Source organism: Arcticibacter tournemirensis, assembly GCF_006716645.1.
Lineage (GTDB): Bacteria > Bacteroidota > Bacteroidia > Sphingobacteriales > Sphingobacteriaceae > Arcticibacter > Arcticibacter tournemirensis.
On the sequence record NZ_VFPL01000001.1, the window covers coordinates 1,440,807 to 1,556,149 of the forward strand.

Consider the following 115,343-nt stretch of genomic DNA (forward strand, 5'->3'; position numbering starts at 1 on the left):
ACAAACAACTCCGGGGATTTCTGTCTGAAAAAAAACAGTATGTCAAACAAATGCTTAAGTTACGCCGCGCCATGCTAAAGGATGACCAATTGGCCAAATCCATGATCCGATTAAAAATCAATATGTCGGTAGCGCAGTTCGGTTTATTTATCCGTGTACAGATCGAAAAGGGGTTACTGCTAAAAGAAAATATCGGAGAGCTTTTTAACTTTTTTGCCGCTCACTTCTACACCCATCAAACCATGTTCATTTCAGCGGAAAGTTTGCGGAAGAAATCCACCGATGTAGAGTTTAGCACAGCCCAGAAACTTAAAGCCCATCTGATTGCGATGCTGAACTGGCTGAACGAAAATTACAATCTTTCCAATTATAAAGGATCATAGTTGCCGCTGCTGAAATTCACCGAGTAATCCGTGTTCTTTCAATAGGTCCAGCAGGTCTGCATACCAAGTATAGGTAAAATCCTTTTGTTTACTCAACGTTTCCAGCCTGGAATCAAGCACATCGCCTATAGTAGCCAGGCCTAAACGACGGGGCTGTTCGACGAAAAGTGCGTCCAAGTTCAGCTCGGCCAGCCGTATATTTATTGAAGTCATTAACTAATCAGAATTTCCAATTGAATGTAAAAGTAAATACTGATTACATAGTAAATTTAGACAATCAATATCAGATGAGGGTGTCCAAAAAGGCACCCTCTTCTTTTTACAGCAATGTTGAGTTTTCCAGATTCTTAGCAATAGCTTTTCAATTTATGCTTAAGGAGTTGATTGCTGGATTAGATTCCGTTGATATTGATTTGTAATGAAAACACGGGTTGATTTAACAGGCCTTTTTATGTTGCTTTTGCAGCCATTTTTCTTAAGTTATGTGCTATAGCAGCCAATCCGAACTCGACATTTACTTTAGGGAGTGTACGCAGCCTGAACCGATTGAACCGATTATTGCTTTTTAGTTGACCAAATACCGCTTCTGGCTCTATTGCCCTGTTCTTTCTGAGCCTGATGCCTTCTTCACTCAACAGCTTTTGCTTTACTTTTTCCTTGAAAGCCCTCAAGGTATGATTGACCTCAATTTTACGGTCCTCATCGCCCTTATAACACATTTCTCTAAGCGGGCAGCCTTCGCAACTGTCGGTTTTATAATAGCTCACCTTAGATTGATAGCCCAGCTCTGAGAGGCGCTCAGATTCACCTATTTTGAGCATATGCTTCCCTGCCGGACAAATAAAGTAATCCCCTTGCACATCGTAAGGCAGGTTTGATGCATGATATACATTCTTTTTAAAGCCGCGTTTTTGTTCTTTATGGAAGTAATTATACTTGACAAAAGCCTCAATCTCATTATCCTCCATCCACTTATAATTCTGCTCGCTTCCATAGCCCGAGTCTGCCACTACTTTCTTTGATTGTTTATGGTAATGGGCTTTGAACTGCTCCAGATGAAGGGATAAGGTGGCCGTATCCCCGGCACGCTGGTGAATGGAAAAGTTGGTAATAAACTGGTTTTCGGTACTGATCTGGGTATTATAAGCCGGTTTAAGCTGGCCATTTTTCATGTGGTCTTCCTTCATCCGCATGAAAGTGGCATCCGCATCAGTCTTGCTGTAGCTATTGCGTGTACCTAAAGTCTCCAGTTGTTCCTCGTATTTCTTCAGCCGGGGAAGTGCATCTTTTTCAAGCTCCCTAACCGCTTTTTTCCGTGGTTTGTTCAGCTCGGCCAAACGATCGTTCAGTTCGTCTATCCGGCTCTTGAGCTCCGCTGAACTTACAGGGGTGTTCTGTTTTACAGGCGAGGAAAGTTCAGCTTTATCCTGCTTTGTAGAACTGTCTATATCACCAAGTATCTGGGTTATCTTATCTTCCAACTTTGCTTTATTCTTCTCTGTGGAGCCCTTCCACACAAAGGTATAGCGGTTTGAGGCCGATTCCAGTTTGGTGCCATCCACATACTGGATATCAAGGCTGACATAGCCAAGATCAGCCATCAAACGGACCAGCTCTGCAAAAAGGTGATGGATCTTGTCCTTTAGCCGTTTACCACGAAAATCATTAATGGTGCGAAAATCAGGGGTACTGTTGCCGGATAGCCACATGAAATGAATATTCTCCTGTAGCGCCTGGGCCATCTTACGACATGAGTAGATATTGCAGAAGTAACTGTAGAAAAGTACTTTAATCAGCATCCTGGGATGGAAACTGCTAGTGCCACCGCCTTTATATCCCGAAAGAATATCATCGATATTGAGTGAATCAACAACCTGGTTAACAGTACGAACAGGATGATCTGATGGAATCCCATCCCCTATATTTGAAGGAAAAAGCACAACCTGCTGGGAGGTTAATGACTTAAAATGTAAATTTGATCTTGTTTTCATTAGCACCATTAATTTACGAATTAATGGGAAAACAAAAAAGGGTGTCCTACCTTTTTGGACATCCCGGCAATTTCTATTGCACTTTCGCTGGGTGAAGAAAGTCCGCAATGAACAAATTATAAAAGCGCTTGGGCAGCGGGTACGAGACTTGCGCAGCGACAAAAAGCTATCAATGGAAAAACTGGCCGAATTATCGGGTATCGATTACCGCCAATTGTCTTATATCGAACTCGGTCAGACTGATGCCAGCCTGAGTACCTTATATGCGTTGTGCAACGGTCTGAATATATCATTGACTGAACTTATGGACATCAACACGCTGAAATAACTAATTATTTCTGTAAGGCAAAAACCGCTTTCAATCCCACAATAATCCCATTTCTTAACAGGGGGTGACCGTCAAACGTCATCCCCTGTCCCTGTTTTGGTCTGCCCCTAAATTCTTGCTTTGTCCCGGAAATGATAGTTAAACCAATATTTTAAGGAAAGCAAAATGAAGCTGAAAGACCTGGTACACCTGTTAAAAAATGCTGCTGAACAAGGCGCCTCGAATGCCCTTGCAGAAAGCGGACAATTACAGGACCAGCTCACCAAAGCCGAAGCCTACCGGCTGTATGGCCGGGGCAATGTGGACCGCTGGATCAGCGAGGGCCTAATCAGCCCGGCCACACCCAAAGGCGACCATTCCCGAAAATGCCTGGACCGGAACAAACTGGAAGCTGTTGCAGCATCCAGCAACCGGATCACCTACCTGCCTGCGGCAGAAAGGTGAATATATCGTTTCCGTCAGGTCTTTGACGTACGGGGATGAGGCATTATCCTGCGAACAGCGGGAAATTTTGCGAAGGTGAGGTTAAGTACCGCACCCGTTTCAGGCTGCTTATGCGGTTCTGTGCCGGGTAAGGTCAAGCACCAACAACTGAAAGCGCATTGGCAGGCGAAGGCCCGTATCGTAGGATACGACGCAGGTAGTCCCGAACTTATAAACCGGCAAAAGCGGATTGCACCGGGTTCGTTGCCCGTTGCCGGTTCCAATCAGGCAATTTCTTTTTGCCATCCCAATATCCCCTAAAGCATGAACATATTACTGACCAGTCACCAGCTCGGCCTGCTCTTACGGGACGCCGCGGAAATGGGGGCCAAACTTGCCCTTTCCAAAACAGGCAGGCTCAAACCCTACCTGAACAAATCGGAGGCTTTCCGGCTTTATGGCCGCAAGAACATTGAACACTGGATTGACAGGGGCCTCATCACATCGCGCAAGGACGGTGACCACTCGGCCGCCTGGCGCATTGACCGCATGGAGGCCGAAGCCATCCGCAAATCACTGAACGCTATGCTCCATTTTTCAAACCACTACTAAATAAATACGACTATGATAACATCATTCTTAAATGCCGGTTCCATCCGGGAACGGGTACCACTAAGCATGCTTTTGTCCCGGCTGGGTTACCAGCCTGCCAAAAGCTCCGGCGATGAACAGTTATACCTGAATGTATTAAGGAATGCTGAAACCAGCCCGACCTTTGCCATCAATACACAGCTCGGTGTGTGGTTCGACCGTCTGACAAAGAAAAGCGGTGATCTCGTTGATTTTGGGTTGGCCTACTGGCCGGGCCTCAGTTCGGATCAGGTGCTGGAAAAGATCAGCCAGCTTTGTGCCTGTTCCCAGGGCGCACCTGCCGGGGATACCAGTCACCGGGCAGGGAGAAAAAGAAGGGCAATTAAAATTCCCTATTATCATATCGCCGAAACACGGCCCCTGGGCTGTAACCCGGAGATCACCGCTTACCTGCAATCCCAGGGTATCTGGGAAATTTCAATCGGACAACTGAAAGAGGTCTATTACTACGTCGTTGATGAAAAACAACGGCGCAAGGATTTTTTTGCCGCTGGCTGGCAAAATGAGAACGGCGGCTGGGAGGTCAGGAGCCGGAACTTTGCAGGCTGCCTGGGCCGCAAAGGCATGACCTTTATACCGGGTGATGAAAACCGTCTGGCCCTTTTCAGGGACTATATCAGTTACCTCAGCTGGAAATATGCAAACCGGGCTTCAACCGACAGCATCCTGGTCATGAACGCCCCCGAATTTTTGCCTGCCGCCAAAAGCAGGGCCGCAAAGTTCGCGGAAGTCGCCGACTTCTTTGGCCAGCAGCACCCCGAAGAACACCCTTTCTCTGCCATCTAAAAACCAATTCTCAACCAAATTGATTTGCCATGCCTAAATATGTAGATGTTTCCACGCTGGCAGATATTTCTATCGTGGATTTCCTGGCCCGCCTGGGCCATCATCCGGTGAGAAAGACCGGGAAAGAACACTTTTATCACAGTATGCTGCGTGATACAAAAAAAGATACACCCTCTTTTACGGTATGGGATGCAGGGCATTGCTGGAAAGATTGGGGCGGGGCCAATGCAACAGGAATTTTTAAAGGCGGTATTGTACAGCTGGGCATCGCTTACTGGCCGGGTTTATCCTTTGTTGAGGTGCTGAATAAGATACAGAAAGTTTGCGATATGGATACCGCACTGATCCCGGAATACGTCCCACCTAAAAAGTATGCGCCAGATCCTGAAAAAGGAACCTTTGAATGGAACCTGGTTAACGTTCGGGAACTTGGCAGTAATTTCGTGCTTAGCCAGTACCTGCATTCAAGAGGGCTTTTTGATATAGCCAAAAACCAGCAGGTAAAGGAAGTTTATTACAACCGTGCAAATAGTCCTGAAAATGCGCCGGTATATTATGCGGTTGGCTGGCAGAATGAACACGGTGCCTGGGAGTTTTCCAATGCAAAGGGTTTTAAAAGCTGCATAGGCCCCAAAGGTATCTCACTGATCCCAGGCGATACGCATCACGTTGCCGTATTCGAGGGTTACATGGATTACCTGAGCTGGCAGAAATTACACTCGGAGACAAGGCCAACGGTTATCGTTCTGAACGCCATCACCATGCTGGGGTATGCCCTGGAAAGGATCAGGAGCTTCCAGACAGTAGATGTTTATTTTGACAATGACGACCCAGGAAGAAAATGTACGGGGTTATTACTAAAAGAAATACCACATGCTGTTGACCGCTCTTATGAGTACCAGGGTTATAACGACTATAACGATAAATTGAAGGCTGATTTGCAAAATCCAGACCACCCGGCCCAGGGACCACTGGCAGAAATGTTAAATCATTCAACCGGCCGGAAACGGTAGTCTGTACCCCGTTCAGCTATTTATCTGTACAGCTATAAACTATCCGGCTTAACAGATGGCTGTTTAGTTAATTAAGTATTCATCCTTATATATAATGCTATGAATATTCATCTATACCTACAGGCAATTATTTATACGCCTGTTTATCCGTCTATATGGATAGCTGTATGTATAGTCAAACTGCTATGCCTTTATCTGTCTGTATGGATATACAGCTATCCGATTATCTATATGCCTGTTTATCCGTTTATCTGAACAAGCGGTTAGTTGCATAAGCAGCTATACGGCTATTTGAATAGCCGTTTATTCAGGCATACAACTATCCCAATAATTACCTGTCGGGATATTGGTATAGTTGGCTAAACCTGTATATGACAGCACAGGTTGCTATCTATATGGCTATCTGTCTGCACGACTCCTACAATACGCCTAAATTCAGGGTATTTATCCCGTTTTTCTCCTGAACGGTATAAGCACCCTTTTTTGTTTTGTATTCTGCAAGTTGTGTTTTTGTCCGTACAGCCCGCCTCCGGCTGGGCTGACCGACAAAAACGAACTTGCCTCAGCCTTGCCTAACCCCGCTGGGGAAAGGCAAGACTAAGGAAGAAAAAAGGTCGCAACTCCCTTTTTTTCCGGCAAAGCGGTCATACCACCGCCCATAAAGCACCCGCCCATTTCAATTTTTAACCCTTAAAAATTTAATGTATGCTATTCAGCTATCCAGTGATGACCAAAGTCATCAGGGCCTTTCTGTGCCCTCATTTTCCCGCCAGTTACCCCGGCTTAAACAGTTTATCCCCCGGCACAGCCTATGCTTAGACACGGCAGCCTATTTAGCGGCATCGGCGGTTTTGACATCGCCGCTGCCTGGATGGGATGGCAAAATATTTTCTCCTGCGAAAGAAATCCTTTCTGCCAGACCATACTACAACATTACTGGCCAAACACTCATCATTATGACGACATCTTTCAATTCAGCGCAGCTCAGTTTAGGGGACACGTTGACATCATCAGCGGGGGATTTCCCTGCCAGCCATTCAGCCAGGCCGGAAAGCGAAAGGGCAAAGCGGATGACCGCTACCTCTTCCCGGAGGCTTGCCGAATTATTACAGAAGCAAGGCCAGAGTGGATCGTTCTTGAAAACGTTGCTGGCCTGTTCAGCATTCTCGAACCAGACAGTTTATCTGAAATGGAAATTAAAGCGGTTGAGCTTTTTTGTCAGGACGGTGACCACGGGGCGGACAGTACCATTATCCGGCTCCAGCGCAGAGTTATCGGAAGCATCATTTCAGAGATCGGTGCCGCAGGATATGTATTACCGCAGCTTAAAGACGGCACACCAGTCGTTCTGTGTATTCCGGCTGCTGCCCTTAACGCCCCGCACCAAAGGGACCGGGTCTGGTTTGTTGCCCACGCCGACGGCGACCGAGATCAGCAACATCGGGACTACGACCGCCCAGGTCAAACAGGGCCGCGAACTGGCCGACCGCAAGAACGACAAGGGAACCGGCGGGCAGGTATCCCTGACGGATTTTCTGATCTACTACACGCTACAGGCACAATCGACACCATATCCACCGGCACCGGAAAATATGCCAGTCTCCATATTGGATCGCCTGATCCGCATCCTGCCCACAGCGGAACAGACTGGCAGCACACGGTTCCCGGCTGGGAAGCATGGCCAGCTGAACCCCCGTTTTGTGGCGGAAATGATGGGCTTCCCGCCGAACTGGACGGAATTACCTTTTCTGCCTGGCGTGGGGAAAGTGTGAAGGCTTACGGCAATGCCATTGTCCCGCAGGTCGCCCTGGAAATCTTCCGCGCCATCCAGGCCGTTAACCGGCAGCTTTAAATTCATTTCTTATGGGGAACAGCAAAGTATCCAAAGACAGGCTTTCCGCACCGAAAATACGCCGTTTTGAATTAAGGCTTAGCGAACAGGAATTACTGCAATTCCTGGAACTGGAAAAATCCCTGTGTATCAGCCGCGCCGATATTGTGCGTATCCGGGTATTGAAAAACTCGGCTAACCTGCTGGTGAACGCCAAAGCGCTGATGAAACAGCTGGACACCATCGGGGCCGAACTTGGCAGGTCGGGCAATAACATCAACCAGCTGGCAAGGCATGCCAACATACTTCACAAACAGGGCCTGCTGAATCAAAGTGTAACGACTGAATTTAACGACCTGCTGGGCAAATACATCGCTGTGCAGCAGGAACTGGAAAAAGTGATCCGGCAGATCATCCGCCAAATGAAAGGTTAACCATGATTGTAAAGATCCTGCTCCCGTCCGCAACTTTTAAAGGCGTAAGTTATAATACAAACAAAATAGAAAAGGATAAGGGCGAACTGATGAAGGTGGAAAATTTCGGCGCCTTGCAAGCCCTGGAACATTTGAAGCCCAAAGATTATATCAATTACCTGGAAGCCCGTTCAAAGACAAGCGCCCGGATCAAATACCCGCAGTTCCATGCCGTGATTTCCTGTAAGGGAAAATCGCACAGCAAAGAGCAGCTGACCGAAATAGCGACCGGATGGCTTAAAGGCATGGGCTACGGGGAACAGCCCTACCTGCTGGTATTCCATAAGGATACGGACAATAACCACATTCATATCGTGTCCACCCATGTTGATGAAAACGGCAAAAAGATCAATGACAGTTACGAAAAGATACGCGCCTACCAGGTATTGAACCAGGTCATGGGACTGGACCAAAAAGAGCAGGTCACTAAAGATCTGGATAAAGCGCTCAGCTATCATTTTTCAACCCGACCACAGTTTATGATGCTCCTGGAATCCCAGGGCTATACCCTGAAACTTAACGGCGGGCGGTACGCGCTTTTCAAATATGGCAAACAGCAAGGCGATATTGATGCCGCCAAAGTGGATGCCCGGATTAGCCTTTACCAGCAAAACATTAACAGGCTGGCACAGCTACGGGCCATCACAGAAAAATACAAGGCAAGCCATAATCCTGCCGTCATCCCGGTAACAGTACCCCTGCCCGGAGGAAAGGCGGCAAAACCTACCGGCTATACTTCGGAACTGGCCGAACTGCTGGCCTCAAAATTTGGTATGCAGGTACTCTTTCACGGTAAGGCAGGGATGCCGCCATACGGTTACACCCTGATAGACCATGCGCAAAAGACTGTTTATAAAGGCGGTGAGCTGATGCCGATTACTGAATTTATCAGGCCATCGGACAGCCGCCAGACAGAACGTGAACAGCCCGTTGCCGAAAGTCCGGAACCAATTGCAGCGCCAAGCCCGGCTGTTTATGTTGAAGCTGACGAACAGGAGGAAACCGTTTTTCCGGCCGGGCAAGATCAGCCTGCTGAGGTTTCCGGTTATGCCGAAGAACCCGTATCCGCTTCCTGGCTGCCAGAGATCAATCTGGATATTGCCGATGACATCGACGATGAGGCTATACTCGGCCGTAACCGGCAGCGCAAGCGCAAAGCAAGGACCAATACACGATAAACTAAGCGCAGCGATCTCTTGAGAGCCTTTGAAAATAACAACTCCGAAAAAACTTAAAAATCTACTATTATGGTTATACTCATTGGAAACCAAAAAGGCGGTGCCGGAAAAAGCACCCTCACCCTGCTTTTTGCCAACTACCTGACCCTGGTCAAAAAGCGGAAGGTCACCGTCCTGGATATGGACTACCAGCAGTCGCTGGCCTCAAAAGCTGAAAAGGCGAAGATCCTGGAAAACGAACCGCTTTATGATGTGGTGCCTGCCGATCTGAAACTTTTTCCGTCCCTGCACAGCGCACTAAGCAGCCGGTCAGGAGAAATCATCCTGATCGATCTGCCGGGCAAGATGGATGATGACGGTCTGCTGCCGCTGTTCGCCGCCGCCGACATTGTGCTTTGCCCTTTTGCCTACGATGAATTTTCCGTGGATTCTACTTTGCTGTTTGCAATGGTGCTGCGGAAGATCAACGATAAGGCGCCGTTTATCTTCATCCCCAACCGTATCAAGAACACGGTAAAATATGAAACCAGGGCAGAAATTGAAAAGGTGATGCAGCGCTTCGGGGTGATCGCCCCCGGCCTGGCCGACCGGGTGGACTTCCAGCGGATCAGCACTTTTCAAACGCCACTGATCCTGTACCCGGTCGTACTGCCGCTGCTCGACCTGATCTACAGCCAGTACCTGGAATGGGGGGAACAAACATGAACCAGATCAAATCACTGGCCGATGAACTAAGGGAAACGATCAAAAAAGACGGTCATGCGGAACAGGGCAAGCCGGATGAAATACCGCCCGTGAAAAAAAGCGCGGTATCAAGACCGGCGAAGAAACCTGCGGACGCCTCACTTGAAACCCTGTTTGAAAGTATCCTGGCCTTTGAACTGGCCGGCAGGGAAAAACTGCTGATCCGCCTGGATGACCGCACCGTATTCCTGTTGAAGCAGCTGAAAATCGCCAAAGCCATTGATATGAACAAGCTGATCGCCTACAGCCTGCAACATTTTCTCCGCCAGCACCCTGAACTTATCCAATACATCAAAGAAAACATTAAAACCATTGAATTATGAACTGGACACAATTTCTGCTCAGCCTTGCCGCTGTTTATTCCGGGTATTACCTGCTCAACGTGCTGTTTGACCTGCTGAGGTCAAGGGGGCAGCCGTCCGCCGAAGAGGGACAGGATGAACTGGTCTTTTCCGAAGAACACCAACCCCGGCAGGTCAGTTCCGAACAGCCGCCGGCCGGTGACGCACAGGACCCGGATGCCGAACCTAAAAGCAGGCAGGCGATTTCTTCCGGCCCGCTGCAAAGCACGGGCGGGGTAAGCCTGAAACAGCTTTTTTCCCTGGCACAATCCGATCTGATCGAGTACACCAAAGCCATCCCTTACTAAGGTACAGATGAATTTTAGCCATCTTCTTTTAAAGACAACCCCGGTTGTCTTTTTTTTTGCCCTGCCTTTTTTGAGCATGGCGCAGTCGCCGCCTGGTATCGGTGAATTTTACGAGGCCAGCGGGGAAATGCACCGCTGGTATTTCAGCCTTTCGGACATGGTGCTTGTGCTGGGCGCCATCAGCGGCATCCTGGGCGGCCTGCGCGTATATGCCAACTGGCAGTCCGGCAAACATCATATCGACGCCCAGGTCATGGGCTGGTTCTTTTCCTGCCTGTTCATATCGGTCATCGGGGCGGCGCTCAAAGCCCTGTTCGGGGTGCATTAAACAGCCATTTCAATTTTTATTCACCTTTTAATTTCTTAATCCATGACAGTAAAAACAAAAAAACTGTTTGCAATCGCTGCGCTTTCCATGCTGGCAGCTCAATTTTCATTCGCCCAGGGTGGCGGTTCCACCGGCATCAATGCCGCCACTTCTTCACTGACCAGCTATGTAGACCCGGTATCTACGCTGATCCTGGCCATCGGGGCCGTGGTCGGCCTGATCGGCGGGGTGCGCGTGTACATCAAATGGAACGCGGGAGATCAGGATATCAACAAAGAATTGATGTCCTGGGGCGGTTCCTGCCTGTTCCTGGTGCTGGTATCTGTGGTCATTAAAGCGTTTTTCGGCGTATAATGACCGCTAAGTATGCAATCTATAAGGGGCTTCAAAAGCCCCTTATTTACCGTGGCTTCAAAGGGAAATTCATCTATTGGGGCATCGGCTCACTGGCCGGCGGCCTGATCCTGGGCGGCCTGATCGGGGCGCTTACCAGTATGTACCTGGGCGGTTTCCTGACCATTGCCCTGATCGCTGCCGGCCTCGGCTACACCTTTTTTCGCCAAAAGGACGGCCTGCACTCCAAAACCCGGAACACCGGGGTCATTATCCATCCAGTCCATTTAAAAATCAACCATGCAGCGAGAAAGAAAAACAGCATTTAAAATGCCCTATGCCGGGATCGATACCTATAACGGCCTGCACATACTATACGGGGAGAAAGGCGATTTCTCTATGATCCTGCACATCACTAACCCCGTGCTGCAATACGGCGCCGACCCGGACGCCTATTCTGCTTATCAAAGCCTGCTGCTGAATATTATTAAGATACTCGGCGAAGGACATATCATCCAAAAACAGGATGTATTTATCCGCAGGAAATATAAGGCCGTACCTGCCGGAGAATTTTTACAGCAAAAGTACCATGCCCATTTTGAAGGAAGGGAATACACCGATATTAAAACCTATCTGGTCATTACCCGCCAGGTCAAACACGGCGCATTTTACACCTTTGATAAAAAGGTGCTGGCCGATTTTTTCCAGAACATGGCCAAACTTTCCGACCTGCTGGCCAGTGCCGGGCTCAATCCCCGCTACCTGAACGAGGCAGAGATCAACCGCTACGTGAGCAAGGTGCTCAGCATGGAATTTGCTTCGCCCCATACCGCGCTCAACAATATGCGCTGCGGGGACGAGCAACTGAATTTGGGAAACCTGGCCATCCGCTGCATTAGCATGGTCAATACAGACAGCGTAGACCTGCCGGAAAAGGTGGGCGCTTACATTGAAAAACAGGACAATAAGGGTATGCGGGATTTTCCCGTAGATAACCTTTCCTTTCTGCACCAGGTGCCCGGATACCGGGTCATCATCTATAACCAGCTGCTGGAAATACCGGCCCAGCAGATGACGCTCAATAAACTGGAACTGAAACGAAAACGCCATTCAGGGGTACCTGATCCGGCTAACCTGATCTGCGTGGAAGATATAGACCTGCTACTGGTGGATGTGGCCAGAGAAAACCAGCTGCTGGTTAATGCCCATTATTCCATGATCGTCTGCGCGGAGGAAGAACAGATCAGAAAAGCAGTTAATTATATAGAGGCCGCACTTTTCCAGCAGGGCATTATTCCATCGCGTAACGCTTATAATCAGTTGGAACTGTTCCGCTGTGCCCTGCCCGGCAACGGCGTAGAGCTGAAAAAATACGACTGGTTCCTGACCACCGCCGATGCAGCGCTCTGTTTCTTTTTTAAGGAATCCCTGCTAAAGGATGAACCGTCTGATTTTTTGGTTCGCTTTACCGACCGTCAGGGGGTGCCGGTAGCGATTGACCTATCCGATTTGCCGGTTCGCACAGGCCGTATGAACGCGCGGAATCGTTTCTGTTTAGGGCCGTCAGGAGCTGGAAAATCTTTCCTGATAAATTCTCTGGTCGAGCAGTATATGCTGTACAACATGGACGTCGTGATCGTGGATACCGGGCATTCCTATTCCGGCCTGTGCGCCTACTACCAGGGGAAATACATTACCTGGTCCGACAGCAAGCCGATCACCATGAATCCTTTTGCCATAGATGAAAGTGAATACAATATTGAGAAGAAGGACTTTTTGTGTACCCTAATCAGCTTACTATGGAAAGGCGCGGAAGGAACGGTAAGCACCGTTGAACAGGACGTGATCGCCAACGTGATCTCCGCTTACTACAGCCAGTATTTTGATACGGGTACCAGTCAGCAGGCCGGGAGACCCCAGCTAAATTTCAACTCTTTTTATGAGTTTGCCCTAAAGAAGATCCCGCAGATCAAAAGCGAGGAACATATACCCTTTGACCTGGACGAGTTCCGATATGTACTGAAAAAATTCTATAAGGGCGGTGAGTTTGACACGATCCTGAACGAGCCTGCCGATCAGTCCCTGTTTTCCGAACGTTTTATAGTCTTTGAAATTGATAATGTAAAGGATACCAAAATTTTCCCGGTGGTCACCCTGATAATCATGGACGTTTTTATCCAGAAAATGCGTCACAGGACATCCCAGCGCAAAGCCCTGATTATTGAGGAAGCATGGGTGCGACGAGAAGTTGCATAAGTGATTGTCTAGCGAAGACTAGACCTGCTGTTTCGTCAGCAGTAACCTATTGACACATGCATTACTGGTAACGGTTTTGTGTGAAGCTGTCAAGACAATGTAGCCCTTTCGGATGAAGGAGCAGGAGCCGTGAGGCTCGGCAACAGTTCCAAGTATCATGGGACTGGGGTGCTAGGTTTGAATGGTATGGCTAACAGAAGTGAACTGTCGATTGAACCATCGTAACTTCGAATAAGCCAAAAGATACTGATAGGCTTTAACCCAAATGGGAAGCAGTCGGATAACCCTTTCCAAGCATGCGGTTACACGAACAAAGCACTGCCGGTGGATAGACAGAGCCTAACCCATTCATTGTCACTTATGCAGAACTCGGTAAGCCCGTACCGTTCCTGTGGAAACAGGGAAGCGAACCGCAAGGTAAGCCGATAGCGGTACGGGTAGAAGAAAGCAGAAAAAGCGAATGCCATCCTGTAATGGGATGGATAGAGGTTTAAACGTCACCTCACGCGAAAGCGGGCAGACTTCTGTATGGTAACTTATTACAATTAACTATTAGAACTTTCAAAAGGAGGAAAGCAAATGAACGTAATTGAAAAATCGTGTGCGCCTTCTGACCAAGTTTACAACTGGAACAGCATTGACTGGGACAGATGTGAATCAGAGGTTAGGAAGCTACAAGTTAGACTTGTAAAGGCTCAGAAAGAGAACAGACCGGGCAAGGTGAAAGCTTTGCAGTGGTTGTTGACTCATTCGTTTTGCGCCAAAGCTTTGGCAGTAAAACGGGTAACCTCTAACAAAGGTAAAAACACGGCTGGGGTAGACAATAAGTTATGGTCTACTCCAAATGCTAAATTTCAGGCAATAGCTGATCTGAAAAGACGGGGATACAAACCCCAACCATTAAAAAGGGTAAATATTGAAAAGAGTAATGGAAAACTGCGTCCACTGGGAATACCGACTATGAAAGACAGAACAATGCAAGCACTGTACCTGATGGCTCTAGAGCCAGTTGCCGAAACAATTGCGGACAACCATTCCTATGGTTTCCGCAAGGAAAGAAGCACATCGGATGCACGTGAGCGTTGCTTCAGCCTACTTTCAAAGAAGTTAGGACCACAATGGATATTGGAAGCGGACATCAAGGGATGTTTTGACCATATAAACCACGACTGGCTGTTGAACCATGTCCCTATGGACAGGGACATACTCCAGAAATGGTTGAAATGTGGCTTCATCTTTAAGGGTGAACGTTTTCAGACAGAGGAAGGTACACCGCAAGGTGGTATCATCTCGCCAACTCTTGCCAATATAGCTTTGGACGGACTGCAAAGAATACTTGCGGAAAAGTTCAGGAAGAGACAGGTAAACCTAGAAATGATTGTGCCGAGGGTACATTTAGTTCGGTATGCCGACGATTTCATTATCACGGGAACATCAAAGGAACAATTGGAAAATGAAGTGATGCCACTGGTCAAGGAATTTCTTGCCGTAAGGGGTTTAGAACTCTCGCAGGATAAAACCAAGATAACGCATATTACCGAAGGTTTCGATTTTCTGGGTTTCAATGTCCGAAAATATGATAATGGAAAACTCCTGATTAAACCATCCAAAAATAGTCTGCATAAGCTTTCTGAAAAGGTTGCTGGTATCATAAATGCCAATAAAACCGCAAGACAGGAAGTTCTCATCAGACAGCTAAACCCAGTAATAACTGGTTGGGCAAATTATTACAAAGGTTGCGTAGCCTCCGAAACTTTTAGAAAAGTTGATTTCCTGATGTTCCAAAAGCTATGGAAATGGGCTTTGAGAAGGCATCCCAAAAAAGGTAAGTACTGGATTGCAGACCGATACTTCCGCAAGATTAAAAACAGGAACTGGTGTTTTGCTACGGATACGCCCGATTATCGAGGAACAAGCGAAGTCTTTTCTTTGAAACGTGCGTACGACATTAAGATACTTAGACATGTTCAGATTAAGCAGGAAGCTAATCCGTTTGACCAGGAATGGGAGCCTTACTTCCAAAAGCGTAAAGTGTTCAAAATGCTGGATGCAATGGAAGGAAAGAAGAACCTGTTAGCTTTATGGTTAAAGCAAGACCGTGCGTGTGCTCTGTGTGGCAGGGATATCAATGCTGATGACGAGTGGGCTACCTCCAAACGTAGGTTTGGGGAGGACATTCAGTTCACTTTGGTACATAAACCCTGCCGCAGGAGCCACGACCAATTAAAATTGAGGTTATCATGAGCCGGCTCATACATATGGGCTTTAAGTTGCTTGAGCCGTATGAGGGGAAACTCTCACGTACGGTTCTTAGGGGGGAAAGCGGGAGTAATCTCGCTGACCTACCCGATAAGGCCATCGCATCCCCGCTTATGGCCGGGTACATTTTGTACCTCTATAAAACCGTCCGTAAATTTTGGGGCGAGGCTATTGTCGTGACCCAGGAACTGGCCGACATTATCGGCAATGCGGTGGTAAAAGACAGCATCCTGAGCAACTCGGATACCATTTTTCTGCTTGACCAGAGCAAGTTTAAGGAGAACTATAAAGAGATCGCACAACTATTGTCGATCACTGAAACCGAACAGAAGAAGATATTTACCATCAACAAGCTGGATAATAAGGAAGGACGCGGGCGCTTTAAGGAAGTCTACATCCGGCGCGGTGCTGTTGGGGAGGTGTACGGCGTGGAAAATTCCATTTACCAGTACCTCACTTATACCACGGAAAAGCCGGAAAAAGCCGCCGTAGAAGTCTACACAAAGGCATACGGAACCTATCAAAGCGGATTGGAAGCCTTTGTTTCCGATCTGGAAAAAAGCGGCCTGCCCCTGGAAAGCTTTGTACGCCAGATTGGTCGTGAGGGGTTGCCCGCTGCCGGTTCCACCGAATATTTTAAACCTAATTTTGTATGAAACGATTACTCTTAATAGCAGGGCTTTTCCTGACGGGCTACCCTGTTTTTGCCCAGCTCTATGTAGACCCGACTACCGCCGCCGCAATGGCCGTCCACTCCGGTATTATTAACGGTCAACTGAATACGACCAATGATAACCTGACATTGATCCAGCGGGGCCAGCTGGCCGTTACCGGGCAGTTGCTGATCGTAAACGATTTGCAGCAGCAAATCTACCGGGGCCTGAGTGAGGTATCCGGCGCCGTCCGTTCCCTGCTGGCCATCCAGGATATTGCCGAGATCAGCGTAGATATTGTCACTGATGTAAACAAGGCCGTCACCCTGGCACAAAGTAACCCGGTTCTGCTGCTGTTTGCCGAAGGCGGCGCCCGTGAGTTTAAGCGCAGGGGAACGGCGCTTGCCGCAGAAGTCAGCTCCTTTGTATTACAGGGAGGTGTAAATAACCTGATGGATTCCGGGGAACGGGCCAAACTGCTGAACCGGATCAGAACCGAGCTCATGATCCTGCGGGGCGTTGCCTACGGAATGCAGCGTACCATGTTCTGGGCAAAACAGCGCGGTATCCTCAATTCCCTGAACCCTTATGCCGGATATATCAATATGGATGTGCAGATCGCCGATGATATTATCAGAAACGCCAAATACCTGAAACAATGAAAGGAACGATTAAGCTGATCTTCCTGCTTTTCGGGCTGCTGCAACATGCCTTTTGCCAGCTGAACGTGGAGCTGCTTCACCAACTGGTATCTGAAAGCCAGAGCGAATACAGCCGGCAGGACGAAGCAAAGAACAAGCAGGCGGTCACCTCTGCCAATGAGGAAGTCAACAGAACACAAATGGGCAAGCTAAAGACGAAATACAGGGAACTCCAAAACCGCTTTCATACCGTAGGGCTGGCCATTGATGCCGCGCAGATCGGACTGGAAGCCAGCCCCGTTGTTTCGGAGATCATCCGGCAGCAAAGCATCATTTATCAGCTGGCCAGCGATAACCCAATCCTGATCGCGCTTGCTTTTCAGACCGAGGAAGACCTGGCCGGCCGCGCAAGGATGCTGGCGAATTATATCGCAGGTCTGGCCCTGAGTATCGGCGACATTAACCAGATGAAGGCCAGTGACCGGAAGATCCTGTTTTCACATGCCCTGACAGAACTGCGTCTGATCGAGGGGGCCAGCAGAGGACTCGCCGCCTCTATGTTGCAGGCCAGCTATAAACGTTCATTAAACCCGTTCGCAGATTTTGTGAACCAGGACAAACAGCTTGTCGATGACATCTTGCGCAATGCCACCATCCTGAAAAACCCATAAGCCATGAGGTACTACTTATTTATAACCGGCTTTTTGCTGCTTATCCACGCAGAAAGCACGAAGGCCCAAACCATTGTTTTCGATCCGGCCCATTTTGCCATTGTTAATGAGAACGGCGCGGTACGCTTGGCAGCCGAAAATACCCATAACAATTACCTGAACACCATCTGCAACCGGCTGGACGATATTAACCTGAACATCAGTTCTGTGATCCTGGTGCAGACCCTGATCCATAATTCGCTTACCCAGGTCAACCAGGCACTGAAAAGCGGGATCGCCGCCGCCCAGGTCGCCCAGATCAGTGCCGAGATCGTCCGTGAAAGCAATACCATGATAGAAATCGCAGGTTCTGAACCGTACCTGCTGCTGTTTGCCGAAGACGTGGCCAGGCAGATGAAGTCCCGCGGGATCAACCTGGTCAGCGAAGTATCCGCCTTTGTACTCAAAGAGGGCAGTAATATACTGATGGACTACGAGAAAAGGGATGCGCTATTGCGTAAGGTCATTTTAGAGCTGAAAGTCATGCGGGCACTGTGCTACAGCATGGGCAGGTCCATGTATTGGGCCAAAATGAACGGCGTGCTGAAAACGGCCAACCCCTACCGGGATTTTATCAATCAGGATACCCGAAAGGCAGAAGAAATCATATTTAACTATCACCTTTTTAAAGAATGAACGATGAAGAATTACCTGTTAACCGCTTTATTTTCCCTGCTGATCTTTTCCGCATTTGCCCAGCGGGTGATCCGGGACAAACACATTACCAACCAGCAGGAACGCATGGTGTTTAAGCAATGGGACAAAAAGAAATTTACACCGACCAGCGGTTTCCTGGGACTGAACCCAGACTACTGGCTCACCTGGGCCTGGCACCCGGACTATCCTAAAAAAGACCTGCGTCCATTGGGGCCAGCCGGGCCGCAGACCCAGCGCCTGGCCTTTGCCGCAGCCATGCAGAATACAGAAAATGCCTATAAACTCCATGCCGATACCCTAAAGAATACCGCGGTAACCGAAGCGGTCAACTATTCTGCTGTTTTTTCTACCACCGATCCCTTATGGCTGCTCTATTACCGGCACGAATTTGAACCGCTTTTGAACCAGCAGGATGCCGCCCTGTTAACGGGTATTCCTGTTAAGGAAAGGGATTACCTGGTGCGTACCGGTGTCTATGACTGGTACCGCGAAGAATCCGCCGGCATCCGTGAACGCCTTGATGGCGCGATGAATGCTACACTGGACCGCGGATCACGCATACTGGCCTATCACCGGCTGTTTTTGGAATACCGCAAGCTGAACACTTCCTGGGAAGCCAAGAAGCAGTATGCCCGGAAATTCCTTTTGCTGACCGAATCCGCAAACAAAATGAAGTCCAGGGAGCAGCCCATTGTACAAAGGGAGGGCTACCGTACCGATCAGCAGATCGCCGACGACATCCTGAGTAAATCCAAACTCTAAATCAACATGATGAACATAACCAATTTACTGACCGGCACTGCCGGTTTTTTTATGCAATCAGGTTCCGGTGACGTGCCGGACTCCTTTAAAAAGACCTTTAACTTTTTACAAGGCAACGGTGTGTACGAGGAAGGTATGATGCACTTCCTAAAGGCCATGAAAAATACCATCTGGACGCATTACGATGCCTTTATCGCCGATGCGCAGGCGTTGTCTGCCATATTCATGCTCATTTTTTTTGCCATTAAATCCTATGAGATGATGTCGGGGGACAAGAAAATGGAGATTATGCCCCTGCTTAGACCCTTCGGCCTGGTCATGGTGATTTTGTGGTGGTCCACCTTTACCAGGGTGGTCGCTTATCCGACCGATCTGATCGCCAATAAGACCGAGCTCATGTTTAACGACAGCCAGACCGAGGTTAATAACCTGCGCCTGGAACGGGCCCAGCTTATGGTACAGGTCGCCGACCAACTGCTCACCGTACAGGCACAGACCGAAACGGCCAAACAGGAAGCGGATACCTGGTATGAAAATGCCTGGGAGTCGGTCAAGTCCACGGTCAAGGAAGGTTTTGCCGAGGTATGGAACCCGATTGTTGAGCTGCGCAACCGTATGCAGGTCGGCCTGCAGCTGCTCGCCAGTTCCATCCTGGAAACACTGGCGTTATGGATACTGCGTATCTGCGTGTACATCATCTTTATTATCCAGATCATTTTTTCCACGATATTAATAATCCTGGGGCCGTTTTCGGTAGCCATTAGCATTCTGCCCGCATTCAGGGACAGCTTCAGCACCTGGATCGCCCGGTTTATTTCGGTCAACCTCTACACGGGTATCGGTTTTTTGGTGCTGTATGTCGCCTCACTATTCCAGCACTACGCAATGGAAGCAGAGATCAGCCGCTATAAAGAGCTGGTCGGCACATCCGGTGAAAGCCTTGAAAAACTCGGCTGGTTCGCCGGAAACGGCCTGCTTTCTTTCGGTATCGTGATCGTCACCTTTCTGATCGGCGGGCTCACCATGCTGACCGTTCCGAGTATCAGCACCTGGATCGTGTCCACTTCCGGCATCAGCTCTGCCGCTTCCACAATGGGCCGCGGTGCTTCCAATATGTCCAGGATGCTCACCAAAATGATGAAATAATGATTATCAAAAATATAGAGGCCAAAGTGCGCCTTGCTACCTTTTTATCCGCCGGCAGTTTTATTACGGCGGTCGTTATCGTGCTGATCGTTTCCTTTTTCGCTTACCGGCAGGTTGCGGATGCACGCAAAAGCGTATATGTCCTGGATGCGAACAGCGTACCGCTGCTGGCCAGGCAAACCGATCTGCAAATGAACCGCGCCGCCGAGTACCGTTCACAAGTCAACCTGTTTCACAGCCTGTTTTTTTCGCTGACACCCGACGACAAATACATCGAATACCAGATGAAAAAAGCAATGTACCTCGTGGACGAGAGCGGGGCGCTCCAATATAATAACCTCAAAGAAAAGGGGTTTTTCAATTCGATCCTTTCTTCCAGTGCTGTACTGACCCTACAGACCGATTCCATTTTTATTGACGAGGGCCGCAAGTATTTCCGCTATTACGGCAGGCAGAAGATAGACCGCAGGAGCTCCACCATCATCCGCTCCCTGGTGACCGAAGGCTACCTGAAAGATTTGGAAATCCGCTCCGATAACAATCCCCATGCGGTACTCATTACCCGTTGGAAGACACTCGAAAATAAAGACATTGAAAATGTACAGAAAAACTCATTTTAAAGCCCGCCCTGATCTTTACCAGGAACTAAGTAAAGAGTTCGGGGCCTATTTTTCCCGCATGAGCACGTACTGGAAACGCATCAGCGCCAGGTATCCCAGGCAGATATTTATCCTGATGCTGGCAAGTATCCTGCTTTCCGGCGTACTGGCCTTTACGGTCATGCGGGTAAAAGATACCGGACCGCTGCCGACTCTTTCGGGCCCTGGTGCCGATGTAACCCAGGGTTTCGGGCAGATCATCGGTGCCGGGCAGGCCCTAAAAAAAGTGCTTGACCTGCAAAACCAGATCAATATCGTACTGCACAAGGACAGCCTGACGGCAGCCGACAGCCTGCTGGTCAAAAATGCGATCCGGCAGCTGGAAATTATTCATCACGAGCTTAATGTTAAACCAACCCACTAATTATGAAGATCAATTTCAAGCAACCACGGTACATGCTGCCGCTGATCCTGCTGCCTTTTTTATGCCTGTTCTTTTACGCATGGAAAAGCAGTTTCGGCAAGGAGGCGCCCGTACAGCAAAAAGGAAACACGCTACAGGAGAATGTGGCCGATGTTTCCGATGGCGTTAAAAATAAGGGCCTGGAAGATAAACTGGACGCCTACCGGAAGCAATATAAAGATGCAGACGGTTATACAGCGGTCGGTGAAATCGGAGAAGAAAAAACCAGTAAACAAAACGTACCCGACCTGTACAACCAGGTGGAAAAACGTATGCTGGATTCCATAGACCGGGAAATGAAACGGAAATACGGCAGCACAGCCGCTGAACCACGCAGGGCACATTCCGCATTCCCGGATGCAGGCCCTAAGCCACAGCCCGCAAGGAATTACGATACCGACCGTGACCTTGCTACCGCGCTTTCCAAACTGAAACAGCAACCGCCCGCAGGTAACGCTTCCGCCGGTACCACGCAAACCGATCCTATGAAGATCTTCCGGGAACAAATGTCCTTGATCGACAGTATGGGCAAGGCCAACGACCCGGACTATAAAGAAGAACAGGCCAGGGAGAAAGCAATGGCCCTGGCTGAACAGGAACTAAAGAACCATAAAAAACTAAGCGTTTCCAAAACCCCGGCCGCCGCAACACTTTTTAACACCATTTCCGCAGGCGGCGAAGACAGTTTTATCCGCGCCATTGTAGACCAGGACATCACCGGGTATGCCGGTTCAAGGCTTCGTATCCGTCTATTGGATGACATGAGCGCAGGCAGGTTCCTGGTTAAAAAAGGTACCTACCTCTATGCCCAGATCACCGGCTTTACCGGCCAGCGGGTAAACCTTTCGGTCAGCTCCATTTTTCAGGACAGCCATATCCTGCCGGTCCGCCTGGATATTTACGATAATGACGGTCTGCCGGGGCTTTATGTACCCGCATCCACGTTCAGGGAATTTTCCAAAGGGCTGGGCAGCGATGCCAGCCAGGGTATGACGATCCAGCAGCAGGCCGAAAATAATAATCAACTGGTGATGAGCATGCTTCAAAAGATGTTCCAGTCAACTACTACGGCGGTCAGCAAACTGATCCGTAGCAACAAGGCGAAACTCAAATATAACACCCAGGTCTATCTCATTGACCCCGAAGAACTCAAAAACACCCAAAACAAATATTAACCCGTATTCATTATGAAGAAATCATTCGTTTTTTTAATGACCATCCTATGTTTTGCCCAGGGCCTTTATGCCCAGCAACAGGCAGGAATATACCGCAAAGACCTGCCCGATATTCTGATCGGCCCGGACATTTCCCTGCACTTTATTTCCCCTGAACCCATACAGTACGTGGATATATCCACCCATGCCATTGCCGGAGACCTGCCTTTAAAAAATGTACTGCGGTTAAAGGTCATACCGGATTCCGCTGCTTATGTTGGGCGATCAGGTGGCGGGGCGGGTATTGTAACCATTGTCGGGGAAAGTTTTATCGCACAGTATAACCTGCGTTATATCGATAATCAGTCCTTCGCTTTTCCCTCACAGGTCAATATCCTGCCGGAGCATACCCGGCCGCTGGATGTTCCGGGCATTTCCCTTACATCTAAAGAAATGCAGGGTTTCGCCATGCGGATTTTACAGGAACCTGCCGGTAAGACCCTGCGCAAGGCTAAGGCATTCGGTTTGCAGGCCAGGCTGAATCATGTATATACCGCAGGGGATCATATTTTCCTGGACATTACTTATTATAACCACAGCAACCTGCCTTACCAGGTCGATGAACAGCGCTTTAAGATCGAAGACAAAAAGATCACCAAAGCGACCAATGTACAATCCGTGGAAATTAAGCCTGTATGGCAACTGTACCCGAACACGTCTTTTAAAAAGCAGTACCGGAATATCTATGTACTGAAAAAGGTCACCTTTCCCGGCAATAAGGTACTGAACATTGAACTGACCGAAAAGCAGATTTCCGGCAGGGTGCTCACCCTGCAACTGAAATACGGCGATATACTGGAAGCGGATGCGATGTAAAGACGTAAAGTTGCACGATTTTTGATAGATTATCCTCGATATTCATTAAATTTGTTAGTGTAACAATAAGGATCATGGCAATAGCACAAAATATACATACCGAACTTAACCCTATACAAGTGAGCTTGCTCAGGTTGTTTAACAGACCTATGTCCGAAAAGGAAACGCAGGAATTGAAAAGGCTTTTAGTTGACCATTATTCAGATTTACTGAAAGACGAAGTAGAAAAAGACGTTGCAAAAAAAGGATATACACAAAAAGATTTTGATGATATGCTTAATGGACACAGTTAATAATGATTGCCGTTATTGATACAAATTGCCTGTTAGCATCTATTCCACCACAAAGCAGCCATTACTGGCTATACGAAGCCTTTAGAGCAGGACGTTTCGACTGGTTGGTAAGCAATGAAATCCTTACTGAATACGAAGAAAAACTTACCGACCGCTATTCTGCCCGAACTGCGAACCTGGTATTATCTATTCTTAGTGTTGCCCCAAACGTCATTTATTCGGAACCGTTTTTTAAGTGGCAGCTTGTCGAAAAAGACAAAGATGATAACAAATTTGCGGATCTGACCATCGCAGGCAATGCCGATTATCTTGTAACCAATGACAAGCATTTTAATGACCTGAAAAATATTGACTTTCCTAAGCTGAATATTCTATCCCTTGATGAATTTAAAAAGGTCGTTCAGGGAAAATAGTAGATTAAACTTACTTTAGCTTGAGGCCATCCTATATGAAAAAAAAACCAGCATTTCAGATGAAACAGCAAATCAGGCGTTAAAAGAACGTATCTTAAACTTTAAGGCTGAAAGCCCTCTGACATTTGGCGATGCCGCTGAATGGGAAAGAGAACAGCGCGAGGACAGAGAACTCCCTTTTTTCCAAACAGAGCAAACGAAAGCCGAAAAAGAATAGACGCAAACGGATCTTAACGTTTTCGTTTTTATCAGGCACGCAATATTTATTTATTGATAGTCATACTCAACCGCTAATCCTTAGCGGTTTTTTTGTGCCCGTACATTTCTGCCGGGCCCCTTACTAAAATCATTTTTATGGAAGAAACCAAAGAACAGCAGAGCCTGCACAGGTTCCTGCAATTTGGTATCTATTTGTCCGTCCTGATCGAGATTTTTCTGTTTTTCTATGCCGGTAAACTGATGACCCAGGACTACACGGACAAATACAGCCTGCGCTTTTTTGCGATCCGGCTTGCCAGGATACCGTTTTATCACCAGCTCCTTTACAGCAAACTTTTCACCCTGCTACTGATCTGCCTGGTTTCGGTGGGTACGCTCAGCCGGAAAAAGAAGGACCTCAACCCCAAAAACCAGATCGTTTATCCCCTGGCTGCCGGCCTTGTCATTTTCTTTTCCGGTATCTGGTTCCAGGGCAGACAACCGCCTGCGGTTTGGATGGGTGCCGGCTGGTATGACCTGGCCTATATCGCCAGCGCCATTGCCGGAACCCTTTTGATCCATGTCGCAATGGATAACATATCTAAAATGATTAGTTCCAGGCTGGGCAAGGACAAATGGAACGTAGAGGGAGAATCCTTTATGCAGCCTGTTAAGCCAATCGATACCCCTTATTCGGTCAATATCCCGATGCTGTTCTATTATAAGAACAAAGTGCGCAAAGGGTTCATTCCCTTGTCTAATTTATTCAGAAGCCTGCTTTTAATTTCAGTACCTGGGGGAGGTAAGACATTTTCGGTCATTATACCGGTCATAAAGCAATTTATAGCCAAATCTTTCACGTTATGCGTATATGATATAAAGTACCCGGATCTTGCAAAGGTTGCCTACTATCATTACTTACTGGCCAAACAAAAGGGAAAATGCCTTAATTATAAGTTCCACGTACTTAACCTGAATGACCCGGAGAAAAGCGAACGGGTAAATCCCTGGAAAAGGAAATACCTCAATACACTTGCCGATGCCTCTGAGACTGCCGAAGCGCTGGTAGAAGCAATGAAAAAGGGAGATAAATCCGGTGGCAGCGATCAATTTTTTACACAATCGGCTATCAATTTTCTGGCTGCCTGTATTTATTTTTTCAGCAGCTATGAAGGGGGCCGCTATTCCAGCCTGCCCCATGTGCTTTCCTTTCTGAACCTTTCCTATGAGGAAATTTTCAGTACCCTTTTTTCGGAGCCGGAACTGGTTTCCCTGCTTTCTGCCTTCAGGAGCGCCTACAACGCCAAAGCATTTGACCAGTTGGAAGGCCAGGTAGGAACGCTTAAAATCTTCATCAGCAGACTGGCGACTAAAGAAACCTATTGGGTGTTCAGCGGAGATGATTTTGAGCTGAAAATCAGTGATCCTAAAAACCCCTCAATCCTGGTGCTTGCCAATGATCCTTTGACACAAAGCATCAACTCCGCCTGCTATTCCGTTGTGCTCAACCGGGTGACAAAACTGGTGAACACCAAAGGCAATTTACCCGTGGGATTGGTCATTGACGAAGCGCCCAGCCTCTATATTTTTCGCATTGAACAGGTTTTGAGTCAGGCCAGAAGCAATTTGGTGGCATCTGTTCTGGGCATCCAGAGCCTGCAACAATTTCAGCAGCAATATGGCAAAGAAACCGCCGCTACGATCACTTCCGTAGTGGGTAATGTGCTTTCCGGTTCCGTGCAAAATAAGGATACCCTGGAATGGCTGGAAAGACTGTTCGGAAAAGTAAAACAGCAAAGCGAAAGCCTGAGTATCGACCGGAACAAAACATCCCTGTCGCTGAGTGAAAAACTGGAACCCCTGATACCGGCGGGAAAGATCGCCGCATTAAGGGCCGGGGAAATGGTCGGCATGCTCGCTGCGGATGCCGTGGCCGATTACACCGGGAAGTTTGAACCCTCGGCGGTTCACTGCCGGATCAACCTGGATATGGAGGCCATCAAAAAAGAGGAACAAAGCTACCGCGACCTGCCTGTTTATTATGACTTCAATGGCAAAAAAGAAGAAATCCTGCGGCAGAACTTTTACCGGATCAACCAGGAAGTCCAGCAACTGGTAAAACAGTTCAGACCTGCTCAGCCATCCGCCGCCGCGCCCCAGCCCAAAGGGATGATGAAGCAGAGCTTTAAAAAGTAAACGGAACCCAGCTAACAAGACAATTTATTTTTTCACTTAAAATTTAACGTTATGGAAGAATTAACCGGCAACCTGGTCATGGTACACCCTAAATTATCAGATGATCCTGTACAGCGCCAGGGACAGGTAGGGATCATTACGAGCGCAGACCTGGTAAAGGACGAGATTTATGTAGGCTTTGGGAACAGCCCCTTGGGCCTGTATTCCACCGATGCGCTGCTGGTGCTGAAACCCCATCATGAGCTGTATAAGGATATACTGACCCATATTAAGGAAATGGATACGCCAGACTTTAAGACACTAATGGAAATTACCCTGCTCCAGGAAAAGAACTCGGTAAACTACCTGCGCGATGCAATGGAACTGGCGGCCACCAATGGCAGGACACTGGCCTATAGCACGGTTTCCTTACAGGACAAGCTCGGCCTGGTCAGGGAAGAAAACCAGGCTCAAAAGCAAACAGCCAGCATGAGCCGATAAACTCCGCCCCATGAACCGGCATTTCAAGGGGGCTTATACCTTGTCCCTGCTGTTGTTGCTTACTATCAATGCCCCCGCACAGGATATAATGAATGTTAGCCTGCCGTTGCCGCAGTTAAGGGTTACCTCATCTTTCGGCAAGCGGGTTCATCCCGTTACCGGATACCCTGACCTGCACAAGGGTGTTGATCTTGCCGCCCGCTGCGATCCTGTTCTCAGCATTATGAACGGCATGGTCAGCGCCACCGGATTTAACCCCATCCTGGGCAACTATATCCGTATTGCACATGGCGAATTTCAAAGTATTTACGGACACCTTTCCTATATCCTGGTTATGCCGGGTGAGCAGGTGACTGCCGGAGAGGTCGTTGGCATTACCGGGGCAACGGGCAGAGTAACCGGGGAGCACCTGCATTTCAGCATCCGGTTCAGAGACAAGTACCTCAATCCACTGCATTTTTTAAGGTCGCTGCTATTGTCCGAACAGCCACCGCCATCAATCAACTACTAATTTATGGAACCACATTCAAGATCACTGGAAGATAAACTAAATACGCTTGCAGCCGGCCAGGCCATCGGCCTTACCGCCGCCGAAGCAGCCATTTACGGCGTGGAATACGCCGATATACTGCCCGAAGACGACGACCCCCAGGAGGTGGGAGAAGATGACGAATGATAAGGTAAAGGCCCTGCACGTACAGGTCGCCGAAAAACTCATTGAGCAGCTTAAAGCGGGAACAGCCCCCTGGCAAAAACCCTGGAATATCGATAATGTACCAGCTTTTGAACTGCCTTACAATGCCGTTACCGGAAACCGCTATAAAGGTATCAATACCTTTTCCCTGCTGCTGGCAGGATACGAAGATCCGCGCTGGATGACCTTTAACCAGGCATCAGCTAACGACTGGAATGTTAAGAAAGGCGAAAAGGCTACGCTGATCCAGTTTGTCAAGACTTCCGACCTGGTAGCCAAAAGGGATGAAAGCGGTAAACCAGTACTAAACGAGGAAGGTAAACCCGTCAAGGTTTCGGTAAAACTGGACCGTCCCATCATTACCACCGCCTGGGTATTCAATGCCGCACAGGTGAACGGTATACCTCCCCTGCAAAAACCGGACGTCCAGGCGCTGGGCTGGAACCCGGTAGAACGGGCGGAAAAACTGACCGCAGGCTCCGCTGCCATTATTACCCACAGGGCGGGGGATCGTGCTTATTACAGCCCGCTCCGGGATAAGATTACCATGCCCCTGAAAGAGCAGTTTGATGCCCCGGATAAATATTATGCCACCCTGCTGCATGAGCTGGGCCACTGGACGGGGCATAAGGATCGCCTCGACCGCAGCATCATGAACAAGTTTGGCACCGAAGCCTATGCCCGTGAAGAATTACGGGCAGAGATCGCTTCCATGCTGATCGGGCAGGAATTTCGGATAGGCCACGATCCCGGCCAGCATGCGGCTTACGTGGACAGCTGGATCAAGGTTTTGCAGGACACGCCGTTTGAAATCCATGCCGCTGCCGCCGATGCGGAGAAAATATTTAATTACCTCACCGGACTGGAACAGAAACAGGAAATCAAGGCAGCGGTGCAGTCTGTACCCGAAGACCAGCCCCCGAAATACGGCACAGGTTCTAAATACCTGTCATCGGGTGATGAGATTGCCTATAACAATACCGTGTACAAAGTTCAGGGCCACTTAAAGCAAGGGCGCCTGCGTATGGAAGACCTGGGCAGCGGAAAAAACTTTGTTCTTTCCAAAAATGATATGCTGTACGGCTCCCTGCTTGACGCAAAACAGCACCCGGAAAAACAGGCCCGCATTGCACCCGAAACAGAAATAGCCATTTCCCAGGAAACAGAAACGGTGGCCGCTTACGGCATCAGACGCTAAATCATTACGAATTACAAGCTGTTAATTATGGAAACATTGATTAAGGAAAACGAGTTGCCCGTTAAAGAACTCGAAAAGCTCGGCCTGTACCAGGACGGTCAGTTGAACCTGAGCAGTGAAGACGTCGATGCCTTACTGGCGGGACGAAGAACAGACATGCGCAGCATGTTTCATTTAAATATGGACGGGGTTGCGATCCGGCAACTGGATGCCAAACTATCCCTGAACCGCAACGAGGACGGCACTGTTTCACTGAACCTGCACCCGATCTATAAGGAGGTCAAACCGTATCCTTTGCTCAGCGCGGAAGAAGCCAGGGTACTCCTGGACGGCAAGCTGCAATCGATACAGAAAGTTTACGAGCAGGCCGATAAAAAACTGGCGCAGCTTATTATCGAATATGACAAGCAAACTAGGGAATTTGTGGCCTACTATCCCGATCAGGTCGAAGTGCCTATAAAAGTCAACGGGGAAACATTATCAGAGGAACAGAAAAAAGCATTTCAACGCGGAGAAGTGATAGAGCTGGCGGACGGCACCCGCATCCAGCACAGCGCAACCGCCAGCAAGGGGATCAGGTCGGATACCAAACGGCTGATCGTTTCAGTACTGCTGGACGGCGGTATTTCTTATTTAGTGCTCCGCGGTATTCGCAACCTTGCCGGGAACAAGGACGCGCAAAAGGATGGATACACCAAAGGCTATAATCAGGCTCTGGCCGATAGTATGGTAGGCAAACCTAAAAGAGAAACGGAAATGACCGTAGGTGAGCATATCGATTATTCAAGAGTTTCACAGCATAGCCGGGGGTACGGGCGCACCGCATCGCGCTGATGTTTCCGTTAACCGATACGGGCCCGCCAGCTCTTGATCCGGGTGTACTGGCTTTTTTCATGAACCGGATTGCTGTTCAGGGTCAAGTTTTCCTGTTTTCTTATCAGGATCAACAGGGAGGTACGGCAACAGAATACTGGTCATCCGGCCTGCACCTGGTTCCCGCATTTGCCGGCACCTGGCTGGTACACGAAGGATTTCCCGCACAGGTCAGGCATTTATTTTTAAGCCATTCCGCCGCGGATATTCTTTGCTTCTGCCAGCTAAGGCCGGACTGGCTAACAGTTCCGGGCAATGTTGCCTTTGCAGCTTTGGGGCTGCTGGCCACTGCCAGCCAGGCACGCTTCCTGAAAGAACGCTTTGCCAATGCCAAAGTGCATACGCTTTTTGACGCAGGACTTACCGGAAGGGTGACAGATTGCAAGATCGCCTTATGGCGGGCGGGGAAAGATGCTGCTTTCAGGGTCATGGACGATACGGTACAGATCACTTACCGCAGGCGCAAATTCAATATCCCTGTATCCGCCTTTTCTCTGCACCGTTTTGAAAAAGCGGTTGCCCTGCGCAGCAATATACGTACACACAAACCCAAAGGCTGCTTCGGCTCCTATCACGAGTTTTTTGTGGACACCTGATTAACACGGTACCCCCCTGGTTCCTACGGACCAGGGGGCTTTGCTGTGCTTAAAATTCAGGCCGGCCAGGTCAATATCAAGAACAAAAAAGTAAACCAATAACAACAATTACCATGAACATTGAATTAAAAAATATCAAGTATTACGAATCCTTTAGTGAAGAAACACTGGCTTTCAATGCCAATTTATACATTGAAGGCAAACGCGCGGGATTTGCAAAAAACGATGGTCGCGGAGGTGCTACCTATTATATGGGCGACAATAAAGAAGGACAGGAACTTATACGTCAGGCCGAGAATTATACCAAAACCCTGCCCGACAAACACTATCCCAAAGATGAATATATGGAAGCGTTTTCTATACCCATGAACCTTGAACATTATATAGACGACCTACTCACTGACTACCTGCGTAAAAAAGACATGGAGAAAATCCAGAAAAACGTCATTAAGGACATGGAGAAAGGTATTGTATTTGGCAACCCAATGATAATGCCTGGATCGTCCAGACGTTCAGCGTGCCGCTTAAAGATGTCTTGTCCCACCCTAAAGGCGCTGAGATCATAAGCAACTCCATAGCTAAGAATATATTCAAAGAACTAAAGGACGGCGTTAAGGTCTTAAATACAAACATCCCCGAAAGCATCTTAAAGCGGGCCGGGCTTTTCCAGGAACAATATGTAAAACCGTTGGTTCAGGACATTGGGCAGCAGGGAATGAAATCCGGCGAGGATGGTAACGAGCAAAATAATTCACGAGGCCGGGCAAGGTAGTTGAATGTATAAACTTTATTGCAGTTATAGTAAGGTAATCCTTACTATAACTTTTAATGATAGACGCAGAAAGGTCGTACATTTGACTATGACAAATTATAATGAAAACAGGTCGGAATTTGACGAAATATTTTCAGAATTAAGATACCATCCTAATGAGCATCTTACTCATAACCGTTTGCTGGCCTATAAAAATATACCGGAATATAAAGGCTTTGTATTTGAATATAACCGAAGTGGTTCAAGCGCTCCATTTTTAAGGGTCAATGGAAAAGAAATTGATCGGTATGAATTATCCTGTGACCTGGGTTTCTATGATGAAACAGGTAAGCATCTGGATTATAAACTACCAAACTTCACTATTGAACTATTTATAGTTAGAAAAGAACCGGAATATTCCGATAATCTGATAATTATGGGGATTGATGAACTCGCATTTTATCTGAATGTGCAAAGAAACGATGAAGCAAAAGCCACTTTTAATTTTCCCTCTCTTAGCCCATGTGAACTTTCATCTGATGGCTTTAATTATATAAGTGAAGGTCGCAGGATTCTTAATTCCTATTTTCCCACTTTACAAGGCCCCGCCCTGGATTTATATTTTGAAGATGAACTAAACGAAATATTTGCAGTTACAACTAACGCTTTGGCATTTTTATACAGGATTAAAGAACGAGTTTTTGAAGAAACAACCTTAATAAAAAGCCATAGGTACAGTTCCCAATTTAATATGTATCCCAGGTTTAACAACGGGATTTCAGAAGTAGCGGGAGGGCTATATAGTTTTTGGGAACGGATTGCGTTTGTTTTTAATGAGTTTTTTCCTCTAAGTCAGTCATCAAATCGGGTGCCCTCTTATCATCAATATTTCACTAAACAGGCAGAGAAAGCAGATATATCTTTAAAAACGGCAAGTTTCAATTGGTTTTTTGATAGATTAGACAATCAACATAAACGATTAGGAGAACTAAGACATCCTATGATACATTACAATAAGCATAGTAGCCCATCAGGAATGCGAAGTGCTGAATTGATTAAACAACTGCATAATAATTTAGACCCCGCTATTTTGCAGCAAACATGGGCTGAGGAACTCGAATTTTTAAAATCAGAGTTAGCAATATTATCAACGGGATTAGAGAAAATGCTTACGGTTATTGAAGAATGGGCAATTGTTTCTCCACGCCCCTTAAACAACCCTGTTTAATTTTTTGCCTTAGAAATATGTTGGGTTATAAATTTTTCCCACAACCCAATACATGACCACGCTAATGCTTTTAATTCGTATTTATACCCACCTGAAAGGATAATTATTTTGTTACGGTCATTCCCCCAAACTTTATGAAATGGCTCGTATTCACGAATTATAGTAAAGTCTCCATCAATGCTCGGGTTATTTAAATTGAAATGTTTTGTTCCGTTGCAAATATCCCTGCATAGTTGTAATTCCACATGCTGATTAATATACTCATTTAATAACTTGCTGGATATTGATGCATCGCAAGCAAGCCAATCTTTTAAGAAAAAGATATTCTGAAAACAAGCATATAAAATATCATGCTGCCCATCAATATTTGGATTTTCAAAATCACCTGGCTGTGTATCTTTAAATTTTTCATACCACCTAATCATTCGCCTGTATTGACTTTGCCACCCGCCATTTTTATGAACACTTGGTAAAAACGACCCAATTCCCATACTTTACAATTTAAAAAGATTACCAACTGATTGAATTTGTAGCATGATTAACAGTCTTAGCTTTTAAGTTACCTGTTTGATGAAAAGACTTTTTCCCGTCACCATTGATATAAACAGTAAGCTCATCCCTTAAAACACTCAATAGCTCTATATTCTCTTTTGTTATAAATTTATTATTGAATGCGAAATTTACGCCTTGTCCACCAAACGGTACACTTGGATAGTAAATAGCATCAATACTGCCGTCAGATCTGGAAAAAGCAATATTGCAATAAGCTGAGGTTACTAAGTAAGTATGGGGGTCTTTTTTAGCCGATTTTCTAAATTTTTCAAAAAGGTAATTATATTATGAGAATATTTGCTTCTCTAAATTCGCCGTCATATTCATTTAATATGCGATCTAAACCCTCACCATGATATTTGTCAAAAGGAGATTGGCGTTGTTCTGGATAAGGAGAAGTAATGATAACAGCAGAAAACGGACACTTAATTAACCATCTCCCAATAGTCGCGTATAGTTTTTCTCCGATTTCTCTATTATCAGCCCAATATTCTGCTAATTCAATATAGGAGGTCGGACGATTTTCGGCACAATAAAATTTTGACTGGTAGGGTCTGTTGCAGCGGGCAAATGACTTTATAACTTCATGTGGAGGGAGGGCTATGTCACTAATTTTCTCATATAGATTAGATTCAAAACTTGTCCTGGCCCTAAAGACCTCAATTCCTTTTTCAATTTTAAATACGAAGACGGGTAGTTTTTTAATCGTCATATATGCTAAAAATGCCCGTTCATAGGCATATTCACCAGAAGGATTGATAGCTTCAAGCAATGCAATAGCGTTTTTTACATTTTCAACAGTCATGTCTTTATTTTTCGAGAGTGTAATATACAGCATTCCATCTAACGGAGGGTAAGAGCAGCGACTTTATCCTATGAAAGTACATGCTGGATATATTCTTGATGGCAGGGCGAAAGGAAACCGCTAATTCCTGCGCAGCTTAAAAAAAACCGTAACAAATACGTAACGGAGCAAAATTTCGCGGTTCCAAAAAAAGTGATTATATTGCCCCTGTAAGTCAGAAACGCATAATTTCCCTCAAAAAAGGGCGGTTAGAGTAGAAGACTCATAATCTTTTGGTCCCTGGTTCGAGCCCAGGTGGGCGCACGGAAAGAGCCTTAAAAAGCTTCAAAAGCCTGTAAATTGATTGATTTACAGGCTTTTTCATTTTTTTTGATATCAAGATAAATCAAACTTTCGCAAGGTTTCCAATACCTATTCCGTAACCTGTTCTCATTTTTTACCTTCGAGGTATTGAAAAGTGGTGTAATTGACTGTAAAGCAGAATATTACGAATCTCAGAAGATGCTATTTTCTGACGTTTTTTGACCCATTTTCAGTGCTAAAATCCGAAGGTTTCAATACCTAATTGAGTTAAAATTGATCAAAATGAAGAAAGGTCGGCGAAAATGAAGACGGTAAACACATTCGGAATCCAGTTTATTATCCGTCAGGATAAGCTGAAAGACGGCAAGGCTCCAATCTATGCAAGGATCACGGTTAACGGTGAAATTATCCATTTCGCCCTGAAGCAATGGATAAATGCAGCTTGTTGGGATCAGCGCAGAGGTATAGGAAAAGGAAAGGCAGAATCAATTAAGATGACTAATAACGGATTGGAGCAGGTACGTATGGCACTTGGTCGCTGCTACCAGGAATTGCAGCTGAAGGGCGGTCTTGTTACAGCATCTGCTGTTAAAGATGCCTTCCTTGGAACCGATAGTGAGGAACCCAATACACTCAGTCGGTTAGTTGAATATCACAATGAACAGGCGAAATACGAACTGGAATGGAGTACGCTGAAACATTATTATGTCACGCAGCGCTATCTGACCCGATTCCTGGAAGCCAAATTCCGTAAGAGGAATATCTTGCTGCGTGAGATCAACTATAAGTTTATTGCCGATTTTGAAACGTTCCTCCGGGCGCACAAGCCGAACGATCATCAGAAGCCGATGAATAACAATGGCGTAATGAAGCACCTTATCCGCTTACGAAAAATGACCAATCTGGCGCTTCGGCTTGAATGGATCACTTCCGATCCGTTTAAGAATTACAAGATCCGGCATCAAAAGGTGGATAAGGATTATCTTACGCAGTTTGAGCTGGAGGCGATGGAGAAAAAAGAATTCGATATCGAACGGCTTGCTATCGTAAGAGATCTGTTCGTTTTCTGTTGTTATACCGGGCTTGCTTATGTAGATGTGATGAAATTGACAGCTAGTCATATCGTCCGGGGGATTGACGGCGAGGACTGGATCAAGATCCTCAGGCAGAAAACGAATATTCCGGTCAATACGCCAATTCTGCCCCAGGCTAAACAGATCATGGAAAAATATCAGGATCATTACCGGTCTGCAAAACTTGATACTATATTTCCGGTGTTCTCGAATCAAAAAGTGAATAGCTATCTGAAAGAGATCGCTGACCTCTGTGGGATCAAAAAGACGTTGACGTTTCATATCGCCCGTCATACGTTTGCTACGACGGTAACACTATCTAACGGGGTGCCGATAGAAACTGTGAGTAAGATGCTGGGGCATACCAAGGTTGCTACCACTCAGATTTATGCAAGGGTTTTAGAACAGAAAATCAGTGATGATATGAGGCGTTTAAGGAAGAAACTGGTTGGTGATCATTAGGCTAGCGCAGTAGAACACTGATATCAAACATACTAGTGCTTGATGTGTGTATTATCAGGCTCAACCAGTTAGACAGTTCTCCAACTAATTGGTTGAGAAATAATGGGCTGGAAAACTTAATAAATAACGAATTTTCTATATTTATTATTACTATAGCGATTACAATATGCTGGATTTTCAATGAGCTTTTATGACTCTTACTAAACGCATTTCCAATAAGTATACAGGCCGAACGACTCGGTTGACGTTGTAGGTCCGACCCACAAACGAGCATTTAAGAAGTATCGCTGATTGTCGCTATGGATTCTTTATACCGTTTTTAACTGCTTCGTAAATTTCCCAGGTGTCAATCTCTTTTGCAGTTGTCGGATAAACTGATCCTGTATGTGTACCAACCGCATTGATCTTTTCCAGGATATAGGGCACCAAGCTTTTGTGAATGTTGATGCATTTGCAAAACCGGAAATCCGAAGGTTCGTCTTGTTTCCTTGCCTTTTCATATTCGGCTGCGGCTACCATTTCCAATGGCATGGTTGCACTAGCGTTCCAAGTAAACGCGCCGTGCTGACTAATGATATTTTGACTGTTTATCAGCGAAAAGATCAATCCCGAATCCGGGTTATCATCGCTAAAATATGCCTGCGGTATGTGCATCATTTTTTCCATGGGCACCATATTCAATATGAAACCGGTACCAGGAATTTTACTATGATCGAAAAAGCTGCGGTCAGAAAATTTATTTCTTGCCGTTTCTCGTATTTCTGCGTCAGGGATCGCGTTAATCAAGTTATCTAAGATATCCTTACTCACATTATCTAAACTATCACTTAACAAACCCCTCATGCTACCGCCTTCAAAATAGGACTTCTCCAGATAATATAAGCTGATGTGCTCATCAATCTCCCGTCCTTTGCATGAATAATCTATCCCATCCACTGCGAAAAACAGGCCGGTTGGAAAATGAAAGGTCCAATCCATCAATGGTGTCGGACAACCATGATGTTGTAGAAAGCCCAGTATCCCGATATCATTAGCGGTATCCTCATGGGTTTTACTGTAATCGGAAATTAACAATGTCAAATTTCAGAAAATAAGGATGTACAGAAAACGGAAAATAAGAATGTACAAAATTCAGTAAATCGGAAAATAAGGATGCATGATGAATTCTGATTGGGGGCATGCCCCCAATCAGAAAAACGCCACTTTCGCGGCAGATTTAACTTTTAATTAACTGCCCAAAGATGGACAAAAAAACCATTAGTAATTGGATCATGTATCATCAAATCAGAAAAATGCACGCAGAAGGGTCCACCTTCTCACAAATTGCTTCATTGCTGGGCCTGGACCGCAGAACGGTAAAGAAGTACTACCGGATGGATGAGCAATTGTATGAAAGTTTTCTTAGTGGAAAAGAGGAGCGTAGTAAGTTGCTGTCCCCCTATGAGGGATTCGTAAAGGAGAAGCTGGAGGCCCTTCCTTCAGCAAGCACCGCCCAGGTCCATGACTGGCTGAAGGAACATCATTCCGAATTTCCGCCTACCAGCCCCCGTACTGTTTATAATTTTGTGATGTGGGTGCGCCAGAAGTACCGGATCATGACGGAAGAACGGACCAGGGATTATATGCGGGTGGAAGAACTGCCCTATGGAGCTCAGGGCCAGGCCGATTTCGGTCAGTATACCCTGCGCAGTGCCGAAGGCCGGAAGAAAGTCTGGTTCTTCAGCCTGGTACTCTCTGCCAGCCGTTATAAGTATGTCCACTTCTCGGACCGGCCATTCACAACCGGGACAGCCATAGAAGCCCACGAGGCAGCATTCCGGTTCCTGGGAGGAATCCCCAAAGAGCTGGTTTATGATCAGGACCGGTTATTTCTAGTTGATGAAAACCTGGGGGAACTACTGCTGACCAAAGAGTTTAAAACATATGTGTTTGAGCGCGACTATCAAATCTATTTCTGCCGCAAAGCAGATCCCCAGAGTAAAGGAAAGATTGAGAATGTGATCGGCTATATCAAGAAGAACTTCCTTTACGGTCGTCTTTACCATGATATAGAAGTCCTGCAGTCCCAGGTGCTGGCCTGGCTTGCCCGGACCGGCAACGCCATGGTACACGGAACCACAAAAAAGGTCCCTATGCAGGAGTGGGAACAGGAAAAAGCGCATCTGAGTAGCTGGGCCCCTATTGGCCTGATGCCGGACTATATTGTATCTGCTGTGCTAAAGGACAATATGTTCAATTATAAGGGGAACAGTTACTCGGTCCCCTGCGGTACCTATAAGGGAAAAGGAACGTATCTCAACCTTCGCCTGGAAGAGGGGGACGTACTGGCTGTTTATAATCAGCAGGAGGAACTGCTATGCCACCATGAACTCTATTCAGGACGGGGAAAGACTGTGATCAATACCGATCATAAAAGGGACAAAAGTGGTAAAGTCCGTGACCTGATCCATCAGACTGCCGCTCTTTTTTCAGACAGGCAGCAGGCACTGGTGTTTTTGGAAAAGATCCGGGAGCAAAAACCCCGTTACGCCCGCGATCAGGTGCAGGCTATCCGGGATGCCATAAGCGGCAGTGATGGGCCTATGAAGGACACCGCTTTGGATACCTGCATGGTAAGGAGCTTGTTTGACGCCACTGCTTTTAAAGAAATACTCCGCCAGCTCACCGAGCTGGCCCTTCAGCCTACCAGCAGGGAGGCCATGATCAAACTCCTTGATCCGGCTAATCTGAAGAAAGCAGAGATCAGGCCTAAAGGAAGCGATATCAGGGTTTATGAAAACTTATTTAATACACGATTATAATCACACAATGGAAACACTGGAAACGATCAAAAAACAATGTCAGTTACTGCGCCTGGGCGCAGTAACCGGAAAGGTGGAAGCACTGGCAGACCGTGCCGCTGCCGAAGGCCTCAGCTACCTGGAATTCATCAGGCAACTGCTGGACAGCGAACTGGAGGACCGCCGCAGACGCGATCAGCAGCGCAGGGAGAAAGCCGCCTGCCTGCCTTTAAACCACCATCTGGAGCAGTACGATAGTTCCAGGGAAGAGCGCCTTCCCAAAGCCAGGCTGGAGCAGCTTAAAGAACTGACATGGCTGGACCAGAACTACAACATCATCCTGATGGGCCCCAGCGGTACCGGCAAAACGATGCTCTCGGCAGGCTTATGTTATCACGCAGTGAAGAACGGCTACCGGGCTTATTTCCGTACCATGGAGCAGTTAATGACCATACTGAGGACGAAAGATATTGCTACGGTTGCAAGAGCCGACTACGCCCGGTTAACCAGAGCGCAACTGATCGTTATCGACGATATGATGATGATCTCTCAGAACAAGATGGAGGCCAACGCCTTCTTTCACTTCATTAACACCCTGCACGAGAAGACCTCTTTTATTATTACCACCAATAAGTCTCCCAAACAATGGGTGGAAATACTGGGCGACGAAGTCATTACCACGGCACTTTTAGACCGCTTGCTGTACCGCTGCGAGATCATACAGCTGGCTGGAGAAAGCTACAGAATGCAGAATAGAAAATCAATTTTTGAAACTATAGGTTAAGGTCTTACCTTTGCTTTAAATCGACATCCTTATTTGCCGATTTGCTTAGCCCTGATGTACATCCTTATTTACCGAAACATGTACATTGCTATTTTCCGGTGACAGTTTTACCTAAAGTCGCTTGTATTTGCTCTAAGAAGCGTTCTCTGCCCAATGAAATCATCTGCTCCAAGAGCGAACGATAGGAAAGATCGTAATTGAATATTCCATCGTTAATCCATTGGCGCTGAGCTTTATTGTATAAGCGCCATTTAGCCTCCCTCTGCCCGCGAAACACAAAACCTTCTTTGTTATGGAAATCGGCGAAAAATTGATCGAACTGATCTTTTGTCTCTACATTTTGCTGCTCAAAAAACAACCCTTTTTGAATGAAGGAAATATACTCGGAAAGGTGTTCTTGGTCGAAATATGGCGGCGAAGTATGTATCTCTAATTGCCCCGTCATAAAGGCATTTAGTCGAGGTGTTATCGACTCGGGATCGGCATCGCCATACTTATCAAATCTGGTGTTGATGAAATCCTGCAAAAGTCCCGGATCAGGTATTCTTTTCACCCCGCCATTTTCAAGGAATTCCTTGGTTAGCTTTATCTTTAACGCTAAATTTTTTATTTCCCTTTTAGCCATAATTATTCAAAGCAATATAAAAAAGATCTTTGGAAGTCTACAGAACATTTGGGCGAATCTTTCTATTTTCAAGCAAGTAATGGAGGGGGCTAAAAAAAGCCTGTTGCTAAAGGTGTATTTTTGCAACCTGTAATTGTTTGAAGCTCTTTGGGTAGATTGAAGTTCAGTGTTTTGGATACGATTAAGAAAGTATTTTATTAATCGAAATACTATGGTTCCCTTATTTTCGACTTATTCATGCAGTAGTTTCGGCAAATTGTGAGTGACAATTAAATGTCAGGGCAGGTCCTTTGATAGCTAGGATACATCGATCAGCGTATGTAGGCTGATCTTCAATGTGAAAGGCTCAGTCCCTCGGTTCAGACGATAGGTTTAACAGGAAAATTTAATTCATTCCCATGATTTTTGCATATTTTTGAGGGGCCACAAATAACTCATGAGCGAGGAATTACTACAGAGAAACTTACTTGAAAGCCCTGGAAAAATAGGGATTTGGGATTTTTATAACATCGGCGCGACTTCAGTGAAAACGTTGAAGGAGTATGGGATAATAAGAAATGTAGATTACGGGGAGGTAGAGAAGAAGAAGATTGATGGGCTGATTGTTCAAAGGAAGAAAGTCATCGCAGTAATTGAATATAAGAAGCCATCTGAATTCAGAACTCTTTCGCAACAAGAAAAAGCAATAAAGCAAGAGATCCAGGTCGCTAAGAAGCTTGATAGCAAAATTATTATAGCTACGTAAGCATCCGACCGCCCCATCTATGTTATGAGAGTAAAAGTGGCGATTATTGCATTTGAGAAGGAGTCCAATTATTAGGCAGAAGTTCAAAAAGTTTATTTGCCTTGTGTTCTGGAATTCGCTCCAGGACGTCTTGCAGCCATTGCTGAGGATTAATCCCATGCATTTTGCAACTTCCCATGAAAGAATAGAGCATGGCAACCCGTTTAGCTCCTTCATGCGATCCTGCAAATAAATAGTTACGTCGTCCAATCGCTGAAGGTCTGACTGAGTTTTCTACAGCGTTATTGTCCGGTTGCAATCTTCCGTCCTGAAGATAGACCACCAATTTGTCCCAAAGTGTCAAGTTATAAGCAATAGCTTTTCCGATAGGACTTGAGGGTAATACCTGCTGGTAATTTTCCATCAGCCAGGATTTTAGTTCCTCCAGTACCGGCAGAGCGCTTTGCGTGCGAAGATCTTTGATCTGCTCAAAAGACAGTCCTTCATTTTTAGCTTGACGCTCCAAAGTATATAGCTTCTGGATTTGAGTCAATACATGATCAGCCCTGGAAGGGTCGTTGTTTCTACTCTCAGTGTATTTACGTCTCACATGCGCCCAGCAACAAAGTCTTTTGATGTCTTTGTTTTGTTCGAAGATGTCGTAAGCGGCATACCCGTCTGTGCTAAGATATCCTTTAAAGTCTTTTAGTATTTCAAGCGGACCTTCTCTGCCTCGTCCTGCCCGGTAATCAAACAGGACCAGCCCGGGCTGTGCCGATTGATACAACCAGTGGTAGCCTCTGGTTGTGCCTTCTTTTTTAGTTTTATCCAGTACTTTAATGGGAGTTTCATCCGCTTTGATGTAGTCACAGCTCAATACCGTCTTTACCAATGCCTGGTAAAGTGGTTCCAATAGTTTGCAGCAGGCAGTAATCCAATCGTTCATTGTAGAGGAAGGAATGTTGATACCTTCTCTTGAAAACTGTTGAAGCTGACGGTACACTGGCAAATGATTGACGAATTTGCTGATGATAATATAAGCTAGAAGCGCAGGACCTGCTATTCCTTTAGAAATAGGCCGTTCAGGTAATGGCGCGCATATCACTCCACCAGTTGTGGGATCTGCATATTTAGGACGAACATATTGTTTAACAAAGAGTTTACCCGGAGTGTATTCCAGCTCTTCGGTAATCTCTTCACCTATTTTTTTAAGTGTCTTAACGTCTATGCCTGCAGGCTCCAGAATAATTTGCTGACGAAGTAAACTGGCGGGCAAGGGTAACCTTCCCTGATGGTTCGATTCTTTTGGCTGCGAAAGTGTACGTGTATAGCTTACTTGCTGCTCTGTGTCTTGCTGCTGGACTAATGGCTCAGCAAACATGGACATTTGCTTGGGTGAGGTAGCGGGAACAAACCGTTCACTTTTGGTCCCAAAGATCATTTTCTTTAGCTGGGCCAGCTCGTGTTTGAGTTGTAAGTTCTCCAGGTCCTTAGATTGAAGGGCTTCCTGGTAACGCTTTTCATTGCGTTCAACAGTTTCAGCCAAATCATTGAATTTGGAAAGCAGGGTTTCCATACTAAGATTTGCCGTTGCTGTCATTACTGCTAAAATACGGCTTTTTAGCGTCTTAAACAAGCATTTGAGCGTCTATCAGGCTATCTTTTTCATTGAAAAACGCTTTCTTCTTTGTACACTTTTTAGATTTATTCCTTTAAGAATAAGCATAAGTTCATCACTGCTAATGGTAGTATGCTTAGTACCATCAGTAGCCTGCGGTACCTCAAAATTCCCACTCTCCAGGCGCTTATGATATAAGGCAAAACCATCGCCTTCAAAGTGAAGAAGTTTAATTTGACTGCGCTTTCGGTTTACAAAGATAAAAATATCACCAGTAGTAGGATCCTGACCCAACCGGGAGCGTACAATACCGCTTAGTGCATCAAAGCCACATCTGAAATCTGTAATACCCTGATAAAAGTAATAACGACAGGCAGAAGACAGGGCAAGCATTTAGCTCAACAGACTTTTTAATAGGGATACATCGGGTTGCTCAAAGAAGATCAGACGATTTCCATTACATCCAATTACCTCCAGAGAAGCAGCAGGTTTCTTGGCAGAAACCACTTTTACAGCAACAAATCCCTTTTCAGTATCGACACCCTGCTCTCTAATGCGGTACTTACTTAACCAATAATGGAAAATATGGGAAGCAATATTGTTTTGTTCACAATAGGATTTTTGGCTGAGACCGCTAGACTTCCACGCTTGAATATGCGGAAACATTTCGCTTTCCTGAGATACTGTTTTATTCATGCGATAAAGGTACCTCTAAGCATATTCCCGGCAAAGATGGGACGGCCGGACGCTTACATAGCTACTGACACAAAAGATACAATTTGGGTCAACGCTTTAACTGGAAATAGAATCTTAGATGAGGATGGAAAAGAAATCAAAACCCATTTCAATCCTCTGGACGAGCGTATCGTTCAATTAATTGAAAAGATTAATTATTCTATTAATGAGCTGAATGATAGCCTCAAACCAAAACAATTAGTTAATCCAACCGCCTTAGCTAAACAAATTTGGCAGGATATATGGTCAGTTAGCGGCGCCACGCCTGAGAATTGTCTATATACGTTCGTTGAGCTTTTTATTTTTAAATATTTGAGTGATTTAGATGTGCTCAAAGGACGTCATAATTTTTACAAGCTTATTGAGGATTTTAAAGACAATAACGCCGATGATTTATTAGAGGATTACGCTAAGTCGATAAGGCCTAAAATCAAGGATCTTTTTCCTGCTGGAAAGGATGGTACTACTATTATTAATGGTACAATATTCGTTAGCAAGGATCAAAAGGCAGTAAAAGGTTATAGTACTGTATTTAAAAAGGTGCTTTTAAGATTTTGTGATTACGGTAAACTTGAGCACATAGACTACGATTTTAAAAGTCAGCTTTTTGAAAGCTTTTTGAAAGAGAGCATCAGTAAAAAGAATTGGGGGCAATTTTTCACTCCGCTTAAGGTCGTAAGATCTATAGTTGAAATGGCAAAAGATGAAATAAAAGAGGGCGCCGTAATTTGCGATCCGGCATGTGGGGTGGGTAAGTTTCTGCTTGAACCAATTGTTACAAAATTGGATCAATACTTCACCGTCGAAAAAAATCTTTTGATTCCTAAAATAACAATTCATGGGTTCGACAAAGGCTTTGACAAGGATGAGCAAAAAACAATTATTCTTGCGAAAGCAAATATGCTAATTTACTTCTCGGATATTTTAAAGGAAAATTCGGGTCTTACACAGCAGTTCGCAAAACTTTTCAACGACAGTTTTACGTTAAAGACCAACTCAATACTGGGTACCTTATCAGAACCCGTTGAAAATACCTATGATTTGATCCTAACTAATCCCCCATATGTTACAAGTGGTAGTAGCAATTTAAAGGCAGAAATCAAAAAGGATGGGGAATTAGTTAACTACTATAAAGTTAATGCAATGGGTGTAGAGGGATTGTTCATGGAGTGGATAGTAAAGGCCCTAAAACCAAATGGTAAAGCAATCATTGTCGTGCCAGATGGAATTTTCAATAGACAAAACGATAAGAACCTTCGTAAGTTTATTATCGACGAGTGTTTTATTGACTCAATAATTTCATTGCCTTTAAAGACTTTTTTCACTACTCCGAAAAAAACGTATATTTTATCAATCACTAAAAAATCTAGGAAGAGTGATGTTCAAACGGCGCCTGTATTCACATACCTAGCCAGTGAGATAGGCGAAAGTAGGGACGTTTATAGATTTGATATTGAGCAAGATGATCTTGGGGAAGCGATCGCTCTTTATTCTTTCTTTAAAGGAAACAAAACTGGATTTGAGAAAATCAACAGCGATCCGAGATGTAAAATACAGCCATTTGCTAAATTTAATCCTGAAAATCACTGGTCGGTGGATAGATGGTGGACAAAAGAAGAGCAAATTGGTCTTGGCATTTTGGAGCAAGATGAAATCGTATCACTTAATAACTTAAGTGAGATTTTGTCAGATTTTTCGAATACACTTAATGAATACTCAAATTTATTAAATTCCGTCTCAGAAAAGGAATCTATTGATAGTGATTTTCAGGAGATTCAATTAGATGATAAAGCTTATTTTAACTTAAGCATAGGAAAAAGAGTACTTAAAAGGGATATTATAAAAATAAAAGGAGATATTCCTATTTATAGTGCAAACGTAAACGTTCCTGTCGGTTTTCATAATCAAAGCAATATCGAAGACTTTAATAACAATTTTGTCCTTTGGGGAATCGATGGTGACTTTGATTTTAACGCAATACCAAAGAATTCACCGTTTGTTTCAACTGACCACTGTGGAGTTATCAGAGTTATGACTGACGATATCTTGCCCGAATATTTATTGATACAGTTAGAAATCGGACGACATAAATATGGTTTTGATCGAGGCCTTAGAGCATCGCTTAGAAACATTAAGGAAGTTGCCATAAAGGTCCCATTCAACAAAGACGGGTCTATAAATATACCAAAGCAGAGGGAGATAATTGAAAAATATGAGTATGTAAAGGAATTGAAAGCAAAGATTGCCGATTACAAGAATTTAATTTCAGAACTTACTATAGATGTTGAAAAATAGCAGGTCTTTAAGATTATACGAAATCCGATTATATATAATCTATATGGGGATTGTCTATAAACGAGCACGGAGTCTTGCCGTCATTCAGCCAGCGGTTTAACCATAAGACAATGCACATTATGAAGCATAGGCAACTAAGTTTTATTACTTTCTTCGAGATATACGATACTGGAAAAACTTATTGTGGGGAGTTTTCCACATTCAATCTGCACTGGGCGCCAATGACAGTTCATATTACACTCCCAGATATACTTTGGCTCTTTAGCAACCGTTACTTCAGACATCATTAAATAATTGGATACTCTAAGGTGTCGATTATTCACCATATCCAAACGTTCCGTTTAATAGGGGTAGTTTCGTTTGAATGCAATAGCCTAATTCAGCAAGCTTGCCTTTTAGACACAAAACCATGCCAACGATCCAAGTCCATATCAATAAAATCGTTCAAAAACCTCGAGTCCGTAAATCCTACAATTATGTTTATTTTACTTCAGCAATCCAGCTATCCATGAAATCATTTGCTTTTTGTATATAATCGATCGCGTTCTGTTTGGTCTTAGTTTGTCCAGAGTGCCCCGCATCATTCCTTATCACTCGCAAATCCTGAATTAAGTCAATCCTCAGGTTTGTTGGGACATTGAATATCGTCATTAGTGAATTTGGCAGCAACGGGTTGCAAATGCTCCCTTTAACGAAATTTTCTAGCTGTGTTTGCATAGAACCAAGCATCCAAGGTCTTGGAGATGTGGTAGATAGAAAGATGCGCTTAAGTTCATTTTCAATTGCCCGGCCATATTGTATGATTACTGGAGAATAATCATCTGAGGTATCAATGTTTTCTAATAGGTACTGGCCTGATACTAGGTAAGTAACACTATTGGTCTGCAATTTCGAAGTGTCGAAGTAAACAGTTTATGGATTTTGCCAAAACGTTGAAAGATTATTCAGAAAAATTAGATGACTTGTTGATTAAGAAATTTCATCAATGGGAAAATTCTGACTGGAAAAATTCGTTAGGAAAACCTATCTTAAATTGGCAGACAGTTCTTGAGAAAAATTTGATTATGCTGGAGATTTCGCTACCTAAAGAAAACCAAACTGATTTCAAAATCCCAAATATTAAAAGACCTAAACTGGACTAAAATCTTTTATACTAACCAAGCTAAAATATGGTAGTCCAAATAAAATTTCATTACACTGAAAAAAGTAATAGCAAGATGTGTCTTTGTGGATACAAAATTTACATTTTATACCACTAAAGACTTTCTTGCCTTTTCTGCGAAAAGGGTAAAAAAACTTCGGAACTCGTTTTATAATTTTTAAGTCGCTCTGTTTTAAAGTGAAAATCGAATACATTTTTCGCCTCTTTTTATAACAAATTATTGCTGAAAAAAAATAACTACAGTGAATTAAATAAAAATAAAAAACTTGAAATAACCCGTTGTGCGGTTTGAGTAAAAGTAAATAAATGAAAAAAGAAGAAGGAATAAAGTTGTGCACGTTACTGATAAGCAGTAAATTAAGAAAGTATTCTACATTTTCTTACATGCACAACTTAAAGACCAATTTCGATAAGATTCTTGAGATTAGCAAACTTGCTTTGACAGAATATATGTTAGCGGATGGCAACTTCTTCAAGTACAGGAATTTGCCAAAACTGTCAGATATAGAGATAGTTGCTTTGTCTATTACTTCCGAAGCACTGGGTATTGACTCGGAAAACCTGCTGTTTTCTAAACTTAGAACAGAATATAGCGGGGAGTTTCCTAATTTAATAGACCGGTCTAATTACAACAGAAGACGAAAGAGACTTCAGGATTATATTGCCCTGGTGGCTCAACCTATATCGGAAATAATCAATCCCGATAACCACCAGTTTATTATAGATTCGGTACCTGTTCCTATTTGTCAGAATGTAAGGATTTCCAGGACCAGCATATGCAGAGAAGATTTGCATGTACAACCTTCCAGAGGGTATCATGCATCTCACAGGCTGCATTATTACGGGTTCAAAATGCAACTGATTATTTCGAAAGCCGGTGTTCCGGTATCAATGGGAATAACGGCTGCTAATGTACATGATGTACACTATCTCAGCCAGCTTGAAAATCTGGAACTAAATGAATGTGAATTAATTGCAGATAAAGGATATTTATCCCTGCCCTATCAAACCACTCTTTTTGAACAGGACAGGATTCGGTTAATCACCCCTTTAAGGAATAATATGAAGAAAAGAACAACGCTCTGGAATCCTTCTTACCGATACGTCCGAAAGCGAGTGGAAACGCTGTTTTCTCAGCTTTGCGACCACCTTTACATCAAAAGGAATTATGCAAAATCGCTCAGCGGGCTCTTCACAAGGATGTGTTCAAAGATAAGTGGCGTAGCCGTTCTGCAGTTGATCAATTTCAAAAACAACAAACCCATTAATCACTTAAAACATGCCCTTGCCGCTTAAACCGCACAACGGGTTGAAATAATTTCGATTTTGTTCAAATTCTGAAGCCGTATTTTTGAACACGTCATAATAATTTCCAAATATTAGCAAAATAAAAATGAACGTTCATTCTTTTTTTTTGTATATTTGCACTATCAAACTAGATAAAAGAAGAAAATGAAACAGTTATTTTGGACCGTATTAAAAATTATTTTGGCACTCTTCATGATTTATGGTGGCGTACAGCATTTTATAAAACCCGATTTTTACATTCCATTTGTCCCTTCGTTTTTGCCATATCCAATGGCTATAATCTATATCTCCGGTATCATTGAAATTGCTTTAGGTTCGGCAATGTTATTATACAAAAAATACGCTAAATTTGGTGCTTTGGGCGTTCTGGTTTTAATGATCTTGTTTTTACCAATCCACATCTGGGACGTGTTTTCCGAAACGCCAGCGATTGGCAGTCATAAGGCCGCCTTGATTAGACTACCGGTCCAATTTGTACTAATTGCTTTGTCATGGAAAGTATACAGTATATTATCTATTAAAAAAAATAATGAATATTCAAATTATTAAGAAAGAAAAAATAACGGATAAAAAAAGTGCCCTACTGAGCGCTACTCTAACGTTGGTGAATGATCATGGCTTTCATGATGCTCCAATGTCCAAAATTGCAAAACTTGCGGGAGTGGCACCGGCCACCATCTATCTTTATTTCGAAAATAAACAAAATCTGATCAATACCCTTTACCTTGAAGTAAAGGCTTCTTTTAATAAATTCGCGTTTAATGGCTACCATGAGGACATGCCTGTTAAAAAAGGTTTCGAAATAATATGGTACAATGTTGCTGATTATAAATTAAATCAAATAAAAGAGGCTTCATTTTTATCTCAATGTGATAATACGCCTATGATAGACGAAGAAATCAGGAAAGAAGGATTAAAACATTTGCAACCCCTACTTGATTTATGGGAAAAAGGAAAAGAGGAAGGTATTATAAAGCCTCTTTCAATCTTTGTTCTCTACTCTTATGCAATATATCCTTTGTCTTTTCTCATGGCCATGCAGGATAGAAACCTGTACACTTTGGACAAAAAGGTATTAGATGAAACTTTTCGAGCTGCCTGGGATGCCATAAAATTGTGATATTTTTTTGTTCAAAATAAAGAATGAACGTTCGTTAATAATATATAGATTTAAAAATTAAAAATATAAAATGATGAAAAAATTATATACAGCTAATGCAACTGCAACTGGCGGTCGTGAAGGACGTACCAAATCAGATGATGGGGTATTGGATTTTAAAATAGAGATCCCGAAAGAAATGGGAGGCAAAGGTGGTGCCTATACCAACCCGGAACAACTTTTTGCAGCAGGCTATGCAGCTTGCTTTGATAGTGCACTGAACCTTGTTGCCCGCAATCAGAAAATTAAACTCAAAGATACTTCAGTAACGGCGTCTGTCAGTATCGGTCAAAATAGTGAAGGTGGTTTTTCGCTAGCCGTTGATCTTGCCGTAAGCATCCCTGAAATAGAACGTGAAACCGCACAAAAATTACTTGAAACCGCGCATCAAGTTTGTCCTTATTCCAATGCGACAAGGGGCAACATAGAAGTCAATTTAAATTTATTATAAAACCTAAGAAAATGAACAAAGCAATTTATTTAAACAGTCGTCCAATTGGAAAACCAAAAGAATCGGATTTTAAATTTGTAAATGAAGACAAGCCTGAGATTACCAATGGCGAAATTCTTTTGAAAACAAAATTCGTTTCTGTTGATCCTTATTTAAGGGGAAGAATGAGCGACGCCAAGTCGTATGTGCAACCCTTCAAATTAAATGAACCAATTTCCTCTGGATGTATAGCAGAAGTTATCGAGTCTAAAAACGATTCCTTTAAAAAAGGGGATTTTGTGTCTGGCTCTTTGGACTGGAAAGAATATCAAACTTCAAAAGGAGAGAACCTATTAAAAGTAGATGAGAACCAAGCCCCGTTATCTGCCTATCTGGGCGTTTTGGGTATGACCGGATTAACGGCTTACTTCGGCTTAACTGATATAGGAAAGCCCCAAAAAGGGGAAACAGTAGTGGTATCCGGCGCAGCTGGTGCTGTTGGTAGTATTGTTGGTCAAATCGCAAAAATATTAGGTTGCCGTGTTGTTGGCATAGCAGGTACAGATGAAAAAGTAGCAATGCTAAAATCAAAATTTGGGTTTGATGAGGCCATCAACTATAATACTGTTAAGGATATGAGCAAGGCAATTGCAGATGCTTGTCCAAACGGAGTTGATGTTTATTTCGATAATGTGGGAGGCGATATATCCGATAGTGTACATGTCAACATTAATAGGTTGGGTAGAATTATTGTTTGTGGAGCCATTTCGGCCTACAATGACACTTCTGCTCCAACAGGTCCGAGAGTTGAACATTTTTTGATTAGGAAAAGTGCGCTTATGCAAGGTTTTATTGTTGGAAATTATGCAGAGAAGTTTCCTGAAGGAATGCAACAATTATCAAAATGGTTAAAAGACGACAAACTTACTTATTCAGAAACTATTGTAGAAGGTTTTGATGCCATTCCGCAAGCGTTTATTGATCTTTTTGAAGGTAAAAACAAAGGAAAAATGATCGTAAAGATATAATTGCAATACCAATAATTATTTAAAAAATGAAGTCAAATTATAATAAGATACTCTCTCCTTTTACTTTTCCCGTTTCCGGGATTAATATAACGAATAGAATCGTACTGGCTCCTATGACCACCTTTTCGGGTAATGATGATGGAACTACTACAGATGCCGAAGTGGCATACTACCGTGAACGCAATCAATCAGCCGGGCTATTGATTACCGCTTGCGCCTATGTAATTAAACATGGAAAAGGTTTTCATGGTCAGATAGGTGCCGATTCTAATGAATTAATTCCAAGCTTAAAAAGAATAGCTGATGCCTTAAAAGCGAACGGCAACAAAGCTGTACTTCAGTTATATCACGGGGGAAGGATGTCACCTCCCGAAGAACTCGTTGACGGACAATCATTAAGTGCCAGTGCTGTTGCCGCCGTGAGAGAAGGCGCTCAAGTTCCACGAGAAATGACTGCAACTGAAATAGAAGAAACAATTGTGGCTTTTGGTGAAGCTACACGCAGAGCAATTGAGGCTGGTTTCGATGGAGTTGAAATACATGGAGCAAACACTTATTTATTACAGCAATTCTTCTCCCCTCATTCTAATCGTAGAACAGACAAATGGGGTGGAGATTTGATGAAGAGAATGACTTTCCCCCTTGCTGTAGTTGATGCTGTAATAGAATCGGCTGCACTTTCATCCAATCCATTTCTTGTTGGATACCGTCTTTCACCCGAAGAATTGGAAAATCCAGGTATCACAATGGAAGATACACTTCATTTGGTGGAAACACTTTCCCTAAAACAATTAGACTATTTACACATTTCAGTGATGGATTTTTGGGAAGGTTCAATGCGTGATAAAAATGATACGGCACCTAGGGCCCAACTAATTGCAACCAAAGTGGGTCATAGCCTTCCTGTTATTGGTGTCGGAAGTCTTCACACGCCAGAAGAAGTAGAAAGAGTTCTTACGGGCAACATTCCATTGGTAGCCATGGCCAGAGAACTTTTAATGGAACCGCATTGGTTGACCAAAGTAAAGAACAATGCAGTGGACCAAATTAGAACGGAACTGGATGTAAATACTCAAGATTTATTAAAGATACCCACTCCTCTTTGGAGCGCACTTATTTCAAGAACAGGTTGGTTGCCTGTGAAAAATAACCAACACTAATTATTTAATATTTAAAACAAAAGTCAAATGAAAAATTTTCAATTTAAAAATCCAACAAAAATACTATTTGGCAAAGGTCAAATAGAGAATCTATCAAAAGAGATTCCCGAAAACGCAAAAATATTGTTGCTATACGGAGGCGGAAGCATCAAAAAAAACGGAATCTACGATCAGGTTAAAAAAGCACTTTCGGCTTATGAAGTTGTGGAATTTGGAGGAATTCCTGCGAATCCAGAATATAGTATTTTATTAAAAGCCCTACAAGTTATAAAAGAGGATGGCATTAATTTCTTACTGGCCGTTGGTGGAGGATCCGTTATCGATGGTACAAAATTTTTATCGGCAGCAGCCCTTTACAAAGGCGATAGCCCTTGGGATTTATTAACCGCGAATAAACCTACTACCGAGGGAATGCCCTTTGGAACGGTTTTAACCTTGCCTGCAACAGGTTCTGAAATGAATTCTGGAGCGGTTATTACTAGAAAAGAAACTAAAGAGAAATTGGCCATGGGCGGACCAGGTCTCTTTCCGTTTTTTTCGATTCTTGATCCAGAAGTAGTGAAATCTATTCCCCAACGCCAGTTAGCCAATGGGATCACAGATGCCTACACACACGTTCTTGAGCAATATATGACCTATCCTACGGGTGCTTTGTTACAGGATCGCTTTGCAGAAAGTATTTTACAAACCTTGGTTGAAGTGGCACCAGCCATTTTAAAAGATCCATCAGATTACGCCGCTGCATCAAACTTTATGTGGAGCTGTACGATGGCGCTGAACGGACTAATCCAACAAGGAGTTCCCGGCGACTGGGCTGTACATATGATGGGACACGAATTAACGGCGCTTTACGGCATTGATCATGCAAGAACATTGGCTATTGTGGCTCCAAGCCATTACCGTTATAACTTTGATTCTAAAAAGGAAAAGCTCGCACAATATGCAGAACGTATCTGGAATGTTGTAGATGGAACAGTGGAGGAAAAAGCCAAGGCAGGAATTGAAAAAACTGAAGAATTTTTTCACTCTTTAGGAATCAAAACGAAACTTTCAGAATACACTGATGATTATTCAGAGACTGGAAGTATTGTCTCAAAACGTTTTACAGACCGTGGCTGGACCGGACTTGGAGAACACAAAACCCTTAGCCCTTCCGATGCGGAAAAAATAGTAGAAATGAGTTATTAACATTTTAACCTAGAAAAAATGAAAACAAGAACAATTGGAAAAAGCGACCTAAAAGTATTTCCCATAGGCCTAGGATCCATGGGAATGTCGGAATTTTATGGGAAAACGGATGAAAAACAAAGTATTAAAACCTTGCACAAAGCATTAGACATTGGGGTGAATTTTATTGATACCGCCGATGTTTATGGAATAGGGGATAATGAAGAATTATTACGGAAAGCCTATAGCGATCGCTGGAACGATCTGGTACTAGCGACAAAGTTTGGTTTTGTAAGGGACAAGAACAACCCAGAAGTAAGGCAACTTAATGGTTCTCCCGAGTATGTAAAAAGCGCTTGTGAAGCAAGTTTAAAACGATTGGGCCGCGAGGCAATCGATTTGTATTACCTACATCGTGTGGATCCTAATACGCCTATTGAGGAAACAGTTGGGGCAATGGCAGAACTGGTAAAAGAAGGAAAAGTTAGATATATCGGGCTTTCGGAAGTATCAGGCGATACGCTAAGACGTGCCCACAAAGTTCATCCTATTACTGCGGTACAAACCGAGTATTCCATCTGGTCACGTGATGTTGAGCAAACCACAATGTCCGTTATAGAAGAGTTGGGAATTTCATTAGTGCCCTACAGTCCTTTGGGTAGAGGTTTTCTATCAGGCACCATCAAGGACACTTCAGAATTATCCGAGAATGATTTCCGACATACAGTGCCTCGTTTCCAAAAAGAATTCTTTGAAAGCAACAAAACACTTTTAAGCCGAATTGAGCAGTTAGCTGACAAGAAGAACGTAACACCTGCACAATTGTCTTTAGCTTGGTTATTACACAAAGGAGAAAATATTATTCCTATTCCCGGTACCAAGCATGAGAAATACTTGATCGAAAACGCGAAAGCTGTTGACGTTGAACTTACCCAAGAAGAGATGCAGTATTTGGATGATACCTACAACACAGTGGCTGGAGAACGCTACAATGCTAATGGTATGAAATTTACAAATCTTTAATAAAAACTTTAAAAGTAGATAAAAATGATAAAAATGAAAATATTAATTGTGTTAACCTCTCATGCATTATTGGGAAATACTGGTGAGAAAACCGGATTTTGGATAGAAGAATTTGCAACGCCTTATTATTATTTAGTAGATAATGGTGCCAGCGTTACTTTGGCCTCACCTGATGGAGGTCAGCCTCCTATCGATCCTACCAGTGACAAACCGGAAAATCAGACAGAATCAACCAAACGGTTTAAAAATGATGAAGCATTACAAGAAAAACTAAGCAAAACGCATAAACTTTCAGAAGTGTCTGAAAAGGATTATGATGCCGTATTCTATCCAGGTGGTCACGGGCCTTTATGGGATTTGGCAGAGAGTGAAGTTTCGGCAAGGTTGATAGAGCACTTTTATAATGCCGGTAAACCTGTTGCTTTTGTATGCCATGCTCCTGCAGCCTTGAAAAATGTAAAAAATGTTTCGGGTGAGCCACTCGTGAAAGGAAAAAAAGTAACTGGATTTACAAATTCAGAGGAAAAACTGGTTGGTCTTACCGATGTTGTCCCTTTTCTTGTTGAAGACATGTTGAAGGAAAAAGGAGGTATATATAGCAAATCAAAAGATTTTGAGGCATATGCTTTGGAAGATGGATTGCTTATTACAGGACAAAACCCAGCGTCATCGCAAAAAGTTGCCGAACTCTTATTAAAACAATTAGAGGCTAAAAAATAGGTTATTCTGGTCATTCTCTGATAGTATTATCAGCAGTTTCTTCATTCCTCTTCAGTAAAAAGGAAGGAAGATGACCGAGGATAAACACTGATTAACAATTTAAAAAGAATATTGATTTATGATAAAAGTAGTGGCCAAGAATTTTGCTAAAGAAAATAAAATAGACAAAATTTTAGAACTGGCAAAGGAATTAGTGGAAAAAACAGTGAAAGAAGAAGGGTGTATTAAGTATGAAATGTATCAAAATACCAAAGAGCCAACGGAACTAATAATGTTAGAAGAATGGGAAACAGAAGAAGATTTAAACAATCACATGTCTTCTGAACATTTTAAAAGAATAGTTCCTCAAATGGCTGAGTATTTAAGAAAAAAAGGAGAAATTAATATATACAAAAAAGTCATTTAGACTTTTTATAGAATAAAAGTAAATAAATATTCCTAATGCTGCTGAAGGTAAATCATCGGAAGGATATGAAATTTTGTCGATGAGTATGCAAGATTTTTAAAAACCCCATTACCCTCACGTGTACTTACAAAAGAGCGTACCATATGTGAGAAAATAATGAGCCTGGTAAGATTTTCATACTCAGATCAACCCTATGTGGATCTCGCCAATAAAATCCGGCATATCTATGATATTCACCTGATGTTAGAAAATAAAGAAGTGGCTACATTTTTTGCGTCTTCCGAATTTGATGAAATGCTGGTGAAGGTTGGCAGTGATGATGTCTTGAGTTTCAAGAATAACAATGAATGGCTGAAAATACATCCTAAGGAAGCAATGATCTTTATCGACCCGGAAAGTACCTGGGATGCTATTAAAACGCCATATCGCACTACCTTCCGAGATTTAGTTACCGGAGAGCTGCCATCTGAAGAAAGTTTGATTATCACACTTGAAAAGGTCGCAAGCAGGTTGGGCGCTACGGACTGGGCTTTGAGCAAATAATGATACGTGTCTTACCTTGCTTCCTATTTTTTCATATAGATGACATCCTCAGAATAGCTCTGATTGAGAATAACCATATAAGAAATAGACCTTAGGTAGTTTTATTTTTGAAGCAAGCCTTAGAACCGGCTTTTGTATACTGCACATGGTCAGAAGGGTATTTCTCACCGATCCTGCGTCGAACTGTATGGTTTCTGCTGGCTAACATATGCACCTTTAAAGGCTGGTGGAAGTAATGCAAAACCGGCTTTTAGTACAGTTGAAAGGTGCATGTTCATTGTTTTCGAATGTTTACTCAGAGTAAACATTCAAATTTAGTAAACAATAGTATTTCACAAACTCGCAATCCTTGAATATGTTCGTAGAAGTAACATGTTCATGATTCATGAACATTGCTAATTTATGAACACTAAGAAGAAATTTAATAAGAAGTAGATTCGGCAGAGTCGGCGATTACTTCTCCCTGCCGAATCTTATAATTTTAATTTTGGATTGGTTGAAACTAAATCTGTCACTTCTTGCTTTATCTTTAGATAATTCTCTAAAATATCAACAGAACTTATTTTCCTAATATCAGAAATCCCTTTGCTTTTCAATTCCTCTTCCATTATTGCTTCATGGTCATTTTGAATCTCACTATGAAAGACCTTAAGGCTAATCTTTTGTTCCGGATTATCAGCCACTATCCCGACAAACTCACCTGATGACAATGAGGCAATTTTCGCAGCCGGTATAGCATAATCCAGTTGAGTCGACTTCGTCAGAGAGGTATCGCTGCTGTTTATATTTGTACTGCTTTTATCCTGAACAATTTTTCCAAACATTTCGGAAAGTTTCCGGGCTGTATCGCCCGTTACCTGACCACTGATGATATTGCCTACAATACCCGTTATCACATCTGCCTGTTCAGCGCCGTAGTCTTTTTTTAGCTGACTGAAATCCTGAACCGCCAGCGTGGTAGCAACTTTATTACTGCGCGCCGTCGCAATCAGGCTATCGATGTTATTAAAATATATAGTTGGGAACTCGTCAAATATGAGGCTGCATTTAAGCTGATTTTTCCGGTTTACCAGTTTGATCATCCTGGAGATGTATAAGGATAGTACGGCCCCATAAACCTGAAGCTTCTGCGGGTTATTTCCCACACAGACAATCTTCGGTTCATCCGGATTATTGACATCCAGGGTAAAGTCATTACCTGATAATACATAATACAACTGAGGAGAAGAAAGGCGCGCCAGGCCAATCTTAGCAGAAGCAATTTGTCCTTCCAATTGCTCTTTTGCCTTATTTTGAAAGGCCGAAACAAAAGGATTGATAAGCACTTTAATCTCTTCTTCCTGACTGAGCACCTGGAAAAGTTTCTCATACTCGACCTGCATGAGTTCGATAACATGAGGCAAAGTGCAGTACTTTCCATCCTGATACTTCCTGAGATACCAGATAATAGCCGTCAGAAAATTAATAGGTGATTCGACAAAGAAGTCACCTTGCTTCTTGATCCAGTCCCGGTTCAGGCCCAGCATAATCGTCCTGCTTGCCTCTGTTGCATCCGTTATGTCATCCATTGCCTTTGGATCCAAGGGATTACACCGGTGACTATGGTTAAGATCATCGAAATTGATCACATAAAAGGATGGCTTTACCTTATAGTTGCGGTAATACTTTAACAATTTATTATAAGCAATCTTGCTAAGGTCGTCGTATTTGAAGTCATACAGAAACATGGAAAAGCCCTTCCGTATATGCTGGTCAATGATATGACGGATCACGAAATAAGATTTACCTGCACCCGGAGTCCCGGCTACAAGGATCCCTCTGAAGGGATTGATGATATTGATCCAGCTATCCCTCACCTGCTTCTTTAAGCGATATTTCGCCGGAAGGTTTATAGAAAACTCGTTTTCCAGCAGCCGTTCTTCCTGGGGAAACGTTTCATTTTCGGTATTAAAAATATCCTCTTGCCGGGCCGCCTTAAGAATCCGGGAAAGCCTGACGCCTCCGCTCAGGACGAGCAGATACCCGGCCACTGTGGTCACCATGTAACACAGAGCGATTCCATTTGGCGGCAGAGATACATAAAAACAAAGGATACTGGCAAAGAACAAAAGCAAGCCTGAACCGATGAGCGCTATAGTACTTCCCTTTGATATTTTCTCCTCCTTTCTGCCTTTAGCACCGACAAGGGATATTGAAAGAAAAAGAAGAGTCACCACTTTCGGCTTTAGCACGCCACTAAACAGCCCGGTTTTACTGATACTTAAAATGATGCGGTCAAGAATATCTGCCGTCCATCCCCAATGGTAAAAGGCGGCATAGCAACTGACATAGAAATGAATAGCTAATATGGCAATGCTGATATACCTTGTAAGGTCTATAATCTTACGTAGTCCCTGAATGTCTTCCCCCGTTTGCATCGATAACTTCGTTTTAACTATTTATATTAAAGCCGCAATCCCTGGTCATTCCTCCTTCTTTTTTTCTTCCTTTTGAAAACGGAGGGAGAATAATCCGGATCGGTTTTGTTTAGCAAGGAATCGAGCAGAGATTCTTTGATGGGCTCGTGCTCCGGGGAAGGCGAGCTATACCTATTTTGAAGCGAATCGATAGTGACCTTTTCTTTTACCCCTCGTCCTCTCTGCATCAGTAGCTTTTGTTCGACCGTTCCATTCTTCATAGTATTGGTGTATAAGAACGACTCGGTAAGCCCCCGGTCAAAACCAAACTTTTCATCGAAGACACGCTCCCCCGAAGCAGCAAAAGTCTTCCGGTCGAACTGTCCGACTTTTAAGGAGTGCTCCTGATTTCTTCCCCTGGACTTATTCATCGGGCTTAGTTTAATCCGGTTGGTAATATCCTTGCGGCTTACAACGATCTGGATATGCCACTGATCACCATCCTTTAGTTCCCCACGCTTCCTGATGCCCTGCTTTACTTCCGGATCTTTGTGCGAATAATACCGGTGCTCTTCGATCTTTCCGAACCACAGCAGATCTTTACTACTCTCAATTCCAGGTCGCCTGAAATTCCGGGCATATTCATCCATTACAGAAACGGCATATTCTTTAAGTTTTGCCTTCATGGCGTCTTCCCCGTATAATTCCTTTAACCAGGCAAGTTCCTTACGACTGGGACTGACATTAATCAGAAAGAACTTGGCGTCACTACTACTGAGTTTTGCTATGTTATTATCCAGGAAGGTTCTCACTTCATAAGGCTGGATATCCTGACGATCCTGGTTGAACCACCGTTCAGGTTCCTGCATCAGATCGCTTACCCGATTTTCCTTTTCCAGGTAATGCACAAGTTGGCTGCTGCTTCCTTTATTACTACCGTTTTCGCTGTCTGTAATATTGATGTGCATGGCTAAAGATTTCTTACCTGTTGCTTTACCTTATTAATGAGTTCCTCTTTTTCTCTTGCAGGTGTCATCAACCCGAACTGTTCCCGCGACTTGATATAAGAATCCAGAATGAAGAGGAATTGAGATTTAAGTTGCTCTTTGACCTGAGCGAGTTTAACCAGTTGCCTTACCAGTCCGTCAACCTCATTCAATTTCTGTAGCTGCAGCTGAAGGCCGGCGCTGGTATTTTTATGATGATAAGTCTCTTCATTACTCAGCCATTCCAGGATACGGCGTTGGGAACTTACCATTCGCTCCGCATCCTGCTTAATCGGAATAAGCAGCGATTGCTCCTGGGTTTTTATGAAGCCAGTTAGATGCTGGTTCCCTTTGATTATAGAAGTCTTCAGTGCCTCATCATTCAAGTCATTTGGATCTTTCTTCGTATGGTAGAAATAGTCGACCATCTGATTAAAGAGTGTTCGTTTGTTTCGTCCCAGCCTGCCTGCAACTTTTTCAAATTTGCGGTCAACTTCAAGTGAAAACTTTACAGATCTGTTGTTGTCTTCCATTTTTGCCTCCATTCGCAGAGTGGTGATAACTAGTCATCGTCCTTATATAAGTAGGCTCTCCCTAAATCACCGGAATGCCCTCGGGAATTCCGTTTCCGGCCTTCCTTCTACCGTTAAGTGGCCAGAGAATCCCCGGAGGATTCTTCAATAGCCGTTTGCAGAGCATAGAGGCTGAAAAGTAGGGCATTGCCCAACTTCGTCTTGCTCCATTTTTTTTGAAAAATGGACGCGCCTAAATTCTCGGGTCTAGACCATCTTGATAGGAGTCCAGTAGTCTGATAGCAGTGTTTATTTCTTAGGCTCCATCAGCTTTCTGATATCCTCATATGCATAATATATCAGCCCACCTACCTTTGTAGATGGCAGAGTGCCATTGTCTCGGAGGCTCTTAAGGGTATTAGCCGAGATTCCTAATAGCTTTCTAACCTCGTAGCTTTTTAGCCATTCTTTCTGCTGCTCTTGTTTTGGTGGTCTGAAAGATGGACGCCTTAATTCGGCGAAAAGTTCTTGCTTGAAACTTTCCAAGTCCTCACGGGTGATGAATTCGATCGTTGCCATAGCGTTTTGATTTGGCTCAAAGATGAAGGTGGTGGTGGAATAATTTTGACAAGGTTTTATGTAGTACCTACTTTTAATTTTAAGAATATACTTTTAAAATTTAGTGCGAAAAGCAATAAAGTAGCTTCACATAGAAATGAGTGGAATAGATTTTAAATTCCTTGCAAAGTATTTTTTTAAAATAATTTTGTTCTCACAGGAATATTCTGTAATATTGTGCCATAGTTCTTTGAGAGAGTTTTTAAGCTAATGTAATTAGTTCAAATCGTTAAGTGTAGAAATGCACCGCCTTCACAGGTTTTTGGATGACACGACCCAGCACATCTGTCCACACCGATGCTTCGTGGATCACGTTGCTGCCCCGGTTGTACTGTTAAATTGAACTTACTGTACACTTGCTTATTCTGCTGTATTCCCAATTGGTGGGAGACAGGTGTCAGAGTGTTTCAAGTGATACCATATAATTAAGTACGATCCTTAACAAGGAATGGCATGTCAAATCCCAAACTGTTTTAAATCTTTTGAAGCAGGGTATTGTAGGAGTGAAATAAACGAACAGCGTATGTGAATTTAATTACAGCATAATGAGTGAAGCAGGCGATATGCCCGTAATTAAATTCAAGCAAGATGCAAAAAAATAGCTTTAAAAGCCCCGATGAGCTTATACTAGGTATAAAGCTCATCCTTTCAAAAAACCGTTGTTCGTTTTCAGTTGATGAGCACAATCTATTGAAAGATTGTATCAAAGCACTCGAACAGTCAAAATCTGAGATGGATGAAGTTATCCGTTTTCACAAGATTGTTAGGGTGCTAAATTTGATACTTCGTGTATTTACGATATTTGATCATTTTAATGATGTGTTCTGATAGTGGCGCTCCTACTTTTATCTTAAATATGTTGTCATGGACATAGGTAATACTATAAAGAAAATAAGAATTAAGAAAGGTTATAAACAAAATGAGTTTGCTGAAAAATGTCAGCTTACTCAAGCTTACCTTTCTAAAATTGAGAACAACCAGAAGGAACCGACGATTAACGTATTAAAAGCTATTGCATTTAATTTGGAAACACCGTTGCCTGTGCTTTTTTTTCATTCACTCACGGTTGACGATATTGAGCCGAAGAAACGTGACGCTTTTGAGATAATTTTGCCTTCAATAAAGGGGATGATTGAATCATTCTTTTAGTTATGTTGGATACCCCTAAGCTTCTACGGATATTAGGAATTTCATCTAAGGAATTAGAAGGGCTGCTTAAGGGCATTGATGAATTTTATTATTTAAAGAGTAGTCCTAAATTAAATAAGAAGACCGGTCTGCCGTTAATTGCGAAAAATGGAAAGCCAAGAACCCGTGATCTTTATCCAAGCATAAAACTATTAAAAACTGTACAGCAACGTATTTATCATAGATTTCTTAAATCGATAAAATTGCCAGCTTATGCATTCGGCGGGATTTCAAAAAGAGATAACGTTTTGAATGCAAAAATGCATCAGGGTAATAAATTTTTCTTCAATACTGATCTTCGAAATTTTTATCCCGGAATAACACACCAGCAGGTTTTTGATATGTTTGTAAGAAATAAGATCCCGCTGGAGGCTGCTAGTATTCTTACTAAGCTAACAACCTACAAGGGTATGTTACCTCAAGGAACCCCGACATCCCCTTATTTGGCGAATTTGGTTTTTGTAAGCGTCGGGAAAAAAATTCAGATACTCGCGGATGAACATGGTTTGACCTTTACAACCTTTGTTGATGATATTGCCGTTTCAGGGAAAAACGATTTTAAACCCCTTGTTAATACAATTATAGATTTATTAATAAATAATGGGTTTAAGATTAGTCATGACAAAACGTTTTATCAGACTAAGCGTCCGAAGGTTACTAATGTCATTGTAGCGAACAACGGTATATATCTTGACTCAAGTTATAAAGAGAAGATACTCACTTTCGAAGATCCCCTTTCAGCAGCAGCAAGGGGCACTCTGAATTATTATGACAGAGTAAAAAAAATCAGCAGAACAAAAAAATCGCGTTTTAAAAGCAAATTAGGGTTTTAATGCTGTGTTTTAGTCTTCTGTACAATCCTGTTGGAGATTCCGGAGATGCTGACCCCGTACCGGGCATACTGACCCCCTGATTTGGTTTTGGCCCATAGATTCTGAAGGCCTGACAATTTTACCTTTTTTTTCTTAGACTTTCACCTTTATTATGGAAAGCTTTCCATAATCTGGGTTATGGATAGCTGACGATTATGCAAAGTAAGGGGCAATTTATTGCTTCTATTTATATGGGATGGCAATTTATTGCCTCATCACTTTGCATAATCTTCAGACCGGAAAATCTCCATGTTGCTGTCCGGCGGAACCACTGGATCTCCACCAATAGACCAAAGAGCTGTTTTTCAATACGGTAAAACTCGATAAAGCGTTTTTAAAGCTCTGAATGATTATATTTAGCTTCTAAAAATATTAAATGGCCTTACACGATGATCTAATGGATAGGGGTAATTACCTCGAAGCGATGTCCTCACTGAAAAATTTCCTTAAAAACAATCCAGTTGACAAATTCTCTTGGCTAAAGTTAGCAGAATGTTGTTTTCATATTAATGATTTAAGTTTGGCATTTGAATATGTTAATACTGCTATTAATATTGACAATCAATTTGTTGATGCATATAATTTAAAAGCAGTTATCTTAATACAAACCGGATCCAACAACAATGATATAGAATGCTATCGCGAAGCATTGCTTTGTATTGAAAGAGTATTGTGTCTTGACAATATGAATTACGACGCTTATCGCAATAAAGGAGCCGCATTGAATCGAGTCGGCTCTCTAACGGGCGATGCTTCAAAATTTCTACTGGCAATAGAAACCAGTGATTTTGCCATCTGTCTTGATAAAGAAGATGATGCTCCTTACTACAATAAGTCCCAGGCTCTATTAGGCTTGGCTTCTAAAACCGAAAATATTGAATTTGCTTTACAAGCATTGGAAGTGAGCCAGGAAGGTTTAAAGAATACAGGTGAGAGTGATATTCTTTATGAATCATCTGGATCTGCGTTGGCATTCATTGGCGACGAAAGAGACGATCTTACTGCATTAGATCAGGCTTTTTCTTTCTATCAGAAAGCACTATCATTTGGGGAAACTCCTGTCAGGCTGGCAAACTTTTTATCACTGAAGGTTCTTATTGGGGAAAAAAGAAAGGACATTGAACTTCTTGATTCAGTCCTTGATTACTACGAGCTGACGGAAGATGACATTTGGCGGATCACGAAGAAAGCAAATGTCTTGTGGGTCTTAGGAAAAGTTCAAGAAGATGTAAAATTTGCAGAACTTGCTATTTCCGAGCTGGATAAGGCAATACAAATCGATTCCTCAAATAGACATGTCTTTTTTAAAAAGGGGAAAATATTGCTATGGATAGGTAACTATTTAAAAAAAGAGGAAATAATAAAAGAAGCTATCCTTCACTTTGAATACGCCATATCTTTTGATTCCTCGTACCCGGCATATCATTGTGAACAGGCAAGAGCATTACTTTCGGCTTCCTTGTTAAAACACGATGTCACAAAACTCAACTCTGCTATCATATGTTTAGATCGTGCTCTTGAATTGAACAACCAACATTCTTCTTCTCTGGAACTAAAAGGTGATGTATGTTATGAATTAGCAAAACAAACAGAGAATCTGAATACGTTTTACGCGGCATTAAAACACTATGACGATGCACTCGCAATTGATAGCCAACAAAGTAGAATTTATATTCAACAGGGGAATATTTATTCACGGATTAGTGTCATGGGCGAAGAGAGAAGATCTGATGCGCTAAGACACTACTTGAGAGCACTTTATATTGATTTTTATTCTTTTAATGAACCATATTTTCTTATTCGCTTCCTCTTGAATAATTTCGACCTCCGTTTTTTAGCAAACCGGTTGATAAACCTTCATCCTTTCCTTAAAACTGGTCTTAGTGAAGCGATTGATTATAGGAGCGTGGAAATTGAGTATTCCTGGTTCCTAAATGATCTTGCTCTTTTGCACGTTGAACTTGAGAAAGAGCTGCCTGGTGTCGAAGTTAGCTGGTCTTTTAATATAATGAAAGCTATAATGTTATACATTGGAGGAGATCCTCTTGCTGCCTTTGAGATACATGATTACTTGCTTGATAATATCGATTCAAATGATCTTCAACATCAGTATTATTATAATTTATGTGCCAGAGATATTTTGCATCCAGACCGCGTGCCTATCTTAAAGTACGCATTAAATATTTCAGAGATTGAAGCACGTAAGGTAGTTGGAGATCATCAACAAACTTATTATGCTGCCTGTATTTTCATGATCGATCAGCAATATGTTAAAGCATCAGAGATTCTCCAAAACTTATTTTTTCGGCATAACTATCTTCCCGCGTTGTACAAATTGATAGAATGTTATCAATTTTTAAACATGAATGATGACCTTCAAAAAATTGCCGATGAACAACGTCAAAACCTATCTTCGGATGAACGAAAATCATTTTCTTCTAAACAGTCGATCCGCAGAAGATTTGAAGAAAATAAAATCGCATTTGAAAAAGGGCCGGGATGGTTCATTCTTGAAAACGATATTGACGATAAATTAAAAAGGCTTGAGGAAGAAAAAAAAGTTATCACCCGGTCAGGGTATATATTCAACCCGGGAAAGAATGATTCCATAGTTTTACCGGCAGGCGCTCTTTTTCACGTAAACCCTAATTATTTGGAGAACTTGGAAGTTCGTTGCAAAGAAGCTATGCTCGATATATATAAAGAAGTTATAAATACTAGCTCTCTTGAGGGTAAATCATCTTGGCTAGCCGAATACCTCAACGCCCACATGAAAAATGAAAAGGATTATTACGGCAGGGTTTTGTTTGGGGATTATGCGGATCTTCTGGTTCTTTTATTTCTTAAAGAGGCTATTTCGGAAACTGAATATATTCTTATCAGTACTTATCTGGGCTTGAAAGCCAAACTATATAACAAAGGGAAAAACAACCGGGCTTTAACAATTGCATCTAAAGCTCTTTTAAGCGAAATAGTTAGACCTCTTACTACAGCTTTAAGTTATTCCGCACCTGCTTTTCCAATTGCTCTTATTCTGAGGCTTATTTTCGACCACAAAGACGAAGAAAGAATAAGAGAAATGAATTTTATTTATTTTGAGATGCATTACGAGGAGATTAGAAAATTATCTTCTAACCCAAACTGGCTAAAAGACACGGATTCTAAATGGGAAGAATTTATAAAGGATCTTCTTCCAAATGATCAAGATCTTTCAGGCCTTGATTTAAACTAACTTAGGAATAAAAACTGAAGGAATCCCTTAATGGGCCTGCATCTTGGGGCAAGAATTATATAATAAAATCATACGCTGTTAAGCACCCCTACACTACTGTGAAAAAACCCAATAAAGGTTCTAAATAGTATTAAGGTTCCTTTGGGAGCCTTTTTTGCTGTATTTTGAGGGTGTTTCACAAACTGTGTCAATAGTGTAATTTTAAACTATCGACATAAGAATGTATCCGTCACCAAGTAGGCTCCCGGGCGAATAGTACAGCAGGCTACCTTTGAAAAAAAGGATCAAAGATGGAAGCCAACAAATCGTACAGCAAAGAAGAACGGGATTATCATGTAGAACAATGGCGCAGCAGCGGCAAGAGCCAGAAAGCTTACAGCCTGGAAGCCGGCATTCCGGTCGTGTCGCTTCATTACTGGATTTATGGAAAGAAAAAGAAGGGAAAAGAATGAAAAGCGCTCCCTGCCTTTGTCCCGGTCCATATTCAGGAAGAAGAAAACCCCGGCCTGGAGATCAACCTTGAACTGCCGCGTGGCATACGGATCCTCCTTCAGGGGCAGGTGAGCGCAGTCTACCTCAAAAGCCTGATCTCATGAGCCTGCTGTCCCTTCCGGCCCATGTCCACTATTATTTATATGCCGGCCATGCCGACATGCGGCGGACCTTTGAAGGCTTGTGCGACCTGGTACGCAATGAAATGCAGGCAGATCCCCTGGACCATCAGGTCTATATCTTCATTAACCGGCGGGGCACGCAGGTCAAATTATTATTATGGGAAGGCGACGGCTTCAGCATTTATCACAAGCGGCTGGAGGCAGGCACCTTTGAAAGGCCGGCGGCCACCGGCAACGGGCAGCAGGTGATCATCAGCCGAACCTCCCTGCAACTGATCCTTCAGGGGGTAAGGCTGCAGAGTGTAAGTTACCGCAAGCGGTATGAGCGAAAGCCTTCCTCTTAACCGTGCATTATAATCAGCCATGTAGCTTCTGGCCAGCCGCCATAGGCATAACCATTTAATACCTTCTCCATGAGGTTCCTAATATTCTGATAAGCTTAGAAAATTAGCCCTCCAACCCGGGGTAAAAGGCGGCTTTCCATTTAATCTTTGACTCTGAGGTGAATTAGGAGAGATGCCTAATAACTTTTCCTCTTCGCAGCTCTTTAACCATCCCCTTTGCTGTTCCTGCCTTGGTTGCCTGAAGGATCGCCCTCTTAGTTCTGCCAATCACTCCTGTTTGAACTGTCCATATCTTCTCGGGTAATAAATTCAATTGTTGCCCTATTTTTTCGATTAGGCTAAAGGTGAAGATTTGATGCAAGACATCTCTGTCAAAGCCATCGCCGCTGCGCAATGACTCGATAATAAATACGCCGTAGGTGGCCATTTTTCACTTCTTTGACCTATGGGTTGCGGAGAGATGGGCGCCTTAATTCTGCAAAAAGTTCTTGCTTGAAAGTTTCCAGATCTTCCCGCGTGATGAATTCAATTGTTGCCATATTATTTTGATTTGGCTCAAAGGTGAAGGTGGTAAGGGGATAATTTTGACGAGGTTTTATGTAGTAACTATATTTAATTTCTGAGAATAACTGGAGGTCCTACGGATTTTAGGAATTTCATCTAAAGAATTAGACGGGCCTCTCAAAGGATTGACATTAGTAGTAAGGCTAGGCGTAATAAATTAAAACCAAATAACTAAAAAACGAAGCTTTTTCGTACCTTAGTGTTATGATTATAGGTTACTAATACTTATTCCGTAACCTTGAAAAGTTTGATTGTAGCAATTGGTTGTTATTCAATTAATTACAGCATAAGGTTCGAGCCCAGGTGGGCGCACTGAGTATCATCTCAAAGAACATTAAAACCCTGTAAATAGCTTGATTTACAGGGTTTTTTGTTGTGCGCCCGGCATGGGCGATAACTCTAGGGTGCAAGTCCCGAACACGCCATTACAGTTGGAAGTGTTAGCCGAAGGCAAGGGTGTCCACCGTGAGGTGGAATCTGAAGGAAGCCTCAGGCAAATTCTCGGTCTGACGGACAGAAACTACATATAAGGCCTACGATGCTGGATGAGGTTGCAACACAAACTAAAGTCCTATACTGTACAGAAGCATCAAGGTAAATGTAGCAGACACATGAGAGGAAAGTTATCGTTCTTACCCGGGGAGATCTCACAGACTTGTGGAAGTTTTTTTTTTCAGAAGCAAGGAGTAAAGCTAGCTGTGAGAAGTCAGCCGATTTCGTAGTACTTGCTTACGGCAAAGCAAGGAAGGAATGAACCTTAAGTTAGTGATCAATAAATGAGAATTACCTAATGAAGGATAGAATGCAGAAAATTGATAACGTTTATCAACCTGATCACAAAAGAATAGGGCGGAACCCGAATGCTATGTGGGAGGGCAGACTTTTATTAGGATGATTGAAAAGAACCTCACAGACACAAACACACGAGTAGATGAACTGTTAGAACAACTTCTTGACCGTCAGAACCTAAATGCTGCCTATGTACAAGTGGTCGGTAATCGTGGTGCTGGAGGTATCGATAAGATGGGCGTCGAATCCCTTGGGGATTATCTTAGAGAGCATAAGGAGAAACTTTTAACATCCATCAAGCAAGGGAGTTACTATCCTTCTGCAGTAAGACGTGTTGAAATTCCTAAAGACAATGGGTCAAAGCGAATGCTGGGCATCCCAACAGTAGTTGATCGGCTCATCCAGCAGGGCATTAGTCAAATCCTGACACCAATCTACGAACCTGAATTCAGTGACCACAGCTATGGTTTTCGTCCGGGTCGCAACGCGCATCAAGCGCTTATCAAATGCAAGGAATACATTCAACAGGGGTATAATTATTCCGTAGACATGGACTTAGAGAAGTTCTTCGATACGGTGAATCACAGTAAACTGATTGAATTATTATCACGCACGATCAAAGACGGAAGACTGATCTCACTTATCCATCGATACTTGAGAGCAGGTGTAGAAATAAACGGAAGGACTATAGTAACTACAGAAGGTGTACCTCAAGGAGGCCCACTAAGCCCACTTTTGAGCAATATTATGCTTGATGAACTGGACAAAGAACTGGAATCTCGAGGACACAAATTTGTACGTTACGCTGATGACCTTATGATACTTTGTCGTAGTAAACGGAGTGCCTCACGGGTTATGGAATCGATCACAAAATTTGTTGAAGGTAAGCTGATGCTTAAAGTCAATAAAGAGAAAAGCGTCGTTCGTCATGTATCCACGATTAAATTTCTAGGCTATAGTTTCTACAATTACAGAGGGGAGTCGCGCTTACGTATTCACCCTAAAAGTCTAGGGAAGATGAAAGCTAGGATTAAAGGACTAACGGGCCGCAGTCGAGGTTGGAGCGATGAACAGCGAATTCTCTACTTGAGGGAATACCTCACAGGCTGGATGCACTACTTTAAACTAGCGGACATGGGGACGAAACTGGGGCAACTGGATATGTGGTACCGTCGTAGGCTACGTATGGTCAAATGGAAACAATGGAAACATAGCAAGTCTAAAATTAGGAACTTAGTACAACTAGGCGTAAGTAAGTACAAGGCGTACGAATGGGCACATACAAGGAAAAGTTACTGGCACACAGCAAAAAGCTGGATACTGACAACAACCCTTTCCAACTACTATCTTAAACAACTGGGATACCCATCTTTACTGGCAGAATACAAGCGAGTTTGTGTTACAACTTAGGGAAGCGCCGTATACCGAACGGTACGTGCGGTGCTGTGGAAGGTCGGAACGGGAATTAATCCCGTTCCTCCTATCCGATTTTTTTCATATCAATCCAACGCAACGAAAGTCATCATTCTGGTTACCTATCCGACTACCTTTTTTAGTTGTTATTTTTGAGGTAACACAAAACGCTGTAACGCATTGTAAAATAATGATTTACGCGTTAAAAAGTTGCTCAAAAAGCGGTGTTTTTTTCGCTTTTTGTGTTACCTGAGTGTTACCTGAAAAACAACTGAAACTGGCTTGTAATGAATCAGTTAATCGTTATTTGTTATGAAAACACAATCGTTCGGAGTTCATTTTACGATCAGAGCAGACAAAATTAAGGATGGAAAAGCACCTGTGTACGCCTGCGTGACCGTCAGCAAAAAAAGAAGTTACATCGCCCTGAAGCAGACCATTGATGTGAAGAACTGGGATAATGCCAGGGGGATACTTCGTGGTAACCGGGAAGAGGTGAAAAAAGTGAACAATTACTTACAGGAGGTTCGTGTAGCCATTGCTACCTGCTTCCAGCAGTTGCAGTTGAAGGGAAAGATGGTTTCGGCTGATGCCATCAAGAATGCCTTTCTTGGAACAGCTGAAGAGGTTTATACATTAAAGACCCTGATCGATTATCACAATGAAACTGCGGTATCTTCTTTGAAATGGAGCACTTTGAAGCATTATTATGTCACGCAGCGGTATCTGGAAAAATTCCTGCAAGAAAAATTCAAAGCGAAAGATCTCTATCTTACGGAATTGAACTACAAGTTCATCAATGACTTTGAAACTTTTCTCCGGAATCACCAACCTAAGGACCATCAGAAGCCCCTGAACAATAACGGCATCATGAAGCACCTGATCCGGTTAAAAAAAATGGTTCATCTGGCTGTAAGGCTGGAATGGATAACCAAAGATCCGTTTATTAACTACAAGATGAAGATTTTGAAGGTGACAAGAGAGCATCTCTCAGCGCATGAACTTTCAATGATTGAAACTAAGAAATTCCCTGTTGAGCGGATTGATATGGTAAGAGACCTGTTTGTTTTCTGTTGCTATACTGGTTTGGCCTATGTGGATGTCATTAAACTGACTCCTGATAATATTGTTGAAATGGATAAGGGAGAATTTTGGGTGCGGACGTTCCGGCAAAAGACCGAAGCCCCGGTCAATATGCCGTTGCTTCCGAAAGCGATGGAGATCATCAGGAAGTATAAAGGCAATATCCGTTCGGAAGCCTCCGGTACTATCTTTCCGGTAATATCGAATCAAAAGGTAAATGCGTATCTCAAGGAAATCGCGGATCTGTGTGGTATTAAAAAGAATATTACTTTCCATTTAGCGCGTCATACTTTTGCAACCACGGTAACGCTTTCTAATGGTGTTCCTATCGAAACGGTCAGCCGCATGCTGGGGCATACTAAAATTGCCACTACTCAGATTTATGCAAAGGTGCTGGAGAAGAAGATCAGTGAAGATATGGCGGCGCTTAAAAAGAAGCTGGCTTGTTGATGTGTTAAATGGAAGGTTACTTATTCTCTGTGGACGCAATTGTTCACGCAGTGAGTGAACAATTAATTTTCTGTAGTACCTAAGAAGTTGTCAAAAATCGGTTTGGTTCTTTTTCTCTTTTGTGGAAAAGGTAACGTCTATGGCAACGATTGATTTTATTACACGTGAAGATCTGGAAAACTTCAAGCAGGAGCTTCTAGCTGAATTAAGAAGACCGTCATTCAGGGCACCAAAGCAGGAGCAACAAAAGGAATGGCTTAAAAGCTACGAAGTACGAAAGTTGCTGGGAATATCTCCTAACACCTTGCAAAGTCTGAGATTGAATGGCACACTGCCTTTTACCCGGGTGGGTGGGCTGATCTACTACGCTTATGAGGATATCCGAAAGTTGATGGAGGATCGCAAGAAGTGATTCGACATAGAATATATTGATAAAATTTTAAAAGCTTCCAAATATACCGTTAAGCGGGAATGTTTTTATATTTAGAAGCCTTTTTGCGGTTCACAGCGCCGATTATGATGATTTAAGGCAAAAAGGATTTATAAAATAAGTAGTCTATTTTGAAAAGCCCTCCTATTTAGAGATGCTTCACGGAGAGTTTTAGGCCAGAAGGCGTGACATTAACTTATCAATCTTTTGCTTACGTGGGCACTGCCGGATTAGTCTTCTGAGGTCACAACATTAATACTTAAACTGCGATTTGATTGATCATCTTGTACATCGCAAAAAACTATTTTTCGATTCATCGAAAATTTGCTTTATTAGTGTCATATTTAGAATATGCTGATTTAAAGATCAGTAAGGTATTGTACTCGAGTGGTCCGTAAAGGAACGCCAATTAAAACCAAGCACGATAATGACTCTATTTAATGATTGGTGCGATAAAAAATTCAATGATCCTAACAACACGTCACTGTGGGAAGTGACTGAGAAAAAAGGTGGCAGAGCAGCAATCGAAAAGCTTTTGTATACAGTCGTCCGTTCTCACTATGATGATTTAGACAGAATTGCCGACACTGTCAACGAACTTGGATATAAAGCAGCGGAAAAGATTTTAAGAGGAAGAATTCCTCAGACAAAAAAAGCAAGATCTGGTGACCTCGGTGAAATCCTTGCTACTGAATTCGCGAAAGAAGAGTTTCAGTTTGATATACCAGTCAAAAGGCTTCGATATAAGGACGGGCGTGAAATGGCGCTTCGTGGTGATGATTTCATCGGGATAAGATATTCTAAGAAAGACGGCCTGTACCTTTTAAAAGGTGAGTCTAAAAGCAGGATTAACTTAACAAAAAGTACGCTTCAGGAAGCTCGCGGTGTTCTGGATAGAGACAATGGAAGGTGTACACCCTCTTCATTGTCTTTCGTGATGGATAGGTTGCTGGAATCTACTGACCCGACTTTGCAAGAGATTGGAAAGGCGGTGAGAAAAGAATTAGCAATGGACTCATTAAAGCCAGATCGGATTACCCACGCGCTAATTACATTATCAGGGAATTCAGCAGTAGATATTATTAAGGCTGACTTAGATTCTGCAGACGGTAGTCGAAGTCAATTCGGCGTAAATATATTTATTCCTGATCACGCCAATTTTATAAAATTAACATTTGAAGGAGTAGGAAAGCTTGGAAAATCTTGAAGAACTTGAGACACTTCTAACTGCTGCCACAGCAACTGGTATACGGGGTAACCTAATACCTCGCGCCGGGGCTTGGAGCAGTATGCGCCAAAACGGTATTTTTCCGGGTGATGCACCAGCGAATCTAGCGGTAGAGATTGAAGCAGACCTCACGGAATACGGATTTAATATCCTTAGAGCAACTTTATCATGTAAAGATAGAGGGGGTAGTATCGGGCTTATCAACCGAGGATTTCAAATCGTTGGTCAGGTTTTCGAAGCGTTAACAACAAATTCATCGAGTGAATTTATCGAAAATGGGCATTACAAAATGATATCAGGTTGCGCTTATCATTTAGCGGGGTATTCGGCCATGGCCTATTCCATTCTAAGTACACGAAGCGATGAGAATTTAACTCCGCTTGAAGCAAGTCTGCGGCTTCTGATATTGAGAGACTTGGACCAACTAAGAGATGTTTTACAACAATACCTCACGAGCGATGAAGTTTCAGACGAAGTTTTATCTGAAAAGCTGTTAGAAAACGAAATTGATGACGACGAGTTAATCGGCACCATTCTGAACGCCTCCGGTATGAAGGCGATTGCATACTTTGAATTTGCTTTGGAAACCGGCGATGACACTCTAGTAATTGAGTCAGGAAGGATTTTAAAGTCAGCGATCAAGTTGGCTACCGAAGCGACTCATATTAACCATTATTGGATATTAAGACTCATTCAGCATTTAGTCGACGATTTGTGGAACGTGTCACTGCATGTCAACCTTCCACAATCACCTTTTGATGATAATACAAAATACGACCAATTAAGGCAACTGTTTCTCACGACTTTATATAGTCGGAAAAATGCGGAAGTGGAACTATGGCCTTCACAATTGGAAGCCGCAAGTCGAGTTTCTGACCTATCAGATGACCTTGTTGTTGCTTTGCCAACCAGCGCTGGGAAAACTAGAATAGCTGAGTTAGCGGCTTTGATGACTTTATCGACGGAGAAGCGAGTTCTGATTGTTACCCCTCTACGGGCACTTTCTGCGCAAACCGAACGTACGATTCGCGCGACCTTTGGACCTCTTGGTTTTCGTGTTTCATCTCTTTACGGCGCCAGCGGATCAAGCGGTGATCAGGATGCCCTACGTACAAATGACATCATTATTTCGACTCCAGAAAAGCTAGATTTTGCTCTCCGAAGCGATCCGACAATTATTGACGATGTTGGATTGGTCGTGCTTGACGAGGGGCACCTGATTGGCCCAAAAGATAGAGAAATCCGGTACGAAATCCTCGTCCAAAAGTTATTGAAGCGCACAGACTCCACGAACCGCAGAATAGTGTGTCTTTCCGCTATTCTGCCTGAAGGTGAGCCTCTAGAAGATTTAACGGCTTGGATACGTAAAGACAAGGATGGCACTCCCATTAACATTCCATGGAGACCTACTCGTCAGCGTTTTGGTCTACTGAGTTACCAGGGTGACAGTGTGAAATTAAACTATGGGGAGCTTGACCGTTCTGGCTTTATCAAAAGATTTATCGAGATCGAACCTAAAGACGACTCCCCAAAGCTTCGCTCTGGTGAATTAAAAGACGTCACAATCACTAGCGCATGGAAATTTGCAGAGGATGGCAAAAGGGTTTTGATCTTTATCCCCGTGGCAAATTGGATCGAAGGATTTGGGAAAGTTGCCGTTGAATTGGTAAACGACGGTTTCATAAAACCTTTGGTCAAGGATCCCAAAGATATTGAGCGTGCTGTAGGGATAGGGGAAGAATGGCTCGGCCAAGATCATCCGGTAGTCGCTGCGTTAAAAATCGGAGTCGGATTGCATTACGCGAAGTTGCCAAATCCATTTTTGAGAGAGCTCGAATTACTATTGTCTAACGGTAAAATTGGTGTTACGATCGCTTCTCCAACGTTATCTCAAGGGCTCAATATCAATGCGGCAGTACTTCTCTTTCCATACTTAAAGAGGGGGACCGAAAAGATTGAAGGTGAAGAGTTCAGAAATATTGCAGGGCGGGCAGGAAGAGCATTTGTCGATGTCGAAGGACTCGTATTGCATGTCGCACATAATAGCATCGATTGGCGTCGCAGAAATTGGTTCGAACTTGTACAATCATCACGAGCGCGTGACCTGCAAAGTGGCTTTCTTCAAGTAATCAATTTAATTATCAATAGGCTTAGTCGAAATGGTATATTGAAACAAGCTGATGCCTTTGAATACCTGGCAAACAATGTTAACGCTTGGAAGGGTCAGACTCCCCGGCAAGTTGAGGCGGGTAATGAGCCTAGCGCCGATTACGATACCGACGCTCAATTAGAGATGTTAGATTCGATGGTATTAGGGCTAGTTGAGGCATTAGATACTGATCGTGAAGATTTGCCCTCGATTTTTGATGAGGCCTTGAAGAGCTCTCTTTGGGAACGGCAACTTAATAAAATTGATGTCGAGATGATGAAAACGCATAAGCAGATTTTGCTTGCTAGGGCAAACCTTATTTGGGCCAATACGAACTTAGCAACTCGGAAAGGGATCTTTGCAATGGGCGTTGGTTTTGAAGCCGGTTTAAAACTCGATCAGCTTTCTCAAGATTTGGGAGCGAGTCTGGATGCTTCGGATACTGCTGCCTTGGCCGGAGATTTAGATGGACTCGTTACTGCCATAACTCAGTTGGCAGATCAAATCTACACGGTTTCGACGTTTCAGCCTAAAAAACCTTCCAAGCACTGGAAGAAGTGGCTGAAACAATGGCTTTCCGGATTATCCATTGATACTATTGGCCTTAAAAATATGAAGTATATAGAGGATAACTTTGTTTACAAACTTGTCTGGGCATTGGAAGCAATACGTGTTCGGCGAATAGCCCTAGGATGGGAGGCAGAGACCGTTCAAGGGGCGGCAGCAGCTTGCTTGGAAACAGGCACTTCGAACTATCAAAGCGCTCTTCTAGTTAGAGCGGGACTGCCGTCTAGGATCGCATCACTAACTGTTGTCAGTGATACCAATCCAAACTTTGAAAGTCGATCTGAATTAGGTGAATGGCTCGCTTCAACAGAGATTGCGAAATTAAGTGAAACCAACACTTGGCCGACAGCAGAAACGGCAGACCTCTGGAACACATTTCGAGATCAATATTTCCGTAAAGAACAACGGCCCCTCCGTATTAATCAAATAGCAAAAAGGAGTTTGCATCCCTCGACGAGAAGACCCTCTAACGGTATCTATAGGCTTCATCCTGATCGTGCCGGTGTTTGTCACATTTTAACCCCAAGCTTTGAAACAGTCGGTCGGTTAAATATGAGAATAACACAAGGAATACCTGGTTCAATGTATGCCTTGTTCACTGCTGATCACCCGAACCCGGCTATACGTCGAATTGGACCTGGAAAGCTTGAATGGGGCAAATAAACGCACGATAATTAAATCATATCTTCAAAACTTTGAAGGGATAATCTGCTGAGCTTGGTTCTGCCCCATTTCGAGTGGTAGACAGTAGCGAGCATCGATCTTTCTCCTAAGTAAGTCATTGCTTGCTCGCGCAAGTATTAGATATATAAGTCTCAATCCTGAACGAAAACGGTATTTGCTTTAGGCAATTTCAGGTATAAAGCCGCTTGACCATTTACCTCAGTTCGTTAATTTTTTCATTACGTTTTCGAAGGGCGGGTGACTATTTCATCAATGGGACAACAGATGGGTGACCTATTTTCTCAGAATCGGTTGGACCACAAAGAGCGCATTGATTTGGCATGCGAAATATTCCTCATCCTTCGAGAAGTTCTGATCACACGTGAAAAATAGTTAGCTACTACCCACAACCTTCTCAAGAATCATCTTTTTGATTTCTGTCCTTTGAAACGATGGAAGATATCGATTATCATATTAAGATAGGTAAAATACCCACGCTTTAAAAGAAGGTTGTAAGGGGGCGTGGAGTCTGAATCAGGAGTGTCCATTTTTCAAACAATGGAGCAAGAAGAAGTTGGGCAAGCCCTACTTTTTCGCCCCGTATGCGCAGCAAACGGTACTTGAAGAATCCTCCGGGGATTCTTTACCCGCTCAGGAATAGCCGAGGCTTGGAAAATAGAATTCCAGTAAGCATTCCGGCTATGAGAAACAAGGAGTTTTGAAAATAATAAAGAGAAACTATGCAGGAACAAAATAACCGATCGGTAAAGTTCTCAGCGGCTATAGATCAACGGTTCGAAAAGGTAGCCATGAAGCTTGGCCGTAATAAAAGAACCGTCTTTATCCAGATGGTTGATTATTTCTACCATACTAAAAAAGACCCTGCTGATTTAAACGATGAAGCATTAAAGACCGCGATCCTCAAAGGCAATCAGCATCTTACCGGATTCATCAGGACTCAGGAGCAATCACTATTAATTCCGATCAGGCAGGACACGGAGCGGATGGTCAATTCGCAGCGTAAAATACTGGAATGGTTGAACAAAGAAGAGCTTAACCATCATCGCAATACGGCAACCGGTCAGCAACAGCAAACGCAAAAGCTGGCGGAGATAGACCAGGTGGCCAAACAGATCAGCAAGCACTTGCAAGGTAAGGAGCAGCTGAAGTCGCAATTTAACTTTATCCTGGAGGCGTACATCAAAGCCCGTGATCAGTTCAGCCTGATGACCTCAGCAAGAGAAAAGGAAGATCTGATCAGCAAAGTAAAACAACAAATCAAAGATCTATAACTATGCATATCAATATCACAGACAGCGAAGACGGCAATAACAAGGGAAGCAGTTCTCAGCTCGTCCACTATCTTGAAAAAGAAAACAGGAACGATGCAGGGAAAGAAATGGAGCACTGGTTTAACCAGTCCAGGCAAGATATTCAGTCCTATGAAGTTCGTATTGCCCTAGATAATAATGTCGCCAAGCTCAGTAAGACCGATGCAAAATTCTTCCTGATCAACGTCAGCCCCAGCAGGAAGGAACTGGCCTTTTTGAAGGAACAATTTGGAGAAGACCAGATCAAAGAAAAGCTTAAGGAATATGCGGTTTCCGTAATGGACGAGTACGCCCGGAACTTTAAGCGGCCCGGTATTGAAAGCAATAAAGATCTGCTTTGGTTTGGTAAAGTGGAAGAACACCGGTATTATTCCCACAAGGATCCTGAAGTGAAACAAGGCTTGAAGAAGCGGGGCGAACTGAAGGAAGGGGATCAGTGGCATGTTCAGGTCATCGTGAGCCGGAAGGATATTAGCAACCGTATCAAACTCAGTCCAATGAATAAATCAAGAGGCAGCAATCAAAAGCATTCTCAAAAGATCGGTCAATTCGACCGGACAGCGTTCTCCGCTTCGGGTGAGCGGATATTTGATGAGCAGTTTGGCTTCAGGCGGCAGCTAAAGGATACTCTGCGGTATGCTGATATCATGAAAAACGGGACGGTGGAGCAAAAGATACAAGTCCGGAATGAGCTCTTGCAGACTGAACGTAAAGAAAGCTCTGTGAATTCCTCTCTTAAGGATATGACACCCCTGACTGAACCAGCTGAAAAGAGCAGTTTGTTAGAATCCCTGCTAAAAACGGAGCAGGACTATTCCGTGGCAAATTTCATCCGGCGAAAGAAGCGTAGAAAGGGAGATCAGGGGTTACGGCTATAACATCTATAAACACTCACCAATATACAGGATCTTATGAATACTGGAGAAGACGTTCAAGGGCTTAGAAAGATCATCGATTTTACCAGGTTGATCAGCATCTTTATACTCAGCATCCATTTTTACCTCTCTTGTTACCTGATGTTCGTGCAATTTGGCTGGACAGCGGAGATTATAGATCGGATCATTACCAATATTGCGAAAACAGAATTGTTCAATAGCTTCCACCGGCCAAAACTGGCCGCATTGCTTTTCCTTATCATCTCGATGATTGGCACCAAAGGTAAAAAGGAAGAAAAGATACAGATCAGGAGCATCATAATCTACCTGATCACCGGACTCTGCCTTTATTTCGTCAGTGCCTTATGCTTTTACCTGGCTCTTCAACCCATCACGATCTCCTTACTATATATAGGCCCCACTTCATTGGGCTACATTCTCATCCTGACGGGAGGAGGCTTACTATCCCGTCTGATCCGGGAAAAGCTTAGCAAGGATATTTTTAATACAGATAACGAAACGTTTCCGCAGGAAGAACGCTTATTGCAAAACGATTATTCTATCAATCTGCCGGCTAAATACCGGTTAAAAGATAAGATCAGAGATAGCTGGATCAACGTGATCAATCCCTTCCGAGGAATCCTTGTCGCAGGGACACCTGGTGCCGGTAAATCCTACTTTGTAATGCGGCACATCATTGACCAGCACCTAAAAAAGGGATTTTCGATGTTCATATACGACTTTAAGTATGACGACCTGACAGAGATCGCTTACAATAAATTGCTAAAGTATCAGGCTAATTACAAGATCAAGCCCTCATTTTATATCATCAACTTTGACGATCTGAACCGCACGCACCGCTGTAACCCGCTTGATCCTAAAGCGATGGAAGACATCACGGATGCAACCGAAGCGAGCCGGACGATAATGTTAGGTCTGAACCGCGACTGGATCAAAAAGCAGGGCGATTTCTTTGTTGAAAGCCCGATCAACTTTCTGACCGCCATCATCTGGTATCTGAAGAAATATGAAGATGGCAGGTATTGTACACTTCCGCATGTGATTGAGCTGATGCAGGTAGAATATGAAGACTTGTTCTCTGTCTTGCTGCAAGAGGATGAAATCCGTGTACTGATCAATCCCTTTATTTCTGCATTTCAGAATAAAGCGAAAGAGCAACTGGAAGGACAGATCGCTTCGGCTAAGATCGGCCTGGCCAGGCTATCGTCTCCACAGCTCTATTGGGTACTAGCTGGGAACGATTTTACACTGGACGTTAATAATCCAGATGAGCCGAAGATCGTCTGTGTTGGTAATAATCCGCAAAAGCTTCAGATTTACGGGGCAGTTCTTTCCTTGTACATTTCCAGGATGATCAAACTCGTAAACCGCAAAGGCCAGCTTAAAAGCAGTCTGATATTTGATGAGTTTCCGACCATCTATTTTGGCGGTATTGACAGCCTGATTGCCACTGCCCGAAGCAACAAAGTGGCCACTACCCTTGCAGTACAGGATTTGAGTCAGCTCAAAAAGGACTATGGAGCTGGGCAGGCGGAAGTGATTGCAGGTATTGTTGGTAATATTATCAGTGGCCAGGTCACTGGTGACACGGCTAAAAAGCTTTCAGATACTTTCGGTAAGATCATGCAGGACCGAAACAGTATGAATATCAACAGCAGCGATACCTCAATCACAAAATCAACGCAACTCGAATCCGCAATACCGGCTTCGAAGATAGCATCCCTTTCGTCCGGGGAATTTGTCGGTATAGTCGCCGACAATCCGGATCAAAAGATAAAATTGAAGATGTTTCATGCCGAAATACAGAATGATCATAAGGCTATTGCCAGAGAGGAAATAACCTATAAACCCATTCCAGTCATTGATAACGTAACTCAGATGGATGTACAGGAAAACTATCAGCGAATAAAACGAGAGGTATTTGAGGTCGTAAGCAAGCATGTAAAAAGAGAAGAAAAGACTAAAGTTGATATAACCGACATAGAGAGTCACGAAAGTACTGGCTCAAGCGATACTCCTACCGCACTTCAGATTTGAGAGAATCCTCACTTTCTAAATGTCAAGTAAATTGGTCGTTTTACTTGACATGTATTGTAGTGGTTCTTACTTGCTGGATTTCCTCGCAGCGGAAGTCATCGTTCTGGTTACCTATACGACTACTTTTTATTAAATTTCTCCTAATTTGTTCATAGAAGTAACATGTTCATGATTCTTGAACATGTTACTTCTATGAACAAATTAGGATTGGTTGTTTGTGAAATACGTTTTGTTTACTAAATTTGATTGTTTACTCCGAGTAAACAATCAAATTTAGTAAACATGCAACTTCCAACTGTATTGAAAGCCGGTTTTGCATTACTTCCTCCTGCCTTTAAAGGAGCATATAAAAAAATGCATGTTGAAATCGGATCTTTGACGACAGGGCAAAGTACCTTGCTCACGTTTCAGGTAAACAACGTTGAACTGAAGTTCAGTGTTTACTATGCTAGCCAGATCAGTCACCTGCAACTTAACTACATTATGCGGGATGCAGCCGATGCGAGGAAAGAAACCGGGTTGCCGACCCTGGTCGTGTGCCCCGTAATCTATCCAAAGATAGCTCAGAAACTGGTTGATATGAATGTCAATTACCTGGATTCTCTCGGGAATGTTTATATTAACGAAAAGACAATTTACCTTCAGCATACCGGACAGAAACCAAGAAGAGGAACAGCATCAGCAAAGAGCCGGTTGTTCGGTGAGTCTGGTCTGAAATTGCTGTTCGCATTGTTGCAGGATGAAGAAGCCATCAATTTTCCCTACCGGGAAATTGCAAAAATCGTTGGTATCTCTCCTGCAACAATCACCATTCTTTTTAAAGAGATGCTTAAAAGCGGCTATCTGTTCGAGGACTATGATGACAGCAAACGACTGCTCAGAAAGCGCGAACTTTTACAACGCTGGGTCACTGGGTATACTGAGATACTTCGTCCCAAACTTTTTATCGGCACATACCAATCGATCAAGCAAGACCTTGTAAAGAATTTTGATAAATTGCCACTAAGTGACTGGCTAGGCAGTTGGGGCGGTGAAGCGGCAGGTGCGCTCTATACCAAATACCTAATGCCACAGGTACTTACCATGTACGTGCCGGTAGAAGAAAAGGGATGGATGAAAAAAATGGGATTAATTCCTATTGAAGAAAACCACGACCTGGAAGTGTATAGCTATTTCTGGGACCATGAACATCCATTGTTCCGCATTGAAAATGATCTCGTACCGCCACTGATCGTTTATGCAGAACTGATGGCCACGGGAGACAGCAGAAATCAGGAAACAGCCCAAAAAATATACGATGAATACCTACAATTTATCGAGCGATAAAATTCCGCCGCATATCACGATCATTACCCGCGCTATCAAGGATATCCTCGGAGAACAAGCGTATGATTTTATGCTGATTGGCGCCACCGCAAGAGATATTATTATGGATGGCATTTATGATCTTGGCGTAAGCAGGATGACCGCGGATGTGGACTTTGCTGTGTTCGTACCGGAATGGGACAACTACGCCCGGCTGATGAATAAACTTATAACATCAGGAAGCTTTACAGCCACACAGACCACGCATAAACTTATCTTCAACAATACTTACGAGATCGACATTGTACCCTTCGGTGATATTCAAAATGAGGAAGGACAGTACACGTGGCCCCCTGACAACATTAAGGCTATGAATGTAGCCGGTTTTACAGAGGTGAGTGAAAGCGGCTTACGTATAGTCACCGAAGAAACAGACTTCAGAATTGCCTCTGTACCGGGAATTTGCATCATGAAGATACTTGCCTGGAAAGACAGGGGTTACCGTGATAACCGGGATGGTAAAGATCTCGGCTTTATTCTTTTCAATTACATTGAATTAAAATACGAGGACCTTTACGCTCTCCATGAAGACCTTATGGTCGCTCCGGACTTTGACCGTATCGTTACTACTGCCAGAATCATGGGGCGGGATATTGGTAAGCTATTGAAGACTAATTCTATAGCCTTGAACCAAATTTATGACATATTGCACGCTGCTACGTTGGACGAGGAATACTCAAGATTAGCTTTAGCAATAAAAGAAGGCGGTACAATGTCTTATAAAATTGCCTATAAATCATTGCTTGCCGTAATGGACGGTATAAGTGACAGTAACACATTATGGGCTTAGCTAATCTTTATACTGCATAAAGACAAAATCGACCCACTTCCTGATATCATTAGGATAAGCAAATAGTTTTTCACCCTTTCTGACAAGGGTTTTGCCAAAGAAAAAACGATCAAATTCGTCCTGAAACGCACTTGGTATGCAATCCAGAGATACTAAATCTTTAGCGTTTGAAAGCTCGTTCAACGCCAATAAATTTAATCTGTCGATCATCATGCCCGCTTCCATCTTTTGTGATTGATTTGCAAAGACAAATATATGAAGACTATGTTTTAAATGATTGATTCATTGTAATTCCGTACAAAGTTCGTCATCCTGCCGCACACAGGTTTGCTTCGCCAAGGTAGTATCAGAAAAATGGGTATCCACCTCGCGGCGGAGCCTCCGCATTTTTCTGATCTCCACCTTGCCTTTAGTGCTGCTGGATGCCGGTGAGAGCACCATAATTAATTCATTAATCAATAAGTTATGGAAAAGCGCAGAAACCAGTTGGCATTGTATCAGGTAGCAGAGATCAAAGTAAGTTACTATCCTAAGTTTAAGGCGTCAGAACGTCCGGTGATTACAAGTGCTAAAAATGCCTTTGAAATATTGATGGCTAACTGGGACCAGGGAAAGATTCAGTATGTAGAACAGTTTAAAGTGATTTTATTAAGCCGGGGTAACCGTGTATTAGGAATATTGGAAGCCTCAACGGGAGGAGTATCCGGAACAATTGCTGACCCAAAGGTTATTTTCGGAGCCGCGTTAAAGGCAAATTCTTCAGCTTTGATTATATCTCATAATCACCCATCATCTTCTTTGAAGCCCAGTCAGGCTGATATAAATCTTACGAGGAAGCTCACGTCTGCTGGTGCAATGCTTGATATGCCGGTTCTGGATCATATTATAGTTACGGCAGATGGATTTTTCTCGTTTGCTGACGAAGGGCTGCTTTAAGCTCTTTTAATAAAAAGCCCTGCCTGTGATGAGCACAAACAGGGCACCTAAACCTTATCGAGTGTAAAAATAATACAATTCCGGAATAGTGTTTTATTTTTTTGTAGATCCATAATCGTCAGGCAATAAGTTGTTGCCACGCCGGTTCGACAGTTGACAGCCGTATCTGGAAATGTTTAGAGCGAACGGCCACTGCTGCATTGAATTAGTTTCGATGAGTTTTAGTGACAATAAATTAACGATATTTACAATAGCTATGCCTCCGATAGTTTTTCCTTTAATACTCTTATTGTTTTTTGGGTTGCTTTTTCTGGCAATGATACTTTCAACGGTAGTTCATGAACTTGGTCATGCCATACCCTTGTTATTATTTACAAGAAGGAAAGTATGCATCTATCTCGGTTCCTATGGAAATACAAAAGAGGGATTTTGGGTTAGGCTGGGAAGACTCAATATTTGGATGTGTTATAATTTGCTAAGATGGAGAAAGGGAATGTGTATTTCAGAAGAAGGGGAATTGCCTGGCAATGTCGCTCTGCTATATACGGTTTCCGGGCCGGCTGCATCTGTTATCGTTGGCGCGTTTGCTTCATTTATGGTTTTTAGTTATGATGCGCACGGCGCCGTGAAGCTTTTTGGGGTCATCTTTGATGCTTTTGCAATATTCCAGCTTTTCGTTAATCTCAAGCCTAACGCGCAGATAACCCTCGACGATGGAAACGTTATCGGGAGTGATGGCACCCAATTTTCAAACCTGTTTGCTGTTATGACCTTGCCTCGTCGCTTAGCGCTTGCTATAAAGGCATTCAATGAAAAGAAATTTGAAGAGATTGCACCATTGCTTGATGAGGTTATGAAAACGAGGCATCGGAGTGTAAGGGTTTATAAATTGGTATTTTACCTTTATGCGCAGGCAGGAGCATTCGATAAGGCCGAAGAGGTGTATGAAATACTCAGGGCAAAGTCAAAACCGGAACCTGTTGAAGATGCAGTTTATGCTTATATTCTTTTGAAAAAGGGGAGATATGACGAGAGCCTTAAGTGTTATAACAAACTGATAGATAACGACCCGGATAATACCGGATATTTGAATAACAGGGGTTTTTTACTTTCTCTAATCGGGGAGTACCAACAGTCCATTGCTGATCTTGATAAGGCGATCGAGATCCAACCCGATTTAGCCTATGCTTTAAACAATAGGGGATATGCGAAAATTAAACAAGGGAAGCTGCAGGACGGATTTGAAGATGTCATGAGTTCTCTGAAATTAGACGGCAACAATGGCTGGGCTTACCAAACACTCGGAATTTATTATCTTAGAAAGGGAGAGCCGGACAACGCATTTGAACAATTTCAGAAGGCAAAGGAACTGGAGCCCGGATTGGAGGATATCGACAGCCTGATAGCCGAAGCAAAAGCGGCGATAAAAGAAGGGCCTGATTGTCGGGATGCTGTTCAATAGACACGAAATTGTATTTAAAGATAAGTGATGGCCACCGGTATAATATTGGGAGCCAAGCTCTTCAGCTGAAGGGACTGTTTTTCTGGCAGTGACAATTATAGGTCTCTGTCCCTTGTAAAGGTTATCCCGACAGCCTAAGATAAGTGACTCAGCTCATGAAGTTTAGGGGGCTGCCCCCTGAAAAGATATATACCTATAATGAATATTTCACTAGGTGTAAATTGTCGCATCAGTGATACGACAATTGGTTAAACGTTCTATGTGGCTGTCCCTCAGTTGTTTGATGCTATAAAGGAACGCCGGGTTTCACGCTTGCCATAGCTACCTAGTTTACTTTTCTTCTTATTATTTTGTCAATCGCAGATTGAATCAAGTCTAATCTTAGAAAGATGTATTTTCCTGGAAGTAAAGCTCTCTTGAGTTAGATGCGGGAATTACTTATAGCTTTTTCTTTATTTTCTTATTGTTATCTGATTTAGCTTCGTAAAGAGAGATAATTTTCTTCTGGGCTTCAATTATCTCTGCCATATCTTTCAGTTTCTCATTTTTTAAAGCCACCTCATTTTCAAGCTCCAGGATCTGTTTCTGAAGAGCTTGCCCTTCTTTTCCAAACATGCTTTTGATCGGCTCTTCATCGAGATAGTAAAGGAAAAGGTTCTTATTTAACAGTTGAGAAAACCTGATCAATTTATCCAAATCTATACTCTCTCGCTTATAGATTTTGAATAGCGACGACTGGCTAACATTTACAAAATCAGCAATCGCTTTTGCTTTTAATCCCTTTTCTTTTACGAGATAGTAAATGATTCTACCTATATGAACTGCCATATTCAAAACTGGCAAATCCTTATGTTATACCTTTTATATGTATATCCCTTTTTGTTACATTATTTAGTGTAATTTTGTGGTAGTTAAATGGAAAATAACTATATTTGAGTGTAATAAACAGATATGTGTTTTAATATTGCAATTAATTTAAGTTGTTTTTGATAATCACTATGTGAAGTTGCAGGTTTTTAAGAATTTGAATAGTTTTACGGTTCTAAAATCTTGAGATTAGGACTGTTTGCGAGCCTCGTGTAGCAAAATCTGGTAAATTTTCCCGCGAAGGTAAGCAACGTAACCATGCCCTATATATAAAATAGGGTTGGTTTCTTGCTTATGATCTTTTGTGGGAAGCCGCTCCTCTAGGAGTGGTAGGTTTACCAGAGCCTGCTACCAAAAGATGAAGTAGGTAAACCAGCCCTATATTATTTAAATACCCTGGTTTTCTGTTTTACACGAGGCTCATAATGAAAAAAATATGGGCAAGACATTGGAAAAACAATCACTTGTTATTCAACAAGCAATCGTCGTCGTCGCTTTAAGAAGCAAGGATAGGATGGCTTGCCCCGTAATATTCCGTCCCCTCAATCTCAATAACAGCATCGCAGATACTTCCCCAAAGTTGGATCCAATAATAAACATTTTCAAATCCCCTGAATGACGGCAGAGCTAATCTTTATGTATTGATCTCTCATTCACTGCCTTTATTACTTCTTTATTTTCAATAATACTAATGAAAAAAAAGCTACTAACAATAGCCCTGGCCGCGCTTTGTCCTTTTTTTACAGTCAAAGCCCAGCATATAAAATCTCTCAATATCGGTGATTCGATTCCGGAATCTCTCTGGAACATGCCCCTGCAGGTTGTCAATCATCCCGAAGGAAAAGATACCATCACTTTGAATGACTACAGGGGAAAGCTAATTATCCTGGACTTCTGGGCAACATGGTGTACTAACTGTGTGGCATCAATGCCAGGCACCCACGACATCCAACTGAAGTTTACCAATGATGTTGCGGTAATTCCAATAGCTAAAGACAAGGCAAATACCGTTGTCCCGTTTTTGAAAAGGAACGAAATGTTGAAGAATTTGAATATATGCTCAGTGGTAAGTTACAACGACGCGGTCAAATCCTATTTCCCCCATCGTCTTATTCCGCACATTGTCTGGATCGGCCGTAATGGAACTTATTTAGGTGCCACAACACCAGACCAAATTACAGAAAACAACATTTCAGAAGCTCTGGAAAGCACTGGCTTACATGTGAGAAATAAACTTGATTGGGATACAGAAAGACCATTGTTTCTTTCCAGGGAGTTTTCGGGAGACTTAGAATTACATCATTACTCAATTTTCTTTAAGGGGTATTATCCCGGACTCACTACCGGCAATAAGTTCCGCCGGAAGCAAAATATAGTCTATGGCCGGGCAATCACCAATACAGTTCTCCTGCAATTTTATGAGATCGCAATAGCTCCGGTATTTAGAGAATATAGCAGGAAGCGCGTCATTCTTGAAGGAGTGGATTCATCAGAAGTGTTAATGGTCAGGGACAATCATATGCGATGGAAGTTAGACAACAGGTACAATTACGAAATCGTTGTTCCTCCAGACAAAGCTGATTCACTATACGCTTTCATGTTGTCTGATCTAAATCACTATTCGGGGTACAGGGCTGCTACCGAGATGAGAAAGTCAAAATGCCTTGTACTGACGAGGATAGGAAAGATCAATCAAATCAAAACGACCGGGGCGCCGCCTGAGAATAATCTGTTTTCGGACAATCCGGGTATAATTAACCAGCCTTTGAATCTCTTCATAGAGCGCATTGATATGGACAGTGGTATTCCTCTGCCCTTAGTCGATGAAACGGCTTATCAGGGTAATGTTGATATACAGGTTCCCAAATCGGCTCTTAAAAGTCAGGATACATTACGGGCGGCACTTAAAAATTATGGATTGTCTCTCATTGAGGCAGAACGTCCTTTAAGAATGCTGGTAATCAAAAAAGACAGATAACATCATCTCATATTTTTTTAATGAAACATCACTATTTATTTTTAGTAATCGTTCTTATCGCGCCTCTTAGTGTCAGAAGTCAAAGCTTAATCAGGGGTAGGGTGCTTTCCTTTGATGAAAAATTGCCCCTTCCCGGGGCGGTCATCAGGGTAACAGGCAATAGCAAGGTTCTTTCTACCGATGCGAACGGCATGTTTGCTCTGCAGGTGAGCAACAAACAGGTAAAAATAGAAATCTCTTTTGTTGGTTATAAAAAGCAAGTGGTCGAAACAGTCTCCGCTATCAAGGATACCCTCTATATTTTTCTTCATCCCGATGTGTCCGAGTTACAGGAGGTGGTAATATCTGACGGATATAGAAAAACCTCGGGAGAGCGCTTTACCGGTTCCTTTGTCCAGATTGATAACGAAATGTTTAACCGCCAGGTTTCTACAGATGTACTCAGCCGCCTGGAGGCAATTGCCGGGGGCGTAAGTGTTGACAGGGGAACTAACGGAACTTCCGGTCGGATCATGATCAGAGGATTAAGTACAATTCAGGGTCCTAAAGAGGTACTGGTCATCCTTGATAATTTCCCTTATGATGGCGACATTAATAATATTAACCCTAACGACGTTGAGAGTATCAGTGTCCTGAAGGACGCAGCGGCCTCTTCAATCTGGGGCGCCAGGGCGGCAAATGGCGTTATTGTAATTAACACGAAAAAGGGAACTTTCAATCAGCCTTTGGCCATTAGTGTAACCGGAAACATTACGACAGGAAAAAAGCCTTCACTTAACTATATACCGCAGATGAGTTCCGCTGATTTTATCGAAGTTGAGAAAGTGCTGTTCAATAACGGCTATTACGAGGATAAAATCAATGCCGTAAATCACCCGGTACTTTCCCCGGTTGTCGAATTATTAACCCGGCGCAGCTCTGCTAATACCGCAGACCAGCAGGCTATTGATAACCAAATCGAACTGTTTAAAAATACCGATATCCGCAATGAGTTTGATCAGCATATTTATCAGCCCTCCTTCAGACAACAGTACGCTATTAATTTAACTGCTGGCTCCCAGGCGGCACACTGGACTGCATCTTCCGGCATAGATAGAAATACTGATAATCTTGATGCAAATCTTAGCAGGGCAAACCTGCGCTTTCAAAGTGTACTCAAACCCTTCAAGGTGCTTGATTTAACAGCCGGGCTTCTGTATACTGAAAGCAGGACAAAAAATGGTAAACCGGGGTACGGGGAAATAAACTCTGCGGGTGGAGCCTTTCTTCCGTATTTAAGGTTAGCGGATGATCGTCAGGCTCCTCTTTCTATACCAAAGGACTGGCGTAAAGCTTTCCTGGATACGATCGGAGGGGGGAGACTTCTTGACTGGAACTACTACCCACTGGAGGATTACAAGCACTCCGGCATTTCCGGCCTTACAAAAGATGTTTTGATCAATTTAGGTGCATCTTTTGAACCATTAAAAGGTTTAAAGGCTGATTTGAAGTATGTGCATGAAATGCAGAACTATTCGGGCAGGACATTATATGATTCACAGAGCTATTTCGCAAGGAACCTGGTGAATACCTATACGGCAATTAATGGCGATGGTTCTGTTACTTACAACATTCCTTTAGGGGGCATCTTTGATCAATCAGACACAAAGATGAGTTCTGATAATATACGGGGACAATTAAACTATTCAGCTATATGTGGATAAAACACACCAAACTGACCCCTTTTGGCCAATTGAAAATGCCCCCCTCTGCCAGAGCAAAGTGATCCCCTTCGGCCAAAGTAAACTGTCCCCCTTTGGCCAAATCAAAGTGATCCCCTGAAAAGAACATAAAGTTTAGTTCCGAAGGTTTCTATGGACCGGGTTTTTGTTAGCTTTTCGCTAAACACAAATCCTTGATGCCAATGTCCAATAAACCAATTCAAATGAATAAACTTAGGCAGATTATCCGTCTTTATTGCCAGGGAACCGGCACCAAGACCATTAATGGGATGGTCGGCAGTTCCCGTACTACCGTAAAAAAGTATGTTCGCGTGTGGCATCAGCTTGGTATTACCCACGAAGAATTCAGTGCCAAGAGCGATAGTGAACTGTCGGTACTTTTCATGACTTCGGCAGCCAAGACTGTAAACAGTCCCCGGCGGCAGGAACTTGAGTTACTGCTTCCTGAGTATTGTAAAAGACTAAAAAAGAAGGGTGTAACCCGTGAGCTATTGCATGTGGAATACTTAGCGAAACATCCTGGAGGTTACGGACGATCCCGTTTTAACAATGCTATCCATACTTATCTTCAGCTTTCCAAACCTGTGATGCATATTGATCACAAAGCAGGTGATAAGATGTATATCGACTTTGCCGGGAGCAAACTTCAATTTCATCCTGCTGATGGTCCTGAACGTGATGCAGAGGTGTTTGTAGCCATATTGGGCTGCAGCCAGCTTACATACGTGGAAGCTGTGGAAAGCCAGCGCAAGGAAGATCTGATCAGGGCCTGCGAGAATGCCCTGCACTATTTCGAGGGTGTGCCCCGGGCGATCGTTCCAGATAATCTGCGTTCAGCGGTAACCAAAGGGAGCAAGTATGAGGCAGTGCTCAATGATGAGTTCGCAGCTTTTGCGGAGCATTATTCGGTAACTGTAGTTCCTGCAAGAGCTTATAAGCCGCGCGACAAGTCTTTGGTGGAAGGGGCTGTTAAACTGATCTACCGGAGTATTTACCAGCGACTGGAGGGCCGCAGGTTCAGTGACCTGGAATCGCTGAACGCTGCCATACGTCCGGCGCTGGAGATTCATAACAACAAACCTTTTTCTGGTCGCAGCTATTCGAGGCGTGAACAGTTTGAAGAGATTGAACGGGAAGCCCTTGGCACACTTAACCCAATACGGTACGAAGTGCACAAACAAGTCATGGCAACAGTGATGAAGAACGGTTATGTGCGCTTAGGCGAAGATATTCACTATTACAGCGTGCCCTACACTTATATTGGTAAGAAGGTAAAAGTACTTTATACCTCTGCTATAGTCCGGATCTATTTCCATTACACGCAGGTTGCTGCCCATAAGCGCAACCGGATCAAGTACCATTATACTACTGACAAAGAGCATCTGGCCTCACAGCACCGCTTTTTAACCGAATGGACACCCGAAAAGTTTATACAGGAAGCGGAACAGATCCATGAAGATGTAGCACGATATATCGCCCAGGTACTGGAGCACAAAGCCTATCCTGAGCAGGCTTATAAATCATGTTCCGGTATCCTGAGCTTTGCCAGACGGGTAGGCTCCGACCGCCTTGCCGGCGCCTGCCGCTGGGCCGACAACATTGGACAGTACAACTATCCGGTCATAGAGGAGATCCTCCGTAAACGCCTGGACCAGCTTACCCCTGAAGATGAACCGGCCACTATTCCTCTACACAACAACATCCGGGGTAAAGAATATTATCAGTAACCAGCTATAAAATTATAAAGAATAATGAACAACGAAACACTAGAGAAGATGCGTCAGCTTCGCCTTTACGGCATGTATGATGCTTTTAAAACAAATCTGGAGACTTCAGTGAAAGAATCCCTCACGGCCGATCAGTTTGTCTCCCTGCTGGTGGCCAGTGAATGGGACGACAGACGTAACCGCTTCATCGAAAGAACCATCAGGACAGCTAACTTCAGGTACAAAGCATCTTTGGAACAGGTAGATTACTCCTTTGACCGCGGACTGGATAAAAACCAGGTGCACCGGCTGGCAGGACTGGACTTTATCAAAGAACACAAAGACCTGTTTATCACCGGTTCTACAGGAACCGGCAAGAGTTACCTGGCTACCGCTCTTGGGTATCATGCATGCCAGAACGGGTATAAAGTCATGTATGTAAATACAGCTAAGCTGATGGGCCAGTTAAAGCTGGCTAAGGCAAAAGGAACTATGCTGGCAGAACTCAAGCGGATAGAGCGTCTGGACATGCTCATCCTGGATGACTTTGGTCTGCAGCCCTTTGATCCTCAATCCAGACTTGCATTGCTTGATATCATTGAGGACAGGCACCAAAAACGGTCCACGGTGATCACGTCGCAGATTCCGGTTAAGGATTGGTATGATATCATTGGTGAAAAGACAATCGCTGACGCGGTACTTGACCGTATCGTTCACCACTCTTTAAGAGTCGAATTGTTTGGAGAATCTCTAAGGAGAAAAAAATCCAAACCGGAAAATGTATTTTTGTAAAAATAATAGTTGTTAAACCGGACTAAAAGCATCAGTTCAAAGTGCCAATCTGTACAACAACTTTTGTTCTTTTCAAACCTCAACTCTGAGGGGACAGTTTGCAGTGGCGAACGGGGGACACTTTAATTGGTATATCCAATCCCGCACTACGATATTGTTAGAGTAGCCACCCTGGGATATACCGGAAGGTGATGTTTTGTCGGGATACCCATAAGTGAAGACGGTGGCGCCAGTATCACAAAACTGTTCCTGGCCATGTGTGCAGCTTTCGCATTTCATGCAACTGTCTACCATGCAGCCTACACCAGCCCGGTCGCCAACCTTAAATTCAGTAACCTTTTTGCCAATAGCTGTAACGATGCCAGCTATTTCATGGCCCGGAACCTGAGGATAAGGCTGAGGACCCCAGTCTCCCTTCATCTGATGGATATCGGAATGGCAGATACTGGCAAACTTAATTTCTATAAGAATGTCGTTGTCGCCTACCGCTCTGCGCTCAAATTGCCAGGGGACCAGTTTCCCCGAAGCATCTTTGGCTGCGTAACCTCTTGATTTTATATTTTTTGCATCAGATGTTTGGGCAAGAATTTGTAAGGGACCTGCAAGCATAATTCCTGCAGTAGCCAGGGAAGTTTGTTGAATGAACTTTCTTCTCGACTTTTCATTGTTTTTATTCATGGGAATCATTTTTTGTTGTTTAACAATGTTATCTCTGCAACTAAGCAGTTAAGTTGCCGTTAATACTACTTGTTACTATTATATTGTTCATCAGTTACTGCTTCGTTCCAATTGACAATGCCTTTTTCGGTATTTGGAACGATGTATAATTGCTGTAAACCGACTTCTGCACTTGCTCCATGCCAATGCCTTACGTGTGGCGGACATTTTATGACGCTTCCTTTTTTGATAATCTCAATCGGTTTTCCTTCTATTTGGTGATAACCCACGCCATCTGTAATAATAAGGATTTGCCCGGCAGGGTGACTGTGCCAATTACTTCTTGCGCCAGGCTCAAAATATACATTTCCTACTGCGGTAGTGAAAATGCTGTCGGCATCTACCAAACCTGTATTGTAAGCATTACCTGTATATAAATCTTCTGGACCCTTTTCTCCTTGCGGGAAAATAGCGGTTAGTTCTTTTTTATCTGTTTCCATCTTATTTTGATTATTGTCACAAGCGGCGGCCGGTAAACAACCAATGAATATCAGCGCCACTCTTAAGTTACTTTTCATAGTGATATGGTTTTAGTTGTTTTCAAACTTCACAACCGCATTGCCAGCTCCCAATGCAGCAGCTAATCCCTCAGGATTATCAACATATCCAAGTTTTGTATAGCTGTATGAGGTGTTGAAATTTTTATAAAAAAGCACAAGCACGTTGTTTCCGTAAAGCATTAAATCACCAGCTCTTATATTGCCTCCCGCTGATGTATTAGTAGGCAGTGGGCCGGGCAAATCATAGTATTTTTCATTGCTATTTAGCTCGGTCATATCGATGGTTAGTGGAAGCCTTGCCTTAAATGCATTTGCGCTTGGGTTGCCGTACAGTGTTGCTGTGAAGACAGATGCGCCAACCGTAATTTTTATTTTGCTTGTGCTTGTGTCGGATGGCGCATCATTATTATCTGACTGTGCAGAGTTTTCCTCCTTAGAACAGGCGCTAAAGTGAACGCCAATCATCAGTGCAAGAATTAAAGCTTTCATTTTCATAATTGATCATTGTTAAAGTTGAACACTTTTAATAAACCTAGCAGGAATTCCGCCCACCATTGTATCATCGGGAACATCTTTGGAAACTACTGCTCCTGCCGCGACTACAGCATTTTTACCAATGGTAACACCTGGCAAGATTGTTGCACCGGCACCGATCCATGCATTTTTTTTGATGTGAATATGTCCGGGGACGAGTGAATGCCTTTCGTTTGGAAAGATCGGGTGCCCTTCGGATAGTATATTGACTCTGGGTGCGATTAACACATTGTCTTCAATGGTGATTCCTCCCAAATCCAGAAAAACACAATCAAAGTTGATAAAGACATTCTTACCTATTTTGGTGTTCTTCCCGTAGTTGATTTGAAAAGGAGTAAATACAGCAACGCTTTCATCAATCTTTCTGTCTGTTATTTGACCAAGTAAGTTTCTGATTTCTGTAGGGTTGGTTGCGCTATTCAGCTGAGTCAGAATTTTCCTGGTGGCATAAGATTCCTCCCTCAATCTGCTTACTTGTGAATCATCAGGAGATATAGTTTCGCCAGCTAATAGCCTGTCAAAAACATCTTTTTGAACTGGTGCAGAAGGGGTAATATTTTTTGAAGCTGACATCTTTTTGATGTTTGATAACGAAACACAAAGGTAGTACCTCTCCAGGCAGAGCGCTAACGATTATCAAACCAAAGATTAAGAAATTCAAACTTCTTCTAAGCGAAATCTCGTAGGATTAGTTCCTGTGTTTTTTTTAAAGAAGTTATTAAAGTAGGTGGGATATTCAAATCCGAGCGCGTATGCGGTTTCTGAGATACTCCAATCGGTATGCTGCAAAAGTGCCTTTGCTTCTGTAATAATTCGCTCTGTGATGTGGGTGGTGGTAGACTTTCCGGTGACCTCTTTAACGGCACGGTTAAGGTAATTTACATGCACATTCAGCTTTTGGGCATAATGCAGGGCTGTTTTTAGCTGAAGTGGGTTTTGGGTGGTTTCGATAGGGAATTGCCTTTCGAGCAATTCCAGAAAAACGGAGGTTAAGCGGGAAGATGCGTTTTTGTCCTGATCGTAATTTTCGGAAGGTTTCATCTTTAAAGACTCGTGTATTATGAGGTTGATGTAATTGCGAATCAACTCATCTTTAAATACATAACTACTTTCCTGCTCTGCAATCATCTTCTGAAAAATAGTATTTAGAAAGATCCTCTGCTCTTCCGTGATTTTTAAAACAGGTGTCCCACCGATTTTAAAGAACGATGACTGCTGTAAGCTTTCTGAACGTTCAGAATTTTTAAAGAATTCTTCTGAAAAAAGAATGGTGTAACCTACACAGGCGGTAGAAATGGTTTCCCAGGAATAAGGAATGTGCGGATTGCCAAAAAAGAGAATCGTTCCTTCCTGCTCGTATGTCTTATCTGAATAGTGGATTCTGCTTTTTCCGGTAGTGAGACAAATCTTATAAAACTCTTTCCTGCTATACGTTCTGGTTTCAGTGCCATCTTCTTCTATCTGAAATGCCTTAAAACCTTGCAGCTTCAATTCATTATTGAATTTTGAGACTTCTCGTATCGCCCTTTGTTCCATATTACGAAGTTAATAAATTCAAATAGATTTTAAAGCACCGGGAATTTCGCTAGGTACCGGTTTGGAGAGGATTCATTGTAACCGTATGTAGAAAAATATGTGATCTAAAAAATAACCCGTTGCTGATTTAGAAACACCGCTTATCCCTTTTTAAAGTACCGCAGGTCGGGAATACTTTTAATATTTAGGTGCAATTAGCATTCGGCTTTTCGGTAGTGTTCGTCTCCGGGTCTTTGAGGATACGGGAAATAGTTAGTTACTATATAGAACCTTGTCAAGAATCCTCTTTTTGGTTTCTGTCCTTTGAAGGACAATGGGTGATATCGATCATCATACTAACACAGGTAAGATGTCCCCGTTTTAAAAGACGGTTGTAAGTATGAGAAGAAGCTGAGCCTGGTGCGTCCATTTTTCAAAAAAATGGAGCAAGACGAAGTTGGGCAATGCCCTACTTTTCCGCCTCTATGCTTTGCAAACGGCTGTCGAAGAATCCTCCGGGGATTCTATGGCCACTTAACAGTGAAAGGGAGGCCGGAAACGGAATTCCCGAAGGCATTCCCGTGATTTAGGGAAAGCCTGCTTATATAAGGACGATGATTGGTTATCACCACTCTGCGAATGGAGGTAAAAATGGGAGACAACAACAGATCTGTAAAATTTTCACTTGAAGTTGACCGCAAATTTGAAAAGGTGTCAGGCAGGCTCGGGAGGAACAAACGAACACTCTTCATTCAGATGGTCGACTATTTCTACCATACTAAGAAGGATCCCCATGATTTAAATGATGAGGCACTGAAGACTTCTATCATTAAAGGGAACCAGCATCTAACTGGCTTCATAAAAACGCAGGAGCAATCGCTGCTTATTCCGATTAAGCAGGATGCGGAGCGAATGGTAAGTTCCCAACGCCGTATCCTGGAATGGCTGAGTAATGAAGAGACTTATCATCATAAAAATACCAGCGCCGGCCTTCAGCAGCAGCTACAGAAATTGAATGAGGTTGACGGACTGGTAAGGCAACTGGTTAAACTCGCTCAGGCCAAAGAGCAACTTAAATCTCAATTCCTCTTCATTCTGGATTCTTATATCAAGTCGCGGGAACAGTTCGGGTTGATGACACCTGCAAGAGAAAAAGAGGAACTAATCAATAAGGTAAAGCAATTGGTAAGAAATCTTTAGCCATGCACATCAATATTACAGACAGCGAAAACGGTAGTAATAAAGGAAGCAGTAGCCAACTTGTGCATTACCTGGAAAAGGAAAATCGGGTAAGCGATCTGATGCAGGAACCTGAACGGTGGTTCAACCAGGATCGTCAGGATATCCAGCCTTATGAAGTGAGAACCTCCCTGGATAATAACATAGCAAAACTCAGTAGTAGTGACGCCAAATTTTTTCTGATCAATGTCAGTCCCAGCCGTAAGGAACTTGCCTGGCTAAAGGAATTGTACGGGGAGGAGGCCATGAAGGCAAAACTTAAAGAGTATGCCGTTTCTGTGATGGACGAGTATGCCCGGAATTTCAGGCGACCCGGAATTGAGAGTAGTAAAGATCTGCTGTGGTTTGGAAAGATCGAAGAGCACCGGTATTATTCGCACAAAGATCCGGAAGTAAAGCAGGGCATCAGGAAGCGTGGAGAGCTAAAGGATGGTGATCAGTGGCATATCCAGATCGTTGTCAGTCGCAAGGACATCACCAACCGGATTAAACTAAGCCCGATGAATAAGTCCAGGGGAAGAAATCAGGGGCACTCCTTAAAAGTCGGACAGTTCGACCGAAAGACTTTTGCTGCTTCGAGGGAGCGTATTTTCGATGAAAAGTTTGGTTTTGACCGGGGGCTTACCGAGTCGTTCTTATACACCAATACCATGAAGAATGGAACGGTCGAGCAAAAGCTACTGATGCAGAGAGTAGGGGTGTTAAAAGAAAAGGTCACTATCGATTCGCTTCAAAATAAGTCTGGCTCGCCTTCTCCGGAGCACGAGCCCATCAAAGAATCTCTGCTCGATTCTTTGCTAATCAAAACCGATCCGGATTATTCTCCCTCCGTTTTCAAAAGGAAGAAAAAAAGAAGGAGGAACGATCAGGGATTGCGGCTTTAATATGAACGGTTAAAAAGAAATTATCTATGCAGACGGGGGAAGACATTCAGGGACTACGTAAGATTATAGACCTTACAAGGTATATCAGCATTGCCATTTTAGCTATTCATTTCTATGTCAGTTGCTATGCCGCCTTTTACCATTGGGGATGGACGGCGGATATTCTTGACCGAATCATTTTGAATATCAGTAAAACCGGGCTGTTTAGTGGCGTGCAGAAACCGAAAGTGGTGACTCTTCTTTTTCTTTCAATATCCCTTGTTGGTGCTAAAGGCAGAAAGGAGGAGAAAATATCAAAGGGAAGTACTATAGCGCTCATCGGTTCAGGGCTGCTTTTGTTCTTTGCCAGTATCCTTTGTTTTTATGTATCTCTGCCGCCAAATGGAATCGCTCTGTGTTACATGCTGACCACAGTGACCGGGTATCTGCTCGTACTGAGCGGAGGCGTCAGGCTTTCCCGGATTCTTAAGGCGGCCCGGCAAGAGGATATTTTTAATACCGAAAATGAAACATTTCCCCAGGAAGAACGGCTGCTGGAAAATGAGTTTTCTATAAACCTTCCGGCGAGATATCGATTAAAGAAGCAGGTGAGGGATAGCTGGATCAATATCATCAATCCCTTCAGAGGGGTCCTTGTAGCCGGGACTCCTGGTGCAGGTAAATCCTATTTCGTGATCCGCCATATCATTGACCAGCATATACGGAAGGGCTTTTCCATGTTTCTGTATGACTTCAAATACGACGACCTTAGCAAGATTGCGTACAATAAATTGTTAAAGTATTACCACAACTATAAGGTAAAGCCATCTTTTTATGTGATCAATTTCGATGATCTCAACCATAGTCACCGGTGTAACCCCTTAGACCCAAAGGCCATGGATGACATAACGGATGCAACAGAGGCAAGCAGGACGATTATGCTGGGCCTGAACCGGGACTGGATCAAGAAGCAAGGTGACTTTTTTGTGGAATCACCTATTAATTTTCTGACGGCTATTATCTGGTATCTCAGGAAGTATCAGGATGGAAAGTACTGCACTTTGCCTCATGTTATCGAACTCATGCAGGTCGAGTATGAGAAGCTTTTCCAGGTGCTTGGACAGGAAGAAGAGATTAAAGTACTCATCAATCCTTTTGTTTCTGCCTTTCAGAATAAGGCAAAAGAGCAATTGGAAGGACAAATTGCTTCCGCAAAAATTGGCCTGGCGCGTCTTTCTTCTCCTCAGTTATATTATGTATTGTCAGGTAATGACTTTACCCTGGATGTCAATAATCCGGATGAACCGAAGATTGTCTGTGTGGGAAATAACCCGCAGAAGCTTCAGGTTTACGGGGCAGTACTATCCTTATACATCTCCAGGATGATCAAGCTGGTAAACCGGAAAAATCAGCTTAAATGCAGCCTCATATTTGACGAGTTTCCAACTATATATTTTAATAACATCGATAGCCTGATTGCAACGGCGCGTAGTAATAAAGTTGCTACCACGTTGGCGGTTCAGGATTTCAGCCAGCTAAAAAAAGACTATGGCGCGGAACAGGCAGATGTGATAACGGGTATTGTAGGCAATATCATCAGTGGTCAGGTAACGGGCGATACAGCCCGTAAGCTCTCCGAGATGTTTGGAAAAATTGTTCAGGATAAAAGCAGCATGAATATAAACAGCAGCGATACCTCTCTGACGAAGTCTACTCAGTTGGATTATGCTATACCGGCTGCGAAAATTGCCTCATTGTCATCAGGTGAGTTTGTCGGGATAGTGGCTGATAATCCGGAACAAAAGATTAATTTAAAGATGTTCCATAGTGAAGTTCAAAACGACCACCAAACGTTAACGGCTGAGGAAGATTTGTACAAGGACATACCTCTTATCAAAAAAGTTAATTCAGTAGACGTTCAAGAGAATTACCAATGGATCAAACGGGAGGTATTTGAGTTGGTACAAAAACAAATAGAAAGTCTTGAGGGTATTCGTTCTGACAAATGAAATTGTAAGAATGTCGATAATAGAGGCTACGAATATAGGAAGTACATCAACCATCTAGGTTCGGGATTTTGCACTCTCGCTATAATGATGAAATACTTAAAATAGAGGCATTCAACTAAGGTAGGTATTCAGTCGTTTAATCTCTCAAGCATATAGTTAGTCATTCCATTGGCAAGAAGCTTCACAAGGGGTAAGTCGGAGTCTGTCCCCTCACATTCAATTATCGTGTTTATATACAACATCATATCTTCATCATTGAGAATTTTTCTAAAAATTGGAGGACAGTCATTTTTTATCATCAAAATGCCCATTACCATTCTGCAAACCCGCCCATTGCCATCGCCGAAGGGGTGAATTTTATTTAAAAAAATATTGTGAAAGTATGCCAAAGCCGTAATAAGATGTGTTTCGTCCTGGGAGTTATCTATATTTTCGAACCTATATATAAAGCTATCCATGTGTGAGGCCATGGCAAATTCAATGTTGAAATGGGGCACATACTGTTTATTTGGAAAAAAAGGCTCTCTTGATCCTTCTACAGGATAGTTCCTGTAAACACCAGCCATCTTAGGGTCAAAGTCAGGCTCAGAATGATATTTAATACTCATTAATGCCAGATGAATCTTCTTTATGGAGTCTTCTGATAGCTTAAACTCATTATATTCGTTCAGAATAGCTTCGAGTACCTTTTTATGTGTGGCCAGCTCAAGAAGACTCGCCAGCTTTTCTTTTCTGACTAACTCTCCATTAAGGAAGGAAATAGTTTCTCCATATTCTAGCTTCCTGTTTTCAATTCTTGAGGAGAAGTATGTGAAATCGTTTACCAGCTGTTCGCGAAATGTTGCAGTCCAAGCCTGTACCGGAAATTTCTCGCGAAATGTTTTCAGAACAGTGTTAAAGTCATATAAATAGTCAGACAGCATTCCCTGGGGCTTAGTTAGCCTTTATACCGCATAAAGACAAAATCAACCCACCTCCTGATATCATTAGGATAAGCAAACAGTTTTTCACCCTTTCTGACAAGGGTTTTACCAAAGAAAAATCGATCAAATTCGTCCTGAAATGCACTTGGGATACACTCCAGAGATACCAAATCCTTAACGTTTGAAAGCTCGTTCAACGCTAATAAATTTAATCTGTCTGTCATCATGCCCGATTCCATCATTTGTAGCTTATTTGCAAATACAAATATAAGAAGATTATGTTTTAAATGATTGATTCATTGTAATTCCGTACAAAGTTCGCCATCCTGCCGCACACAGGTTCGCTTCGCCAAGGTAGTATCAGAAAAATGGGTATCCACCTCGCGGCGGAGCCTCCGCATTTTTCTGATCTCCACCTTGCCTTTAGTGCTGCCGGATGCCGGTGAGAGCACCATAATTAATTCATTAAATCAGTAAGTTATGGAAAAGCGCAGAAACCAGTTGGCATTGTATCAGGTAGCAGAGATCAAAGTAAGTTACTTTCCTAAGTTTAAGGCGTCAGAACGTCCGGTGATCACAGGTGCAAAAAATGCCTTTGAAATATTGATGGCTAACTGGGATCAGGGAAAGATTCAGTATGTCGAACAGTTTAAAGTGATTTTGTTAAGCCGGGGTAACCGTGTATTAGGAATATTGGAAGCATCAACGGGAGGAGTATCCGGAACAATTGCTGATCCCAAGGTGATTTTTGGAGCTGCGTTAAAGGCAAATTCTTCAGCTTTGATTATATCTCATAATCACCCATCATCTTCTTTGAAGCCCAGTCAGGCTGATATAAATCTTACGAGGAAGCTCACGTCTGCCGGTGCAATGCTTGATATGCCGGTTCTAGATCATATTATAGTTACGGCAGATGGATTTTTCTCGTTCGCTGACGAAGGGTTGCTTTAAGCCCTTTTTATAAATAAAAAGCCCTGCCTGTGATGAGCACAAACAGGGCACCTAAACCTTATCGAGTGTAAAAATAATACAATTCCGGAATAGCGTTTTTATTTTTTGTGTAAATCTGATATGCGTCTGGCAAATAAGTTGTTGTCACGTTGGTTTGACAGTTGACAGCCGCGTCTGGAAATGTTGGAGCGAAAGGCTACTGCTGCATTGAATTGGTTTCGATACGTTTTTCGTAAGAATCAAATTGTCTCGACAGTGCCGAGACAATTTAGCTGGTCGCAGATCTCATTGTTTATCTATATAGAAAGCATTATGTTGCAGAATTAGATCGACAGGCTTTTGCGAGGATTCTTGATATAGCAGAAGTATCCAATTAGTATGCGTTCCTCAAAAGTTATAAATGGGGGTGTCCAAAAAGGCACCCTCTTTCCTTTTACAAGAGAGTAGGAGTTTTTCAGATTCTTATGAAATAGCTTTTCACTTTATGTTTAATGCAGTTAATTGCTGCATTAGATCGTATAGACATTGTGTTATCATGATGAATCGCGTCAATTTAGGCTTTTTAAGCAGCTTTTGCTGCCATTTTCCTTAAGTTATGTGCTATGGCGGCCAGTCCGAACTCGATATTTACTTTAGGGAGTGTACGTAGTCTGAATCGATTGAACCTGTTATTGCTTTTTAGTTGACCAAATACAGCTTCTGGTTCTATCGCTCTGTTCTTTCTGAGCCTAACACCTTCTTCACTTAACAGCTTTTGCTTCACTTTCTCCTTAAAGGCCCTTAAGGCATGGTTGACCTCAATTTTACGGTCTTCATCGCCTTTATAACACATTTTCCTGAGCGGACAGCCCTGGCAGCTCTCTGTTTTGTAACAGCTCACCTTAGATTTATACCCCAGCTCTGAGATGCGCTCAGATTCCTCCATTTTGATCATACGTTTGCCTGCCGGACATATAAAGTAATCCCCTTGCACATCGTAGGGCAGGTTTGAGGCATGATATATATTCTTTTTAAAGCTGCGTTTTTGTTCTTTATGAAAGTAATTGTACTTGATAAAAGCCTCAATATCATTATCCTCCATCCACTGGTAGTTCTGCTCGCTTCCATACCCTGAGTCTGCCACTACTTTCTTTGATTGTTTATTGTAATGTGCTTTGAACTGCTCCAGGTGGAGGGTCAAAGTGGCAGTATCTCCGGCACGCTGGTGAATGGAAAAGTTGGTAATAAACTGATTCTCGGTACTAATCTGGGTATTATAAGCCGGTTTAAGCTGGCCGTTTTTCATATGGTCTTCCTTCATCCGCATGAAAGTAGCATCCTGATCGGTCTTGCTGTAGCTGTTGCGTGTGCCTAAAGTTTCCAGTTGCGCTTCATATTTCTCAAGTCGGGGAAGTGCATCTTTTTCAAGCTTCTTAACCTCTTTTTTTTGTTGCTTGTTCAGCTCTGCCAAACGACCGTTCAGTTCATCTATCCTGTTCTTAAGTTCCGTTGAACTTACAGGAACGCCTGGCTTTTCCGGTGAGGCCAGTTCCGCTTTATCATGCTTTATAGACCTATCTATATCCCCAAGTACTCCGGTTATTTTTTCTTCCAGCTTTGCTTTATTCTTCTCTGTAGAGCCTTTCCATACAAAGGTATACCGGTTCGAAGCCGATTCCAGCTTGGTGCCGTCCACATACTGGATATCAAGACTGACATAGCCAAGATCAGCCATCAAACGGACCAGTTCTGCAAACAGATGCTGGATCTTATCCTTTAACCGCTTACCACGAAAATCGTTAATAGTGCGGAAATCAGGGGTACTGTTGCCTGATAGCCACATGAAGTGGATATTTTCCTGCAGGGCCTGAGCCATCTTTCGACAAGAATAAATATTACAGAAGTAACTGTAGAAAAGTACTTTAATTAGCATTCTGGGATGAAAGCTGCTGGTACCGCCGCCTTTATATCCTGAAAGAATATCATCGATATTAAGTGATTCAACAACTTGGTTAACAATACGGACAGGATGATCTGATGGAATCCGATCCCCTATGTTCGAGGGAAAAAGCACAACCTGCTGCGAGGTTAACGCCTTAAAATGTACATTTGATCTTGTTTTCATTAGCACCATTAATTTACGAATTAATGGGAAAACAAAAAAGGGTGTCCTTACTTTTTGGACACCCTCATTGGATGAGTCGGTTATGTCGTTGTGTGTCAGTTTTTTGCTGCTGTAAAAGAACCATCGCATTCCGTTCTTGTTCACATCTATCTGGCTTGCCTTGGCTTCGTTATTTATGTTTTCAATAGCTGATAGAATAAATACCGATTTTAGGAACTGTGTTTTCTTGGGAGTAGCTCTCTTGGAAGTTAAGTGTGGGGACTTGGTTTATTGCTTTTTCTTTATTCTCTGAGTGTTTTCTGATTTAACTTCGTAAAGAGAGATGATCTTCTTCTGAGCTTCAATTATATCCGTCAGATCCTTCAATTTCTCATTCTTTGAGGCCAGCTCGTTTTCAAGCTCAATGATTTGTTTTTGAAGAGATTGCTCCTCCTTTCCAAACATGCTTTTGATAGGTTCCTCATCAAGATAATAAAGGAACAGATTCTTATTTAGCAACTGAGAAAATCTAATAAGCTTGTCAATGTCGATCGTTGTTCGTCTATAAAAAGTGGACCCCGGGTGACTGCGGGTTTTGTTGACTCCTTCAAAATACAACATAAGTTCGTTATGCCGTTCTGTATCAACAGTGGTATGTGAGGAAAACAACTCGGATAAATCTGCATTCTCAAAGACTAAGAGCTCATCCAGCGGGATGCCGCTTGCTTCAAACATCTGCATATAGGTGTTAACCGTATTCCGGGAGATCCCTAATATAGAGCCTATCCTGCGGTTGCTGGTACCATCAAGATGTAGTGTTATTATTTGTTTCAAATCCATCGGATCAAGTAGATTGGCCATGTCGCTGTATATGTTAAGCGGCAAGGTAGTTTCCTTGATCTATTAAAGTGGCACAAAACGAACCGTAATCCTCACGCCCCGATAGCTCTCTTTCAGTAGATGCCTGTTCGATAGTGGCACCATTCGAACCGTAATGGTAATGGACAAATCAAACTATAATGGCATCATTTGAACCGTAAGAACTGGCATCTGTCTCGTCCTAAAAAAACTTTACAGTTTTGACCATTAATCCTATAAAAACTTTGCAGGTATTTCCTGGTAGTCCTAAGATATCCTTACAAGGATACGGAGTTTCATTTTTATTCTGAATGTTCAAATTCATTTTCGTCCGGAATTGTCTTCCTATATCTTCTATATTGTTTCCAACGCTTGCGAATCGGACCCGATAAACTCTCATGAACCTTCGCTGGGCTTAAATAATCTATACTCCCGTGGGGGCGGCTTTCGTTATAGATAGCAATAATCCTGGATACATGCTTCTGTGCATCCTTATGATTTTGATAAATCCGTTTTGGAAAGAATTCATTCTTTAAGATTCCGTTTACCCGCTCGGCCAAAGCATTATCGTAAGGACTACCGCTTTGTGTCATGCTTATAGCTACACCGAAACGTTGAAGCGTTTCGGTGTATTCTGCACAGCAATACTGAATTCCGCGGTCGGAATGATGGATAAGATAAAATGGCGATTCATGTTTCCAGGTCGATATGGCCATTTCCAAAGCTTTCAAGCAACCTGTCGCTTCTAACGTCGGGTGCAATGCATAACCTACGATCTTATGGGAATATGCATCGGTAATCAGACTTAGATAACTGAAGCCTTGAATCGTCCTGATATAGGTGATATCGCTTACCCAAAGCTGCTCTCGTCCGGTGATAACAAGTTCCTTTATCAGGTTTGGATATCGCTTGAAGATATGATTAGAATCAGTAGTACGAACTATACGCTTACGACGCCGGATCATTAGCCCGTGAAATCGAAGCAGGTCGAATAATTGATCGCGGCCAATTTTGATTCCATGTTCCTTCAATTGTGGTTCCAGCAAGTACAGGAGCTTTCGTGTACCCAGCAATGGCATCACGCTCCGAATTTCCTTTACCAACGTCAGAACAATCATGTTAGCAATCGACGTTTTCTCAGCATGGTGGAATGCGTCATAATAAGCTTGTCTTGTAACGCCAAACAGTACACAGAGCTCCCCAAGGCCTACATGGGGATGTTTCTGCCTCATTCTCTTGACTGTTTGGCACCAGGCTTTTTTCGGATCTTGATCTTCAGCTCCTCTTCGCTTACCTTAATCATTGTTTCCAAAGAATCCACCTTTAACTGAGACTTTTCCAAAGCCTTCTGTAACTCGATAACTTGTCTGTGAAGATGACGAATGGTTGAACTTTCAGTAGATTTTGTCATAAATTCCTCTTGTGAGTTCAGTGAATCCAAGTTAAGTAAAGAATACTGAACAACCCAATCGTTTACAGTATTCCGACTCATACCGTAAAGCTTAGCTGCCGTACGATGGCTGTGGAAACCGGATTGTATTTCTCCAACAACTTTTCTTTTGACTTCTTCGGGATAAGATCTGCCGATCTTTTTGAGCGGTTTTACCGTTCGCTTTCTCTGTTTTTTTTCCATTTACTTTACATTTAATGTAAAGCTATTTCAGGACAAGACAAAACACTTAAAATACCGAAGATGCACCTTTCAACTATATTAAAAGCCGGTTTGCAGTACTGCCATCTGTCTTTAAAGAAGCATATAAAGACATGAATGTCGAAATCGGATCTTTGCCAGCAGGGCAAAGTACCTTGCTTAAGTTTAAGGTAAATAAAATGCCTATTACTCTTCCTGTAACATTCTTTTATCTGCCGATAACCGCCTTTTCCGGAGTTTGGCTAAGTAATACCCCAATTTCACTAAGCTGGGGAGTTAAAGGGTGCTGATCTTTGCCTATATCAAAATTTAATCAATAAAAAATGAAACAGTCAAAAACACCCATCATCAGCTTTAGTCCGGTTGTATTACCTGTCCCCGGCCGTCACGTAGACCTCGAAATGAAAGTGTCTGCTCCCGTAAACGGAAACAACCTGCCAGTTATTCTTCTTTCGCATGGGCATGGCCCCTCTAACTTTCTCTCTTCGTACAGGGGATATGGCCCTATGGTGGATTTTTTTGCGGCAAAAGGGTTTGTTGTAATTCAACCTACTCATCAAAATTCCAGAGCACTTGGACTTTCGTCCTCTCTTCCTGAAGCACCCTTGTTCTGGAGTTCTCGGGCAACGGACATGAAATTTATCCTTGATCATCTAGACGAAATTATTTCCACGGTACCTGGGTTAGCGGGAAGGGTCGATAATACAAAAGTTGCTGCCGTTGGACATTCCATGGGCGGCCAGACCGTAGCCATGCTGGCTGGCATGGAGGTAACTGACCCTGCAACAGGTAAAATAGTGAATGCCACTGAACCAAGATTGAAGGCCCTGGTGCTAATTGGCGCGTCTGGTGGACCCGAAGGATTTAACGGAGTGAATAGACAGCACTATCCTGTGTTGGCGGCCGGCAACTTCAGTACCATGACTTTACCAGCACTCATTGTGAACGGGGACAAGGACATAAACCTCATGTTCTCTGATGTGGACAATTGGCGTGCAGACGCTTATTATCACAGTCCGGGCCCGAAGGATTTGCTGACCGTGTTTGGCGCCGAACACATCTTTGGCGGCATATCAGGGTATGATGCCCGCGAGACAAGTGATGAAAATCCGGAGCGCGTTGCCTTTGTATGTGAGAGCATTCTTGCGTATATTCGGAGTACATTCGACCCGAACGACCAAAGTTGGGAAGAAACCAGAAAAACCCTTAACGGCGTACAGGGTGCATTAGGCAGCATTGAAAGTAAGTTATAAAACAGACAATATGAAGGATGAAATGTCTAACCATAGATTCAGTTCTTTATCAAGGTTGCATAAGGCGCTGGACATTCCGGCGCCGATGCACCCATTGGTAAGTGTGATCAATAACGCATCAGGAACCATTCCGCTCGGAAAACTTCCCAGTCCCCACATATTGAGTTTTTACAAGATCTCCTATAAGATGAACTTCCAGGGAAAGTTCAAGTATGGACAACATTACTACGATTTCGACGAGGGGGGGATGTTTTTTGTTTCGCCTAATCAGATCACGGGAGGCCATGCGCCACTCAGTGATCAATCTGGTTATACGTTACTTTTCCACCCGGATTTTTTACTTGGCTATGAACTCGCCAGGAAGATCAAAGGATATGGATTTTTTTCCTATTCTATCCATGAAGCGCTGCACTTATCGGAAAAAGAAAAAACCACCATTATTGCTGTTTTTCAAAACATTGAAGAAGAATTAAAAGACAGAATCGACAGTTTCAGCCAGGACGTCGTTATTTCTCAGATTGAATTGCTGCTGAATTATGCCAACCGGTTCTATAGCCGGCAATTCATTACCCGCAAGGCGGTAAGCAGCGATCTGCTTGAAAAGCTGGAAGAAATGTTGCACGCCTACTTCCAGTCGTCGCACGCACAAAAGCAGGGGCTTCCAACGGTCCAATTTCTATCAGAGCAATTAAATGTCAGTACCAGTTATTTAGGTGACATGCTGCGATCTCTTACGGGGCAAAATGCGCAACAGCACATTCATAACCACCTGATCGAAAAAGCAAAAGAAAAGTTATCGGCAAGCCCGGCTTCGATAAGCGAGATAGCCTATGAATTAGGGTTCGAACACCCGCAGTCCTTTAGTAAGCTGTTCAAACTCAAAACCAGTGTGTCGCCCCTGGATTTCAGGCGTTCTTTTAATAAAGCATAACGAGATACACTATCGTACCTAAGGCTAATTGCGATTCATACGTCTGTTTATACTAAATAACGGAAATCAAATAGGTAATGTCGAAACAGGATACATTGGAGATAATGACCACGGCCCTGTTTGCAGAGTCTGCCAAAACCATGGATGTTAAATAAGGTTAATTTTTTCGTTCCTAATCACCGTTTGATAATATTTGGGCGTCAATCCTGTTATTTCATGTGTCAACCTATTATGCTCTTACTTAGATCCCTTCAGTTTATTTTCCTTGTTATTTCTGTGCTGCACTTTATGGGCAGAGGTGCTCAAGCCCAATCCAAAACGCTAAATGGAGTAACCATTGATGGCCAGACTGGTTTGCCACTGCCCTATGTAAGCATAGGAATTAAGAATAAACCCATAGGCACAGTTTCTGATTCTATAGGTCAATATTCACTTTCCCACGCCGGGACAGACATTGATAACAAAGATTCCATTTTCTTTTCAGCTGTTGGCTATCGAAGCGTGAAAATGGACTGGAACAGTTTTATAGCAAAAGAAAAGATCGTCAAGTTTTATCAATCACCACAAATGCTTGAAGTTGTAAACGTCAAAGCAAAGCCTGGGCAGATAAAGACCTATGGGCGGTCGAATGCCAGTATTATATTTTTCCCCGCCATGTATAAAAGTATACCGAAATACAGCGATGAAAAAGGGCGTGAGCAGGCTACGATTCTGAAAATTGATCAGGATGTTTTCCTAAGAAGGCTAAGTTTTAAAATTAACCGGAGAACCTTTAGGAAGATCAAGTTTAGAATGAACATCTATAGTGTTAAAGCGGGACTGCCGGATCAATCTATACTTCACAAAGATGTGGTCTTTGACGTAAATGGCACCACCGAGACTCGCGCCCCCCGATCTGAAAGTATAGATCTGCGTCCTTACCACATACATATAAAGGGTCAAAAAGAAATAGCCGTTTCTCTGGCCATCCTCAATTTAGAACCATTGCCAGGAGATAGTACGCAGGCTACTTTCTTCATACCATCATTCCCCGGTCCATTGCGCTCAAGCCTGTACAGGATTAAAGCAGAAGCTCCGTGGCAAAAGGTGTCAAAATCTTATTTACTCGTAGAGCTTGAGGCATCCTCCATAAAGAATAGTAAGGATGATACACCCGGGAATCTGCCGGACACGGACGCCGAAATTATTGGGAACACCCCCTCGTTAAAAGGCCTGCTATACGGCAATAATCAGGGTAAACGTATTCGGGTTGACGAAGGTGAGATTTATTATGAATCATATGGCAAGGGCAGCCCGTTGTTTTTGCTGCATGGAAATAATGAGCGCATTAATTCATTCAGAGAACAAATTGAACCACTATCGCGACATTTCAAGGTAATAGCTTTGGACACCAGGGGCCAGGGCAATAGCACCAACAATAGTGCATCACCCTACACTTACGAACAATTTGCTCAAGACCTTTCGGTGGTAATGGATTCGCTATCTATAAAAAAGGCCAGCTTGCTTGGTTGGAGTGACGGAGGAAATACCGCATTGATTTTTGCCTTAAACCATCCTGAAAATGTAGAAAAAATGGTGCTCATGGGTGCAAACCTGTTTCCGGGTCCCGAGGCTATAGAAGAAGATGTTATCGAAGACTTTAAAAATCGCAGGGATAGCTTAATGAAACTACCCGATCCGGAGTCTCAAAATCAAATGCGCCTGGCTGATCTGGTTTTGAAAGAACCACATATAGACGATACAGCGTTACAACGTATAGCGGCACCTGTACTGGTAGTTGCCGGTGAATTTGATGTAGTAAAGAAGCAACACACTATGTTAATTCATTCCCTTATTAAGAATTCCCGACTCGAGATCATACCGGGTGGCGACCACTATGCTCCGCTTAAAGACCCAAAAGTTTTTAATAAAATCGTGCTCGACTGCCTGGTGCCGGGAAATAGCCTGGAATAGAAGCAACGAATTAAAACCCGATCTTAACACTTCGTTAGCGAGACGGTTTGCTTCCGAAGGCTGTGGAGATCGAGTTTTTGTGTTGCATTAAAAAAGCTTTTCCTGAAAAGCCTGGTAAACTGTTCTGACGGTTGGCTGAAAACCAAGACTTCGCGCCAGCGAACAGTCCGTATGAAGATGCCACGGATTCTCCAGCGGTTCAGACGATGATTCCATGGTTTCACCAACCAGCCTGACCAATTCATAAATGGTTGTGGGCGCCTCATCCGAAATATTGACGATACGCTGGTCCATTGCGCCGGCTAAAGCCATTTTCATAGCCGTATAAATATCGCGATGATGGATGGTGCTCATCCGCATGGCCGGATGAAACTTCGCGGCAACCATATGTTTAGGTAACGCTTCCAGGTGCCCGTCGCCGTCTCCATAAACAAATGGGAATCTTAATACTGACCAGTTTAATCCGCTGTCGCGTAATGCGGCTTCGGCTGCTACCTTACTGGCTGGATAAGGATGTTGAGGTTCGACTGGATCATCCTCCCGGCCAGGGTGTGGATTGTTATGGTTGTAAACGTTAGAGGTGCTTGCCAGTATGAAGCGTGCGTTTGGTGCATGCATCTTTACCGCATCAATAAGGTTGCGTGTGCCTTCAAGGTTTACTTTCCAGATGAGGTCTATATCCTGGGTGCGAAACACGGCTGCCAAATGAACAACGGCCGACACTTCTTTTACAGCTTCGGTGAGTGATGCAGCATCAAGCACATCGCCCTCTATGGCTGTTACACCCGCGGGTACACCCTTGCCTCCGCGTACTAAGGCATAACATTCAAATCTAGCATCAACAAGGCGTGGTAAAAGTCGCGCCCCTACAAGTCCTGTTACTCCGGTAACTAATATCTTTTTACTTTGTCCGTTCATGTCATACGAGTTTTATGATGAACAAAGCTCAGTAGATTCAATTTATTACAGCCGGACAAAAGCCGGCAAGTTCAGGACAAATCCTGAAAGAATGCGGCTACCGTTTTTCCGGTCACTTTTTTAAACAGCCGGGAAAAGTAATCAGGGTCATTAAAGCCTAACTCAAAAGCCAGTTCCTTGACTGTTGAGCGCTCCCCATAATACATCCGTCGCCGCGCTTCCAGTATAAGGCGATTGGTGATAAACTCTTTAGGAGAAACGCCGGAATACTGTTTAACGATCTGGTACAGGCTATCCGTGCTCATGGCTAATTCTTCGGCAATTTGCCTGATGGTTGGATGGTCCGTTAAATTGTTTTCTACGAAGACTTTGAAGCCGATAAATTTGGAGAGCTTGTCCTCTGCCGGTTTATCCCCGGCTGCAAAGTACGCTGTATTAATCTCAGTAAGCAGACTGTTAAGATGTGCGAGGATGAGCTCCGGGTCGGTGTCCGGAGTGCTTAAAAGTTCCTGAAGTATTTTGAAGATGGCTTTAAGCCTGGCAGAAGCAGCAGGTTCAAAACCTATCTTTGGTTGATTAAGCGGGTCAAGAAGAAAGGAGTATTGCCTCGGTAGCCTGAACAGGCACTCTTCGTCAAATCCCAGTTTATAGTAATCGTTTCCATGCGCCGACGGCAACTGTTGAATCTGATGAGGCAGGAAAAAGAGCAACTCGTTTTTGCCAATATCGAACTTTTCAAGGTCAACGCCATGCTTGCTGGAGCCATCCGATACGAACAAAAATAAGTAGTAGGGCAATCGTTTTGTCAGTCCGTGAATTTTAGCATTTTCAGCTGACAAATGTCCAAAACCGGGTGATACCATACGGATCGGCAACTGTTTGTTCTGGCTCATGTTTTTCAACGACGGATCATTTTTTCCCATACTCAAAAATAGGCATTCTGTCGAAGCAAATAGGCAAGTACCCTTTGGTGCAGTGTTTTAGTTTGTGAAAATAGGGTATTCGTCCGGCGAGCAGATTGTGCTATGCTGGAGTTTCTCAACAGGCATAGGTTGTCGCATCATCGATACAACACTTGGCAGAGGGCCAGGTAGTCATGCTTTCTCGCACGGTTAGCACCTTACTCCCTTTTGCGATAATGAAGCGCTACGCATCCGTTTTTGAAGATCAGCGTTTCTGCCAGTTCCAGCTTAAAGTTCTCCGGAAGGCTGCCGGCATCCAGCAGATGTCTGCCATTGCCCGCCATGACAGGATGCACCACCATATGGAATTCATCCACCAGGCCAGCTGCCATCAGTTCCGGTAACATGCTTACGGTGTCAACCGAAATCGTTTTGCCGGGCTGTTGTTTCAGCTTTCGTAGTTCCGCTGTCGGGTCATTCCGTATGATCGTTGTGTTGCCCTCAACGTTTTCCAGGGATCGCGACACCACCACTTTGTCAATGGAGACGAGCCTCTCCGCGAACCGGACTTCAGCCGCGGATCCGGAACGGTCCCTCGCAACATCGGCCCAGTACGGAAACATGAGCTGATACATCACGCGACCATAAAAAAGCAGATCTACATCATCCATCAATCCAGCGAAATATTCCATCATCTCTTCGCTTGGCTCGCCCAGTGTGTGATCACAATAACCATCCAGACTAATGTTCATGCAAAATGATACCTTTCTCATACTACAAAAATAAGTGACACGCTTCATTCCCATCGGGGCATTGGCGACAAATAAAAGGGTGTTTTAAGCCAAATAGTTCAAGTAGATAAAAGTTTGGATGCTGAAAAGGTCAATCTTAGGTTCGTTATGTGTTGGAGATCATCCGTCGGGCAAGTTGCACCTGTCAACCTGCCGACAGCTACCTATACAATTTTCCGATCAATGGCCATACGGCGATGAATCTGGCAGGCTGATTTCGACGTTTGAGTGATCTTGGGATCCTGGGTTATCACTGTTTCCAGAAACTGCCGGTTGGCATCGCCCCATTGGTTCATGGCATCAATAATTGGTATCAACGACCAACCGATTTCTGTTAGTGAATATTCTACTTTAGGCGGCAGTTGGGGGTAAATCTTTTTCTCTACCATACCATGCTCTTCCAATTCTTTAAGCTGTACGTTCAGTACCCGGCGAGTGGCGCCAGGCAAAAGTCGCAAAATCTCGCTGGGCCGTTTTACATCCATCGAGATGGCATTGAGAAGGGCCGCTTTCCATTTGCCATTCAACACCTCCCTGGTCAGGTGCAGGCCGCAGTCAATGGTAAGGGGTGTTTTTCTTTCGTACATAAGTTGATCCTCCCAATTCAAAAATAAGCATTGTGCCTCAATTTGGCATAAGGGATAAATTTATCCCTATACCATTAGTTTCGCCCATATTGTGCTGCTGCTATATCCGTATTAGGTTTGTGTAAAAAAAAGTCATGGAAAAAGTAAGACAGCCACTGTTAGAGGAATACCAATTAGGCGATTTACGATTGAAGAACCGGGTCGTAATGTCGTCACTTACCCGCGGACGCGCCATGAATGCAGGTCTGGTACCTACCGCTTTGATGGCCGAATACTATGCGCAACGCGCTTCAGCAGGCTTAATTCTCAGCGAAGGTACATGGGTTAACCCGAGGTCTATTGGCTTTATTAATGTACCGGGCATCTATACCCGGGAGCAGGTTGAGGGATGGAAATTGGTGACTAAAGCTGTACATGACAAAGGTGGTTTAATCTTCTCCCAGCTTGGTCATATAGGCTCCGCATCCCATCCTGATTTCTTTGACGGCGAATTGCCTGCGGGCCCATCGGCCATTAATCCCAAAACGAAATCATTTACACCTGAGGGATTCAAAGATTCCCTGACACCGCGGGAATTTACCGTTACTGAAATCAAACAAACGGTACAGGATTACAAACATGCTGCTCAAAATGCTAAGGAAGCCGGATTTGACGGCGTTGAAGTACACGCACAGACAGGAATGCTGATTCCTCAATTTTTGAGTCTGGCAACGAATCAGCGTACAGACGAATACGGTGGCAACATAGAAAACCGTGCGCGCATTGTGTTCGAGATTCTGGATGCCATCATAGAAGTTTGGGGTAGCACGCGTGTGTCCATCAAGTTTACGCCGGTAGCGATCAGTAATGTGGGTATCATGACGCCCGATGTGGAAACGATTCCACTTTTTCAGTATATTCTTAAAAAGCTGAGTGGTTACAATCTCGCCTATCTGCACATTGTGGGACCGGCAGAAGACTTAACTGGAACGCCGGTAGAGGTATTGCAGGACAACTATTTCAGTCATTTCCGCAGAAATTATAGCGGTAGGCTGATGGCAAACATGGGCTTCACGCAGGAAAGCGGTAACGCAATCTTGAACGAAGGTATTGCAGATCTGGTATCTTTTGGAGCGCCTTTCATAGCCAACCCTGATTTGGTTGAGCGCTTTGAACATCACCTGCCACTTTCTGAAAGCAACCGGGATACCTACTACACCGGTGGCGAAAATGGATATACCGATTATCCGCGGGCCGTAGATGGTTCTGCTCTTGCGTAATCTAACGGAGCCCGATTCTGAACGATAGTTGAGCAGCTTGTGTAAAGCGCAAGCTTAACTTTTAGTGACTGATGTTCTGGTTTAATCTTAAATATTTTATTACCTTTGCGGCAAATTCCTTACAAATCTCTAATACGCAGGAATTATGACTTCGCTTATTCACATATAGCCCTTTCGACTTAGCTGCTGAGCTAATCCACATTATTTATTGGTTTAAATAAGCAAGCTGCTAATGCAAGGCATTGCCGAAAGGTATATCCATTCCCGGACGAATATCTTCATTTAATAATCCATTTTTCACAAAGTAAAACACCAGGATGGCTATACGCTGTCCGCAATGAAGATCCTATATGGACAATTCAATAAAACTAAAAGATTTAACAAGAATAGGTTATACAGATAACAAGGCAAGGAGTCTTGTCTCAACTATATTTAACAGGCACTTTAAACACATTTCCAGCGAAGAGAAGCTGAAAATACTGGTGCAAATAAAAGAAAGCCCTGAGTTATTCCTTCAGGATGAAGGCGTTGGCAAGATAGCGCGGCTGTTTGTGGGAGGGGAGAATAAGATAAAGCCCCGCAGCTTTACTTTGTCAGCTAATGCAGCGCCATTAAGAATATACGGGGCGAACCATGTGGACGTGCAGGCTATTAAGCAGATGGAGCTGGCCCTTACTTTGCCGGTTAGCATACAAGGTGCGTTAATGCCCGATGCCCATAGTGGATATGGCTTGCCGATAGGAGCAGTGCTGGCTACCGATAATGCATTGATTCCTTACGGCATTGGGATGGATATTGGTTGCAGGATGAGGCTGTCAATTCTTGACGCAGGTGATAGCTACCTGCAGCGGTTCGATTTTCAACTGAAACAGTCCCTGCGTAGCTCCACTCATTTTGGCATGGACGGCGGGTTGGAATTCAGGCAGGAACACGAAGTACTGGACAACCCCTTATTTAAGTCGCTGCCCTTGCTTCGCAGGCTGCACGGGAAGGCGGTGAAGCAATTAGGAACATCGGGGAGCGGAAATCACTTTGTGGAATTCGGTGAAATAACGCTTCACGAGGGGAATAGTTTAGCACTCCCCGCTAACAAGTACGTGGCTCTACTTTCTCATTCTGGCAGTCGCGGATTGGGTGCTGCTATTGCAAAAGAGTACACCGCCATTGCAAAGAATAACTGCAAGCTTCCGCGGCAGGCACAGCAACTGGCCTGGCTGAATATGGATTCTTCCGACGGAGCAGAATATTGGTCGGCTATGAATCTTGCAGGGGAGTACGCAAAGGCATGCCATGACCAGATTCATTACAACGTGCTGAGACCCTTAGGTCTGGAAGTGCTGGCAACGGTTGAAAATCACCACAACTTCGCCTGGAAAGATACATTGAGTGACGGAAGGGAAGTGATTATACACCGCAAAGGCGCAACTCCAGCCCACAGGGATGAGCTCGGAATTATTCCTGGTAGTATGACAGCGCCGGCTTATTTGGTGAAGGGTCTTGGTACTGAAAGCTCGCTTTATTCTGCCGCTCATGGAGCAGGCAGGGCGATGAGCCGACAAAAGGCAAAGGACAGCATGACAGTTTCGGGCATGAAACAGCTTTTGTCGAATGCCGGAGTAACGCTTATAGGCGGAAATGTCGACGAAAATCCGCAGGCATATAAGGATATCGGAAAAGTGATGAGGTCGCAAAGTACTCTGGTAGTTCCGGAGGGTGTTTTTTATCCCAAATTTGTGAGGATGAGTAAAGATTGAATAATAACGATTTTAAAAAGAAAGAAATGGACATTTATTGTACGATTGAGGAGCGATACGTACAAGCAGTAGAAGAGTTAAGATACGGAGAAACTGCGAAGGCT

At 43.4% G+C, this 115,343-nt stretch carries 117 protein-coding genes, 1 tRNA gene and 2 pseudogenes (2 of these 120 cut by a window edge); 89 read left to right on the plus strand and 31 right to left on the minus strand.

Features of this window, described 5'->3' with window-relative positions; all coding sequences use genetic code 11:
* Positions 1-383: the 3' portion of a hypothetical protein gene (locus tag BDE36_RS06185; RefSeq protein WP_141814156.1), read on the plus strand. Its footprint begins 604 nt before the window's first position; the window shows 383 of its 987 coding nt (coding positions 605-987); its start codon lies beyond the left edge, outside the window; its stop codon occupies positions 381-383.
* Here BDE36_RS06185 and BDE36_RS06190 read toward each other — a convergent pair.
* Together BDE36_RS06190 and BDE36_RS06195 are read right to left on the minus strand one after the other, a co-directional pair.
* Positions 378-596, minus strand: a complete 219-nt coding sequence (locus tag BDE36_RS06190; protein WP_141814157.1) for a hypothetical protein — start codon at positions 594-596, stop codon at positions 378-380. The genes BDE36_RS06185 and BDE36_RS06190 overlap by 6 nt on opposite strands.
* A gap of 239 nt (positions 597-835) precedes the next feature.
* Positions 836-2,374 (minus strand): annotated as a pseudogene (locus tag BDE36_RS06195) (IS1182 family transposase); the annotation flags it as partial.
* A gap of 91 nt (positions 2,375-2,465) precedes the next feature.
* Between BDE36_RS06195 and BDE36_RS23595 the strand changes: the two are divergent.
* The 39 genes from BDE36_RS23595 (at position 2,466) to BDE36_RS06385 (ending at position 32,207) form a co-directional block, all read left to right on the plus strand.
* Complete coding sequence (locus BDE36_RS23595; protein ID WP_161987556.1) at positions 2,466-2,702, plus strand: helix-turn-helix domain-containing protein; 237 nt, start codon at positions 2,466-2,468, stop codon at positions 2,700-2,702.
* 165 nt (positions 2,703-2,867) lie between these two features.
* Positions 2,868-3,146 carry a hypothetical protein gene (locus BDE36_RS06205; RefSeq protein ID WP_141814160.1) on the plus strand — a complete coding sequence of 93 codons (279 nt, stop codon included), beginning with the start codon at positions 2,868-2,870 and terminating at the stop codon, positions 3,144-3,146.
* Positions 3,147-3,221: 75 nt separating this feature from the next.
* On the plus strand, positions 3,222-3,446 hold the full coding sequence (locus BDE36_RS06210; RefSeq protein WP_141814161.1) for a hypothetical protein: 225 nt from the start codon (positions 3,222-3,224) through the stop codon (positions 3,444-3,446).
* A gap of 3 nt (positions 3,447-3,449) precedes the next feature.
* Positions 3,450-3,737 (plus strand): hypothetical protein, encoded by a 288-nt coding sequence (locus BDE36_RS06215; RefSeq protein ID WP_141814162.1) that lies wholly within the window; start codon positions 3,450-3,452, stop codon positions 3,735-3,737.
* Between the two features lie 12 nt (positions 3,738-3,749).
* A complete protein-coding gene (locus BDE36_RS06220) occupies positions 3,750-4,562 on the plus strand; it encodes a hypothetical protein (RefSeq protein WP_141814163.1) in 813 nt (270 codons plus the stop codon).
* Between the two features lie 29 nt (positions 4,563-4,591).
* Positions 4,592-5,575, plus strand: a complete 984-nt coding sequence (locus BDE36_RS06225; RefSeq protein WP_141814164.1) for a toprim domain-containing protein — start codon at positions 4,592-4,594, stop codon at positions 5,573-5,575.
* Positions 5,576-6,386: 811 nt separating this feature from the next.
* Entirely contained in the window at positions 6,387-7,427 is a 1,041-nt protein-coding gene (locus tag BDE36_RS06230) for a DNA cytosine methyltransferase (protein ID WP_141814165.1), read from the plus strand.
* 11 nt (positions 7,428-7,438) lie between these two features.
* A complete protein-coding gene (locus BDE36_RS06235; protein WP_141814166.1) occupies positions 7,439-7,840 on the plus strand; it encodes a plasmid mobilization relaxosome protein MobC in 402 nt (133 codons plus the stop codon).
* Between the two features lie 2 nt (positions 7,841-7,842).
* Entirely contained in the window at positions 7,843-9,057 is a 1,215-nt protein-coding gene (locus tag BDE36_RS06240; protein ID WP_141814167.1) for a relaxase/mobilization nuclease domain-containing protein, read from the plus strand.
* A gap of 69 nt (positions 9,058-9,126) precedes the next feature.
* Positions 9,127-9,762, plus strand: a complete 636-nt coding sequence (locus BDE36_RS06245; RefSeq protein ID WP_141814168.1) for a ParA family protein — start codon at positions 9,127-9,129, stop codon at positions 9,760-9,762.
* The gene (locus BDE36_RS06250) at positions 9,759-10,124 is read left to right on the plus strand and encodes a hypothetical protein (protein WP_141814169.1); all 366 of its coding nucleotides are present in this window, start codon (positions 9,759-9,761) and stop codon (positions 10,122-10,124) included. The genes BDE36_RS06245 and BDE36_RS06250 overlap by 4 nt, the downstream gene beginning before the upstream one ends.
* Positions 10,121-10,450, plus strand: a complete 330-nt coding sequence (locus BDE36_RS06255) for a hypothetical protein (protein ID WP_141814170.1) — start codon at positions 10,121-10,123, stop codon at positions 10,448-10,450. Before BDE36_RS06250 ends, BDE36_RS06255 begins: the two co-directional genes overlap by 4 nt.
* 7 nt (positions 10,451-10,457) lie before the next feature.
* Complete coding sequence (locus tag BDE36_RS06260) at positions 10,458-10,778, plus strand: DUF4134 family protein (RefSeq protein ID WP_141814171.1); 321 nt, start codon at positions 10,458-10,460, stop codon at positions 10,776-10,778.
* Between the two features lie 42 nt (positions 10,779-10,820).
* On the plus strand, positions 10,821-11,132 hold the full coding sequence (locus BDE36_RS06265) for a DUF4134 domain-containing protein (protein ID WP_141814172.1): 312 nt from the start codon (positions 10,821-10,823) through the stop codon (positions 11,130-11,132).
* On the plus strand, positions 11,132-11,440 hold the full coding sequence (locus BDE36_RS06270; RefSeq protein WP_141814173.1) for a DUF4133 domain-containing protein: 309 nt from the start codon (positions 11,132-11,134) through the stop codon (positions 11,438-11,440). The genes BDE36_RS06265 and BDE36_RS06270 overlap by 1 nt, the downstream gene beginning before the upstream one ends.
* Complete coding sequence (locus tag BDE36_RS06275; protein ID WP_141814174.1) at positions 11,412-13,367, plus strand: TraG family conjugative transposon ATPase; 1,956 nt, start codon at positions 11,412-11,414, stop codon at positions 13,365-13,367. The genes BDE36_RS06270 and BDE36_RS06275 overlap by 29 nt, the downstream gene beginning before the upstream one ends.
* 579 nt (positions 13,368-13,946) lie before the next feature.
* Complete coding sequence (gene ltrA, locus BDE36_RS06280) at positions 13,947-15,611, plus strand: group II intron reverse transcriptase/maturase (protein ID WP_141814175.1); 1,665 nt, start codon at positions 13,947-13,949, stop codon at positions 15,609-15,611.
* The gene (locus BDE36_RS06285; RefSeq protein ID WP_170205916.1) at positions 15,608-16,282 is read left to right on the plus strand and encodes a TraG/VirB4 family ATPase; all 675 of its coding nucleotides are present in this window, start codon (positions 15,608-15,610) and stop codon (positions 16,280-16,282) included. Before ltrA (BDE36_RS06280) ends, BDE36_RS06285 begins: the two co-directional genes overlap by 4 nt.
* On the plus strand, positions 16,279-16,941 hold the full coding sequence (locus BDE36_RS06290) for a hypothetical protein (protein WP_141814176.1): 663 nt from the start codon (positions 16,279-16,281) through the stop codon (positions 16,939-16,941). The genes BDE36_RS06285 and BDE36_RS06290 overlap by 4 nt, the downstream gene beginning before the upstream one ends.
* A complete protein-coding gene (locus BDE36_RS06295) occupies positions 16,938-17,591 on the plus strand; it encodes a hypothetical protein (RefSeq protein WP_141814177.1) in 654 nt (217 codons plus the stop codon). Before BDE36_RS06290 ends, BDE36_RS06295 begins: the two co-directional genes overlap by 4 nt.
* Positions 17,592-17,594: 3 nt before the next feature.
* Entirely contained in the window at positions 17,595-18,266 is a 672-nt protein-coding gene (locus BDE36_RS06300; RefSeq protein ID WP_141814178.1) for a hypothetical protein, read from the plus strand.
* Between the two features lie 3 nt (positions 18,267-18,269).
* Positions 18,270-19,049 (plus strand): hypothetical protein, encoded by a 780-nt coding sequence (locus BDE36_RS06305; RefSeq protein ID WP_141814179.1) that lies wholly within the window; start codon positions 18,270-18,272, stop codon positions 19,047-19,049.
* 6 nt (positions 19,050-19,055) lie between these two features.
* On the plus strand, positions 19,056-20,195 hold the full coding sequence (locus tag BDE36_RS06310) for a TraJ family protein (RefSeq protein WP_235904496.1): 1,140 nt from the start codon (positions 19,056-19,058) through the stop codon (positions 20,193-20,195).
* Positions 20,195-20,815, plus strand: a complete 621-nt coding sequence (gene traK / locus BDE36_RS06315) for a conjugative transposon protein TraK (RefSeq protein ID WP_202618216.1) — start codon at positions 20,195-20,197, stop codon at positions 20,813-20,815. Before BDE36_RS06310 ends, traK begins: the two co-directional genes overlap by 1 nt.
* Positions 20,793-21,218, plus strand: coding sequence for a hypothetical protein (locus BDE36_RS06320; RefSeq protein ID WP_141814180.1), 426 nt, complete (start codon positions 20,793-20,795; stop codon positions 21,216-21,218). The genes traK and BDE36_RS06320 overlap by 23 nt, the downstream gene beginning before the upstream one ends.
* A gap of 2 nt (positions 21,219-21,220) precedes the next feature.
* Entirely contained in the window at positions 21,221-22,432 is a 1,212-nt protein-coding gene (gene traM / locus BDE36_RS06325) for a conjugative transposon protein TraM (RefSeq protein ID WP_141814181.1), read from the plus strand.
* Positions 22,433-22,444: 12 nt separating this feature from the next.
* Complete coding sequence (gene traN / locus BDE36_RS06330) at positions 22,445-23,287, plus strand: conjugative transposon protein TraN (RefSeq protein WP_141814182.1); 843 nt, start codon at positions 22,445-22,447, stop codon at positions 23,285-23,287.
* Between the two features lie 74 nt (positions 23,288-23,361).
* A complete protein-coding gene (locus BDE36_RS06335; protein ID WP_141814183.1) occupies positions 23,362-23,580 on the plus strand; it encodes a hypothetical protein in 219 nt (72 codons plus the stop codon).
* Between the two features lie 2 nt (positions 23,581-23,582).
* Positions 23,583-23,993, plus strand: a complete 411-nt coding sequence (locus BDE36_RS06340; protein WP_141814184.1) for a putative toxin-antitoxin system toxin component, PIN family — start codon at positions 23,583-23,585, stop codon at positions 23,991-23,993.
* Between the two features lie 354 nt (positions 23,994-24,347).
* Positions 24,348-26,387, plus strand: a complete 2,040-nt coding sequence (locus BDE36_RS06345) for a TraM recognition domain-containing protein (protein WP_141814185.1) — start codon at positions 24,348-24,350, stop codon at positions 26,385-26,387.
* Between the two features lie 51 nt (positions 26,388-26,438).
* On the plus strand, positions 26,439-26,867 hold the full coding sequence (locus BDE36_RS06350; RefSeq protein WP_141814186.1) for a hypothetical protein: 429 nt from the start codon (positions 26,439-26,441) through the stop codon (positions 26,865-26,867).
* 10 nt (positions 26,868-26,877) lie between these two features.
* Positions 26,878-27,378: a M23 family metallopeptidase gene (locus BDE36_RS06355; RefSeq protein WP_141814187.1), complete on the plus strand. Its 501-nt coding sequence runs from the start codon at positions 26,878-26,880 to the stop codon at positions 27,376-27,378.
* Between the two features lie 3 nt (positions 27,379-27,381).
* The gene (locus BDE36_RS23600; RefSeq protein WP_161987557.1) at positions 27,382-27,543 is read left to right on the plus strand and encodes a hypothetical protein; all 162 of its coding nucleotides are present in this window, start codon (positions 27,382-27,384) and stop codon (positions 27,541-27,543) included.
* A complete protein-coding gene (locus BDE36_RS06360; protein ID WP_141814188.1) occupies positions 27,533-28,759 on the plus strand; it encodes an ArdC family protein in 1,227 nt (408 codons plus the stop codon). The genes BDE36_RS23600 and BDE36_RS06360 overlap by 11 nt, the downstream gene beginning before the upstream one ends.
* Positions 28,760-28,786: 27 nt before the next feature.
* Complete coding sequence (locus BDE36_RS06365) at positions 28,787-29,593, plus strand: DUF4099 domain-containing protein (protein ID WP_141814189.1); 807 nt, start codon at positions 28,787-28,789, stop codon at positions 29,591-29,593.
* The gene (locus tag BDE36_RS06370) at positions 29,593-30,228 is read left to right on the plus strand and encodes a hypothetical protein (RefSeq protein WP_141814190.1); all 636 of its coding nucleotides are present in this window, start codon (positions 29,593-29,595) and stop codon (positions 30,226-30,228) included. The genes BDE36_RS06365 and BDE36_RS06370 overlap by 1 nt, the downstream gene beginning before the upstream one ends.
* Positions 30,229-30,341: 113 nt before the next feature.
* Entirely contained in the window at positions 30,342-30,794 is a 453-nt protein-coding gene (locus BDE36_RS06375; RefSeq protein ID WP_141814191.1) for a hypothetical protein, read from the plus strand.
* A complete protein-coding gene (locus BDE36_RS06380) occupies positions 30,764-31,000 on the plus strand; it encodes a hypothetical protein (protein ID WP_141814192.1) in 237 nt (78 codons plus the stop codon). Before BDE36_RS06375 ends, BDE36_RS06380 begins: the two co-directional genes overlap by 31 nt.
* Positions 31,001-31,088: 88 nt before the next feature.
* Complete coding sequence (locus BDE36_RS06385) at positions 31,089-32,207, plus strand: hypothetical protein (RefSeq protein WP_141814193.1); 1,119 nt, start codon at positions 31,089-31,091, stop codon at positions 32,205-32,207.
* Here BDE36_RS06385 and BDE36_RS06390 read toward each other — a convergent pair.
* Entirely contained in the window at positions 32,204-32,698 is a 495-nt protein-coding gene (locus tag BDE36_RS06390) for a hypothetical protein (protein ID WP_141814194.1), read from the minus strand. The genes BDE36_RS06385 and BDE36_RS06390 overlap by 4 nt on opposite strands.
* A gap of 341 nt (positions 32,699-33,039) precedes the next feature.
* Positions 33,040-33,564, minus strand: coding sequence for a hypothetical protein (locus BDE36_RS06395; protein WP_141814195.1), 525 nt, complete (start codon positions 33,562-33,564; stop codon positions 33,040-33,042).
* A gap of 203 nt (positions 33,565-33,767) precedes the next feature.
* On the opposite strand from BDE36_RS06395, the gene BDE36_RS06400 reads away from it, so the two are divergent.
* Positions 33,768-33,867, plus strand: a tRNA-Met gene (locus BDE36_RS06400).
* A 302-nt stretch (positions 33,868-34,169) separates the two neighbouring features.
* Complete coding sequence (locus BDE36_RS06405; protein ID WP_141814196.1) at positions 34,170-35,402, plus strand: site-specific integrase; 1,233 nt, start codon at positions 34,170-34,172, stop codon at positions 35,400-35,402.
* A gap of 297 nt (positions 35,403-35,699) precedes the next feature.
* Here the strand turns inward: BDE36_RS06405 and BDE36_RS06410 are convergent, their stop codons facing one another.
* Positions 35,700-36,482, minus strand: a complete 783-nt coding sequence (locus BDE36_RS06410) for an FRG domain-containing protein (RefSeq protein ID WP_141814197.1) — start codon at positions 36,480-36,482, stop codon at positions 35,700-35,702.
* A gap of 161 nt (positions 36,483-36,643) precedes the next feature.
* On the opposite strand from BDE36_RS06410, the gene istA (BDE36_RS06415) reads away from it, so the two are divergent.
* The gene (gene istA / locus BDE36_RS06415; RefSeq protein ID WP_141814198.1) at positions 36,644-38,203 is read left to right on the plus strand and encodes an IS21 family transposase; all 1,560 of its coding nucleotides are present in this window, start codon (positions 36,644-36,646) and stop codon (positions 38,201-38,203) included.
* A gap of 7 nt (positions 38,204-38,210) precedes the next feature.
* A complete protein-coding gene (istB, locus tag BDE36_RS06420) occupies positions 38,211-38,966 on the plus strand; it encodes an IS21-like element helper ATPase IstB (protein WP_141814199.1) in 756 nt (251 codons plus the stop codon).
* Positions 38,967-39,054: 88 nt separating this feature from the next.
* On the opposite strand, the gene BDE36_RS06425 is transcribed toward istB (BDE36_RS06420), so the two are convergent.
* Complete coding sequence (locus BDE36_RS06425; RefSeq protein ID WP_141814200.1) at positions 39,055-39,591, minus strand: hypothetical protein; 537 nt, start codon at positions 39,589-39,591, stop codon at positions 39,055-39,057.
* 436 nt (positions 39,592-40,027) lie between these two features.
* On the opposite strand from BDE36_RS06425, the gene BDE36_RS06430 reads away from it, so the two are divergent.
* Positions 40,028-40,336, plus strand: a complete 309-nt coding sequence (locus tag BDE36_RS06430; protein WP_141814201.1) for a hypothetical protein — start codon at positions 40,028-40,030, stop codon at positions 40,334-40,336.
* Between the two features lie 43 nt (positions 40,337-40,379).
* Here the strand turns inward: BDE36_RS06430 and tnpC are convergent, their stop codons facing one another.
* Genes tnpC through tnpA (BDE36_RS23605) form a run of 3 tightly spaced genes read right to left on the minus strand, consistent with a single transcriptional unit; the run spans position 40,380 to position 42,629 of the window.
* Complete coding sequence (gene tnpC, locus BDE36_RS06435) at positions 40,380-41,915, minus strand: IS66 family transposase (protein ID WP_141813418.1); 1,536 nt, start codon at positions 41,913-41,915, stop codon at positions 40,380-40,382.
* 51 nt (positions 41,916-41,966) lie between these two features.
* Complete coding sequence (tnpB, locus tag BDE36_RS06440; protein WP_141813417.1) at positions 41,967-42,326, minus strand: IS66 family insertion sequence element accessory protein TnpB; 360 nt, start codon at positions 42,324-42,326, stop codon at positions 41,967-41,969.
* Positions 42,327-42,629, minus strand: coding sequence for an IS66 family insertion sequence element accessory protein TnpA (tnpA, locus tag BDE36_RS23605; protein WP_141813416.1), 303 nt, complete (start codon positions 42,627-42,629; stop codon positions 42,327-42,329). It lies immediately after the preceding gene.
* A gap of 36 nt (positions 42,630-42,665) precedes the next feature.
* Between tnpA (BDE36_RS23605) and BDE36_RS06445 the strand changes: the two genes are divergently transcribed.
* The 13 genes and pseudogenes from BDE36_RS06445 to BDE36_RS06505 all read left to right on the plus strand — a co-directional run.
* Entirely contained in the window at positions 42,666-44,963 is a 2,298-nt protein-coding gene (locus BDE36_RS06445; protein WP_161987558.1) for an N-6 DNA methylase, read from the plus strand.
* Between the two features lie 914 nt (positions 44,964-45,877).
* Positions 45,878-46,105, plus strand: a complete 228-nt coding sequence (locus tag BDE36_RS06450) for a hypothetical protein (RefSeq protein WP_141814203.1) — start codon at positions 45,878-45,880, stop codon at positions 46,103-46,105.
* Positions 46,106-46,509: 404 nt separating this feature from the next.
* Positions 46,510-47,421, plus strand: a complete 912-nt coding sequence (locus BDE36_RS06455) for an IS982 family transposase (protein WP_420837438.1) — start codon at positions 46,510-46,512, stop codon at positions 47,419-47,421.
* A gap of 156 nt (positions 47,422-47,577) precedes the next feature.
* Entirely contained in the window at positions 47,578-47,982 is a 405-nt protein-coding gene (locus tag BDE36_RS06460) for a DoxX family protein (RefSeq protein ID WP_141814205.1), read from the plus strand.
* Positions 47,963-48,553 carry a TetR/AcrR family transcriptional regulator gene (locus BDE36_RS06465; RefSeq protein ID WP_161987559.1) on the plus strand — a complete coding sequence of 197 codons (591 nt, stop codon included), beginning with the start codon at positions 47,963-47,965 and terminating at the stop codon, positions 48,551-48,553. Before BDE36_RS06460 ends, BDE36_RS06465 begins: the two co-directional genes overlap by 20 nt.
* Positions 48,554-48,623: 70 nt before the next feature.
* The gene (locus BDE36_RS06470) at positions 48,624-49,043 is read left to right on the plus strand and encodes an organic hydroperoxide resistance protein (RefSeq protein ID WP_317132935.1); all 420 of its coding nucleotides are present in this window, start codon (positions 48,624-48,626) and stop codon (positions 49,041-49,043) included.
* Between the two features lie 11 nt (positions 49,044-49,054).
* Entirely contained in the window at positions 49,055-50,050 is a 996-nt protein-coding gene (locus BDE36_RS06475; RefSeq protein WP_141814206.1) for an NADP-dependent oxidoreductase, read from the plus strand.
* A gap of 26 nt (positions 50,051-50,076) precedes the next feature.
* Positions 50,077-51,210: an NADH-dependent flavin oxidoreductase gene (locus BDE36_RS06480; RefSeq protein ID WP_141814207.1), complete on the plus strand. Its 1,134-nt coding sequence runs from the start codon at positions 50,077-50,079 to the stop codon at positions 51,208-51,210.
* Between the two features lie 27 nt (positions 51,211-51,237).
* Positions 51,238-52,398, plus strand: a complete 1,161-nt coding sequence (locus BDE36_RS06485) for an iron-containing alcohol dehydrogenase (protein WP_074745774.1) — start codon at positions 51,238-51,240, stop codon at positions 52,396-52,398.
* An 18-nt stretch (positions 52,399-52,416) separates the two neighbouring features.
* Positions 52,417-53,400, plus strand: coding sequence for an aldo/keto reductase (locus tag BDE36_RS06490; RefSeq protein WP_074745776.1), 984 nt, complete (start codon positions 52,417-52,419; stop codon positions 53,398-53,400).
* A gap of 33 nt (positions 53,401-53,433) precedes the next feature.
* Positions 53,434-54,120 carry a type 1 glutamine amidotransferase domain-containing protein gene (locus tag BDE36_RS06495; protein WP_074745777.1) on the plus strand — a complete coding sequence of 229 codons (687 nt, stop codon included), beginning with the start codon at positions 53,434-53,436 and terminating at the stop codon, positions 54,118-54,120.
* Between the two features lie 118 nt (positions 54,121-54,238).
* Positions 54,239-54,526 carry a putative quinol monooxygenase gene (locus BDE36_RS06500; protein ID WP_074745779.1) on the plus strand — a complete coding sequence of 96 codons (288 nt, stop codon included), beginning with the start codon at positions 54,239-54,241 and terminating at the stop codon, positions 54,524-54,526.
* A gap of 117 nt (positions 54,527-54,643) precedes the next feature.
* Positions 54,644-55,069, plus strand: a pseudogene (locus tag BDE36_RS06505) (nucleotidyl transferase AbiEii/AbiGii toxin family protein); the annotation flags it as partial.
* 473 nt (positions 55,070-55,542) lie between these two features.
* On the opposite strand, the gene mobC (BDE36_RS06510) reads toward BDE36_RS06505, so the two are convergent.
* The 4 genes from mobC (BDE36_RS06510) to BDE36_RS06525 all read right to left on the minus strand — a co-directional run bounded on the left by mobC (BDE36_RS06510) (position 55,543) and on the right by BDE36_RS06525 (position 59,542).
* The gene (gene mobC / locus BDE36_RS06510) at positions 55,543-57,486 is read right to left on the minus strand and encodes a conjugal transfer protein MobC (protein WP_141814209.1); all 1,944 of its coding nucleotides are present in this window, start codon (positions 57,484-57,486) and stop codon (positions 55,543-55,545) included.
* Positions 57,487-57,512: 26 nt separating this feature from the next.
* Entirely contained in the window at positions 57,513-58,433 is a 921-nt protein-coding gene (locus BDE36_RS06515; RefSeq protein ID WP_141814210.1) for a DUF5712 family protein, read from the minus strand.
* 2 nt (positions 58,434-58,435) lie between these two features.
* Positions 58,436-58,996 (minus strand): BfmA/BtgA family mobilization protein, encoded by a 561-nt coding sequence (locus tag BDE36_RS06520; protein ID WP_141814211.1) that lies wholly within the window; start codon positions 58,994-58,996, stop codon positions 58,436-58,438.
* Between the two features lie 276 nt (positions 58,997-59,272).
* Positions 59,273-59,542, minus strand: a complete 270-nt coding sequence (locus BDE36_RS06525) for a helix-turn-helix domain-containing protein (protein WP_141814212.1) — start codon at positions 59,540-59,542, stop codon at positions 59,273-59,275.
* 903 nt (positions 59,543-60,445) lie between these two features.
* Between BDE36_RS06525 and BDE36_RS06530 the strand changes: the two genes are divergently transcribed.
* The 5 genes from BDE36_RS06530 (at position 60,446) to tnpB (BDE36_RS06545) (ending at position 65,831) form a co-directional block, all read left to right on the plus strand.
* Positions 60,446-60,730 carry a helix-turn-helix domain-containing protein gene (locus BDE36_RS06530; protein WP_141814213.1) on the plus strand — a complete coding sequence of 95 codons (285 nt, stop codon included), beginning with the start codon at positions 60,446-60,448 and terminating at the stop codon, positions 60,728-60,730.
* A 2-nt stretch (positions 60,731-60,732) separates the two neighbouring features.
* On the plus strand, positions 60,733-61,602 hold the full coding sequence (locus BDE36_RS06535; protein WP_141814214.1) for a reverse transcriptase family protein: 870 nt from the start codon (positions 60,733-60,735) through the stop codon (positions 61,600-61,602).
* A 415-nt stretch (positions 61,603-62,017) separates the two neighbouring features.
* Positions 62,018-64,873 (plus strand): tetratricopeptide repeat protein, encoded by a 2,856-nt coding sequence (locus BDE36_RS06540; protein ID WP_141814215.1) that lies wholly within the window; start codon positions 62,018-62,020, stop codon positions 64,871-64,873.
* Between the two features lie 290 nt (positions 64,874-65,163).
* The gene (gene tnpA, locus BDE36_RS23615; RefSeq protein WP_161987562.1) at positions 65,164-65,325 is read left to right on the plus strand and encodes an IS66 family insertion sequence element accessory protein TnpA; all 162 of its coding nucleotides are present in this window, start codon (positions 65,164-65,166) and stop codon (positions 65,323-65,325) included.
* Between the two features lie 140 nt (positions 65,326-65,465).
* Positions 65,466-65,831 carry an IS66 family insertion sequence element accessory protein TnpB gene (gene tnpB, locus BDE36_RS06545; RefSeq protein ID WP_141814216.1) on the plus strand — a complete coding sequence of 122 codons (366 nt, stop codon included), beginning with the start codon at positions 65,466-65,468 and terminating at the stop codon, positions 65,829-65,831.
* Positions 65,832-65,994: 163 nt separating this feature from the next.
* Here tnpB (BDE36_RS06545) and BDE36_RS06550 read toward each other — a convergent pair whose 3' ends face one another.
* Positions 65,995-66,258: a hypothetical protein gene (locus tag BDE36_RS06550; RefSeq protein WP_141814217.1), complete on the minus strand. Its 264-nt coding sequence runs from the start codon at positions 66,256-66,258 to the stop codon at positions 65,995-65,997.
* A gap of 1,028 nt (positions 66,259-67,286) precedes the next feature.
* Here BDE36_RS06550 and ltrA (BDE36_RS06555) point away from each other — a divergent pair.
* The 10 genes from ltrA (BDE36_RS06555) to BDE36_RS06600 all read left to right on the plus strand — a co-directional run bounded on the left by ltrA (BDE36_RS06555) (position 67,287) and on the right by BDE36_RS06600 (position 81,586).
* On the plus strand, positions 67,287-68,594 hold the full coding sequence (ltrA, locus tag BDE36_RS06555; RefSeq protein WP_202618236.1) for a group II intron reverse transcriptase/maturase: 1,308 nt from the start codon (positions 67,287-67,289) through the stop codon (positions 68,592-68,594).
* Positions 68,595-68,909: 315 nt separating this feature from the next.
* The gene (locus BDE36_RS06560; protein WP_141814218.1) at positions 68,910-70,130 is read left to right on the plus strand and encodes a site-specific integrase; all 1,221 of its coding nucleotides are present in this window, start codon (positions 68,910-68,912) and stop codon (positions 70,128-70,130) included.
* 139 nt (positions 70,131-70,269) lie between these two features.
* A complete protein-coding gene (locus BDE36_RS06565) occupies positions 70,270-70,542 on the plus strand; it encodes a helix-turn-helix domain-containing protein (protein WP_141814219.1) in 273 nt (90 codons plus the stop codon).
* Positions 70,543-70,987: 445 nt separating this feature from the next.
* Positions 70,988-71,767 carry a Hachiman antiphage defense system protein HamA gene (locus tag BDE36_RS06570; RefSeq protein WP_141814220.1) on the plus strand — a complete coding sequence of 260 codons (780 nt, stop codon included), beginning with the start codon at positions 70,988-70,990 and terminating at the stop codon, positions 71,765-71,767.
* Positions 71,754-75,167 (plus strand): DEAD/DEAH box helicase, encoded by a 3,414-nt coding sequence (locus tag BDE36_RS06575; protein WP_141814221.1) that lies wholly within the window; start codon positions 71,754-71,756, stop codon positions 75,165-75,167. The genes BDE36_RS06570 and BDE36_RS06575 overlap by 14 nt, the downstream gene beginning before the upstream one ends.
* A 740-nt stretch (positions 75,168-75,907) precedes the next feature.
* Complete coding sequence (locus tag BDE36_RS06580; protein WP_141814222.1) at positions 75,908-76,459, plus strand: BfmA/BtgA family mobilization protein; 552 nt, start codon at positions 75,908-75,910, stop codon at positions 76,457-76,459.
* Between the two features lie 2 nt (positions 76,460-76,461).
* Positions 76,462-77,376 carry a DUF5712 family protein gene (locus tag BDE36_RS06585; RefSeq protein ID WP_141814223.1) on the plus strand — a complete coding sequence of 305 codons (915 nt, stop codon included), beginning with the start codon at positions 76,462-76,464 and terminating at the stop codon, positions 77,374-77,376.
* Between the two features lie 33 nt (positions 77,377-77,409).
* Positions 77,410-79,431, plus strand: coding sequence for a conjugal transfer protein MobC (gene mobC, locus BDE36_RS06590; RefSeq protein WP_141814224.1), 2,022 nt, complete (start codon positions 77,410-77,412; stop codon positions 79,429-79,431).
* A 282-nt stretch (positions 79,432-79,713) separates the two neighbouring features.
* Entirely contained in the window at positions 79,714-80,757 is a 1,044-nt protein-coding gene (locus tag BDE36_RS06595) for a type IV toxin-antitoxin system AbiEi family antitoxin (protein ID WP_141814225.1), read from the plus strand.
* Positions 80,729-81,586 (plus strand): hypothetical protein, encoded by an 858-nt coding sequence (locus BDE36_RS06600; RefSeq protein WP_141814226.1) that lies wholly within the window; start codon positions 80,729-80,731, stop codon positions 81,584-81,586. Before BDE36_RS06595 ends, BDE36_RS06600 begins: the two co-directional genes overlap by 29 nt.
* Here the strand turns inward: BDE36_RS06600 and BDE36_RS06605 are convergent, their stop codons facing one another.
* Positions 81,587-81,799: a hypothetical protein gene (locus tag BDE36_RS06605; protein WP_141814227.1), complete on the minus strand. Its 213-nt coding sequence runs from the start codon at positions 81,797-81,799 to the stop codon at positions 81,587-81,589.
* 252 nt (positions 81,800-82,051) lie between these two features.
* Here BDE36_RS06605 and BDE36_RS06610 point away from each other — a divergent pair, with 252 nt between their 5' ends.
* Both BDE36_RS06610 and BDE36_RS06615 read left to right on the plus strand, forming a co-directional pair.
* Complete coding sequence (locus BDE36_RS06610) at positions 82,052-82,522, plus strand: JAB domain-containing protein (protein ID WP_141814228.1); 471 nt, start codon at positions 82,052-82,054, stop codon at positions 82,520-82,522.
* A gap of 214 nt (positions 82,523-82,736) precedes the next feature.
* Positions 82,737-83,984, plus strand: coding sequence for a tetratricopeptide repeat protein (locus BDE36_RS06615; RefSeq protein WP_211360911.1), 1,248 nt, complete (start codon positions 82,737-82,739; stop codon positions 83,982-83,984).
* A 438-nt stretch (positions 83,985-84,422) separates the two neighbouring features.
* On the opposite strand, the gene BDE36_RS06620 is transcribed toward BDE36_RS06615, so the two are convergent.
* The gene (locus BDE36_RS06620) at positions 84,423-84,812 is read right to left on the minus strand and encodes a hypothetical protein (RefSeq protein WP_141814230.1); all 390 of its coding nucleotides are present in this window, start codon (positions 84,810-84,812) and stop codon (positions 84,423-84,425) included.
* A 730-nt stretch (positions 84,813-85,542) separates the two neighbouring features.
* Between BDE36_RS06620 and BDE36_RS06625 the strand changes: the two genes are divergently transcribed.
* The 4 genes from BDE36_RS06625 (at position 85,543) to istB (BDE36_RS06640) (ending at position 91,048) form a co-directional block, all read left to right on the plus strand.
* Positions 85,543-86,829, plus strand: coding sequence for a TlpA family protein disulfide reductase (locus tag BDE36_RS06625; RefSeq protein ID WP_141814231.1), 1,287 nt, complete (start codon positions 85,543-85,545; stop codon positions 86,827-86,829).
* A 20-nt stretch (positions 86,830-86,849) separates the two neighbouring features.
* Positions 86,850-88,532, plus strand: a complete 1,683-nt coding sequence (locus BDE36_RS06630) for a TonB-dependent receptor plug domain-containing protein (protein ID WP_141814232.1) — start codon at positions 86,850-86,852, stop codon at positions 88,530-88,532.
* Positions 88,533-88,753: 221 nt separating this feature from the next.
* Positions 88,754-90,277: an IS21 family transposase gene (istA, locus tag BDE36_RS06635; RefSeq protein ID WP_235904557.1), complete on the plus strand. Its 1,524-nt coding sequence runs from the start codon at positions 88,754-88,756 to the stop codon at positions 90,275-90,277.
* A 24-nt stretch (positions 90,278-90,301) separates the two neighbouring features.
* On the plus strand, positions 90,302-91,048 hold the full coding sequence (gene istB / locus BDE36_RS06640) for an IS21-like element helper ATPase IstB (RefSeq protein ID WP_141814234.1): 747 nt from the start codon (positions 90,302-90,304) through the stop codon (positions 91,046-91,048).
* Between the two features lie 72 nt (positions 91,049-91,120).
* Here the strand turns inward: istB (BDE36_RS06640) and BDE36_RS06645 are convergent, their stop codons facing one another.
* From BDE36_RS06645 to BDE36_RS06665, 5 genes are all read right to left on the minus strand, one after another.
* A complete protein-coding gene (locus tag BDE36_RS06645) occupies positions 91,121-91,726 on the minus strand; it encodes an alcohol dehydrogenase catalytic domain-containing protein (protein WP_141814235.1) in 606 nt (201 codons plus the stop codon).
* 65 nt (positions 91,727-91,791) lie between these two features.
* Positions 91,792-92,283: a cupin domain-containing protein gene (locus BDE36_RS06650; RefSeq protein ID WP_141814236.1), complete on the minus strand. Its 492-nt coding sequence runs from the start codon at positions 92,281-92,283 to the stop codon at positions 91,792-91,794.
* Positions 92,284-92,295: 12 nt separating this feature from the next.
* Positions 92,296-92,760 carry a cyclophilin-like fold protein gene (locus tag BDE36_RS06655; protein ID WP_141814237.1) on the minus strand — a complete coding sequence of 155 codons (465 nt, stop codon included), beginning with the start codon at positions 92,758-92,760 and terminating at the stop codon, positions 92,296-92,298.
* A 12-nt stretch (positions 92,761-92,772) separates the two neighbouring features.
* Positions 92,773-93,372 carry a DapH/DapD/GlmU-related protein gene (locus tag BDE36_RS06660; protein WP_141814238.1) on the minus strand — a complete coding sequence of 200 codons (600 nt, stop codon included), beginning with the start codon at positions 93,370-93,372 and terminating at the stop codon, positions 92,773-92,775.
* 84 nt (positions 93,373-93,456) lie between these two features.
* Positions 93,457-94,335 carry a helix-turn-helix domain-containing protein gene (locus BDE36_RS06665; protein WP_141814239.1) on the minus strand — a complete coding sequence of 293 codons (879 nt, stop codon included), beginning with the start codon at positions 94,333-94,335 and terminating at the stop codon, positions 93,457-93,459.
* Between the two features lie 618 nt (positions 94,336-94,953).
* On the opposite strand from BDE36_RS06665, the gene BDE36_RS06670 reads away from it, so the two are divergent.
* From BDE36_RS06670 to mobC (BDE36_RS06680), 3 genes are read left to right on the plus strand one after another with little or no spacing between them, the layout of a single operon-like run.
* Positions 94,954-95,514, plus strand: coding sequence for a BfmA/BtgA family mobilization protein (locus BDE36_RS06670; protein ID WP_141814240.1), 561 nt, complete (start codon positions 94,954-94,956; stop codon positions 95,512-95,514).
* Positions 95,515-95,516: 2 nt separating this feature from the next.
* Positions 95,517-96,437, plus strand: coding sequence for a DUF5712 family protein (locus BDE36_RS06675; protein ID WP_141814241.1), 921 nt, complete (start codon positions 95,517-95,519; stop codon positions 96,435-96,437).
* Between the two features lie 26 nt (positions 96,438-96,463).
* The gene (gene mobC, locus BDE36_RS06680; protein ID WP_141814242.1) at positions 96,464-98,425 is read left to right on the plus strand and encodes a conjugal transfer protein MobC; all 1,962 of its coding nucleotides are present in this window, start codon (positions 96,464-96,466) and stop codon (positions 98,423-98,425) included.
* 128 nt (positions 98,426-98,553) lie between these two features.
* On the opposite strand, the gene BDE36_RS06685 is transcribed toward mobC (BDE36_RS06680), so the two are convergent.
* Positions 98,554-99,348: a Fic family protein gene (locus BDE36_RS06685; RefSeq protein WP_141814243.1), complete on the minus strand. Its 795-nt coding sequence runs from the start codon at positions 99,346-99,348 to the stop codon at positions 98,554-98,556.
* A 14-nt stretch (positions 99,349-99,362) separates the two neighbouring features.
* Positions 99,363-99,590, minus strand: coding sequence for a hypothetical protein (locus BDE36_RS06690; protein ID WP_202618233.1), 228 nt, complete (start codon positions 99,588-99,590; stop codon positions 99,363-99,365).
* A gap of 238 nt (positions 99,591-99,828) precedes the next feature.
* Here BDE36_RS06690 and BDE36_RS06695 point away from each other — a divergent pair, with 238 nt between their 5' ends.
* Positions 99,829-100,299, plus strand: a complete 471-nt coding sequence (locus BDE36_RS06695) for a JAB domain-containing protein (RefSeq protein ID WP_141814244.1) — start codon at positions 99,829-99,831, stop codon at positions 100,297-100,299.
* 562 nt (positions 100,300-100,861) lie between these two features.
* Here BDE36_RS06695 and BDE36_RS06700 read toward each other — a convergent pair.
* The 4 genes from BDE36_RS06700 to BDE36_RS06715 form a co-directional block, all read right to left on the minus strand.
* Positions 100,862-102,403, minus strand: a complete 1,542-nt coding sequence (locus BDE36_RS06700) for an IS1182 family transposase (protein WP_141813451.1) — start codon at positions 102,401-102,403, stop codon at positions 100,862-100,864.
* A gap of 267 nt (positions 102,404-102,670) precedes the next feature.
* A complete protein-coding gene (locus BDE36_RS24120; RefSeq protein WP_244939606.1) occupies positions 102,671-103,243 on the minus strand; it encodes a LuxR C-terminal-related transcriptional regulator in 573 nt (190 codons plus the stop codon).
* A gap of 299 nt (positions 103,244-103,542) precedes the next feature.
* A complete protein-coding gene (locus tag BDE36_RS06710) occupies positions 103,543-104,472 on the minus strand; it encodes an IS3 family transposase (RefSeq protein ID WP_141814245.1) in 930 nt (309 codons plus the stop codon).
* Positions 104,469-104,873 carry a hypothetical protein gene (locus BDE36_RS06715; RefSeq protein WP_141814246.1) on the minus strand — a complete coding sequence of 135 codons (405 nt, stop codon included), beginning with the start codon at positions 104,871-104,873 and terminating at the stop codon, positions 104,469-104,471. Before BDE36_RS06715 ends, BDE36_RS06710 begins: the two co-directional genes overlap by 4 nt.
* Before the next feature lie 341 nt (positions 104,874-105,214).
* Here BDE36_RS06715 and BDE36_RS06720 point away from each other — a divergent pair, with 341 nt between their 5' ends.
* From BDE36_RS06720 to BDE36_RS06730, 3 genes are all read left to right on the plus strand, one after another.
* Positions 105,215-106,144 (plus strand): alpha/beta hydrolase family protein, encoded by a 930-nt coding sequence (locus BDE36_RS06720; RefSeq protein WP_141814247.1) that lies wholly within the window; start codon positions 105,215-105,217, stop codon positions 106,142-106,144.
* Positions 106,145-106,154: 10 nt separating this feature from the next.
* Positions 106,155-107,075 (plus strand): helix-turn-helix domain-containing protein, encoded by a 921-nt coding sequence (locus BDE36_RS06725; RefSeq protein ID WP_141814248.1) that lies wholly within the window; start codon positions 106,155-106,157, stop codon positions 107,073-107,075.
* Positions 107,076-107,306: 231 nt separating this feature from the next.
* Positions 107,307-109,028 (plus strand): alpha/beta fold hydrolase, encoded by a 1,722-nt coding sequence (locus tag BDE36_RS06730; protein WP_161987565.1) that lies wholly within the window; start codon positions 107,307-107,309, stop codon positions 109,026-109,028.
* A gap of 87 nt (positions 109,029-109,115) precedes the next feature.
* Here the strand turns inward: BDE36_RS06730 and BDE36_RS06735 are convergent, their stop codons facing one another.
* The 4 genes from BDE36_RS06735 to BDE36_RS06750 form a co-directional block, all read right to left on the minus strand.
* On the minus strand, positions 109,116-109,946 hold the full coding sequence (locus BDE36_RS06735) for an NAD-dependent epimerase/dehydratase family protein (protein WP_141814250.1): 831 nt from the start codon (positions 109,944-109,946) through the stop codon (positions 109,116-109,118).
* 71 nt (positions 109,947-110,017) lie between these two features.
* Complete coding sequence (locus tag BDE36_RS06740; protein ID WP_235904323.1) at positions 110,018-110,839, minus strand: helix-turn-helix domain-containing protein; 822 nt, start codon at positions 110,837-110,839, stop codon at positions 110,018-110,020.
* A gap of 227 nt (positions 110,840-111,066) precedes the next feature.
* A complete protein-coding gene (locus tag BDE36_RS06745; protein ID WP_244939607.1) occupies positions 111,067-111,648 on the minus strand; it encodes a dihydrofolate reductase family protein in 582 nt (193 codons plus the stop codon).
* Between the two features lie 155 nt (positions 111,649-111,803).
* Positions 111,804-112,247, minus strand: coding sequence for a winged helix-turn-helix transcriptional regulator (locus tag BDE36_RS06750; RefSeq protein ID WP_338080156.1), 444 nt, complete (start codon positions 112,245-112,247; stop codon positions 111,804-111,806).
* A 113-nt stretch (positions 112,248-112,360) separates the two neighbouring features.
* Here BDE36_RS06750 and BDE36_RS06755 point away from each other — a divergent pair, with 113 nt between their 5' ends.
* The 3 genes from BDE36_RS06755 to BDE36_RS06765 all read left to right on the plus strand — a co-directional run.
* Positions 112,361-113,485, plus strand: coding sequence for an alkene reductase (locus BDE36_RS06755; protein ID WP_141814252.1), 1,125 nt, complete (start codon positions 112,361-112,363; stop codon positions 113,483-113,485).
* A 350-nt stretch (positions 113,486-113,835) separates the two neighbouring features.
* Complete coding sequence (locus BDE36_RS06760) at positions 113,836-115,239, plus strand: RtcB family protein (RefSeq protein WP_141814253.1); 1,404 nt, start codon at positions 113,836-113,838, stop codon at positions 115,237-115,239.
* Positions 115,240-115,265: 26 nt separating this feature from the next.
* On the plus strand, positions 115,266-115,343 hold the beginning of the coding sequence (locus BDE36_RS06765; RefSeq protein WP_141814254.1) for a hypothetical protein. It continues 438 nt past the right edge of the window; the window shows 78 of its 516 coding nt (coding positions 1-78); the start codon lies at positions 115,266-115,268; its stop codon lies off the right edge, out of view.

Coding starts and splice junctions, on each gene's coding strand:
- BDE36_RS06375 (WP_141814191.1), top strand. CDS start 30,342: ATGAACATTGAATTAAAAAATATCAAGTATTACGAATCCTTTAGTGAA.
- BDE36_RS06320 (WP_141814180.1), top strand. CDS start 20,793: ATGTACAGAAAAACTCATTTTAAAGCCCGCCCTGATCTTTACCAGGAA.
- BDE36_RS06740 (WP_235904323.1), bottom strand. CDS start 110,839: ATGAGCCAGAACAAACAGTTGCCGATCCGTATGGTATCACCCGGTTTT.
- tnpA (WP_141813416.1), bottom strand. CDS start 42,629: ATGAATAAAACAGTATCTCAGGAAAGCGAAATGTTTCCGCATATTCAA.
- BDE36_RS06430 (WP_141814201.1), top strand. CDS start 40,028: ATGAGCGAGGAATTACTACAGAGAAACTTACTTGAAAGCCCTGGAAAA.
- BDE36_RS06385 (WP_141814193.1), top strand. CDS start 31,089: ATGACAAATTATAATGAAAACAGGTCGGAATTTGACGAAATATTTTCA.
- BDE36_RS06535 (WP_141814214.1), top strand. CDS start 60,733: ATGTTGGATACCCCTAAGCTTCTACGGATATTAGGAATTTCATCTAAG.
- BDE36_RS06425 (WP_141814200.1), bottom strand. CDS start 39,591: ATGGCTAAAAGGGAAATAAAAAATTTAGCGTTAAAGATAAAGCTAACC.
- BDE36_RS06565 (WP_141814219.1), top strand. CDS start 70,270: ATGGCAACGATTGATTTTATTACACGTGAAGATCTGGAAAACTTCAAG.
- BDE36_RS06610 (WP_141814228.1), top strand. CDS start 82,052: ATGGAAAAGCGCAGAAACCAGTTGGCATTGTATCAGGTAGCAGAGATC.
- BDE36_RS06395 (WP_141814195.1), bottom strand. CDS start 33,564: ATGACTGTTGAAAATGTAAAAAACGCTATTGCATTGCTTGAAGCTATC.
- BDE36_RS06465 (WP_161987559.1), top strand. CDS start 47,963: ATGAATATTCAAATTATTAAGAAAGAAAAAATAACGGATAAAAAAAGT.
- BDE36_RS06285 (WP_170205916.1), top strand. CDS start 15,608: ATGAGCCGGCTCATACATATGGGCTTTAAGTTGCTTGAGCCGTATGAG.
- BDE36_RS06460 (WP_141814205.1), top strand. CDS start 47,578: ATGAAACAGTTATTTTGGACCGTATTAAAAATTATTTTGGCACTCTTC.
- BDE36_RS06255 (WP_141814170.1), top strand. CDS start 10,121: ATGAACTGGACACAATTTCTGCTCAGCCTTGCCGCTGTTTATTCCGGG.
- BDE36_RS06595 (WP_141814225.1), top strand. CDS start 79,714: ATGCAACTTCCAACTGTATTGAAAGCCGGTTTTGCATTACTTCCTCCT.
- BDE36_RS06360 (WP_141814188.1), top strand. CDS start 27,533: ATGACGAATGATAAGGTAAAGGCCCTGCACGTACAGGTCGCCGAAAAA.
- BDE36_RS06495 (WP_074745777.1), top strand. CDS start 53,434: ATGAAAATATTAATTGTGTTAACCTCTCATGCATTATTGGGAAATACT.
- BDE36_RS06745 (WP_244939607.1), bottom strand. CDS start 111,648: ATGAAGCGTGTCACTTATTTTTGTAGTATGAGAAAGGTATCATTTTGC.
- BDE36_RS06760 (WP_141814253.1), top strand. CDS start 113,836: ATGGACAATTCAATAAAACTAAAAGATTTAACAAGAATAGGTTATACA.
- BDE36_RS06560 (WP_141814218.1), top strand. CDS start 68,910: ATGAAAACACAATCGTTCGGAGTTCATTTTACGATCAGAGCAGACAAA.
- BDE36_RS06585 (WP_141814223.1), top strand. CDS start 76,462: ATGCATATCAATATCACAGACAGCGAAGACGGCAATAACAAGGGAAGC.
- BDE36_RS06695 (WP_141814244.1), top strand. CDS start 99,829: ATGGAAAAGCGCAGAAACCAGTTGGCATTGTATCAGGTAGCAGAGATC.
- BDE36_RS06485 (WP_074745774.1), top strand. CDS start 51,238: ATGAAAAATTTTCAATTTAAAAATCCAACAAAAATACTATTTGGCAAA.
- mobC (WP_141814242.1), top strand. CDS start 96,464: ATGCAGACGGGGGAAGACATTCAGGGACTACGTAAGATTATAGACCTT.
- BDE36_RS06670 (WP_141814240.1), top strand. CDS start 94,954: ATGGAGGTAAAAATGGGAGACAACAACAGATCTGTAAAATTTTCACTT.
- BDE36_RS06470 (WP_317132935.1), top strand. CDS start 48,624: ATGATGAAAAAATTATATACAGCTAATGCAACTGCAACTGGCGGTCGT.
- BDE36_RS06480 (WP_141814207.1), top strand. CDS start 50,077: ATGAAGTCAAATTATAATAAGATACTCTCTCCTTTTACTTTTCCCGTT.
- BDE36_RS06530 (WP_141814213.1), top strand. CDS start 60,446: ATGGACATAGGTAATACTATAAAGAAAATAAGAATTAAGAAAGGTTAT.
- BDE36_RS06490 (WP_074745776.1), top strand. CDS start 52,417: ATGAAAACAAGAACAATTGGAAAAAGCGACCTAAAAGTATTTCCCATA.
- BDE36_RS06335 (WP_141814183.1), top strand. CDS start 23,362: ATGGCAATAGCACAAAATATACATACCGAACTTAACCCTATACAAGTG.
- BDE36_RS06580 (WP_141814222.1), top strand. CDS start 75,908: ATGCAGGAACAAAATAACCGATCGGTAAAGTTCTCAGCGGCTATAGAT.
- BDE36_RS06235 (WP_141814166.1), top strand. CDS start 7,439: ATGGGGAACAGCAAAGTATCCAAAGACAGGCTTTCCGCACCGAAAATA.
- BDE36_RS06520 (WP_141814211.1), bottom strand. CDS start 58,996: ATGGAGGCAAAAATGGAAGACAACAACAGATCTGTAAAGTTTTCACTT.
- BDE36_RS06290 (WP_141814176.1), top strand. CDS start 16,279: ATGAAACGATTACTCTTAATAGCAGGGCTTTTCCTGACGGGCTACCCT.
- BDE36_RS06675 (WP_141814241.1), top strand. CDS start 95,517: ATGCACATCAATATTACAGACAGCGAAAACGGTAGTAATAAAGGAAGC.
- ltrA (WP_202618236.1), top strand. CDS start 67,287: ATGATTGAAAAGAACCTCACAGACACAAACACACGAGTAGATGAACTG.
- BDE36_RS06305 (WP_141814179.1), top strand. CDS start 18,270: ATGAAGAATTACCTGTTAACCGCTTTATTTTCCCTGCTGATCTTTTCC.
- BDE36_RS06625 (WP_141814231.1), top strand. CDS start 85,543: ATGAAAAAAAAGCTACTAACAATAGCCCTGGCCGCGCTTTGTCCTTTT.
- BDE36_RS06700 (WP_141813451.1), bottom strand. CDS start 102,403: ATGAAAACAAGATCAAATGTACATTTTAAGGCGTTAACCTCGCAGCAG.
- BDE36_RS06260 (WP_141814171.1), top strand. CDS start 10,458: ATGAATTTTAGCCATCTTCTTTTAAAGACAACCCCGGTTGTCTTTTTT.
- BDE36_RS06190 (WP_141814157.1), bottom strand. CDS start 596: ATGACTTCAATAAATATACGGCTGGCCGAGCTGAACTTGGACGCACTT.
- BDE36_RS06405 (WP_141814196.1), top strand. CDS start 34,170: ATGAAGACGGTAAACACATTCGGAATCCAGTTTATTATCCGTCAGGAT.
- BDE36_RS06665 (WP_141814239.1), bottom strand. CDS start 94,335: ATGGAACAAAGGGCGATACGAGAAGTCTCAAAATTCAATAATGAATTG.
- BDE36_RS06690 (WP_202618233.1), bottom strand. CDS start 99,590: ATGATGGAATCGGGCATGATGACAGACAGATTAAATTTATTAGCGTTG.
- BDE36_RS06525 (WP_141814212.1), bottom strand. CDS start 59,542: ATGGCAACGATCGAATTCATCACCCGTGAGGACTTGGAAAGTTTCAAG.
- tnpA (WP_161987562.1), top strand. CDS start 65,164: ATGGAAGCCAACAAATCGTACAGCAAAGAAGAACGGGATTATCATGTA.
- istA (WP_235904557.1), top strand. CDS start 88,754: ATGAATAAACTTAGGCAGATTATCCGTCTTTATTGCCAGGGAACCGGC.
- BDE36_RS06650 (WP_141814236.1), bottom strand. CDS start 92,283: ATGAAAAGTAACTTAAGAGTGGCGCTGATATTCATTGGTTGTTTACCG.
- BDE36_RS06240 (WP_141814167.1), top strand. CDS start 7,843: ATGATTGTAAAGATCCTGCTCCCGTCCGCAACTTTTAAAGGCGTAAGT.
- BDE36_RS06295 (WP_141814177.1), top strand. CDS start 16,938: ATGAAAGGAACGATTAAGCTGATCTTCCTGCTTTTCGGGCTGCTGCAA.
- BDE36_RS06715 (WP_141814246.1), bottom strand. CDS start 104,873: ATGGAAAAAAAACAGAGAAAGCGAACGGTAAAACCGCTCAAAAAGATC.
- BDE36_RS06340 (WP_141814184.1), top strand. CDS start 23,583: ATGATTGCCGTTATTGATACAAATTGCCTGTTAGCATCTATTCCACCA.
- BDE36_RS06265 (WP_141814172.1), top strand. CDS start 10,821: ATGACAGTAAAAACAAAAAAACTGTTTGCAATCGCTGCGCTTTCCATG.
- istB (WP_141814199.1), top strand. CDS start 38,211: ATGGAAACACTGGAAACGATCAAAAAACAATGTCAGTTACTGCGCCTG.
- BDE36_RS06455 (WP_420837438.1), top strand. CDS start 46,510: ATGCACAACTTAAAGACCAATTTCGATAAGATTCTTGAGATTAGCAAA.
- ltrA (WP_141814175.1), top strand. CDS start 13,947: ATGAACGTAATTGAAAAATCGTGTGCGCCTTCTGACCAAGTTTACAAC.
- BDE36_RS06225 (WP_141814164.1), top strand. CDS start 4,592: ATGCCTAAATATGTAGATGTTTCCACGCTGGCAGATATTTCTATCGTG.
- BDE36_RS23600 (WP_161987557.1), top strand. CDS start 27,382: ATGGAACCACATTCAAGATCACTGGAAGATAAACTAAATACGCTTGCA.
- BDE36_RS06710 (WP_141814245.1), bottom strand. CDS start 104,472: ATGAGGCAGAAACATCCCCATGTAGGCCTTGGGGAGCTCTGTGTACTG.
- BDE36_RS06550 (WP_141814217.1), bottom strand. CDS start 66,258: ATGGCCACCTACGGCGTATTTATTATCGAGTCATTGCGCAGCGGCGAT.
- BDE36_RS06350 (WP_141814186.1), top strand. CDS start 26,439: ATGGAAGAATTAACCGGCAACCTGGTCATGGTACACCCTAAATTATCA.
- mobC (WP_141814224.1), top strand. CDS start 77,410: ATGAATACTGGAGAAGACGTTCAAGGGCTTAGAAAGATCATCGATTTT.
- BDE36_RS06205 (WP_141814160.1), top strand. CDS start 2,868: ATGAAGCTGAAAGACCTGGTACACCTGTTAAAAAATGCTGCTGAACAA.
- BDE36_RS06365 (WP_141814189.1), top strand. CDS start 28,787: ATGGAAACATTGATTAAGGAAAACGAGTTGCCCGTTAAAGAACTCGAA.
- BDE36_RS06685 (WP_141814243.1), bottom strand. CDS start 99,348: ATGCTGTCTGACTATTTATATGACTTTAACACTGTTCTGAAAACATTT.
- traM (WP_141814181.1), top strand. CDS start 21,221: ATGAAGATCAATTTCAAGCAACCACGGTACATGCTGCCGCTGATCCTG.
- BDE36_RS06220 (WP_141814163.1), top strand. CDS start 3,750: ATGATAACATCATTCTTAAATGCCGGTTCCATCCGGGAACGGGTACCA.
- BDE36_RS06390 (WP_141814194.1), bottom strand. CDS start 32,698: ATGGGAATTGGGTCGTTTTTACCAAGTGTTCATAAAAATGGCGGGTGG.
- BDE36_RS06735 (WP_141814250.1), bottom strand. CDS start 109,946: ATGAACGGACAAAGTAAAAAGATATTAGTTACCGGAGTAACAGGACTT.
- BDE36_RS06300 (WP_141814178.1), top strand. CDS start 17,595: ATGAGGTACTACTTATTTATAACCGGCTTTTTGCTGCTTATCCACGCA.
- BDE36_RS06450 (WP_141814203.1), top strand. CDS start 45,878: ATGGATTTTGCCAAAACGTTGAAAGATTATTCAGAAAAATTAGATGAC.
- BDE36_RS06355 (WP_141814187.1), top strand. CDS start 26,878: ATGAACCGGCATTTCAAGGGGGCTTATACCTTGTCCCTGCTGTTGTTG.
- BDE36_RS06270 (WP_141814173.1), top strand. CDS start 11,132: ATGACCGCTAAGTATGCAATCTATAAGGGGCTTCAAAAGCCCCTTATT.
- istA (WP_141814198.1), top strand. CDS start 36,644: ATGGACAAAAAAACCATTAGTAATTGGATCATGTATCATCAAATCAGA.
- BDE36_RS06250 (WP_141814169.1), top strand. CDS start 9,759: ATGAACCAGATCAAATCACTGGCCGATGAACTAAGGGAAACGATCAAA.
- BDE36_RS06645 (WP_141814235.1), bottom strand. CDS start 91,726: ATGAATAAAAACAATGAAAAGTCGAGAAGAAAGTTCATTCAACAAACT.
- BDE36_RS06445 (WP_161987558.1), top strand. CDS start 42,666: ATGGGACGGCCGGACGCTTACATAGCTACTGACACAAAAGATACAATT.
- BDE36_RS06570 (WP_141814220.1), top strand. CDS start 70,988: ATGACTCTATTTAATGATTGGTGCGATAAAAAATTCAATGATCCTAAC.
- BDE36_RS06600 (WP_141814226.1), top strand. CDS start 80,729: ATGAATACCTACAATTTATCGAGCGATAAAATTCCGCCGCATATCACG.
- istB (WP_141814234.1), top strand. CDS start 90,302: ATGAACAACGAAACACTAGAGAAGATGCGTCAGCTTCGCCTTTACGGC.
- tnpC (WP_141813418.1), bottom strand. CDS start 41,915: ATGACAGCAACGGCAAATCTTAGTATGGAAACCCTGCTTTCCAAATTC.
- BDE36_RS06345 (WP_141814185.1), top strand. CDS start 24,348: ATGGAAGAAACCAAAGAACAGCAGAGCCTGCACAGGTTCCTGCAATTT.
- traN (WP_141814182.1), top strand. CDS start 22,445: ATGAAGAAATCATTCGTTTTTTTAATGACCATCCTATGTTTTGCCCAG.
- BDE36_RS06230 (WP_141814165.1), top strand. CDS start 6,387: ATGCTTAGACACGGCAGCCTATTTAGCGGCATCGGCGGTTTTGACATC.
- BDE36_RS06755 (WP_141814252.1), top strand. CDS start 112,361: ATGGAAAAAGTAAGACAGCCACTGTTAGAGGAATACCAATTAGGCGAT.
- BDE36_RS06475 (WP_141814206.1), top strand. CDS start 49,055: ATGAACAAAGCAATTTATTTAAACAGTCGTCCAATTGGAAAACCAAAA.
- BDE36_RS06245 (WP_141814168.1), top strand. CDS start 9,127: ATGGTTATACTCATTGGAAACCAAAAAGGCGGTGCCGGAAAAAGCACC.
- BDE36_RS06730 (WP_161987565.1), top strand. CDS start 107,307: ATGCTCTTACTTAGATCCCTTCAGTTTATTTTCCTTGTTATTTCTGTG.
- BDE36_RS06615 (WP_211360911.1), top strand. CDS start 82,737: ATGAGTTTTAGTGACAATAAATTAACGATATTTACAATAGCTATGCCT.
- BDE36_RS06720 (WP_141814247.1), top strand. CDS start 105,215: ATGAAACAGTCAAAAACACCCATCATCAGCTTTAGTCCGGTTGTATTA.
- BDE36_RS06275 (WP_141814174.1), top strand. CDS start 11,412: ATGCAGCGAGAAAGAAAAACAGCATTTAAAATGCCCTATGCCGGGATC.
- BDE36_RS06310 (WP_235904496.1), top strand. CDS start 19,056: ATGATGAACATAACCAATTTACTGACCGGCACTGCCGGTTTTTTTATG.
- BDE36_RS24120 (WP_244939606.1), bottom strand. CDS start 103,243: ATGGCCAATCTACTTGATCCGATGGATTTGAAACAAATAATAACACTA.
- BDE36_RS06215 (WP_141814162.1), top strand. CDS start 3,450: ATGAACATATTACTGACCAGTCACCAGCTCGGCCTGCTCTTACGGGAC.
- BDE36_RS06660 (WP_141814238.1), bottom strand. CDS start 93,372: ATGTCAGCTTCAAAAAATATTACCCCTTCTGCACCAGTTCAAAAAGAT.
- BDE36_RS06620 (WP_141814230.1), bottom strand. CDS start 84,812: ATGGCAGTTCATATAGGTAGAATCATTTACTATCTCGTAAAAGAAAAG.
- mobC (WP_141814209.1), bottom strand. CDS start 57,486: ATGCAAACGGGGGAAGACATTCAGGGACTACGTAAGATTATAGACCTT.
- tnpB (WP_141813417.1), bottom strand. CDS start 42,326: ATGCTTGCCCTGTCTTCTGCCTGTCGTTATTACTTTTATCAGGGTATT.
- traK (WP_202618216.1), top strand. CDS start 20,195: ATGATTATCAAAAATATAGAGGCCAAAGTGCGCCTTGCTACCTTTTTA.
- BDE36_RS06630 (WP_141814232.1), top strand. CDS start 86,850: ATGAAACATCACTATTTATTTTTAGTAATCGTTCTTATCGCGCCTCTT.
- BDE36_RS06515 (WP_141814210.1), bottom strand. CDS start 58,433: ATGCACATCAATATTACAGACAGCGAAAACGGTAGTAATAAAGGAAGC.
- tnpB (WP_141814216.1), top strand. CDS start 65,466: ATGAGCCTGCTGTCCCTTCCGGCCCATGTCCACTATTATTTATATGCC.
- BDE36_RS06605 (WP_141814227.1), bottom strand. CDS start 81,799: ATGATGATCGACAGATTAAATTTATTGGCGTTGAACGAGCTTTCAAAC.
- BDE36_RS06500 (WP_074745779.1), top strand. CDS start 54,239: ATGATAAAAGTAGTGGCCAAGAATTTTGCTAAAGAAAATAAAATAGAC.
- BDE36_RS06655 (WP_141814237.1), bottom strand. CDS start 92,760: ATGAAAATGAAAGCTTTAATTCTTGCACTGATGATTGGCGTTCACTTT.
- BDE36_RS06725 (WP_141814248.1), top strand. CDS start 106,155: ATGAAGGATGAAATGTCTAACCATAGATTCAGTTCTTTATCAAGGTTG.
- BDE36_RS06540 (WP_141814215.1), top strand. CDS start 62,018: ATGGCCTTACACGATGATCTAATGGATAGGGGTAATTACCTCGAAGCG.
- BDE36_RS06370 (WP_141814190.1), top strand. CDS start 29,593: ATGTTTCCGTTAACCGATACGGGCCCGCCAGCTCTTGATCCGGGTGTA.